This window comes from Brachymonas sp. KE5, from assembly GCF_057773645.1.
The window spans coordinates 392,501-507,843 of sequence record NZ_CM173463.1 but is presented as its reverse complement, the minus strand read 5'-3'; the positions used below and the strand labels follow the sequence as shown (position 1 = coordinate 507,843).

Genomic DNA, 115,343 nt, shown 5'->3' with positions numbered 1-115,343 from the left:
CCGTCTGCGCCAGCTTGAGCCACTCCAGCACCGCATCGCTGCCCGCTTGCGGCGCACAGGCGCGCAGCAGAGCCATCACCTGGCTGGCCGCCCGCGTGGTCGACAGCTTCCAGCCCGTTTCGTCGCGCACAGTCAGTTTCTGCGCCTCCAGCAAAGCGCGGATGCGGCGGGTCAGCGCACGGTCGCTGTCCACCAGTGCCACCAGCCCCTGCTCCCGCTCCACCTCCTGCTGCACGCAGGCGGCGGCCAGAGCGGCCTGGTCTTCCAGATCACGCGCCACCTGCAAGAGGATAGGGACAGGTGCCAGCGCAACTCCCGCGTCAGTCCCGCTTGCGGATCGATCTGAAGCGCCATCGGCCGAACTACTTGCAGCGTCGCTCAGCGCGGTACGCCGTCCCGCATCCACCGCCGCACCCGCGGCCTCTCTCCACTGCCCCGGCAAATCCATAACAAACCCCGCATCCGGGCGCAGCGCCAGCCAGCGAACATGCAAGGCCTCGGCCAGCGCATCACGCTGAAAGCCACGTACCAGCACCAGCGCATCGATCTCGCCCTGCTCCAGTGCCGCAAACAGGCCATCGGTGGCGTAATCCGAACTGCCCGCCCAGGCCAATGCCACCTGCGCCACCAGGGTCTCGTAGCGCAGCGCCTCGGCCCCTCCGAGCGTGCCCAGCAGCTCCGGCAGCAGGCCCTGCCACCACTGTGGCCGCAACTCCGGCGCCTGCGCCGCCGCCAGCGGCATCAGCTGCAGCGCCGCCTCGCGCACCCGCCCGGCCAGCCAGGCTGCATCCCGACGCTGCCCCGCGCTGCGCAACAGCCCTTCCGCAACCAGCAGTCCCTGCGCCGGATCTACCGTCAGATCATGCGGCCCCGGCACAAAAGGCCCGCGCCGCGCCGCCCAGTTGCTGGTCGTCTCGAAGCGCGGCAACATGCCGGCCTGCGGCAGCAGCGCCCATTGCTGACGTGCTACCGGCAATAGCTGGGCATAGGGCAGCAATACCACGCTGCGGCTGGGGTCTGCGCCGCAGCCGGCCAGCTGCTGCGCCACTTGCTGCAGCAGATGCTGCCACACGGGAGAGACGGACACGGGATTCATCCTCGGATGATCGCACAGCTCCATCGCGCGTGCGGCCGCCGGCAAACGCGTTCGCTTTATGTCAGAATAAACACACAGGCCGCACGCAGCAGCGTACGGCAGTGGGGGCTTGTTCCCCTGTTTTCCGTTCCAGACAAACCACCCTCAAGGAAGATCCATGGCCAGCGACCTGATCAAACACATCACCGATGCCACCTTCGAAGCCGACGTGCTGAAATCCGCCACCCCCGTGCTGGTGGATTTCTGGGCCGAGTGGTGCGGTCCCTGCAAGATGATCGCCCCGATCCTGGACGAGCTGGCTCCCGCCTACCAGGGCAAGGTGCAGATCGCCAAGATGAACGTAGATGACAACCGCGCCGTGCCGGCCCAGTTTGGCATCCGCGGCATCCCCACGCTGATGCTGTTCAAGGGCGGCGAGCTGGTGGCCACCAAGGTCGGCGCCGTGGGCAAGCCCCAGCTGGCGGCCTTCATCGACCAGCAACTGGCCTGATGCCTCTTTCCAGGCCGTGGTCATCCGCCGCGGCCTGTCGTTATCCGGCAAAGGTGCCTTCTTCGCCACAAGCCTATTTTCCGCAAGCCGATACACAGCTGCTTGCATGACGGCACCGCAATTCTGTCTATAATCGTCCCAACTTCTTCCCGTAGCGCGCCGGCAATCGGCGTTGCCCAGCACCGGCTGTCGAGACAAACAGCCCTTGCCTGCTGATACGGAACCCCTCTCTTTCCAGAACCGACTCTCGCTGACAGGCCGACAGCCTCGCTGCACGGATCGCCGCACCGCCAGGCCGCCGCCCGCCCGTCCCGACCCCATTCCATCCGGAATCCCATCATGCATCTGAACGAACTCAAGGCCCTGCACGTCTCCGAAGTGCTGAAACAGGCCGAAGAACTCGAAATCGAGAACGCCGGCCGCATGCGCAAGCAGGAGCTGATGTCCGCCATCATCAAGAAGCGCGCCCGCGCTGGCGAACAGGTGTTTGCCGACGGCGTGCTCGAGATCCTGCCCGACGGCTTCGGCTTTCTGCGCAACCCCGACAGCAGCTACACCGCCAGCACCGACGACATCTACATCAGCCCGAGCCAGGTGCGCCGCTTCAACCTGCACACCGGCGACATGGTCGAAGGCGAGGTGCGCACGCCCAAGGACGGCGAGCGCTACTTTGCCCTGAACAAGCTGGACAAGATCAACGGCCTGCCGCCCGAGGCGAACAAGCACAAGGTGATGTTCGAGAACCTCACGCCGCTGTTCCCCACACAGCAGATGAAGCTCGAGCGCGACATCAAAAGCGAGGAGAACATCACCGGCCGCGTGATCGACATCATCGCCCCCATCGGCCGCGGCCAGCGCGCGCTGATAGTGGCACCGCCCAAGAGCGGCAAGACCATGATGATGCAGAGCATTGCGCACTCCATCACCGCCAACCACCCCGAAGTGCACCTGATGGTGCTGCTGGTGGACGAGCGCCCCGAGGAAGTGACCGAGATGCAGCGCTCGGTCAAGGGCGAGATCATCGCCTCCACCTTCGACGAGCCCGCCACGCGCCACGTGCACGTCGCCGAGATGGTGATCGAGCGCGCCAAGCGCCTGGTCGAGCTGAAGAAGGACGTGGTGATCCTGCTGGATTCCATCACGCGCCTGGCCCGCGCCTACAACAACGTGGTGCCCTCTTCGGGCAAGGTACTGTCCGGCGGTGTGGATGCCAACGCGCTGCAGCGTCCCAAGCGTTTCTTCGGCGCCGCGCGCAAGATCGAGGAAGGCGGCTCGCTGACCATCATCGCCACCGCGCTGATCGACACCGGCAGCCGCATGGACGAAGTGATCTTCGAGGAATTCAAGGGCACCGGCAACAGCGAAATCCACCTGGACCGCCGCCTCTATGAAAAGCGCATCTTCCCGGCGATCCAGCTCAACCGCAGCGGCACGCGCCGCGAGGAACTGCTGCTGCCGCCCGAGATCCTGCAGAAGACCCGCATCCTGCGCCAGTTCATGTACAACATGGACGAGATCGAGGCGATGGAGCTGGTGCTCAAGAGCATGAAGCAGACCAAGAACAACCACGAGTTCTTCGACATGATGCGCAAGGGCGGCTGATTCCCCGTTCGGCCAGCATCCACTGCAGACCCGCCTTGGCGGGTCTTGCCATTTCCGGGCCCAGGCAAGCGCTTCCAATTGCTGCGATTTCTGCACAGTCGACCGCCGCCGCCCTGCTCCGGCAATCCTCAAAAAAACAGGGGCTCCAGCGAGCCCCTTGTCTTCCGCAAAGAGGCCTTGCCCCCTGCAGCTTACAGCTGTTCCGCGCGCAGTTGTTCCGCGCTCTTGGGCGAAAGCAGGCCCGGAGCCACGTCGAACACCGTCTTGGCGCCCACATCGCCCTGCTGGTGCATGCGGTGCACGGCACGCGCATAGGCCACCAGCACGCTGGAGGTGAATTCGGGGTTGCTGCCCAGCTTCAGACCGTATTCGATCACCTGGGTGTTCTCGGCGGAAGTGTTGCCGCTGCGGATCACGAAACCGCCATGGGGCATGGCCGCATGGTCGCGGCGCAATTCCTCGGCGCTGATGAAGTTCACCGTGGTGTCGTATTCATCAAAGTAGTGCGGCATGGTCACGATGGCCTGGCGCACGGCTTCGGCATCGGCGCCCTCTGCCAGCACCACATAGCAGTCGCGACGGTGCTTCTCGCGCGTGGCCAGTTCCGGACGCTCGCCGCTGCGCACGCGCTCCACCGCCTCTTCCACCGGCAGCGTGTACTGCACGCCACCCGCCACTCCCGGCACGCGGCGGATCGCATCCGAATGCCCCTGGCTCAGCCCCTTGCCCCAGAAGGTGTAGGTGGCGCCTTCGGGCAACAGTGCTTCGCCGATCACGCGGTTGATCGAGAACATGCCCGGATCCCAGCCGGCGGAAATAAGCGCCGTCTTGCCATTGGCGCGCGCCGGTGCATCCACGGCAGCAAAGTATTCGGGAATGCGCGCATGCGTATCGAAGCTGTCCACCGTATTGAACAGCGCCGCCATTTCCGGCCCCTGCTGCGGCAGGTCTTCCTTGGAGCCGCCGCACAGGATCAGCACGTCGATGCGGTCCGTGTGTTGCGCCAGCGCATCCATGCCGAACACCGGCGCGCCGGGCGTGACCGGCTGCACCTGCCCGGGCGCGCGGCGCGTGTAGATGCCGACCAGCTCCATGTCGGGGTTGCGGGCAATCGCGGCTTCCACGCCACGGCCGAGGTTGCCATGGCCGGCAATGCCGATGCGGATGGGTTGACCCATGCTGAGATCCTTCTTCGAGAGTAAAACGGAAAATCCGAAGGCGCAGCCGTGCTGCAGCGCGTGCGCCCATGCTGCATATTCTCCCAGAAACCCACGCTTCTCAGCACAAGGCTTTACAGAATGCACAGCCTCATGGGATAATGCCGGATTAGTTCGCGGAAAGTATGTCAGACGGGCTGGCACGGCTACCGCAACGACACAAGGAATTCCCATGAAAGAAGGCATCCACCCCAACTACCGTGAAGTCTGCTTCGTTGACCTGTCCAACGGCTACCAGATCATCACCCGTTCCTGCGTGAACACGCGCGAAACCATCAAGCTGGACGACGGCCGCGAGCTGCCGCTGTTCAAGCTGGACACCTCCAGCGAATCGCACCCCTTCTACACCGGCACGCAAAAGACCGTGGACAACATGGGCGGCCGCGTGGAGCGTTTCCGCAACCGTTACGGCAAGAAGTAATTCCACTTCCAGCCTACCGAAAAGCAGCCTGCGGGCTGCTTTTTTGTTTGCCGCGGCACGGCTTTTGCAATCATTTGCCTGCCCGGCGCCCAGCCAGCCGCCCGCCCCCGTTACACTCACAGGCACGGGCCATATTGCGGCCTGCCGACTGTTTTCGTCCGACGTGAATCTCCCCACTCCCGCCATCGTCTCCCAGGACGGCGTGCGCAGACTGCCACGCTGGGGCCTGCTGCTGTTCTGCGCCATCTACGTGCTGGCCGGATTCGCCTGGCGCGACCCCTGGAAACGGGTGGACCTGACCAGCTTCGGCTACATGCTGGAGCTGGCCCGCGGTCAGACCAGCTGGCTGGCGCCCGGCCTGCTTGGTGAATCCGCCCATTTCGATGCCCTGCTGCCCTACTGGCTGGGCGCCTGGGCAATCCAGCTGACCCCCACAGGCGCAGCCCCCTTCTTTTCGGTGCGCCTGGTGTTTGCCGGCCTGCTGGTGCTCACCCTGCTGGCCGTCTGGTACGGCATCTACTATCTGGCGCGCAGCCCGCAGGCCCAGCCGGTCAGCTTCGCCTTTGGCGGCGAAGCCAGGCCCACCGACTATGCCCGCGCCATCGCCGATGGCGGACTGCTGGCCTTTCTGGCCTGCCTGGGGCTGGCCCAGCCCAGCCACGAAGTCAGCCCGGCGCTGGCCCAGCTCTGCTTCTCGGCCCTCACGCTGTACGCGCTCGCAGCCCTGGCCTATCGCCTCTGGATGCCGGCATTGCTCGGCACTCTGGGCATGCTCGGCCTGACCCTGTCCGGTGCGCCCTCGCTGGCCCTGCTGTTCGGCCTGTTCGGCGCACTGGTGCTCGCCAGCGGGCAGCGCGACTGGAACGCCCTGCTCGAAAGCGACGGCTACGAGCCCGATCCCGATGCCCGCGCCGCACTGCAGCGCCGCCGCCGGCGCTGGCTGCTCGGCCTGCTGCTGCTCACCATTGGCTGCGCCCTGCTCGCCACCGGTCTCGAGCTGTGGCGCTGGCGCATCGAACGCATGCCCGCGCGCTGGATCGAATGGCGCAACCTGATGCGCATGCACCTGTGGTTCACCTGGCCGGTCTGGCCCATGATCCTGTGGACGCTGTGGCGCTGGCGCACGCACTGGCGCCAGGGTCGCCCCGACCGTCATATCGCCCTGCCCCTTGGCCTGGGCCTGATCTGCTCCGTGGGGGGCTGGATCGGCGAACGCCCGGAAACCACGCTGCTGCTGGGCTTCCCCGCCTTTGCCGCACTGGCCGCCTTTGCCTTGCCCACCTTCCGCCGCAGCGCCAGTGCCTTCATCGACTGGTTCACGCTGATCTTCTTCACGCTGGCCGCCGGCTACCTGTGGTTCATGTGGATCGCCATGCACGCCGGCGCACCGGCGGTGGCCCTGCGCCAGATCGACAAGCAACTGCACGGCTACCTGCCGCCGTTCGACTGGCCGCAGTTCTTGCTCGGCCTGTTTGCCACGCTCGGCTGGATCTACCTGGTGCGCTGGCGCACCAAGCGCCTGCGCCCGGCCATCTGGAAAAGCATGATCCTGCCCGCCGGCGGCGTCACGCTGTGCTGGGTGCTGCTCACCTCGCTGTGGATGCCTGCGGTCAACCACGCACGCAGCTACGCCTTTGTCGGCACCGAAATCGCCACCCTGCTCAGCTCCAAGCCGACCCACACCGGCTGCACCGCCATCTACGGACTGGACGATGCCCAGATCAGCGCCCTGCGCTACTACAGCTCCGCCACGCTCACCCGTGACCGCAACGCCCCGTGCGACTGGCTGCTGGTGGACGTGGCCTCGGTGCCCATCCTGCCGCACCTGTACGACACCACGCAGTGGGCGCTGCAGGACGTGGTCGGCCGTCCCACCGATCCGCGCGAGGCGATCCACGTGTTCGCCCGCGTCAAGCCCTGACCGGAACACCCTGCTCCGCATGTCCGTCCGCTTGTTCGACCTGCGTGCCATCGGCAGCCATGCGGCCACCATCTGGGTCGGCCAGCTCGCCGTGATGGCCTTTGCCATCACCGACACCCTGGTTGCCGGCCGCTATGCCCCCGAGGCCCTGGCAGCGCTCTCGGTCGGTACCGCCATCTACATCAGCATCTACGTCGGCCTGCAGGGCTTCGTGCAGGCCTTGCTTCCGATCTGGGCGCAGCTGCATGGCGCCGGCAAGGCGCTGCGCCTGGGCTACAGCGTGCGCCAGTCGCTCTATGTCACGGCCGTCTGCGCGGTGCTGGGGATGGCTGTGCTGTTGCAGGGCGGCATGCTGATGCGGCTGGTAGGCGTGCCCCCGGCCCTGCAGCCGGTCGTCAGCGATTATCTCGCCATCCAGGCGCTCACCCTGCCGCTGGCCCTGCTGGCGCGCGTGTTCAACACCTTCAGCCAGAGCATCGGCAGGCCCCAGTGGGTGACCGGTCTGCAGGCCGGCGGCCTGCTGCTCAAGATTCCGCTATCGATCTGGTTCACCTTTGGCGGCCTGGGCGTACCCGCCATGGGTCTGGCCGGCTGCGCACTGGCGACCTTGCTCGCCCATGTGGTGCTGCTGGTGCTGATGGCGCTGCTGCTGCACCGGGACGGCTCCTACCGGCCGTACCACGTCTGGCAGCGCCCCGAGCGGCCGGATCTGGCCGAGCTGGGCAGCTTTTTGCGCCTGGGCGTGCCGAGCAGCCTGGCCATCTGGGTCGAGGTCACGGCCTTCACCATGATGTCGCTGCTGGTAGCCCCGATGGGAACGACCGCGGCAGCGGCCCAGCAGGTGGCCAGCAACATGGCGGCGGTGCTGTTCATGTGGCCGCTCTCGCTGGCCATTGCCACCAGTGCCCGCGTCAGCTACTGGCGCGGGGCACGCGAGCCGCGGCATGCGATTCTGGCGCTGCGCAGCGGACTGCTGGTTGCCGCCTGCAGCGCCGCACTGGCTGCCAGCCTGCTGATGCTGCTGCGCGCGCCGCTGGCACAGATCTATGTGCAGCAAGCCGCCGTGGCCGGTCTGGCGGCCAGCCTGTTGCTGCTGGTGGCGCTCTACCATCTGGCCGATGCGATGCAGGTGATGGCCCTGTTCCTGCTGCGCTGCTACCACGTGGTGACTGCGCCCACCGTCATCTATACCTTGCTGCTCTGGGGGCTGGGAATTGGCGTGGGCTACCTGCTCGCCTATGGCCGCCTTCCGATGGGGGGAATCCTGGCCGGACCGCAGGCCTTCTGGGGCATGAGTGCGCTGGCCATGGGCCTGGTCGCCACCGTATTCCTGGTGCTGCTGCGGCGGGTGGTCCGTGCCGAACTGGCGGACTGAATCCGGGAGTCTGAAATGGCTGACTGAAACCCGGTGCCGAGCCGGACTGGAAGCAACTCAGAGCATCTGCCCGGGCTCGGGCGTCGGCGCTGGCTCGAACTCACGGATCTGCTGCGTCGCATTCGGCGATGCCGGATCCCAGGTGCGCTGCTCCGGAAAATCCAGCGCGAAGGTCGACCCGCAGCCTGGCTCGCTGTCGATCATCAGCTGGGCACCGTGGCGCTGGGCAATGTGCTTGACAATGGCCAGCCCCAGCCCGGTACCACCGGTTTCGCGCGAGCGGCTGCGATCGACCCGGTAGAAGCGCTCTGTCACACGCGGCAGGTGCTCACGCGCAATGCCGGGCCCGGTATCACGCACCGCCACCTGCATGCCGCCGTCGGGCAGCATGCGCAGGCTGGCCACCACCTCGCCGCCAAAGGGGGTATAGCGCACCGCATTGCTCAGCAGGTTGCTGATGGCGCTTTGCACCTCGGCACGGCTGCCGCCCAGCTGCACATCGGGCGCCTGAATTTCCGCACGGATCTGATGCGGCGACTCGCCGGCTTCCTGCGCCAGCACCTGTGCCAGGGCACGGGCATCGTCCACGCACTGTTCCACCAGCGCCGCCATGTCCACACGCTCAGACAGGTCGGGATGCGGGCTGCCCTCCAGCGTCGAGAGCATCAGCAGATCCTGCACCAGCCCCTGCATGCGATGCGCCTGGTGTGCCATCAATTCGAGGTAGCGGGCGTTTTCTTCGGGACTCAGCGGCAGGCTCTGCATGGTTTCGACAAAACCGGACAGCACCGTCAGCGGCGTGCGGATCTCGTGCGACACGTTGGCCACGAAGTCGCGCCGCATGCGCTCGGACTGCTCCACCGCCGTCACATCGCGTGACAGCAACAGGCGCTTGCCCTGGCCATAGGGGAAGAACTGCACCGTCAGCCGCACCGGACGCTGCGCCGTGTGCGTGCGCCCCGGAATCACCACGCCGTTGCCGGTCTGCTGCTGCACCCAGTACTTGACGAATTGCGGATCGCGCACCAGATTGATGATGTGCTGGCCAAAGTCGGAGGGGCCATTGAAGCCGAAATGCTCGGACGCCACCAGGTTGAACCATTCCATGCGGCCCACTTCGTCGAGCAGCACCACGCCGATGGGCGAAGCCTGCAGCGCCTCCAGGAACACCTGCAGCTTTTCCTCGGCCTCCTGCGTCTTGCGCTTCATGCGCCGCTGGTTGCGGCGCGACGCTTCGACCACCTCGCCCCACAGGTTGGGGGCCCAGGGCTGCGGATCCGGCATGCCGCGGCGCATCCAGCGCATCACGCGGTAGCCCAGGATGTTGTCCCAGATCAGCCAGCCAATCGCCACCGCGGCCATGATCAGCAGCGCGATCAGGCCGCCCATCAGGTCGTCGCGGCGGAAGGCCAGCCACCAGCCCAGCCCCACCCCGATGACGTGGGAAATGACCAACCAGGTGATGCGCCAGATCATGTCAACAACCGTTCAGGACGCCGGGAAGTCCGGCTGCAAAAAAGAGAAAAGGCCGCACGGTCGGGGTATGGCACCCCGAGCACGCTCGACCTCTGCGTCGTAAATCCCGCACCATACCCTTGCATGGCAATGGCATCTGGCGGGCGGCGATGCTCAGCGCACCGGAGAATCCGTCAGGGCGGTGATGCGGTAACCCGCACCCCGCACCGTCTCGACCATCGACGAGGCAGCTCCCATCGACTCGCGCAGGCGCTTGACATGCACGTCGACGGTACGCTCCTCGATGAAGACATGGTCGCCCCAAACACGGTCCAGCAACTGCGCACGACTGTGCACACGCTCTGCGTTCTTCATCAGGTAGTGCAGCAGCTTGAACTCGGTCGGCCCCAGCTTGATGGGCTGATCATCATAATGTACCCGATAGGTACCAGTGTCCAGCGACAGCTTGCCCAGCTCCAGCACCGTGCTCTCCGGCTCGGGAGCACGGCGACGCAGCACGGCGCGGATGCGCGCCAGCAACTCCTTGGTGGAGAACGGCTTGGTGATGTAGTCGTCTGCCCCCACGTCCAGGCCGGCCACGCGGTCGTTCTCGTCACCGCGTGCCGTCAGGATGATGATGGGCACCGACTTGGTGCGCGGATCGGCACGCCAGCGCTTGGCCAGCAGCAGCCCGCTTTCGCCGGGCAGCATCCAGTCGAGCAGGATCAGGTCGGGCAGATGCTCGTCGAGCTCGCGCTGTGCGCCCTTGCCATCGGTCGCCCAGGTGATCTGGTAGCCGTTATGGCGCAGGTTGACAGCAATCAGCTCGGCAATGGAGGCCTCATCTTCAACGACCAGGATTCGTGGCTGCAGTCTCATGGCTTCCCCAACGCTTCCGTTCAGCTCAGCTGGGACTCGATCGCCTGCAGCGGCGTATGGCGCACGTCCAGTCCCTTGACGATGTAGATGACGCACTCGGCGATGTTCTTGGCATGGTCACCGATGCGCTCGATCGACTTGGCCAGGAACATCAGGTCCAGGCTTTGCGAGATCGTGCGCGGATCTTCCATCATATAGGTGACCAGCTTGCGCATGAAGCCGTCGTACTCGATGTCGATGAGATTGTCGGCGCGCAGGATCTCCAGCGCGATGCGGGAATCCAGACGGGCAAACGAATCCAGCGAGCGGCGCAGCAGGTCGGATGCCAGGTTGGCGGCCACGCGCAGTTCGGACGACGGCAGCGAGCGTGCCGTACCGTTCTGGATGATGCCCTGCACCATGCGGGCGATCTTGGCCGCTTCGTCACCGGCACGCTCCAGGTTGCCGGTGGCACGCGAGATGGCGATCAGCAGGCGCAGGTCGCGCGCCGTCGGCTGGCGGCGGCCGATGATGGAAGTGAGTTCGTGATCGATCTCCATTTCCATGGTATTGACCTGCGGCTCGGCCTTGAGCACGCTCATGGCCACCTCGGCGTTGTAGTCGACCATGGCCTCCACGGCCTGGCGCATCTGCTGTTCGACCAGGCCACCCATTTCCATGACCATGCCGGACACATTGTTGAGTTCAGCGTCGAACTGGCTGGACAGATGTTTTTCGGACATTCCTGCGTCTCCTTGTCGTTATGGGCTCAGCCGAAACGGCCGGTAATGTAGTCCTCGGTCTCCTGACGCTTGGGCTTGAAGAACATTTCCTTCGTGTTGCCGAATTCGATCAGGTCGCCCAGATACATGTACGCCGTATTGTCACTGCAGCGGGCGGCCTGCTGCATGTTGTGCGTCACGATGACCACCGTGTACTCGCTCTTGAGCTCGGCGATCAGTTCCTCGATCTTGGAGGTGGAAATCGGATCCAGCGCGGAACACGGCTCGTCGAGCAGCAGCACTTCGGGCTTGATGGCGATGCCGCGGGCAATGCACAGACGCTGCTGCTGGCCGCCGGACAGGCTGGCGCCGCTCTGGTTCAGCTTGTCCTTCACTTCCGTCCACAGGGCCGACTTCTTCAGCGCCCATTCGACGCGGTCGTCCATCTCGGACTTGTTCAGGTTCTCGAACAGCTTCACGCCGAAGGCGATGTTGTCGTAAATGGACATCGGGAACGGCGTCGGCTTCTGGAACACCATGCCGATCTTGGCGCGGATCAGCGCCACGTCCTTTTTCTTGTCCAGAAGGTCTTCACCGTCGAGCGTGATGCTGCCTTCGGCACGCTGCTCGGGATACAGCTCGTACATGCGGTTGAAGATGCGCAGCAGCGTGGACTTGCCGCAGCCGGACGGGCCGATGAAGGCCGTGACCTGCTTCTCCGGAATGTCCAGGTTGATGTTCTTCAGCGCATGGAACTTGCCGTAGTAGAAGTTCAGGTTGCGGACGGAGATTTTCGGGGCGGGGGTGATGACTGCACTCATGATGCATCTCTCCAAATCAATGTTTCTTGCGGGTCAGCAGACGGGCCAGGATGTTCAGGCCCAGCACAGCCATGGTGATGACGAACACGCCCACCCAGGCCAGTTGCTGCCAGTTTTCATAGGGGCTCATGGCGAACTTGAAGATCATGGTCGGCAGGCTGGCCATCGGCTCGCCCATGTTGCTCGTCCAGAACTGGTTGTTCAGCGCCGTGAACAGCAGCGGTGCGGTTTCGCCGGCGATACGCGCCACAGCCAGCAGCACGCCGGTCACCACGCCGGCCATGGCGGCCTTCAGCGTGATGCTGTAAATCACCTTCCATTTGGGCGTACCCAGGGCGTACGCTGCTTCACGCAGGCCACCGGGAATCAGGTTCAGCATGTTCTCGGTGGTACGGATCACGACCGGAATCACGATCAGCGCCAGCGCCACCGAGCCGGCCCAGCCGGAGAACCCGCCGAACGGCACCACCAGCACCACCGACACGAACATGCCGATCACGATGGAAGGCGCGGACAGCAGTACGTCATTGACGAAGCGCGTGACGTTGGCCAGCCAGCTGTGACGGTCGTATTCGGCCAGGTAGATGCCGGCCATCACCCCGATGGGCGTGCCGATCAGGGTAGCCACGGCCACCATCAGCACCGAGCCCCAGATCGCGTTCGCAATGCCGCCCGGATCATTGGGCGCCGGCGTCATTTCGGTGAACACGGCCAGGCTCAGCCCGCCCACGCCGAGGCGCACGGTTTCGAACAGGATCCAGAACAGCCAGAAGATGCCGAACAGCATGGCAGCAAAGGACAGGCTCAGCGCGACGATGTTGACGATCTTGCGCTTGTTGAATTTGGCTTGGCGGTAATCCGCACGAGGCAGGACGGCGCTCATGTCTTGCTCCCTTCGTTTTTCTGCAGGCGGTTGAGCAGCAGCTTGGAGAAACTCAGCACCACGAAGGTGATAAAGAACAGCACCAGACCCAGGTAGATCAGGGAGGCACGGTGCAGGCCGTCACCGGCTTCGGCAAACTCGTTGGCCAGCGTGGCGGTAATGCTGCTGGCAGGCTCGAACAGGCTGAGCGAGGCCAGCTGGTTCATGTTGCCAATCACGAAGGTCACGGCCATGGTCTCGCCCAGGGCGCGGCCCAGCCCCAGCATGATGCCGCCGATCACACCGGCCTTGGTATAGGGCAGCACGACCTTGTAGACCACTTCCCAGGTGGTGGAACCCAGGCCATAGGCGGATTCCTTCAGCATGACAGGCGTCACTTCGAACACGTCACGCATCACCGAGGCGATGAACGGGATGATCATGATGGCCAGGATGATGCCGGCCGGCAGGATACCGATGCCCACGGGCGGGCCGCTGAACAGGAAATCCAGGCCGGGCACGGCGCCCAGAGAGGCCTGCAGCGGTGCTTGCACATACTGCGCCAGGATCGGGCCGAACACCATCAGGCCCCACATGCCGTACACGATGGACGGAATGGCGGCCAGCAGTTCGATGGCGGTACCCAGCGGGCGCTTGAGCCAAGTGGGCGACATCTCGGTCAGAAACAGCGCAATGCCGAAGCTCACCGGCACGGCAATCAGCAGCGCGATGAGGGAGGTGGCCAGGGTGCCGTAGATCATCACCCAGCCGCCGAAATCTTCCAGCACCGGATCCCACGCGCTGCGCGTCAGGAAGCCCGGGCCAAATTTCTCGATGGCCGGCCATGCGCCCACCACCAGCGAAACCAGGATGCCCAGCAGCAGGCTCAGCGTCACGATGACGGCCAGCTTGGCACCACCGGCAAAAAACAGATCCGCCAGCGCACCTTTGTGACGCTGGACCTTGGGGCTCGGCGGCGGCGCCGTGCGCTGCGCCTTGTCGCTCTCTTGCATGATGCCCTCTGCGGAGGTAACAACGGAAGACATAGTTATCTTTCCCTAAAAACCGACGGATCGCAGCCATCCCGACCGGACGCCGGACCCGCCCTCGAGGCAGGCCCGGCCGGCGACCGGAACGCTTGCGATCAGCCCAGTGCTTACTTGTAGGCAATGGCCTTGCCGGAGCTGTCCTGGATGTTGACCCAGGACTCGATAATCACGGCCTTGACGTCAGCAGGCATTGCCACGTAGTCCAGCTCGGAAGCCATCTGGTCGCCGTTGGCGTACATCCAGTCGAAGAACTTCAGGGAAGCAGCAGCGGCTTCGGGCTTGTCCTGCTTGGCCTGCATCATGATGAAGGTGGCGGCAGTGATCGGCCATGCGTCGGCAGCTTCCTGGTTCGTCAGGATCTGGTAGAAGGACTTCTTCCAGTCGGCGGAAGCGGTAGCGGCCTTGAAGGTCTTCTCTTCGGGGCTCACCACGTTGCCGGCGGCGTTCTTCAGCTTGACGTAGTTCATCTTGTTCTGCTTCACATAGGCGTACTCGACGTAGCCAATGGAGTTGGGCAGACGGGCCACGAACTGGGCCACACCTTCGTTGCCCTTGCCGCCGGTACCGACCGGCCAGTTCACGGCCTTGCCCTCACCCACTTTCTCTTTCCACTCGGGAGAGACCTTGCTCAGGTAGTTGGTGAAGTTGAAGCTGGTGCCGGAGCCGTCGGCGCGGCGCACCGGAGCGATCACGGCATCGGGCAGCTTGAGTTCGGGGTTCAGCGCCTTGATGGCGGGATCGTTCCACTTGGTGATGGTGCCCAGGTAGATCTTGGCCAGGGTGGTGCCGTCCAGCACCATGGCGCCATTCTCGATGCCCTGCACGTTGATCACCGGCACCACGCCACCCACCACGGTCGGGAACTGCACCAGGCCCTTGGCTTTCAGGTCCTCGTCCTTCAGCGGCTCGTCGGAAGCGCCGAAATCGACCGTCTTGGCTTCGATCTGCTTCATGCCGGCGCCGGAGCCCACGGACTGGTAGTTCACCTTGACACCGGAAGCCTTGGCATACTCGGCCGCCCACTTGGAGTACAGCGGAGCCGGGAAGGAAGCGCCGGCACCGGTGATGCCGCCGCTGGCTTGCGCCTGGGGCTGCGGCTCGGCGCCGGAAGCGGCCGGCTTGGCCTCGTCCTTCTTGCCGCAAGCGGCCAGACCCATGGCCATGACGGCGGCCACGCCAACGATTGCAATCCTGCGAGTGTTCTGCATTTTCTATCCTTTTTGCTTCATTTCAGCCGGGGCAACCACCTGCCCGACCGGTTCATGACAAACTGTAAAAATGGTTTGTGACATCAATATGACAATTTCGTGTTGGCCATGTCACATGGTTGTCACGTTGACGCAAACGTCACCGCCGCACCACAACGGCCGGCTGCCGGCAGAAAAAAACCCTGCCGCCAGGCGACAGGGTTCGGGTTCAGGCAGTCGTCGTCAGACGCTTACTTGATGGCGATGGCCTTGCCGGAACCGTCCTTGATGTTGGCCCAGGACTTGCGGATCACCGTCTTCACTTCGGCGGGCATCGGCACGTAGTCCAGGGAGCCGGCAGCAGCGTCACCGTTGCTGTAGGCCCAGTCGAAGAACTTCAGGGAAGCAGCGGCCTTCTCGGGCTTGTCCTGCTTGGTGTGCATCATGATGTAGGTGGCAGCCGTGATCGGCCATGCGTTCTTGCCAGCCTGGTTGGTCAGGATCTGGTAGAAGGAGCCCTTCCAGTTGGCAGCAGCCGTGGCAGCCTTGAAGGTGGTGTCGTCAGGAGACACGATGCTGCCGGCCGCGTTCTTCATGCGGGCGTAGGTCATCTTGTTCTGCTTCACGTAGGCGTACTCGACGTAGCCGATGGAGTTGGGCAGGCGGCTCACGAAAGCGGCAACGCCTTCGTTGCCCTTGCCACCGGTACCCACGGGCCAGTTCACGGCCTTGCCTTCGCCAACCTTGGCCTTCCACTCGGGGTTGACCTTGCTCAGGTAGTTGGTGAAGTTGAAGCTGGTGCCGGAGCCGTCGGCGCGGCGCACCACGGCGATGGCGGCGTCAGGCAGGGCCAGAGTGGGGTTCAGGGCCTTCAGGGCCGGGTCGTTCCACTTGGTGATCTTGCCCAGGTAGATGTCGCCCAGGGTCTTGCCATCCAGCACCAGTGCGCCAGGAGCCACGCCCTTGACGTTCAGGACCGGCACCACGCCGCCCACCACGGTGGGGAACTGCACCAGGCCCTTGGCCTTCAGGTCGGCGTCGGTCAGGGGTTCGTCGGAAGCGCCGAAGTCCACGGTCTTGGCTTCGATCTGCTTCATGCCGGCACCGGAGCCCACGGACTGGTAGTTCACCTTGGAGCCGGACGCCTTGGCGTAGTCGGCCGCCCACTTGGAGTACAGGGGAGCCGGGAAGGAAGCGCCGGCGCCGGTGATGTCTTGCGCCTGGGCAAAACCGAAAGACAGGGCTGCGGCCAGACCGATAGCGGAAACCTTGATGACGGATTTCATGAAATGTCCTTGATTGAATGAATGGATTCCAAGGAGCCAGTACCTTGCAGCAAACTGACCCCGGGCAGACGAACTGTAGGAAGCCACCGTGACAAATCCATGACAGTTTGGCGTTTGTCAGACACTGTGTGCAATATGCCCGTTTTTTCCCCGGCAGCGGCTGCAAAAGCCCTATGATGAAAAAAAGAAACTGTCTCCTTTCCCTCTCTTCATCATGCGCAACGGCACCCGACTTGCAGCGCTTGACCTCGGCTCGAACAGCTTTCGCCTGGAAATCGGCAAGTATGAGCATGGCCAGATCCAGCGCGTCGAATACCTGAAAGAAACCGTCCGCCAGGGCAATGGCCTGGACGACAACAACAACCTCTCCCTCGAAGCCATGCAGCGCGGCTGGGACTGCTTGGCACGTTTCAGCGAGCGCCTGGCGGGCTTCCGCCGCGACCAGATCCGCGCCGTCGCCACACAGACGTTGCGCGAGGCCAACAATCGTGACGTGTTCCTGAGCAAGGCGCACCAGATCCTCGGTTTTCCCATCGACGTGATCGCCGGCCGCGAGGAAGCGCGCCTGATCTACCAGGGCGTGGCCAACCTGCTGCCGCGCTCGGCTGACCGCCGCCTGGTGGTGGACATCGGCGGCCGCTCCACGGAGCTGATTCTCGGCAAGAACCTGGAGCCGATGCAGCTGGAGTCCTTCCAGTTCGGCAGCGTGACCTGGTCGATGCGCTTCTTTCCCGATGGCAAGTTCACGCCTTCTGCCTTCAAGCAGGCCAACATTGCGGCCAAGGCCGTACTGGACGAAGGCGTGGAAATCTACCGCCCTGGGCGCTGGGACGTGGCCTACGGATCGTCCGGCACGATCGGCGCCATTGGCGAGATCCTCGCTGCCAATGGCGGCGAGCCCGGCGTGGTCACGCTCGAAGGGCTGGAATGGCTCAAGCAGAAGCTGCTCAAGGTGCGCAACGTCAACTCGCTCGAACTGGAAACGCTGAAGGAAGAGCGCAAGCCGGTTCTGGCCGGCGGCCTGGCCGTACTGCTGGCGATCTTCGAGGTGCTGCAGCTCAAGCAGATGCAGGTGGCACTGGGAGCCCTGCGCCAGGGCGTGCTGTACGACCTGCTGAACCGCGAGCAACCCACCACCGACCTGCGCCAGGTGACCGTGGGCCGCATGATGGACCGCTTTGCCGTGGACCAGAAGCAGGCACTGCGCGTGGAGCGCACCGCGCTGACGCTCTACCGCCAGCTGACCCCGATCGAGGGCATGACGGTACAGCGCGAACGTATCGAGCGCAAGCTGCGCTGGGCGGCGCGCCTGCACGAGATCGGCCAGCACATCTCGCACAGCAGCTACCACCGCCATGGCGCCTACATCATCGACAACGCCGAAGCGCCCGGCTTTGCCCTGCCCGAGCTGCACTACCTGGGCAACATGGTGCTCGGCCACCGCGGCAAGCTGCGCAAGCTCGATGTGGATTTCAAGGACGTGGGATTCACCTCCCAGTTGCTGGCCCTGCGGCTGGCCGTGATCCTGTGCCATGCACGCCGTCTGCCCACCATGGAAGGATTGCAACTGCAGCGCAAGGTAACGCCCTCGCTCGGCTTTACATTGCTGGTGCCCAAGCAATGGGCGCTGGACTATCCGCAGTCGTACTTCCTGCTGCAACAGGAAGTCGATGCATGGGCGCGCACCGACGTGCCGCTCAAGCTGCAGATTCGCTGAGCGCCGGCAGCGGGCCGGGCCATCAGCACCCGTGCGGGCACTCGCTCACAGCATGCGCGGGTTCTGCACCGCCTTGAGGATGACCTGCCCCTTGCCGTCGCGCACGCGGTGGTGCAGCCACCAGACGGCGCCCTTCTTGATGGAGCAGCTCATCTGCATGCCGAGCAGCTTCTGCGCCACTTCGCCCAGCGTGGGCTGGTGGCCCACCACCAGCACCGGCTCCTCGCTCAGTGGCCAGTTGACGACCTTGAGCAGGGTATCGGACGTGGCATTGGGTGCCAGCTCGTTCACGACGCTGTAGTCGGTCTTGGTCAGGCGCAGCACGGTCTGGCGGGTACGCAATGCCGGGCTGGTCAGGATGCGGGTATCCTTGGGCAGGTGGCGCTTGAGCCAGGCTGCCATTTCCTTGGCCTGCTCCTCACCCTCTTCCGTGAGCGGACGCTTCAGGTCGTCCAGTCCTTCATCCGCGTCCACCGCGATGGCATGGCGCCACAAAATCAGATCCATGGTTGCTCCTTGCTGAGGGTGCGGGCCGGGCCCGCGGATTTTAGGGATTGCCGGCTTTCTTCCGCCCCTTCTTGCCCGCGCCCTTGCCGGCGCCGAGGTAGCGCGTCATCAGGGCGCGCTGCACGTTGCGCGGGTGGTCGAGTGGCGATGGCGGGCGGGCATAGCTGCCGTCAGCCTGCATCTGCCAGGACAAGGCCTCATCATATTCGTAGGCCAGCAGGCATTCGTCAATGATGCGGGTTTTGAGTTCAGGATCGGTGACAGGCCAGGCCAGCTCGATGCGGCGCAGCATGTTACGGTTCATCCAGTCGGCGCTGGAGAGATACAGGTGCTCTTCCTCGCCGATGCCGAAATAGAACACGCGCGAGTGCTCGAGGAAGCGGCCAATGATCGACCGCACACGGATGTTCTCGCTCAGGCCCGGCACCTGGGCATGCAGCATGCAGGCGCCGCGCACGATCAGGTCGATGCGGGCGCCCTTCTGGCCGGCTTCGAGCAATGCCAGGATCAGCGCCTCGTCGGTCAGTGCGTTCATCTTGGCCACGATGCGGCCGCCCTTGCCGGCTGCCGCGGCGCGGCCGGCCTGCGCAATGCGCTGCAGCATGGTGTCCTGCAGCGTATAGGGCGCCATCAGCATGCGCGACAGGCGCGGAATCTCGCTCTGGCTGGCCAGGTGCACGAACACGCGCTGCATGTCGCCGGTGAGCACGTCATCGGCCGTGAAATAGCTCAAGTCGGTATACAGCCGTGCGGTGCGCGGGTTGTAGTTGCCTGTAGCCAGGTGGCCGTAGCGTTTGAGCTTTTTGCCTTCGCGCCGCGTGATCAGCAGCATCTTGGCGTGGGTTTTCATGCCGACCACGCCATACACGACCTGGGCCCCCACGGATTCGAGCTTCTCGGCCCAGTTGATATTGGCCTCTTCGTCGAAGCGCGCCTTCAGTTCCACCACGGCGGTCACTTCCTTGCCACGGCGGATCGCATCGCGCAGCAACAGCATCAGCTCGGAATCCGAGCCGGTGCGGTAGATGGTCTGCTTGATCGCCAGCACGTTCGGATCGTTGACCGCCTCGCGCAGCATGTCGAGCACGGGATCGAAGCTCTCGAAGGGCTGGTGCGCCAGCACATCGCCCTGTTTCAGGCGCTCGAAAATCGAATCGACACCACGCAGGGCCTGCGGGTAGGCTGGCGCAAACGGGGGAAACAGGAATTCGGACTTGTTGACCAGATCCACCAGCAGGCTCATGCGCACCAGGTTGACCGGGCCATGCACGCGATAGAGCGACTGCGGCGGCAGGTCGAACTGGCGGCACAGCAGCTCGGCCAGTTCGTCCGGGCAGTTGGAAGACACCTCCACCCGCACTGCCTTGCCATAGTGGCGCTGCTGCAGCCCTTCGCGCAGCGCCATGCGCAGGTTGCTGACGTCTTCCTCGTCCACTGCCAGGTCAGAGTGGCGCGTGACGCGGAATTGCGAGAGCTGCTCCACCTCGCGGTTGGGGAACAGCTCTTCCAGATGGGCGCGGATCACGCTGGGCAGGGACACCAACTGATCCTTGCCGTCCGACAGGTGCGGCGGCAGGCGCAGCAGGCGGGGCAGCGCACGCGGAACCTTCAGGATGGCGATGCTGTTGGAACGGCCCAGCGCGTCCTGGCCGGCCAGCTTGACGATGAAGTTGAGCGACTTGTTCGCCACCTGCGGGAACGGGTGTGCCGGATCGAGACTGACCGGTAGCAGCAGCGGCCGCACCTGGGTCTCGAAGTAGTGCTTCACCCAGCGGCGCTGCTCGGGCGTGCGCTCGCCGTGCGAGACGATGGTGATGCCGTTGGCGGCCAGCGCCGGATACAGGCTGTAGCGCAGGATGTCGTACTGCTGGGCCACCAGTTCGTGTGCCCTGGCCGAGACGCTCAGGAACTGGCGCTCGGTGAAGTCGCCTTCATGGATGTGGTTTTGCGCCGCATCGAGCAGGTCCGCCATGCGAACTTCGAAGAATTCGTCCAGGTTGGAGGAAACGATGGACAGGTAACGCATGCGCTCGAGCAGTGGCACTTCCTCGCGCGCGGCCCAGTCGAGCACGCGCGTGTTGAAGGCCAGTATGCTCTCGTCGCGGTCAAGCATGGCGGGAAATTGCATGGAATGGACTCGGCAGTCTGCGGACCGTACATGGGGAGCATGCCAAAAACCGGCGCCGCAAAGACAAAATGCCTGCCCGCAACACGGGTTGCGACAGGCATCTGCAAAAAACAGGGAATGGCGAACTATACCATTAACTGCGTGCTGCGTCGAACTGGCGGCGGTAGCGCGAGGGCAGATCTGCCACGCGCATCATCATCGGCAGGTCGGCCGTGTTGAAGTCCGGATCCCAGGCGGGAGCGCCCAGTACCTTGGCGCCGAGACGCAGGTAGCCCTTGATCAGCGCCGGGGGCTCGACCACCACGTCGCTCTGCAGCTCGTCCACCGGCAGCGGCAGGCGCGGGGTGACGTGGTATTCGATGGGGGCGAGGTGCGTCTGTCGCACCTGCTGCCAGATGCTGGCAGCGGCATAGCCGGAGGGCAGGCCGTGGTGCGTCATGGGGATGCTGGCGCAGCCGACCATGGTGTCGAGCTGGTTGCGGCCCATGAACTCGGCCAGCGCGCCCCACAGCGTGAGGATCACGCCGCCGGAACGGTAGTCGGCATGCACGCAGCTGCGGCCCAGCTCGACCATGCTGGCGCGCAGGTGGCGCAGGCGTACCAGATCGAATTCGGCATCGCTGTAGATGCTGCCGACGCGGCGTGCCTGGGCCGGGGTAAGCACGCGGTAGGTGCCGACCACCATGCCGGTTTCCAGATCACGCACCAGCAGGTGCTCGCAGTAATCGTCGAACAGGTCGATATCATGGCCGGGGATGCCGGCCTTGAGGGTGGCGCCCATTTCTTCGGCAAACACCTGGTAGCGCAGGCGCTGTGCTTCGCGCACTTCGTCAAGATTGCGCGCCCAGCGGGCATCCAGCCCGTGCTTGGAGCTGGCAGCCTCACGCATGGTGGCAGGCTGCACCAGCGCGGGGGCTGCTGGCAGGACGACAGGGGACACCGAAACCTCCGGAGTGCTGGCGGGAGCCACGGAAATGGGGCGTGCATGCGCCAGCGCCGCCCCGGCCTTGCGCAAGGGCTTGCGCAGCAGGGCTGGCAGCCCGCGCATGCGCGGGGAGAGGTCGAAAGTGGGCGTAGGCAGCTCTTTCATGCTTGTCAGTTCCTGTGTAACTCGGTATGTCTGTGCCCCAGTGTGACGATGGTGCATGACAATCATGCTGCTGATTTGTGAACATTCCGTGAATCTATCACAGCGCCCTGCCCTGCCACAGCAGCGAAACAACGCGAAAAAGCCGCCCGCAGGCGGCCTCTTGCAGCATTTACATGTACTTACTTCACCACCATCGCGGTGAATGGCCAGACATAGGCCTGCAGCGTCACGAACAGGCCGACCAGCATGGCCAGCACCAGCGAGTGCTTGAACACATAGCGCAGGATCACGCCCTCCTTGAACCAGCGCGTTGCCGTGGAGGCCACCACGATGGACTGGGCATCGATCATCTTGCCCATCACGCCGCCGGAGCTGTTGGCTGCGCCCATGAGGTTGGGCGACAGTCCCAGCTGGTCGGCCGCCACCTTCTGCATGCCGCCGAACAGCACGTTCGATGCGGTGTCTGAACCGGTCAGCGCCACTCCCAGCCAGCCCAGCATGGTGCCGAAGAAGGGATAGAACACGCCCGTCATGGCGAATGCCAGGCCCATGGTGGTGTCGATGCCGGAGTAGCGCGTGAGCGTGCCCAGGGCCAGCATCAGCACAATGGTGAGCAGCGAGTAGCGCACCAGCCAGAAGGTCCTGACGAACTGGCGCAGCAGACCACCCACGCTGTAGCCCATGGCCAGCCCACCCAGTACGGCGGCCAGCAGGATGCCGGTACCGGTGGCGGACAGCAGGTTGAACACGTAGATGGCGGTTTCCTTGTGCGGCACCGGAACCGCCGGCGGCATTTTCTCGATCATGTTGTGCAGGCCCTCGATCGGGAACTGCGGCGCGAAGATACCATTGAAGAAGGCCTTCACGCTGGGCATGCCCCACAGGAACACGAACACGGTCAGGATCACCCAGGGCATCCAGGCGCGAATCACGGTGGCGCGGTCATGGCGCGCAGGCGGCGTGGCTTCCCTGCCCTCGCCGCCTTCGGCCTCGTGGCCGCGCAGCGAGGTGCTGGTCCAGATGCGGCGCGGCTTCCACACCCGCAGGAACAGCACCAGGCTGACCATGGAGGCGATGGCGGAGATCACGTCGACCAACTCGGGACCGATGTAGTTGGATGTCAGGAACTGGGCAATGGCGAAGCTCAGGCCCGTCACCAGAATGGCCGGCCAGATCTCCATCATGGCCTTGCGGCCTGCGAAAGCCCAGATCAGCCAGAACGGCACCATCAGCGAGAACAGCGGCAGCTGCCGGCCCACCATGGCGGACAGCTCCATCGCATCGTAGCCGTGCACCTTGGCCATGGTGATGATGGGCGTGCCCAGCGCGCCGAAGGCCACCGGTGCGGTGTTGGCAATCAGGCTCAGGCCGGACGCGGCCAGCGGCGAGAAGCCCAGGCCGATCAGGATGGCTGCCGTCACCGCCACCGGCGTGCCGAAACCGGCCGCGCCCTCGAAGAATGCACCGAAGGCAAAGGCGATCAGCAGCAGTTGCAGGCGGCGGTCTTCGGTGATGCCGGCAATCGAGTCCTGCAGCACCTTGAAGCTGCCGTTGTTCTCGGTGAGCTGGTGCAGAAAGATGATATTGAGCACAATCCAGCCGATCGGCAGCAGGCCGGTAAAGGCGCCCATCATGGCCGCCTTGCCGGCCATGGTGCCGGGCATGCCGAACACGAAGATGGCAATCAGCAAGGCGCTGACGAGGCCGAGGCCGGCCGCAATATGGGCCTTCATGTGCAGAAAGCCGAGGCCGATCAGCATCACCGCCACCGGGATGACAGCCAGCAGCGTGGACAGCAGCATGCTGTCCGTCGGGTTATAGATTTGTTGCCATACCATGCGCGAATATCTCCTGTGCTCTTCTGCCACCCCGATGCAGGATGACCAAGTGGCGCAGTTTACATACAGACATTCGCTTCTAAGTGCATGATTTCATTGAAAGTAATAGACTTCGGCAGGCTGATTCTGAAATATTTTCACGCATCGCGGCAATAGGGCGTAAACCCTGATGCGCAAGGATAGCAACCTGGACTATTCGCGCGCGCCCATACGGACAGCACTGCCGGGGAAGCCATGCTGCGGCTGGCAACTCACGGGCGGTGCCACTCAGCTGATGGTTGCAGCCGTGCTGGCTGACGCCGCTTCCGCCACCGGCTCCAGATCGCCCAGGGTCTGCACGGGCTCCATGTCGAACGGGAGCATTTCGATGGTGGCGTGCAGCTGGGGCTGGCTTTCCACCAGCGCGCGCTCCACATCGTTGCGCAGCTTGGCCGAGCGGCCCAGCGTCCAGCTCGCCGGCACGTGCATGTGCATGGAAACAAAGCTGCGCTGGCCGGCCGCGCGCGTGACCACATGATCGAAACGCACCAGTTCGCGGCCCTGCGCATCCTTTTCCTGCTGCACGAAACGGTCCAGCGTCTGCTGGATGCTGTCTGCAGTTTCGCTGTCGACCACGCTGTCCATCAGGCCATGGCTGGAGTTGCGGATCAGGTGCCAGCCCTCCTTCAGGATGTTCAGCGCCACGGCAATGGCCACTACCGGGTCCAGCCAGAGCCAGCCGGTCAACTGCACCAGCGCCACGCCGGCAACCACGCCGAGAGAGGTCCAGACGTCGGTACGCAGATGGCGCCCATCCGCCTCTAGCGCAATCGAGTTGTGCACCTTGGCCGCCTTCAAAAGCACCCAGGCGCCAATGCCATTGAGCACAGTACTGGCCATCGAGAACGCCATGCCCCACCCCAGCTGCTCCAGCGGCTGCGGGTTCATGAGGCGGTCGATCGAGGTCCAGAGAATGCCCAGCGCGGCGCCGAAGATCAGCATGCCCTCGAAGCCGGACGAAAAGTATTCGGCCTTGTGGTGGCCGTGGGGATGGTCCTCGTCCGCCGGGCGCTCGGCGATGGTCACCATCATCAGCGCGAAGACGGCACCGGCCAGGTTGACGAAGGACTCCATGGCGTCGGACAGCAGGCCGACCGAGCCGGTCACATACCAGGCCAGGGTCTTGAGGATGATGGTCAGGACGGCGGCCGCAGCCGACATCCAGAGCAGGGTCTTGGGACGAGGGAGTTTCATGGACATTCCGTAGGACAGTCGGGCAGACTGGGGGATGGGGTGTCAGTCGAATCCGGGGTCCTGCTCCAGCCGTCGCATCCAGACCGAGTGGGGAGACAGCTGCCAGAACACCCAGGCGGACGCGAGCGTCATGCCGCCCATGCAGATGAAAGTGTAGCGGAAGGCCTGCTGCATGCGCTCCGGGTCGGCTTCTGCCTGCAGGGTTTCGGCAAAACCGCCAAGCACGGCGGCGGCCAGCGCAACACCCAGGCTCATCGCCAGCATCTGCACCATGGACAGCAGGCTGTTGCCACTGCTGGCCTGCGCCGTATCCAGATCACGCAGAGTGAGTGTGTTCATGGCGGTGAACTGCAGCGAATTGCAGGAGCCGAACAGGTAGAACTGCAGCACCAGCAGCCAGACCGGCTCCGCCCCGCTGATCAGGGCAAAACTGGCGATCATGCCGCCCACCAGCGCGGTGTTGATGACCAGCACGCGCCGGTAGCCGTAGCGTGTGATTGACCAGGTGGCAAAGCGCTTGATCAGCATGCCGGCGAGCGCCATGGGCAGCATCATCATGCCCGCCTCGGCTGGCGAATAGCCGAGGCTGAGTTGCAGCATCAGGGGAATCAGGAAAGGCACGGCACTGCTGCCCAGACGCGAAATCAGGTTGCCCGTGAGGCCGATGCTGAGCGCCGGCACGCGGAACAGGCTGGGCGCAAACAGCGGATGGGCTTGCCGTCCCGCGCGCAGCCAGTAGGCGGCCAGGCAGGCCAGGCCCGTCACCAGCACGACGAGCGAGGCCGCGCCATGCAGGCCGATCGCAGCCAGCCCGTCGACGGACAGCAGCACCAGCGCCATGCCCAGGGCCAGCAGGCCGTATCCCGGCACGTCCAGCCTGCTGCGCTCCACGCCGCGGAAATCCGGCAGATAGCGTCTGGCAGCGATCCAGCCGATCAGCCCGACCGGCACGTTGACGAGGAAAACCCAGTGCCAGGAGGCGATTTCCACCAGCCAGCCACCCAGCGTGGGGCCGAGCAAGGGCCCCACCAACCCCGGAATCGCGACAAAACTCATGGCACCCAGGAAACGTTCGCGCGGAAAGGCCCGCAGCACGGTCAGGCGGCCCACCGGCATCAGCAGCGCACCGCCTGCGCCCTGCAACACGCGCGCTGCCACCAGCTGGTTGAGGGTCACGGCCAGTCCGCAGGCCAGCGAGCCGATGACAAACACCAGGATCGCACCCAGAAACATGCGGCGCGTGCCGAAACGGTCTGCCAGCCAGCCCGACAACGGAATCAGGATGGCCATGGTGAGCGAATACGCCACCAGCACCGCCTGCATGCGCAGCGGACTCTCGCTCAGGCTCCGCGCCATGGCCGGCAGCGCCGTGTTGACGATGGTGGCGTCCAGCGTCTGCATGAAGAAGCCGACCGCCACCAGCCACAGCAGGCGCCGGAGCTGGCGTTCATCAGCCTGGGGCAGAACCGGTGGCGTCATGTTGCAACCGGCAAAACGCCGACAACCGCCACGAGGGCGGTTGCAGATAGGGGGCGAAACGCATCACGCCGGCCTACTGCGCCGGCGCACCAACACCGCATGACGGCTCTTACATTGAGAAGCTGGAGCCGCAGCCGCAGGTGGTTTCGGCGTTCGGGTTGCGGATCACGAACTGGGCACCCTGCAGGTCTTCCTTGTAGTCGATCTCGGCACCGACCAGGTACTGGTAGCTCATGGCATCGATCAGCAGGGAGACGCCGTTCTTGGTCATCACGGTGTCGTCGTCGTTGGTGATTTCGTCAAAGGTGAAGCCGTACTGGAAACCCGAGCAGCCGCCGCCCTGCACGAACACGCGCAGCTTCAGGTCGGGGTTGCCCTCTTCGGCGATCAGGTCGGCCACCTTGGCGGCAGCGCTGTCGGTGAACAGGATGGGGTCGTCGGAGACGGGGGCTGCATTCTCGGCAGCGGTGGATTCGGCAACAGTAGTCATGTCTTGCACTTCTTGAATCAGTCAGTCTGGCAGCAATAGTACAGCAAATTACTCAACCATTTGCCGCACATCCCTATTGCCGTTGCGGGATGTAGGGTTTTGGCACCGGCGTGCCGGGATGCTGCATAAAAAAACCGCACGCGGCAAGCCGGTGCGGTTTCTTGCGGCAGCAGAAAGCGATTAACGCTTGCTGAACTGCTTGGCGCGACGGGCGCCACGCAGACCGATCTTCTTGCGTTCCACTTCGCGGGCGTCACGCGTGACGAAGCCGGCCTTGCTCAGTTCGGGCTTGAGGGCTGCGTCGTAGTCGATCAGGGCACGGGTGATGCCGTGGCGGATGGCGCCAGCCTGGCCGGATTCGCCGCCGCCGTGCACGTTGACCTGCACGTCGAAGGATTCCAGGTTTTCAGTCAGGGCCAGCGGCTGCTTGGCGATCATGATGGAGGTCTGGCGGCCGAAGAACTCTTGGATGTCCTTGCCGTTGACCGTGATCTTGCCGGAGCCTTTTTTCAGAAACACGCGGGCGACGCTGGATTTGCGACGGCCGGTGCCATTGTTCCAATCACCAATCATTGTGATGCTCCTTTAGACTTCCAGCACTTTGGGTTGTTGGGCAGTGTGCGGATGCTCAGCACCGCCGTACACCTTCAGCTTCTTGATCATGGCGTAGCCCAGAGGACCCTTGGGCAGCATGCCCTTGACGGCCTTCTCGAGCGCGCGGCCGGGATGCTTGGCCTGCAGATCGCGGAAGTTGGTGGCATAGATGCCGCCGGGGAAGCCGGAGTGGCGATAGTACATCTTGTCCAGAGACTTGGTACCGGTCACTTTCAGCTTGGAGGCGTTGATCACGACGATGTAGTCGCCGGTATCGACGTGGGGGGTGTAAATGGCTTTGTGTTTGCCGCGCAGACGGAGGGCAACTTCGCTGGCTACCCGGCCGAGCACCTTGTCGGTGGCGTCAATCACAAACCACTCATGTTGCACCTCAGCGGGTTTTGCGCTGAATGTTTTCATGGGTTTTTTCCTTTGGAAATGTGGTTTGGCTGGCTATTTCGCTAGCCGTGCCGCGCAACCATTGCACGGCGGGGGCGTCCGGCCTATTCCACGGTCGGTGTTCTTCTGGTGAGAACCTCTTAGGTGGGGGTACTGCTTTTGCCGCGGGCCAAAGACGCAGGCAAGCCGATGATTATACGAAGAATCCGGTGATTGCCACAAGTATTTGATGACTGCCACCCTTCGACTGTGCCCGCCGGCCCACAAAGCCCTGTACGATGGCGGGCATCATGTTCAGCTACCGCCACGCCTTCCACGCAGGCAACCACGCCGATGTGCTCAAGCACATGACGCTGGTTGCCATCCTGCGCTACCTCACTTCGTCCAAGGAAACGCCCCTGCTGCTGGCCGATACGCACGCCGGCACCGGCCTGTACCGGCTCGATGGCGGCGATGCGCAGACTAGCGGCGAAGCCAGCGAGGGCGTGCTGCCGCTGTGGCAGCAGTATGGCCCGGGCGCGCCGGACGCTGCCAAGGCACCGGAAGCCCTTGCGGCGTATTTTGAGGTGCTGACCGCCTTCAACGGCGGCGAGGCGCTGCGCAAGTATCCCGGCTCGCCCTTTATCACCGCCACGCTGATGCGCCCGCAAGACCAGTTGCGCCTGTTCGAACTGCACCCCACCGACAGCCGCCTGCTCGACAACAACGTGGCGGAACTGAACCGGCCCGACGCCATCCAGGTGGTACGCAACAACGGCTTTGCCGGCCTCAAGGGTCTGCTGCCGCCGCCCAGCCGGCGCGGCCTGATCCTGATCGACCCGAGCTACGAGCTCAAGACCGACTACGGCCAGGTGACTGCCACGGTGCAGGACGCCCTGCAGCGGTTTGCCACCGGCTGCTACGCAGTCTGGTATCCGGTGATTCCGCGCCCCGAGGCACATGAACTGCCGCGCAAGCTCAAGGCCCTGGCCCAGCAGGCCGGCAAGAGCTGGCTGCATGCCACGCTGGCGATTGGTCGCGGGGATGAAAACAGCGCACGCGATGGACTTCGCGCCAGCGGCATGTTCGTCATCAACCCGCCCTTCGTGCTGAAGGAGCAGCTGGAGCAGGCGCTGCCGGTGGTGCACAAGTTGCTCAAGCGCGGTACCGGCGCCAGCTGGGCAGTTGAGGCCAGCAAGGCCTGACGGCATTCTCGCGCTTTTTTCTAGCACCCCCCGACCCTGGCAAACGCATTGCCTCCCAAGCCTGCTTGGGCGCTCCTCTCCATGTGTGGGGCGCTTCTTCGCAATCCCAGCGTCTTGGTCCGCCAAGCATCCTTCGGGGCACCGGTAATTTCTGCGCGACTCTTAATCTGGATCATCCAAGCTGCTGACGCGTCCGCATCCGCAATTCACCGAATTGCATAATGTCAGGTGGCACCAGTCGGACTTCATTCCTACAGCCCTGCCGAACCTAAAGAACCCGATCCCTGCTGCGGTGTGTTTTTCCGCGGCTTCGGGCTTCTACTTTCAAAAAATCGGAGGTTTCCCATCCATGGCACACGTCAAATTCTTCAGCGGCGAACAGGTTCCGCTCGAAATGCACAAGGTTCGCATTGTGCAGAAACTCAATCTCGTTCCGGTGGAGCAGCGCCTGGCCGCCATCACCGAGGCAGGCAACAACACCTTCCTGCTGCAGAACAAGGATGTCTTCATGGACATGCTGACCGACAGCGGCGTGAACGCCATGAGCGACCAGCAGCAGGCCGCCATGATGATCGCCGATGACAGCTACGCCGGCAGCGCCACCTACACGCGCCTGGAGCGCAAGCTCAACGAGATCTTCGGCATGGACTACTTCCTGCCCACGCACCAGGGCCGTGCCTGCGAGAACATCCTGGCGCAGACGCTGGTGACGCCGGGCAGCGTGGTGCCGATGAACTACCACTTCACCACCACCAAGGCGCACATCACGCTCAACGGCGGGATGGTGGAAGAGATCATTTCCGACAAGGGTCTGGAAGTGGTCAGCGCGCACCCGTTCAAGGGCGACATGGATGTGGCGAAGCTCGAAGGCATCATTGCCAAACATGGCGCCGACAAGATCGCTTTCGTGCGCATGGAAGCCGGCACCAACCTGATCGGCGGCCAGCCCATCTCGCTGCAGAACCTGGCCGACATCCGCCGCGTGTGCGACGAGCACAAGCTGCTGCTGGTACTGGACGCCAGCCTGCTGGCCGACAACCTGTACTTCCTCAAGCAGCGCGAGGAGAGCTGCAAGGCCCTGTCCATCCGCGAGATCACGCGCAAGATGGCCGACCTGTGCGACATCATCTACTTCTCCGCACGCAAGCTGGGCTGCGCGCGTGGCGGCGGCATCTGCATCCGCAGCAAGGCCGTGTACGAGAAGATGCGCGGTCTGGTGCCGCTGTACGAGGGCTTTCTGACCTACGGCGGCATGTCGGTGCGCGAGATGGAAGCGCTGACCGTCGGCCTGGACGAGACCATGGACGAGGACATGATCAGCCAGGGTCCGCAGTTCATCGCCTACATGGTGGACGAGCTGCAGAAGCACGGCGTGCCGGTGATCACCCCTGCTGGCGGCCTGGGCTGCCACATCAACGTGATGCAGTTCCTGGACCACATCCCGCAGGCGCAGTACCCGGCCGGTGCGCTGGCTTCGGCGCTGTACATCGTCAGCGGCGTGCGCGGCATGGAGCGCGGCACTCTGTCCGAGCAGCGTGACCCGGACGGCACCGAGCCGATGGCCAACATGGAGTTGCTGCGCCTGGCCATGCCGCGCCGCGTGTTCACGCTGTCGCAGGTGAAGTATGTGGTGGATCGCCTGGTGTGGCTGTACCAGAACCGCCAGCTGGTGGAAGGCCTGCAGTTCACGGACGAGCCTGCCATCCTGCGCTTCTTCTATGGCCGTCTGGCACCGGTGTCGGGCTGGCAGCAGAAGCTGGTCGAGAAGTTCCGCACGGACTTTGGCGACAGCCTGTAATTCGCGGATGCAGCTGGTACTCTCCTGACGGTAAGCACCGGCTTGGCCTCGGGTGGCGCAGCACAGATATCGCGCTGCGCCTGCCGGGCTGCCGGGCTGCCGGGCTGCCGGGCTGCCGGGCTGTCGGGCTGTCGGGCTGTCGGGCTGTCGGGCTGTCGGGCTGTCGGGCTGTCGGGCTGTCGGGTCAGGCAGGATACAGGCAACCGAGCACGCGCGGGCCGCGTGCCCCTGTGACGGCCGTCATGTCGATCGGCTCACGCAGCCAGGTCTTGCTGGCCAGCCAGGCAAAAGCAGTGGCCTCCACCGCTTGCGGATCCATGCCGTGGGCCAGGGTGGATTCCACGATCACACCAGGCAGCGCCTGCGCCAGCTGGCGCATGATTTCCCCGTTGCGTACGCCACCGCCGCATACCAGCAGGCGCCTGGCGTCGGGCGCAGACGTGCGCAGATGATGCGCTGCCGCTTGCACCGTATAGGCCGTGAGTGTCGCCTGCACATCCACCGGAGCCATGCCGGGATGCGCTGCGAGTTGCTGCTGCAACCACTCCATATTGAAAAGATCGCGCCCCGTGCTCTTGGGTGGGGGCTGCTGGATATAGGGCTCGGCCATCAACTGCTGCAACAGCGCGGCCTGCAGCTGCCCCTGCGCCGCCCAGCGGCCATCGGCATCATAGGGCTGGCCGGTATGCAGTTGGCACCAGCCATCGAGCAAAGCGTTGGCAGGGCCGCAATCGAAGCCGACAGGCGTCCTGCCAGGCTGCAGCAGGCTCAGATTCGCGATGCCGCCAAGATTAAGCACGGCCATGGTGCCACTGCCGCATTGGAAGCCGGCGCCGCTTTGCCACAGCGCCTGGTGAAACACCGGCACCAGCGGCGCGCCCTGCCCGCCTGCAGCCACGTCGCGGCTGCGGAAATCGCAGGCCACGGCAATGCCGCTCAGCTCGGCCAGCAAGGCGCCATTGACCAATTGTGTCGTGTACCCCATCCCATCAAACAGACCCGGGCGATGCCGCACCGTCTGCCCATGCGCACCGATGACGGCCACGTCGGCAGGCGCCAGACCCGCCTGTGCGCATAGCTGCTGCACGCACTGGGCATACACCTGCATCAGCGCATTGGCGGCCAGCGCCGCACGGTGCAATTCGTTGTCGCCAGGGCTGTTGAGCGCCAGCAGTTCATCGCGCAAAGCCTGCGGCAGGTCCACGCTGGCAAAGGCACGCTGCACCAGGCGCAAAGACGAAGCCCCGCCAGAAGCGGGGCTGATGTCGACCAGAACGCCGTCGACACCATCCATGGAGGTGCCGGACATGAGGCCGATGCAGGTCAGGGGAAAAGCGGTAGCTGGCGCAGTCATGCGCGCATCATACGCCAGCCCCTGCGGGATCAACGGGCGCTGGCGAGCTGAATGCCTTGCGCCTGCTCCCAGTTGCGCTGGGCCAGTGCCACGACTTGGTTGAAGGCCGGACGCTGCGAAGCGGCCAGGGTTTCGGCGCGCTTCTCGGCCAGCACCACCTCGGGGTTCTCCGGCACGTCGTTGTTGCGCGTTTCGAAATGCAGGTGCGGCCCGGTGGACCAGCCGGTATTGCCGGATTTGGCAATCATGCTGCCCTGTACCACCTTCTCGCCCACACGCACATGGATGCTGTTCAGGTGGGCATACAGCGTGGACTGCTTGTTGGCATGCTCGACGATGACCACATTGCCATAGCCGGTCTGCGTACCGGCAAAGCTCACGGTCCCGTCAGCCACGGTCACCACCGGAGTACCGATGGCAACGCGATAGTCCACACCCGTGTGCGGGCGCGCATCGCCAAACACGGGGTGCAGGCGATACGGAGAAAAACCGCTGGTGATGAAGGCGCCGCCGGGAATCGGCGAAGCCAGGTAGGCCAGCTCCAGGCTCTTGCCCTCGGGTGTGTAGTACTTGCCGGACTGGCCGCGGCCGCCGTCAAACCACACGGCGCTGTGCGTGCTGCCCTGCACCTGCACCTTCGCGTTGAGCACACGGCCGAAGCCCAGCACTTCGCCGTCCACGGCCATGCTCTCGTAGGCCACGGTCAGGGCGTCGCCCTTGCGCGCATCCTGTTCGATGCGGGTTACCGGATCGAAGATATCCAGCACCTGGGTGGCGACTGCAGCGGGCACGCCGGCGGCACCGGTTGCCTGGAAATACTTGCCGCCCAGCGTCACGCTGGCCAGTTCGGTACGCACTTCAGGCGCACCGGACTTGGTCTGGTAGCGGAAGCCGTCGCCTTCGCGGGTAATGGTCAGCTCCTGGTAGCGGCGCGTCTGGCCGGCTTCGATCCAGCGCACACGCAGGGACTTGAGGCGCTGGTCGGGCAGCACCTCGGCCTGCACGGCGCGCTGGTTCTGGCCCAGCAGTTCGCCGCGCACCGCATCGGTCGTGCGCAGATAGCTCTCGGCAGCAGCGTCGCTCACGCCGATACGGGTCAGCAGGCTGGCTGCAGTATCGTTCTCGCGGGTGTCGGTATTGCGGTAGAGCACGAATTCGTGGGCGCGCAGGTCGGCCTCCTGCTTGCTCAGGGCCGTGGCGGGTTGCACCACTTCCAGCACCTGGCGGATGACCACGTCATCCTGCTGATTGGGAGCGACCACGGCAAAGGCACCACCCGCACCCAGCAGCATCACGGCAGCCAGGGCGCCGAGGCCTGCGCGCGGGTTGCCGCGCATCCAGGCACGCGCCTCGCACGCTGCAGCGCGCAGCGTCCCCTGGACGCCTGTCTCGCTGCCTTGTTCCACTTCGCTTGTCTGTTCGGTTTCAGTCATCAATTTCTTACCATGGAGACCGGCAGGGCCTCCATCACAGGGCACGCACCGCTCCGGCCAGGCGACTCGCAGTCACCCTGCATCAAGGGCCGGATCAGGCCACGCATTGAATTTTCTGCACATGCAGCGAGCACGATCGCCCGAAAACTGCATCCTCGTCGAGGGCGCCCCGCGACACATTCCGTGTCGATACAGGGAGATCACAGTTCTGCCGCCCCACTGCGGCGCTGTTGGATAAAATGAGCGCCACTTCCTACTACTGTCATCCCCCGTGCTACACGGATGTAGGAGCAGGATGACATCTGGGTGTGGAGTATGACAGTCTTTCTCTGTCAGCATCCTGAATTACCCGCAACCCTTTCTGCCATTTGCAAGCGCATGTTACACGGCGGCAGCGGCACACAAACATGACGAAAATGTTAAATAGTACTGAAATCAACCAGTTGAATCCCAGTTCCGATGTGCTACATGCACTGAATGTTACAAAGCGTGGCTGCGAGGAACTGTTGCCCGAGAACGACTGGCTGCGCAAGCTGATCAAGTCCGAGCAGAGCGGCCAGCCGCTGCGCATCAAGCTGGGGCTGGATCCGACGGCGCCCGACATCCACATCGGCCACACGGTGGTGCTGAACAAGATGCGCCAGCTGCAGGACCTGGGCCACACGGTCATCTTCCTGATCGGTGACTTCACCAGTCTGATTGGCGATCCCTCCGGCCGCAACAGCACGCGCCCGCCGCTGACGGCCGAGCAGATCAAGTACAACGCCGAAACCTACTACCAGCAGGCCAGCAAGGTACTGGACCCGAGCAAGACCGAGATCCGCTACAACAGCGAGTGGAACGACCAGCTCGGCGCGCGCGGCATGATCCAGCTGGCCGCGAAGTACACCGTGGCGCGCATGATGGAGCGCAACGACTTCCATGAGCGCTTCCATGCCGGCAACTCGATCAGCATTCACGAGTTCCTGTATCCGCTGATGCAGGGCTACGACTCGGTGGCGCTCAAGTCCGATATCGAGCTGGGCGGCACCGACCAGAAGTTCAACCTGCTGATGGGGCGTCACCTGCAGGAAGAGTACGGCCAGGAGCCGCAGTGCATTCTGACCATGCCGCTGCTGGAGGGCCTGGACGGCGTGGACAAGATGTCCAAGTCCAAGAACAACTACATCGGCATCACCGAGGACGCCAACACCATGTTCGCCAAGGTGCTGTCGATCAGCGATACGCTGATGTGGCGCTGGTTCACGCTGCTGTCCTTCCGCTCGGAGGAAGAAATCCGCATGCTGCGCTCGCAGGTGGAAGGCGGGCGTAATCCGAAGGAAGTGAAGGTGGCGCTGGCCAAGGAGATCACGGCGCGCTTCCACAGCGCCGCGGCGGCCGATGCGGCGGAACAGGACTTCATCAACCGCTCGCGCGGCGGCATTCCGGACGAGATCGACGAGCGCAGCCTGCCGCTGGGCGACGGCGGCGCGCCGGTGGGCATCGGCGCCCTGCTCAAGCAGGCGGGCCTGACGGCCTCGTCGGGCGAGGCCAACCGCCTGATCGATGGCGGCGGCGTGCGCGTGGATGGCAGCGTGATCAGCGACAAGGGCCTGAAACTGGGCGCGGGCACCTATGTGCTGCAGGTGGGCAAGCGCAAGTTTGCGCGGGTGACGCTGGGCTGATTCTGTTGGCGATGGCACCCTGCGGAGGGTGTCATCCAAGCTTCAACAAGGGGTAACCAATTCGTCATTTTGCAACTGCATGATGGGCAGTCGTTTTCGTCCACCCATTTCTGGAGCCTTCATGCATTCCGACAAGACCCCTTCCGTTATCTACGACGATAACGAAATCGTCAACCACAGCAACAACACCCATTTCAACGACATCCTGGCGCCCAACCTGAACCGCCGCAGCGTGCTGCGCGGCAGCGTGGCCACTTCTGCCGGCGTGCTGCTGGGCAGCGTGGGCCTGACGGCGTGTGGTGGTGACGGTGGCACCGCGACCCCGAGCCCCAACGCCGACAAGGGTGCCGACAAGCTCAAGCTCAGCTTCGAACCCGTGCAACACACCAACGCCGACCTGGTGACGGTGCCCAAGGACTATCAGGTCAGCATCCTGCACGCCCTGGGCGACCCGATCAGGTATGGCCACAGCAGCTGGAAGGATGACGGCTCCGAGACGGCCGAGTCCTACCAGTTCCGCATCGGTGACGGCCACGACGGCATGTACTACTTCGGCCTGAGCAACGACGGCAAGTTTGATGCCAACCGCTCCGACAAGGGCCTGCTGTGCGTGAACCACGAATACGTGGTGCAGCCTTATGGTCTGCATGAGAACGGCATTACCTGGATTGCCGACCCCAAGTTTCCGAAGCCCGCAAGCCTTGCCAAGGATGCAAGCGACGAGCAGAAAGCCGCCTACAAAAAGGCGAATGATGACTACCTGTACTATCGCCGCCGCAAGGCCGACGAGATCACCAAGGAAGTCTATGCACACGGCGCCAGCGTGGTGGAAGTCAGGCGCGATGCCGGCAGCAACGACATGAAGATGGTCGACTCCGAGTTCAACATCCGCGTGCACTCCGCAACCCCGATGGCCTTCGGCGGCCCGGCTGCGGGCAATGCCAAGCTGGTCACCAAGCTGTCCAAGGACGGCATGGCGGCCTTCGGCATGAACAACAACTGCGCCTGCGGCTACACGCCCTGGGGCACCTACCTGACCTGCGAAGAAAACTACCTGAACGTGCTGGCCCGCAAGCGTGGCGATGACACCGGTCGCACCAAGGCCGAAGTCGATGCCCTGAAGCGCTACGGCCTGCCCCAGGGTCGCGTCAGCCCCTACAGCTGGGACCAGGTGGAAGGCGATCAGGCGACGGACGACAAGTTTGCCCGCTGGAACAGCAGCCAGGGCGGCGAGGGCTCCACTGCCAAGGACGACTTCCGCAACATCTTCAACACCTTCGGCTGGGTGGTGGAAATCGACCCCTTCAAACCCGACAGCAAGCCGGTCAAGCGCACTGCGCTGGGCCGCTTCAACCACGAAGGCGCCTGGCCGGCTCCAGCCAAGGCAGGCGAACCGATCGTGATCTATTCCGGTGACGACGCCCGCAACGAGTACGTGTTCAAGTACGTTTCGGATGCCAAGTGGGATCCAGCTGACGTGAACAAGGGCTTCGAAGCCAGCGCCAAGTATCTGGACAAGGGTACGCTGTACGCCGCCAAGTTCAACGACGACGGCACCGGCGAATGGCTGGAGCTGACCCATGGCAAGAACGGCCTGGATGCCGGCAACTCCCTGTACCCCTTCGCCGACCAGGCGGATGTATTGATTCACTGCCGTCTGGCTGCAGATGCCCGCGGCGCTACCAAGATGGACCGCCCCGAGTGGGGTGGTGTGAACCCGTTGAACAACGAGGTTTACATGACCATGACCAACAACTCCCAGCGCACCGCCGACAAGCTCAACGCCGCCAACCCGCGCGTGGGCAACACCAACGGCCATATCGTGCGCTGGCGCGAACAGGGCAGCCAGGCAGGCACCACGTTCAAGTGGGACATCTATCTGTTCGGCGCCCGCGTCGATGGCAAGCAAAGCGAGAACCTGTCCAAGCTGAGCGCCACCAACGACTTCTCCAGCCCGGATGGCCTGTACTTTGACCAGCGCACGCAAGGCGGCGCAGGCCTGCTGTGGATCCAGACGGACGACGGCGCCTATACCGACGTGACCAACTGCATGATGCTGGCCGCGATTCCGGGTGAGGTGGGCGACGGCAAGACCGTGACCACCAAGGAAGGCCAGCAAACCATCATGGGTGCCCATGCCACGGGCGAGAACATCCGCCGCTTCCTGGTCGGCCCGTACGACTGCGAAATCACCGGCGTGGTGGTGACTCCGGACGGCAAGACGCTGTTCTTCAACGTGCAGCACCCGGGCGAGGCCGATGCCAACTTTGCCACCAATGAGTTCACCAGCCACTGGCCGGGCAACCAGCCGGGCATCACCAGCCAGCACAAGGACCACAAGCGTCCGCGTTCTGCGACCGTGGTGGTAACGCGCAAGGACGGCGGCGTGATCGCCCTGTAAGCCTGCGCACCTGAAGCATCAGGTACCGCAACGCCTGTGTCCAAAAGACACAGGCGTTTTTCATTGCTGCGCACAATGCCGCTGGACTGCCGTCTTTTTCGCGCCATGCACCACAATCCGGCTCCGGCTGACATGGAGGTGGCGCGCAATCTCTCTACAATTTCACCAGCTTTTTCTTCAGAACACTTTCTCCATGGCCTCCAGTCTGTTTCTGCTGCTTGACGACATCGCGACCCTGCTCGACGACGTTTCCGTAATGACCAAGGTCGCCGCCAAGAAAACGGCCGGCGTGCTGGGCGATGATCTGGCGCTGAATGCGCAGCAGGTCTCCGGCGTGAAGGCAGACCGCGAGTTGCCGGTGGTTTGGGCAGTGGCCAAGGGCTCGTTCGTGAACAAGCTGATTCTGGTGCCGCTGGCGCTGCTGATCAGCGCCTTCCTGCCCTGGCTGATCAAGCCGCTGCTGATGGTAGGCGGAGCCTTCCTCTGTTTCGAAGGCGTGGAAAAGCTGGCGCACACGTTCCTGCACAGCAAAACGGAAGACGCGGCACATCACGCGGAGATGGTGGAAGCCGTGGCCAATCCGGACGTGGATCTGGTTGCGTACGAGAAGGACAAGATCAAGGGTGCTATCCGCACCGACTTCATCCTGTCCGCAGAGATCATCGTGATCAGCCTGGGCACGGTGGCTGCGGCTGCGCTGCCGCAGCGCATCGCGGTGCTGTCGGCGATTGCCATCGTGATGACGATTGGCGTGTACGGACTGGTGGCCGGCATCGTGAAGCTGGACGACATGGGCCTGTGGCTCAGCCGCAAGGCGGGCAGCCTCGCACAATCCTTCGGCCGTTTCCTGCTGTGGGTCACCCCCTGGCTGATGCGCGCGCTGTCGGTGCTGGGCACGCTGGCGATGTTCCTGGTAGGTGGCGGCATCATTGCGCACGGTATTGCACCGCTGGCGCACTGGCTGCACGAGATCGAGCTGAGCTGGAGCGGGCTGTTCAGCTCCGTGACCGCCATGCTGGTCAACCTGGGCATCGGCCTGCTGGTGGGGGCGGTGGTGCTGGCGGTGGTGACGCTGATCCAGCGCCTGCGCAAGCCGGCAGGCACCACCATCTGATCCGCGCATGGAGATGGCGGCAGCATTCTTCACGCACTTGCACGCCAGGTCGAGCAGGACATGACGGTGCCCGCCCCCTGCCCTCTGTTGCTGGTCGAGGATGATCCCGCCATCGCGGAAACCGTGACCTACGCCCTGGCCCGCGAAGGCATGATCACCACGCACTGCCTGCTGCTGCAGGATGCGCGCCGGCAGCTCGAGCAGCAGGCGTATGCCGCACTGATCCTCGATATCGGCCTGCCGGATGGCAGCGGGCTGGACTTCTGCCGCGAGTTGCGCCAGCAGGCCGCTACCGCCACACTGCCGATCCTGATGCTCAGTGCCCGCAGCGATGAGCTCGACCGCGTGCTGGGGTTGGAGCTCGGTGCGGATGACTATCTCGGCAAGCCGTTCAGCCCGCGCGAACTGGTGGCACGTCTGCGCGCCTTGCTACGGCGCAGCCGGCAGATGACTGCGGGCCCGGGCGCTCCGGCGCCGGAAGCCTTTGTGCATGACCTGGCAGGCCAGCGCATCCTGCTGCACGGCACTGCGCTGGCGCTGACGCGCATGGAATACGGTTTGCTGGCCTGCCTGCTGGAACATGCCGGCCGCATCCTCGCGCGGGACTATCTGCTGGATCGCGTATGGGGCGTACAGGCGGACAGCGCAGACCGCACCGTCGATACCCACGTCAAGACGCTGCGTGCCAAGCTGCGCCAGGTGGATGGCCGCCATGAGTACATTGCCACCCACCGCGGCATGGGCTACAGCCTCGAACTGCCGCAGCAGCCATGAACCGCACGCTGCGCATCGGTCTGGGGCTGCGCCTGCTGTTTGCATTCTTCCTGATCAACGGAATTGCGGCCCTGTTCGTGCTGCGCATCTTTACCGCCGAAATCAAGCCAAGCGCACGCGAGGTGATGGAAGACACGCTGGTCGATACCGCCAACGTGCTGGCCGAACTCGCCGCACAGGATTTTCCGCCTGGTTCCCCGGATCTCGCCGGCGCACAGGCATCTCCGTCAGCAGGTACGCCAGCACCCGTCTTCACCGGGACGCGTTTCGCGAACAGCGTGGATGCCTACATCAAGCGCCCGGTGCAGGCCCGCATCTGGGGCCTGCACAAGACCCAGGTGGACTATCGCATCTATGTGACGGATGCTCGCGGGCAGGTGCTGTACGACTCCGCTCACCTGGCGGAGGGGCAGGATTTTTCCCAGTGGAGGGATGTCTATCTCACCCTGCGCCGGCAATATGGAGCGCGCACCTCGCCGGAAGATCCCGATGATCCCGCCAGCTCGGTCATGCACGTGGCGGCCCCCATCTACCAGCAGGGGCGCATCATCGGCGTACTGACCGTGTCCAAGCCCAACCGCACGGTCCAGGGCTTCATCGACCGGGCCGAACGCAAGATCATGGCCAACGGGCTGTGGCTGCTCGGGCTCTCGGCGCTGGTCGGCGTGCTGGTCACCCTGTGGCTGGTGTGGAACGTGCGCAAGCTGCAGCGCTATGCCAACAGCGTTCAGGCCGGCGGGCAGGCGGCCCTGCCCATTCCCCGGGTGCCAGGAGAACTGGGCGAGCTGGCGCAGTCCATGGATGCCATGCGGCGGCGCCTGGAGGGGCGGGAATACATCGAACACTATGTACGCACGCTCACGCACGAGCTCAAGAGCCCGGTGGCGGCCATCCGCGGCGCGGCCGAGCTGCTGGAGGATGAACTGCCCGCTGCCGATCGCGAACGCTTTGCGCGCCAGATCGGCAGCCAGGCCGAGCGCATCCAGCAGTTGGTGGACCGCCTGCTGCAGTTGAACAAGCTGGAGCAACTGCAAGCCTTGCCCAAGCCGCAAGCAGCCCTCCTGTCAGACTGCGCGCAGGAGGCCATGCGATTGCAGCAGGCACGTGCGGAGCTGCGTGGCATCCGGCTGGTGTTTTCCGGCACCAGTCCGCAGCCATTGCCGCTGGATCGGGATCTGGTCGTGCTGGCCTGCTCCAACCTGCTGGCCAACGCCATCGATTTCTCGCCTGTCGAGTCCACCGTTGGCGTGCATGTCGAAGGCCTGACACTGAGCGTGGAAGACCACGGCCCCGGCGTCCCGGATTACGCACTCCCACGGCTGGGCGAGCGCTTTTTCACCACGCAACGGCCGGACGGCAGCCGCAGTGGCAGCGGTCTGGGTCTGGCAATCGTGCATCAGGTGATGCTTCTGCATCATGGCGCGGTCCGTTTCCAGCCGCTCAGCCCCGGCCTGCGCGTGACGCTCGATTTCCGCTCGCCATCTGCCCGCCCCACCCCCTGAGGTACTGGCGCTTCACACCGGCTTCACACACTTCATCTGCACCGCACAACTGCGCCGCATGATGAAGCCCAGTTCAACTGTGGAGACCCATGATGCGAAGTGCCTTGACCAAACTGCTGTCCCTCGGGCTCGTCCTTGCCCTGTTGATGGCCATGCTGCTGCACGTGCGCGACCTGGTGGAAGACCGCAAGTCCTATCGCGCCGAGGCCGAGGAGAGCGTGGTACGTGGCACTGCGGGGCCGCAAAGCCTGGTCGGCCCGATTCTGCTGCAGCAATGCACCGAAAGCTGGCAGGAGCGGGATGAAGACGGCAAGCCACGCAAGCTGCAGCAGAGCCTGGCCACCACGATATCGCCCGCCCGCCTGCAACTGGACGATGCCCGGGTGACGGTCACGCCCTTGAAACTGGGCCTGTATCCGGTCAACACCTTCACGCTGAAGACGCGCGTAAAGGCCCACTTCAATGCCGATACCCTGTCTCCCCAAAGCAGCCGTCCGGGGGCCACCCTGCGCTGCATGCCGCCGGTCCTCGCACTGGCGATTGGCGATCCCCGCGGCATCCGCCGCAGTGACGTGCAAATCAACCAGCAAGCCCTGCCGGTGCAGTCCGGAACCACGCTGGCGCGCCATCCCCAGGGCATCCACGCCAAGCTCGATTCCCTGGTGCAGCCCGGCGGCAAGTTTGCCGCCATGGATGTGGAGGTAGATCTGGAACTGCTGGGGACCAGCAGCCTGTCCATCGTGCCGGCAGCGGACGACACCAGCGTCAAGCTGTCCGGCAACTGGCGGCATCCAGGCTTTGGCGGCAGCTTTCTGCCGGCTCAGCGCGAAATCAATGACCAGGGATTTCAGGCGCAGTGGAAAGTGTCCAGCCTGGCTACCAGCGCGTTCAGCGACTTCAATGCAGGAGCGCAAGTATGCGCTCCGACTGATGACAGTGCCCATTCAGCCACGATGGCTGCCGCAGCACGTGTCGATGAGGCCAGCGAGGTGGCACACAAGGCCTGCCTGGATGCATTCCAGGTGCGCTTCGTGAATCCGGTGGATCCCTACAAGCTGGCCGACCGTGCCGGAAAATATGGCTTGCTGTTCGTGGCGCTGACCTTTGTGGCCGTGGGCATGTTCGAAGTGCTGCGTCAGCTACGCGTGCACCCGGTGCAATATCTGCTGGTGGGTTCTGCCCTGGCCATCTTCTTCCTGCTGCTGCTCAGCCTGAGCGAGCACTATCCGTTCGCCCTGGCCTATCTGGCGGCTGCCAGTGCCTGCGTGCTGCTGCTGGGCTTCTACGCCAGCCACATCCTGCATGGCTGGAAACGCGGGGTGCCGTTTGGTGCAGGCATAGCGCTGCTTTACGGACTGCTGTTCCTGCTGCTGCAGCTGGAAGAGAACGCGCTGCTGGTCGGCTCGATCGCCCTGTTCCTGGTGCTGGCGCTGGTGATGTTTGCGACCCGCCGGGTGAACTGGTATACCTTGCTGGATAACACCAAGCCTGCCTACGAGGGATCCGGCAAGGTGGTGTGACGAGAGACGCGGGCGCCATGCGTGGATCATGACTGTTGGCAATGGAGTGACGAGTTGCATGTCACTGCCGGAACCACGAATCAAAAAGCCCCGATTCTTGCGAGTCGGGGCTTTGTGCTGGAAGAATTCCGATCAGGCAACCGCACTCTCTGCGGCACCCAGTCCCAGTCGTTCACACAGCGCCAGCGTGGGAGCCGCCTGGTTCATGGTGTAGAAATGCAGTGAAGGTGCGCCGCCTTCCAGCAGGCGCTCGCACAGGTCTGCCACGACTTCATGGCCAAAAGCCTTGATGCTCTCCACATCGTCGCCGTAGGACTGCAAGCGCAGGCGGATCCAGCGCGGAATTTCGGCGCCGCAGGCATCCGAGAAACGGATCAGCTGGCTGCTGCTGGTAATGGGCATGATGCCCGGCACGATGGGGGCGCTCACGCCGAGCGTCGCTGCTTCGTCCACCAGACGGAAGTAGGCATCGGCATTGAAAAAGTATTGGGTGATGACACCATTGGCACCGGCATCGACCTTGGCCTTGAGGGCGCGCAGGTCGGCCTCGGGGCTGCGGGCCTGCGGGTGCACTTCGGGGTAGGCGGCGACTTCGATGTGGAAGTAGTCGCCGGTTTCCACGCGAATGAAGCTGACCAGATCGCTGGCGTGCATGAACTCGCCGCCGACGCCATGGCCACTGGGCAGGTCGCCACGCAGGGCCACCAGACGTTTCACGCCCATCTGGCGCAGGGTTTCCAGCTGTTCGCGTACGCTGGCCTGGGTAGCGCCCACGCAGGAGAAGTGGCTGGCGGCCTCCATGCCTTCCTGCAGGATTTCCTGCACGGTGTCGAAGGTGCCTTTCTGGGTGGAGCCGCCGGCACCGTAGGTGACCGAGCAGAACTCGGGCTGGCAGGCGTACAGCTTCTTGCGTACGGCGCGCAGTTTCTCGGCGCCCTCGGGCGTTTTGGGGGGAAAGAATTCGAAGCTGATGGATGGCGCGGTCATGGCGTCAGTCCTTTTTCAAGTAATTGTTGTAGGTTCATCCGGCCTTGCGGCCGTGGAGAAAGAATTCGCGGTTGCCGTCACCGCCGGCGATCGGGCTGTCGAGCCAGTGCAGCACGTCGATTTGCAAGTCTGCACAGCATTGGCGCAGGCGCTGCTCCACCTCGGCATAGTGGGCGGGATCGCGCACTATGCCGCCCTTGCCGATCTGCGCCGGCTGCAGCTCGAACTGCGGCTTGACCAGCATCAGCAAGTGGGCGCCCGGCTTGAGCCAGGGCAGCACGGCGGGAAGCACCAGAGTCTGCGAAATGAAGGACAGGTCTCCGACGAGCAGGTCAAAGGCCTCGCTGAGCACGGCAGCCAGCGCGACCGGATCCCGGGCATTCACCTTCTCGTACGCCCGAACCCGTGCATCCTGGCGCAGGCGCGGGTGCAACTGGCCTTGGCCCACATCCAGCCCGGTGACCTGCGCCGCGCCATGCTGCAGCAGGCAATCGGTAAAACCGCCGGTGGACTGTCCGACATCCAGACAGCGCAGGCCGGAGACGTCCAGCCCTGCCGCCTGGAGTGCCCCTTCCAGCTTGAGCCCGCCACGCGACACGTAGCGCGCCTCGGCCTCATCCTGCAGCTGCAATTCGGCTTCAAACGGCAATTCGTCGCCATTCTTGCGCACCGGTTGCCAGGCCGTTGCGCCCGGCAGGCGCCACTGCACGCCGGCTGCAATCAGGCGCTGCGCCTGGCTGCGGCTGGAGGCAAGCTGGCGGTCCACCAGCAACTGGTCGGCACGCATCAGGCCTGCCTTTCTTCGTGCTGCAGATTGGCCAAGTCGATCACGGAGCCAATGGCGCGGATCGCGTGCGGATTGTTCTTCCAGCACGAAGTACGCATCATGTACGCGATCTCGGCAACGATCTCGACCGGATCGGCACCCACCAGCGCCGCCAGCGGCGCATGGCCGGTCTGCTCCAGGCGCAGCAGCACCGCCGGGCCCACCCCTTTCAGGGCGAGCAGGCGTTCGCGCTCGGCGTCGGAGAACACGGCAGGGCACGGAACGTGGGACATGGCGAGGTCAGGCAGTCAGAGCAGCAAGGGGCAGCATCAGTAGCGGTAGCTGTCCGGCTTGTAGGGGCCTTCCTTCGGCACGCCGATATAGGCAGCCTGAGCGTCGGTCAGCTCGGTCAGCTTCACGCCCAGCTTGCGCAGCTGCAGGCGGGCGACCTTCTCGTCCAGGTGCTTGGGCAGCACGTAGACCTTGCCCACGTCGTAGCCGTCGGGGTGGCAGTACAGCTCCATCTGCGCGATGGTCTGGTTGGCGAAGGAGGAGGACATCACGTAGCTGGGGTGGCCGGTGGCGCAGCCCAGGTTCACCAGACGGCCCTTGGCCAGCAGAATGATGCGCTTACCGTCCGGGAAGATCACGTGGTCGACCTGCGGCTTGATTTCTTCCCACTGGCATTTCTCTTCCAGCGCAGCCACCTGGATTTCGTTGTCGAAGTGGCCGATGTTGCAGACGATGGCCTGGTCCTTCATGGCGGCCATGTGCTCGTAGCGGATCACGTCACGGTTGCCGGTGGTGGTGACGAAGATGTCGGCCAGCGGTGCGGCTTCTTCCATGGTGACGACGCGGTAGCCTTCCATCGCAGCCTGCAGGGCGCAGATCGGGTCGATCTCGGTGACCCACACCTGGGCGCTCAGGGCGCGCAGTGCCTGGGCCGAGCCCTTGCCCACGTCGCCATAGCCGGCCACCACGGCGATCTTGCCGGCCACCATCACATCGGTGGCGCGCTTGATGCCGTCCACCAGCGATTCGCGGCAGCCGTACAGGTTGTCGAACTTGCTCTTGGTGACGCTGTCGTTCACGTTGATGGCGCGGAACATCAGCGTGCCCTTGGCAGACATTTCCTTCAGGCGGTGCACGCCGGTGGTGGTTTCCTCGGTCACACCCTGGATCTCGGCGCTCTTGCGGCTGTACCAGGTGCCGTCTTCGGCCAGCTTGGCCTTGATGGCGGCGAACAGGATGCGCTCTTCCTCGCTGCCGGGGTTGGCCAGCACGGAGGGGTCGGTTTCGGCCTGCTTGCCCAGATGCATCAGCAGCGTGGCATCGCCGCCGTCATCCAGAATCATGTTCGGGCCTTCGCCGGCGCTGCCCTTGGGGCCGAAGTCGAAGATGCGGTGGGTGTAGTCCCAGTAGTCTTCCAGCGATTCGCCCTTGATGGCGAACACCGGCGTGCCGCCGGCGGCGATGGCAGCGGCGGCATGGTCCTGCGTGGAGAAGATGTTGCAGGAAGCCCAACGCACGTCGGCGCCCAGCGCCTGCAGGGTTTCGATCAGCACGGCGGTCTGGATCGTCATGTGCAGGCTGCCGGTGATGCGCGCGCCCTTGAGCGGCTGCGCTGCGGCATATTCCTCGCGGATCGCCATCAGGCCGGGCATTTCGGTTTCGGCGATGGCGATCTCCTTGCGGCCCCAGGCGGCCAGGGAGATGTCGGCGATGGCGCTATCTAGCGGCGCCACGGGGGAGTGTTGTGCGTTCATGTGGTTTTGCTCCAAAGGCAAGTTCGGAAAAAACCAGTGACGGGGCGTAAAAAAGCTCACCGCACCGGATATCGTGGGGTGAGCGTCGTTGCAGATGGTGCCCAAGCCTCACGCCCTGCCTTGCGCAGGACGTTGCAACGCTCCTTGGGAATGGACGTGATTATAGGCGAGAGCTGGCCGGCGACTCAAGCCATCGCCGCCGTCAGCTTCTCGGCGATGCGCTTCTGCAGATGCTCGCGGGCATGCCCCAGCTCTTCCAGCTTGTCGAAAATCTGCTTGGGTTTCGCTTTTTCCAGTTGCAGATTGAACAACTCGCCTTCGCTCTCCATCACCCAGAGACGGGCATAGTAAAGCCGATCCTCGGCCAGATGCGCCATCACCACCATGCCGGTGAGCAGCGGGTGATTGTTGCTGACGTTGGCGCCGCGTGTACGGCCATGCTCCAGCTCGACGGCCAATGCATATTGGAACTCCCAACCATGGCCCAGCGTCTTTTTTTTCTGGAAGCGTCCTGGCGCCGGCAGAAAGTCGTTCAGGATGTCGGTCTGGGGCTGCTTGTCCATGCTGGGCTGCAGCCACTCCTTCTGGATCGCCACCTTCAGCGCGTGCAGCACCAGGGCACTTTCCTTCTCGGGGACGACGTTCGGGCCGAGCTTGTCGGGGGGCGCGATCTGGTCCAGCGTCAGCTTGCCCCAGTTGCGGTCCGCATCGAAGCCCAGCGCCTGGCAGAACGCGCCGACATCTGCACGGCTCAGGAAGTCCAGATCAATCTCCTGGCCGTCATTGAATGCGGCCATCTGCTGAAAAACGTACTGCATCAGGCCATCCGTCCTGGCGCGCTTGTCGATGGCTTCCTTGTAGCTCCGATATTTCATGGTGTGGCTCCCTGTTGGCGATCCATTATGGAAAGCCCCGGATGCCGCTGGTTGTAGGAGAGGAGCGGAAACGCGAGGGCGCGCGCTCGCCGGGCTACCCGGCATGCGCAGACTTGCCAGTCAGACACCAATCCTGAGGCGCTTTCAGCCGGCCTCGCCCGCAGGAAACAGCCCTTCTGCCGCCTGCGGCGCGGCCACGCCCAGATGGCGGTATGCCGCCATGGTGGCAATGCGCCCGCGCGGCGTGCGCTGCAGAAAGCCCTGCTGGATCAGGTAGGGCTCGATCACGTCCTCGATGGTGTCGCGCTCCTCGCCGATGCTGGCGGCGATGTTGTCCAGCCCCACCGGGCCGCCGTCGAAGCGGTGCACCACGGCCTCGAGCAGCTTGCGGTCCATCACGTCGAAGCCCTGCGGGTCCACATCGAGCATGGAGAGGGCGCGCTGCGCCATGTCCAGCGTGATGCGGCCATCGCCCTTCACGTCGGCATAGTCGCGCACGCGGCGCAGCAGCCGGTTGGCAATACGCGGCGTGCCGCGGCTGCGGCGGGCGATCTCGAAGGCACCCTCGGGATCCGCCGGTGCGCCCAGCAGACCGGCGCTGCGGCGCACGATGCTGGCCAGCTCCTCCGGCGTGTAGAACTCCAGCCGCGAGACGATGCCGAAACGGTCGCGCAGCGGGTTGGTCAGCATGCCGGCGCGCGTGGTGGCACCGACCAGCGTGAAGGGCTGCAGGTCCAGCTTGATGCTGCGCGCGGCGGGACCTTCGCCGATCATGATGTCGATCTGGTAATCCTCCAGCGCCGGGTAGAGGATTTCCTCGACCACGGGCGTCAGGCGGTGGATCTCGTCGATGAACAGCACGTCGTTCGGCTCGAGGTTGGTGAGCAGCGCGGCCAGATCCTTGGGTTTTTCGAGCACCGGGCCGCTGGTCTGGCGCAGGTTCACGCCGAGCTCATGCGCGATGATGTGGCTGAGCGTGGTCTTGCCCAGGCCTGGCGGGCCGAACAGCAGCACATGGTCGAGCGCCTCGCCGCGCTTCTTCGCTGCGCCGATGAAGATTTCCAGCTGTTCGCGCACCTTCATCTGGCCGACGTATTCATCCAGCAGCTTGGGACGCAGCGCACGCTCCAGCGCCTCCTCGTTGGGCGAGGCAGGCGCAGGCGACACTACGCGGCGCGCCGGCTCGGGCATGGGGGTTGCAGAGAGATTGTCGGTATGGATGGCCATGGCAGATGTAATACGGCAAGCAGCTATTGTGCCCCAGGCAGGGCATACCATTCAGTCTTAAGAAATCCCTCAGCCAGCCGCCCGTGCCCGCGCTTACGATGCGCCCTTGGTCTCTGCATGGCGCGGAGGCTTTTCCGGTGCCTTTGCATGCAGTTCCCTTCACCCACCTTCTGGCGCCAGTCGCTGGCTCGTCATCCCGTCCTGTGGCCCGCATTCCTGCTCGCCGCATGGCTGCTCTGCACCGCCGCATGGCGCCCGCTGGCCATGCCGGACGAAGGGCGCTACGCCAGCATCTCGCTGGAAATGGCGATCAGCGGCCACTGGGCGGTGCCACTGCTCAACGGCCTGCCGTTCTTCCACAAGCCGCCGCTGTTTTACTGGATCAATGCCGCTGCGCTCAAGCTGTTCGGCGCCGATCCCTGGGTGGCGCGCATGGCGTCCATGCTGGGCGCCTGGCTGATGGGCATGGGGCTGTATCTTTTCCTGCGGAGCCATGCCACTGTACGCCAGGCCGGCTGGGCGCTGTCCGTGCTGGCCACCATGCCCTTCTTCTTCGGCGGCGCCCAGTATGCCAACCTGGACATGCTGGTAGCCGGCCTGATCAGCAGCACCATTCTGGCCGCAGCGCATGCCGTGCTGCAGGCGCGGCAGGGCCAGCCCTGGCGGCCCTGGGTCCTGTTCGCCTATCTGCTGGCTGCTCTGGGCCTGCTCGCCAAGGGATTGATCGGCATCGTGCTGCCGGGCGCCGTGCTGGTGATCTGGCTGGCCTGGCAGCGTCACTGGATCGGGTTGTGGCGCCTGCTGTCGCTGCCGGGCATGCTCACCCTGCTGACAGTCGGCATGCCGTGGTTCATCCTGATGGACCAGCGCTATCCCGGCTTTCTGCATTATTTCTTCGTCTACCAGCATTTCCAGCGCTTTGCGGAAACCGGCTTCAACAACCAGCACGGCGCGTGGTTCTATCCGGTGGTGCTGTTCGGGCTGACACTGCCGTGGTCGCTCTGGCTGTTTGCCGGCCTGCGCGCAGCGTGGCTGCGCAAGCCGGCACCAGGAGACTGGCGAAGCTGGCTGGCTCCTGCCAGACCACTGGGCAGTGCGGCATCGCTACAGCGCCTGGCCTGGGTCTGGCTGGTGGTGATCATGGTGTTCTTTTCGCTGCCCAAATCCAAGCTCGCCGGCTATATCCTGCCAGTGCTGCCGGCCTGGGCCATGCTGCTGAGTGGCTGGGCGCAGGCATGGGTGCAGGCGCACCCGCAATCGCGTCAGCGCTTGCCGTCGACGTTGCTGCTGCTCGCGGCCCTGCTGTGCGTGGTCGGCATCGGCGCAGCCGCACGCTACCAGTCCGAGTCTTCGCGCAGCGCCGTGCCGCTGCTGCGGCAACAGATGCAGGCTTCTGACGAGATCGTCATGCTCGATGAGTATGAATACGACCTGCCCTTCTACCTGGATACGGACCGGCCGATGTGGGTTGTCAGCGCTTGGGATGATCCGGAACTGCTGCGCCATGACAACTGGCGCAAGGAACTGCTCGAGGCCGGCCGGTTCGACACGCCGAGCGAAGCCACCTTGTTCATCCGCCCCCCGGAACTGCACGACCGCCTGTGCCGGACGCTGCAGACGCGGCGCGTCTGGATCTGGGCGGATACGGGCAGCGACACGCTGCAGCGCCACCCCTTCCTGCGCACCCAGCCCCCTGCCTGGCAGCACCCTTCGCGTCAGGGCGACGATGCGCTCTGGCTGCTGCAAGGCAAGGAAGCCCTTGACCGGCTGGCTTGCAGCCGCGCCCCATAAACACGCACGCGACACTTCGTTCGTGCTTTCTGCGCGGGAATTTCGCGGCGGCAGGGCATTGCCGCTCGTTTTGAAATTTCCCCATCAGGATTGATCATTTTTGCAATGGCAGCCCATCCGCAGGTTGCCTTCACATTCCCCCGCTAAGCTCGCCCCCTTTACGGCCGGCACCGGCCTTCTGCAATCCGAAGGCCGAAGGCTCCGGCCTGTTCGTACGCGGCCGTCAGCCCCGACGCCGCCAACAACACCCAAGGAGACACCCGCGGTGAGCACACTGGCCATCATTCTTTCCCTCGTCCTGCTGATCTTTTTCGCCTACCGCGGCATCTCGGTGCTGATCCTGGCCCCGCTGATGGCTGCCCTGGCCGTGCTGCTCTCGGGCGATATCGGCTTCATGCTGCCCATCTACACCGACACCTTCATGGGTGCGCTGGGCCGCTACATCCTCAACTTCTTCCCGCTGTTCCTGCTGGGCGCGCTGTTCGGGCAGCTGATGGCCGATTCGGGCGCTGCCAATGCCATTGCGCAATGGCTGATGCGCCGCCTCGGCGCCCGCCATGCGATTGCCACTGTCGTCATCGCCTGCGCCGTGCTCACCTATGGCGGCGTGTCGCTGTTCGTGGTGGCATTCGCGATCTACCCTATCGCCAAATCGCTGTTCCGCGAATCGAACATTCCCAAGCGCCTAATCCCCGCCTCCATCGCGCTGGGCTCCTTCACCTTCACCATGACGGCGCTGCCGGGCACGCCCGCCATCCAGAATGCGATCCCGATTCCCTTCTTCGGCACACACACCTTTGCCGCTCCCGGTCTGGGCATCATCGCCGGCCTGATCATGCTGGTGCTGGGCCTGTTCTGGATCAACTCGCGCGCTGCCGCAGCCCGCCGCACTGGCGAAGGCTACGGAGAAGACGACCCGCGCCTGGAACTGCAGGCTGCCGTCGAGGGCGTGGACCTGCACGAACTGGGCCGTTCCATCCCGCTGCCGCTGGCCGTGCTGCCGCTGGTGCTGGTGATCGGCATCAACGCCCTGCTCACCTTCGGCGTGTTCAAGGGCATGGATTTCGGCTTTCTGGGTGAGCGCTTCCCGAAAGTGGACGCGGCCAAGCAAAGCGGCATGTGGGCCATCATCGTGGCGCTGCTGGTGTCCTCGCTGGTGCTGATCGTGACACGCTGGTCCCACTGGTCCAACCTCAAGCACAGCATCAACAAGGGCACGCTGGGCTCCATGCTGCCGATCTTCAACACCGCTTCCGAAGTGGGCTACGGCGCCGTCATCGCCAGCATGGCCGGCTTTGCGCTGATTCGCGATGCGGTGCTGAACGTCTCGCCCGGCAATCCGCTGATTTCCGAAGCCGTGGCCATGAACGTGCTGGCCGGCATCACCGGTTCGAGCTCGGGCGGCATGAGCATTGCGTTGCAGGCGCTGGGCGCCGACTACCTGCGCATGGCAACGGAAGCTGGCATCTCACCGGAATTGCTGCACCGCGTGGCCACCATCGCCGCCGGCGGCTTCGACACCCTGCCGCACTCCGGCGCCGTGATCACCCTGCTCGCCATCTGCGGACTGACGCACAAGCAAGCCTACCTCAACATGGCGATGGTGACGGTGGGCATTCCGATGCTGGCGCTGATTTCGGTGATTTCGCTGGGGACGATGTTCGGGGCGTTCTGAGGGCAGGGCAGGCACTTCTGCGCCCGTGCTGCCTGCCAGGAGGAGGCCTCTCCACCCCTCGCAAGACACCTTCTGCAGTCAGGCGCTGGCCGACTCGCAACCCGCACGGCGACACTGAATGATTGAACGCCCTCAGCGCGCCAGCGCCTTCAGCGCCAGCTTGATGCCCTCGCTCACCCCCACATCGGGAGGCAGCGCCTTCAGCGCCAGTTGCGCTTCCTTGTCGCTGTAGCCCAGCGCCACCAGCGCCTGCAAAATATCGAGCTGAGTCTCGTTTTGCACGCTGCTCGCGCCTGCCACAGCAGGCAATTCGGCGCCCAGCTTGCCCTTGAGCTCCAGCAGCAGGCGCTCGGCGGTCTTCTTGCCGATGCCGGGCACCTTCACCAGCCGCCCTGCTTCCTGCGCCGTCACCGCCTGCGCCAGATCGGCCACGCTCAGCCCCGACAGGATGGACAGCGCGGTACGCGCCCCTACCCCGGTGATCTTCAGCAGTTGCCGGAAGGCGTTGCGCTCCTCCGCGCTGCCAAAACCGAACAGCAGCTGCGCATCCTCGCGCACCACGAAATGCGTGAGCAGGCTGACCTTCTCACCGATGGCCGGCAGGTTGTAGAAGGTGCTCATCGGCACATCCACCTCGTAGCCGACACCATGGCAATCCACCAGCACTTGCGGGGGAGATTTTTCGAGCAGGGTGCCGGTCAGCTTGCCGATCATGGGGTATCCTTGTTTGCAGTCACTTCAACAAGCTCCGATTATCGCCCCGTGATCCTGCGCCACTCCTTCACCCCCCTCAACAACAGCCGCCTGTCGCACCTGTGCGGCGCGCTGGACGAACACCTGCGCACCATCGAACAGGCCCTGGGGGTGAAAATCGCGCACCGCCACGAGCAGTTCAAGGTGGACGGCCCCAAGGCCAAGGCGAACCGCGCCATGGAAGTGCTGCAGGCGCTGTACGAACAGGCGGCGCGCCCGATCAACCCCTCTACGGTCCAACTGATGCTGGCCGGCGATGGTAACGAGCCCTTGCCCACCGAAGACGCCCAGCTCGCCACCCGCCGCAGCGACCTGCGCGCGCGCACCGCCACGCAAGGCGTGTATCTGCAGGCGATTGCCGCCAATGACATCACCTTCGGCATCGGCCCCGCCGGCACGGGCAAGACCTACCTCGCCGTCGCCTGTGCCGTCGATGCGCTGGAGCGGGGTGCCGTGCAGCGTATCGTGCTGACACGCCCTGCGGTCGAGGCGGGCGAGCGCCTGGGCTTTCTGCCTGGCGACATGGTGCAGAAAGTCGATCCCTACCTGCGCCCGCTGTACGACGCCCTCTACGAGTTGATGGGCTACGACAAGGTACAGAAATCCTTCGAGCGCAACGCGCTGGAAATCGCCCCGCTCGCCTTCATGCGCGGCCGCAGCCTGAACAACGCCTTCATCATCCTGGACGAGGCGCAGAACACCACGCCCGAGCAGATGAAGATGTTCCTCACCCGCATCGGCTTCGGCAGCAAGGCGGTGGTTACCGGCGACATCAGCCAGATCGATCTGCCCAAGGGCCAGACCAGCGGCCTGGTCGAAGCCGAGCGCATCCTCAAGCGCGTGGAAGGCATTTCGCATGTGCGCTTTACCAGCGCCGACGTGGTGCGCCATCCGCTGGTGGCGCGCATCGTCGATGCCTACGATGCCGCCAGCTCGGCCACGCGCCGCTCCCGCGACGCGGCCTGACACGCTGGCATCGTCCTGCCCTTCCGCCACCCACTGTCTGAGCCTCACCATGCCCGCTCCCTTGCCGCCCCTGTCCCTGTCGCTGCAGTTCGCCCGCTTTGCCGAAGCGGCAGAACACCGCGCTGCGCTGCCGCGACACAAGGTGGCACGCTGGATCCGCCATGCGCTGGGCGAAGAGGTGCAGCACGCCGAAATCACCGTGCGCATCGTCGAAGCCGAAGAGGGCCAGGCCCTCAACCGCGACTACCGCCAGAAGGACTACGCCACCAATGTGCTCACCTTCGATTACAGCGGCGCACCCGTGGTGATGGCCGACCTGGTGCTGTGCGCGCCGGTGGTGGCACGCGAGGCCGAAGAACTCGGCAAGCCACTGGCCGAGCACTACGCCCACCTGCTGGTGCACGGCACGCTGCATGCCCAGGGCTGGGACCATGAAACCGGCGAGGAAGAGGCCGAGGCGATGGAGGCGCAAGAGATTGCCATTCTGGCGGGTCTGGGTCTGGACAACCCGTACGCCGAACGCTGACAGGTTTTCTGCCGCACGGAGAAGCGCCCCAGCGCTTTCAAAGGCCCCTGGAATTCCGTTGTGCGGTGCCTCCGCCATCCAGACGGCAGTTCTCAAACGCCGCCAAACACCTCAATCACCGCGCGCAAATCCGTCTCGCGCACCACATGCGCATGACGTGTCCCCGCCTGCACGCAGGTGTCGAACAGCACCTGCTGCGGCAGGCTGCCCAGCCCGCGATAGACGAATTGCTGCACGTCAAGCCCCCCGCTCTCCAGCGCCTGCTGGCGCAATAGCGGCAGCTGAGGCTGTGTATAGGCCTGCTGCAGCAGGATTTCGCCGGTCTCGCCATCGGTCCAGCGCACGGCGCCCAGCGGCGGGCGCACCATCCAGACCCGCTCCTCGCGCAGCAATTGCGGCAGCCAGCGCTGCAGATACAGCAGCACCAGCGCACCAATGTGGATGCCGTCCGCATCGGGATCGAACAGCAGCACCAGCCTGGCAAAACGCAAGTCCGGCAAGACGTCCCCGCCCGCATGCGCCGTCGCCCCGGACAAGCCCAGCGCCTGTGCCAGCTGGCCAAACAGCGGACTTTCCGCCACCTTGCGCTCTGACGCGCGCCAGGCGTTGAGCGGCTTGCCCTGCAAGGGCAGCACCGCCTGCCGCAAGGACTGCCGCACCGCCGCCACCGACTGCGCCGCCGATTCGCCCTCCACCAGCAATAGCTCCGCTTCCGGCCCGTGCTGCTGGCTGTCCAGCAGCATGGCGGACGCCTGCCCGCGGTAATACCCCATCCCCTTCTCCTGTCGCCACGGGTACATTTCGATACCCCTTCGGACGCTTGAAATTCCCAACAAAAATCTTAATTTAGTAATATCCAACGTTGCCGGCAACAATTGTTATTCATGCATTTTTCCAAGGAGAGATCCCATGAGTTCCCTGATGACCCGTGGCAGTTTGTTTGATGACTTCTTCAAGGACGTGGCCCCCGGCTTCTTCATCAAGCCGCTGCATGGCGACCCGCTGCCCTCTGCCTCGCAGATCCGCATCGATGTGAAGGAAACCGACAAGGAGTTCACCGTGCAGGCCGAAATGCCCGGCGTGAGCAAGGAGGATATCCACGTCTCGGTCGAAGGCAGCATTGTCACGCTGCGCGCCGAAATCCGCCAGGAAGACCGCCAGACCGAAGGTGAGAAAGTGCTGCGCACCGAACGCTATCACGGCGAGGTGTCGCGCAGCTTCCAGCTGCCGGCCGACATCGATGAAGCCAACGCCAAGGCCAGATACGACAATGGCGTGCTGTGCCTGACGCTGCCCAAGAAAGTCAGCAATGCGCCGCAGCGCCTGACCGTGGAGTAAGCAGCGCCCGCAAGGCGAGGGGCTGCCGGCGCCCCTTTCCATGCCCGCCTCGTGCGGGCATTTTCGTGCGGCAGGCTGCCAGCTTTGGCTCGGCGTCGGCGGGTTCAGCGCAAGCGCTGCAGCAAATCCGCCGTTGAGGGATCCAGCCCCCGCACATCGCCCGACTCCAGCCGCGGCACGATGTCCTTGGCCAGCTGCTTGCCCAGCTCCACGCCGAACTGGTCGAAACTGTTGATGTTCCACACCGCTCCGGCCACGAACACGCGATGTTCGTACAGCGCCAGCAGCGCTCCGAGCGTGCGCGGCGTCAGCGCCTCCAGCAGCAGGAAGGTGCTGGGTCGGTTGCCCGGGCAGCAACGCTGCGGGTCCTCATCCTCGCGTCCCACCATCAGGGCCTGCGCCTGCGCCAGCGCATTGGCCAGCAGCAGGCGATGGTGCAGCGGCCAGGCATGATCGGCCTGCTTCACCGCGATGAATTCGACCGGCAGCACATGCGGCCCCTGATGCAGCAGCTGGAAGAAGGCATGCTGGCCATTGGTGCCCGGTTCGCCCCACACCGTGGGTGCCGTCAGGTAACGCAAGTGCTCGCCATCACGGCTCACGCCCTTGCCGTTGCTCTCCATCTCCAGTTGCTGCAGATAGGCCGGCAATGCCTGCAGCCCGCTGTGGTACGGCGCCATGCAGCGCGCCGCATGGCCCAGGAAGCTGCTGCGCCACACATCGATCAGCCCCATGCGCAGCGCCAGGTTCTGCTCCGGTGCAGCGGTCTGGAAATGCCGGTCTACCGCATGCGCGCCTTCCAGGAAAGCGCGGAACTGCTCGGCGCCGATGGCAATCGCCAGCGACAGCCCGATGGCCGACCAGACCGAATAGCGCCCGCCCACCCAGTCCCAGAATCCGAACGTGGTACGGATACCCAGTTGGGCCGCAGCCTCCAGATTGGTGGTGATGCCGACGAAATGGTCCTGCACCTGATCCGCCAGTGCCCCACCCTCTGCCTCCCTAAACCACTGCAGCGCCGTCGCCGCATTGGTCATGGTCTCCAGCGTGGTGAAGGTCTTGCTGGCAATGATGAACAGCGTGCGGCGCGGCTGCACCTGGCGCAGCACCGCCTGCAGTTCATGCCCGTCCACATTGCTGACGAAGTGGAAGCGCTTGCCCGGGAGCACAAACGCATCCAGCGCCTGCACCGCCATGCGCGGCCCCAGATCGGAGCCGCCGATGCCGATATTCACCACATCGGTGATGGCGGGATTGGCACGCACGGTCTCCGCAAACGCCAGAAAGGCCGAGCGCACGGCATCCATCTCGCGCCACACATCCTGCAGGGGGGCCGGCAGGCCGTCCTGCGTCGGCGCACGCAGCAGCCAGTGCATGACCTGGCGCTGCTCGGTGGTGTTGATCGCCCCGCCCTCGAACATCGCATCGCGCAGCGCCAGCACGCGCTGCTCTTCGGCCAGTTGCAGCAGGGCCTGCATCACGCGCTCGTCCAGGTGCGACTTGGAAAAATCCGCGTGCAGCAACGGACGCCCGCTGGCGTCGGTCAGGGTCTGGCTGAAGCGCTGGACGCGTTGCGGGTCTTCCTCGAAGGCACGACGCAAGTCAAACGTGGAGGTATCGAGCAGGCAATACCCCCCAGGCTCATGGTGATTGACAGGAAAACATCGCGCCAGCTTGCCTAGCCACTCCCATGCCGGCGCTTCGGTGGCGAGCCCTGCGTCAAATGCATCCTTGTGCATCATGGGAAAGACGCCGACTCAGGCAGCCGCCATCATCAGCTGTTCCAGCTTGCCCGCATCCGCAGCAAACGCGCGAATCCCCTCGGCCAGCTTTTCGGTGGCCATGGCATCCTCGTTCAGCGCGTAGCGGAAGCTGGCTTCGTCGTAACGGATCACCGGCATCGGCTCGGCACCGGCCATGGCCGGATTGAGCGCCGGCTCGAAGCCAGATGGCGCCTCGGCATCCGACAGTTGCGCCAGCAGTTCCGGGCTGATGGTCAGCAGATCGCAGCCGGACAAGGCCATGATCTGGCCGGTATTGCGGAAGCTCGCCCCCATGATCTCGGTACCGATGCCATGCTGCTTGAAATACTGGTAGGTGCGGCGCACCGACTGCACGCCCGGATCGTTGGCACCCGCCATGGCCGCCTCGTCCCACTGGGCACCGGCCTGCTTCTTGTACCAGTCGTAGATACGACCCACGAAGGGCGAAATCAGCTGCACGCCGGCATTGCCGCAGGCCACGGCCTGGCAGAACGCGAACAGCAGCGTCAGGTTGGTGCGGATGCCCTTGGCCTCGAGCTGCTGCGCCGCCTGGATGCCCTCCCAGGTGGAGGCAATCTTGATCAGCACGCGCTCGTTGCCGATGCCCTGCTGGTTGTACAGCGCCATGATGCGCTCGGCGCGCGCGACGGTGGCTGCGGTGTCGAAGGACAGGCGGGCATCCACCTCGGTCGAAACGCGGCCCGGCACCAGCTTGAGGATGGCGCAGCCGAACTGCACCAGCAGCTCGTCCATGGTGCGCGCCAGATCCTGCGTGCCCACACGCTGCACCGTCTCGGTGAGCAGGGGCGCGTAGTCGGTTTTCTGCACTGCCTTCAGGATGAGCGACGGGTTGGTGGTGGCGTCCTGCGGCTGGAACTGCACCATCTGGTTGAAGTCACCGGTGTCCGCGACCACCGTAGTGGATTGTTTGAGGGCTTCGAGCTGGTTCATGTAGGCCATTATGCTGGATTTCCTCTCTGCGCCAAGTACAGCCACACGGCAAAAACCGCGCAGATGTGACGAGGTATGTCACCCCTAGGTCATTGGAGTCTGCTAAGCGCCTGAGCATGGGCGCCACGCCATGCTGATGCCTTGCGCGCAAAGAAGGCTGCTGCTATCCGACCGCACTCTCCTCTCACGGGCGCACTGCTTGCCGAAACGCCGCTCAGATGGCGTCCGGATCCTCGCTCACGCTGGCCTGGATCGAATCGAGCAGGTACTGGAAGGCCTCGCGCACCTGCGCCTCGCTGCAGCCCATCAGCAGCGCATCATCCAGCGCGTCCTGCAGCAGCTCGCGCAGCTCCGCATAGTTCTCGTTCAGGACCTTGACCTTCTCGAAACACGAAACCACGCTGCCGTCCGGCTTGCGCCAGGTGATGGGGGAAGACGAATGTGCCATGGGCAGGAATTGTACGAGTTGACGGGTTGTTGATGTGCGCTTGCGGGCTTGGGCAGGCCGCTATTTCACATCGATCAGGATCGCACGGAAGTCGTTCACATTGGTCAGCGTCGGCCCGGTCCATACGGCATCGCCCAGGACCCCGAAAAAGCCATGCCCGTCGTTGTCATCCAGCGCTGCGCGCGGAGCCACGCCCAGCTTCCAGGCCCGCTGCAGGGTATCCGGTCCGCTCAGCGCACCGGCCAGTTCCCCGGCACCATCCACGCCATCGGTGTCGGCCATCAGCGCATGCACGCCCGGCTGCCCGTGCAGCGCAAGCGCACAGGCCAGCAAGGCCTCCACATTGCGGCCACCGCGCCCGCTGCCACGCACGGTGACGGTGGTTTCACCCCCCGAAAGCAGCACACACGGGGCAGCAACCGGCTGCCCGTGCCGCACCACCTGTAGCGCCATGCCAGCCAGCATGCGCCCCACCTCGCGCGCCTCGCCTTCCAGCGCACTGCCGAGAATCAGCGGCTGATAACCGGCCGCCTGCGCCACGGCAGCAGCCGCCTCCAGTGCCTGCTGCGGCGTCGCGACCAGCTGCACCGTGTTGCCCTGCAGGCGGACATCGTCCGGCTTCACGCTTTCGCCCTGCCCGCCTTCCAGCCACGCCCGCGCATGCGCCGGCAGGGTGATGCCATAACGCCGCACGATCGCCAATGCATCCGCGCAGGTGGTGCCATCGCCTACGGTCGGGCCCGAGGCGATCTCTGCCGGATCATCGCCAGGCACATCCGAAATCAGCAGCGTCCGCACACGCGCCGGGTGGCAGGCCACCGCCAGCCGTCCTCCCTTGATCAGCGACAGGTGGCGCCGCACGCAGTTCATGTCGTGGATGCTTGCCCCCGAGGCCAGCAGGGCACGGTTCAAGGCCTGCTTGTCCGCCAGCGTGAGGCCCGGCGCCGGCAACGGCAACAAGGCGGACCCACCCCCGGAGATCAGGCACAGCACCCGGTCCTCGGCACCCAGCCCCTGTGCCAGCTCCAGCATGCGCTGCGCCACACGCCAGCCGGCTTCATCCGGCACCGGGTGCGCCGCCTCCACGATCTCGATCCGTTCGCAGGGCACTGCGTGGCCATAGCGCGTCACCACCAGCCCCGACAATTGCTCCGGCCGCCCGCACCAGTGTTGCTCCACCGCCTGCGCCATGGCTGCCGACGCCTTGCCGGCGCCGATCACGACCAGCCTTCCGCGCGCACCCAGCTCCGACGGATCCGGCACATGCGGCGGGACGCAGAGCGCCGGCTGCGCCGAGGCGACCGCCGCATCGAACATGCGCCGCAACAGCTGCCCCTGCGCCGTCGCCGCCAGCGGGCCGCCAAGCGCCGTTGCAGCCAGCGGACCGGCAGCTGCCGTCATGACTGCCTCCGCGGCAGCACCAGCCCATGCCCGGCAATCCAGGCCAGCCCCGCCTGGGTACCGCCGGCCTCCGGGCGCAGCGGCAGATACTCGCAGCCCACGCAACTTGCGTAGCCCAGCGTCTCCAGCAGGGCAAACAGCTCGCGGTAGGCCATCGCTCCGCTACCCGGCTCGTGCCGTCCCGGCACATCGGCAATCTGGATATGCCCGATGCGCGGCAGGTGACGACGCAGCATGGCGGGCACATCGTCTCCCATGCGGGTGGCGTGGTACAGGTCGTATTGCACGCGCACATTTTCTGCCCCCACCATATCCAGCACTTCCAGCGCCTGTTCCAGCCGCGAGACGCCAAAGCCCGGCATGTCGAAGGTGTTGATCGGCTCAAGCAGCAACGTACGCCCCTGCGGCGCCAGACGTGCCGCTGCATGACGCAGGTTGTCGACCAGCACCACCGTCGCCTGCGACATCGGCAGGCCCTCCGGCACGATCCCCGCCAGGCAGTTGATGCGCGGCACCCCGAGCGCCTGAGCGTACTCCAGCGCCCGCTCCACGCCCGCGCGGAATTCGTCCCGGCGCTGCGGCAGCATGGCAATGCCGCGCTCGCCCGCCGCCCAGTCGCCGGCCGGCAGGTTGATCAGCTCCAGAGTCAGCCCATACTCCCTCAGCAGCCGTGCCAGCTCGGCCGCCGGCAGTTCATAGGGAAACTGGCACTCCACCGCATCGAATCCCGCCGCCGCGGCAGCGGCAAAACGTTCACGAAAGGGCAGATCCGGGAACAGCAGACTCAGGTTGGCACTCAAACGTGTGGGCATGGAGAAAACCGGAAACGTGGCCGTAGGGCTGCATCTGCATACAGCAAATGCGAAAAAATGGCCAAAAACGTGTAAAAGATTTGTTGCAGTGCAACAGTAATCGCATTAGTTACCCAAATGACACAAAGCACCTATAGCATATTGGGTATTCATCAATCTTAGGGAAAGTACGAGTAAGAGTATGCGCAGTCCCACAATTCCCTCTCTCCCCCAGCTCACCGTGTCTGACCAGGCGGCCCGCCTGCTCGACCAGAAGTTCCAGGCCTCCGTGGCCAAGCTCACCGGTTCGCAGTCGCCGGCCCTGAACACCATGGCCTTCTTCGACTGGGCCATCCACCTGATGGTTTCTCCCGGCAAGCAGCTCGTGCTGGCCCAGCTGGCCCAGCAGCACCTGCAGCAACTGCAGAGCCTGGCGATCGAAAGCGTCGCCCTCGGCATGGAAACCAGCATGTCCAAGGCCCTGCGCGGCAACCAGCCCTCGCCCGCACCGAGCGAGCCGATTCCCGTGCCGATCAGTGACCGCCGCTTCAAGGATCCGGACTGGAGCCAGTTCCCCTTCAACGTGCTGCAGCAGGCCTACTTGATGCAGGAAAAGTGGTGGCAGGAAGCCACGCGTGACGTGCGCGGCGTCAACCCGCACCACTCCGAGTGGGTGTCCTTTTCGGCTCACCAGTGGCTGAGCATGCTGTCGCCCTCCAACTTCCCGTGGAGCAACCCCACGGTGATCAAGCGCACCATGCAGGAAAACGGCGCCAACCTGCAGCGCGGTTTCCGCAACCTGCTGGAAGACACGCAGCGCCAGCTGGCGCACTCGCCGCCGGCCATCAGCGAGGAATTCCAGATTGGCAAGGACATTGCCGCCACCCCCGGCAAGGTGGTGTTCCGCAACAACCTGATGGAGCTGATCCAGTACACGCCCACCACCAAGCAGGTGCGCCCCGAGCCGGTGCTGATCGTGCCGGCCTGGATCATGAAGTACTACATCCTGGACCTGTCGCCGCACAACTCCATGATCAAGTACTTGGTCGACCAGGGCCACACCGTATTCGCCATTTCCTGGAAGAACCCCGGTCTGGCCGAGCACAACCTGGGCATGGAAGACTATCTGGAGCGCGGTCTGTTCGCGGCAATCGATGCCATCAATGCCATCGTGCCCGAGAAGAAGATCCACGCCACCGGCTACTGCCTGGGCGGCACCCTGCTGGCCATCGGCGCCGCCGCCATGGCGCGCGATGACGACGACCGTCTCGCCTCCATGACGCTGTTCGCCGCGCAGACCGACTTCTCCGAGCCGGGCGAACTGGCGCTGTTCATCGACGAAAGCCAGCTCAACCTGCTGGAAGCACAGATGGCCGAAACCGGCTACCTGGATTCCAACCAGATGGCCGCCGCCTTCGTCTGGCTGCGTTCCTTCGACCTGGTGTGGTCGCGCATGGTCAACGAATACCTGCTGGGCGACCGCGCCCGCAGCATGGACCTGATGGCCTGGAACGCCGACTCCACCCGCATGCCCGCGCGCATGCACACCGACTACCTGCGCCAGATGTTCCTGCACAACGACCTGGCCCGCGGCAAGTACCTGGTGGGCGGCCGTCCGGTGGTGCTGAACGACCTCAAGCTGCCCATCTACGTGGTCGGCACCGAGAGCGACCACGTCGCCCCCTGGAAGTCGGTCTACAAGATCCACCTGCTGTCCGATGCAGAAATCACCTTCGTACTGACCAACAGCGGCCACAACGCCGGCATCGTGAGCGAGCCGGGTCACCCGCGCCGCTACTTCCGCGAACTCACGCGCGAGCACAACGGCAAGTTCATGTCGGCCGAAGAATGGGCCCAGACCACGCCCGTCACGGATGGCTCCTGGTGGCTGTCCTGGGACAAGTGGCTGAACGCCCGCTCCGGCGAACCCACCGCGCCCCCGGCCATTGGTGCTGCCAAGGGCGGCTACCCCGTGCTCGAAGACGCGCCCGGCCTGTACGTGCTGGAGCGCTGACCGGCTGCCGGCCATGGCCTCCCGCCCCGACTCCTCCGCTGCCGGCTGCGCCGGCAGCGTACCCGTTTCTCTCATTCAGGAATCCATCATGGACATCGCAACCAAAGAACTCACCTCCATGCAGCCGCAAGCAGCGGCAGTCAAGCCCAACGAAGACGGCACCATGCGCAACACCACGTTCAGCGAACTGAAGATCGGCGACTTCGCCGTCATGGAGCGCACGATCTCCAATGAGGATATCCAGCTGTTCGCACTGGCCTCCGGCGACCTGAACCCGGCCCACCTCGACGCCGAATACGCCGCCAAGACGCCGTTCAAGACGGTGATCGCCCACGGCATGTGGGGCGCTTCCATGATTTCCGCCCTGCTGGGCACCCAGTTCCCCGGCCCCGGCACCATCTACCTGAGCCAGACGCTGCGCTTCTCCGCCCCGGTGCGCGTGGGCGACACCCTGACCGTGAAGCTGACCGTCAAGTCGCTCGACGCCGAGAAAAAGTGGGCCACGCTCGAGTGCGTGTGCACGAACCAGAAGGGCAAGGTCGTGATCTCCGGCGACGCCGAGGTGATCCCGCCGGCCGAGCACATCGAATGGACGCCGCACGACATTCCCGAAGTGCGCCTGATCCCGCGCCAGGACGGCCCGCGCCGCCTGATCGAGCATGCCCGCAGCCTGGGCGAGATCAAGGTTGCCGTGGTGCACCCCTGCGACGCCGTCAGCCTGGAATCCACCCTGGAAGCCCGCAAGCTGGGCCTGATCAACCCGATCCTGGTCGCTCCGCGCAGCAAGCTCGAAGCCGTTGCCGCCGAAAACAACCTGTCGCTGGACGGCGTCGAGATCGAGGACGTGCCGCACAGCCATGCCGCCGCCGAAACCGCCGTGCAGCTGGTGAAGGCCGGCAAGGTCGAAGCCGTGATGAAGGGCAGCCTGCACACGGATGAGCTGATGTCCGCCATCGTCGCCAAGGACGCCGGCCTGCGCACCAAGCGCCGCATCAGCCACTGCTTCCTGATGGAAACCGCCGCCTATCCGCGCCCGTTCATCATCACCGATGCCGCCATCAACATCGCTCCCGATCTGGGCGCCAAGGCCGACATCATCCAGAACGCCATCGATCTGGCCCACGTGATCGGTGTGGACGAGCCCAAGGTCGCCATCCTGGCCGCCGTGGAAACCATCAACGCCGGCATGCAGGCCACGCTCGACGCTGCCGCCCTGTGCAAGATGTCCGACCGCGGCCAGATCACCGGTGCCGTGCTCGACGGCCCGCTGGCCTTCGACAACGCCGTCTCGCCCGAAGCCGCCCGCATCAAGGGCATCAAGTCTCCGGTGGCCGGCCAGGCCGATATCCTGATGGTGCCGGATCTGGAAAGCGGCAACATGCTGTTCAAGGCGCTGGACCACCTGGCCGGTGCCCACAGCGCCGGCGTGGTGCTGGGCGCCAAGATGCCCATCATCCTGACCAGCCGTGCCGACTCCGAAGAGTCCCGCATCGCTTCCTGCGCGCTGGCCGTGCTGCTGGCCCACCACTACCGCGTCTGCCCTCCCTGAGCGCGGCTTCCGTTCCGTAGTGGCCCGCTGCCTTCCTAGGCGCGGGCCCGTGCCGGCGGCCGCCCTGTGCGGCCGTTTGTGCACCTGCAGTCCCCATCCAGAACAAGAGAGCATCGCATGAACCACCTCATCCTCGTATTGAACTGCGGATCATCCAGCATCAAGTTCGCCCTGTACGAGACCGACGCCAACGGCGTGCCCCGCCAGAAGACCTGGGGCGGCAAGGTCAACGGCATCACCGGCCAGAACCCCACCTATGACACCAGCCGCAGCGCCAAGGCACCGCTGCAACTGGATCCCGCCAAGCCCTACCACTCCGCGCTTGAGCACATCCGCAACATGGTGGTGCAGGAACAGGGCGAGCGCCGCCTGTCCGCCGTGGCGCACCGCGTGGTGCATGGCGGCTCCAAGTACTTCGCCCCGGTCGTGATCACCGGCGAGGTGCTGGCCGACCTGCGCACCTACATCCCGCTGGCGCCGCTGCACCAGCCGTTCGCGCTGGAAGCCATCGACGTGCTGCTCGGCATGTACCCGCGCCTGCCGCAGGTAGCCTGCTTCGACACGGGTTTTCACCACACCCTGCCGATGGTGGAACAGATCCTGCCGCTCAACTGGTCCTATTGGGAAAACGGCGTGCGCCGCTACGGCTTCCACGGCCTGTCCTACGATTTCATGCGCTTTGCCCTGCCCGAGCGCCATGGCGACCTGGCGCGCGGCCGTACCATCGTGGCCCACATCGGCAGCGGTGCCAGCCTGTGCGCCATGCAGAACCTGGAAAGCGTGGCCACCACCTTGGGCTTTTCCGCACTGGACGGCCTGATGATGGGCACCCGCACCGGCGCGCTCGACCCCGGCGCCGTGCTCTACATGATGGAGATCGAGAAGCTCACGCTGGAACAAGCCGGCCGCGTGCTGTACCACAACTCCGGCCTGAAGGGCATCTCCGGCGTGTCGGACGACACCCAGGTGCTGCTGCCGCTGGAAGCCGGGAACGAGCGCGTGCGCATTGCGCTGGCGCTGTACGTGCGCCGCATCGCCAAGGAAATCGCGGCACTGGCCACGGTCACCAAGGGGATCGACCTGCTGGTATTCACGGCCGGTGTGGGCGAGAACAACGCCATCATCCGCGAGCGCGTGTGCGAGGAGCTGGGCTGGCTGGGCGCCAGGCTGGATCCGGCCGCCAACGCGGCCAACAGCCCCGTCATCTCGTCGGCCGACAGCGCCTTCACCATTGGCGTGGAGCCGACCAACGAGGAATGGGTCATGGCACAGCGCACCTACGAACTGGTGGGCCTGGAAGCGCGCCCCACCCCCAGACTGGTGCCGACAGCTGCCGAGGCATGATGCGCCAAGGCATCTCCTGAAACCCGGACAGGCCGCTGATGCGGCCTGTCTGCTTCTTGCGTCGGGGTATGGCTGCCTTCAGCGCAGTTCCAGCACAAGGGTCTCCTTGATCTCCTCCATCACCACATAGCTGTCCGACTGGCACGGCACCGGAATGCGCTGCAGGATGTTGCCCAGCAGATCGCGATATTCGCGCATGGCCTGCAGCCGCGCCTTGACCAGATAGTCGAAGCGCCCCGACACCAGATGGCACTCCAGCACCTCGGGCATGTGCATCAGCTCCTTGCGCACCTTGTCGAAAATCTCGCCGGACTTGGTGCTCAGCGTCAGCTCCACGAACACCAGCACCGTCCGGCCCAGCGCCTGCGGGCTGACATGGGCGTGGTAGCCGGTGATGATGCCGCTGCGCTCCAGCCGCCGCACCCGCTCCGCGCAGGGCGAGGTGGACAGGCCGATTTCCGAGCCCAGTTCGGTCATGGACATGCGCCCCTGGCGCTGCAGGATGTCCAGAATCTTGCGGTCGATGCGGTCCAGTTCGTGCATTTGCTGCGGCTCCGTTGCATTGCTGCCAAAACACAGGGATTTTTTCTGCAATCATCCCATATAACACGATTTTTTGCTGCACCGTCTTTCCTACACTTCACGTCCATAGCGAGATTCCCGGAGGAGACAGGACATGAAGATTGCAGTACTCGGCAGCGGCGTGATCGGCATCACCACCGCCTACTATCTGGCCCGCGCCGGCGCCGAAGTGGTCGTGATCGACCGACAGCCCGCCGCCGCGCTCGAAACCAGCTTTGCCAACGCCGGCCAGGTATCGCCGGGCTATTCCACTCCCTGGGCTGCGCCCGGCATTCCGCTCAAGGCCATGAAGTGGCTGTTCCAGCAGCATGCGCCGCTTGCCATCCGGCCGGATGGCTCGTTGTTCCAGCTGCAGTGGATGGCCGCCATGCTGCGCAACTGCACCAGCGAGCGCTACGCGATCAACAAGGAGCGCATGATGCGCGTGGCCGAATACAGCCGCGACTGCCTGCGCGAGCTGCGCGCCGAAACCGGCATTGCCTACGAGCAGCGCACCGGCGGCACGGTGCAACTGTTCCGCACCCAGCAGCAACTGGACAACGCGGCGCGCGATACCGAAGTGCTGCAGGCCTGCGGCGTGCCCTTCGAGATGCTGGACCGCGACGGACTCAACCGCGTGGAACCCGGCCTGGCCCATGCCAGCGCCACGCTGGCCGGCGGCCTGCGCCTGCCGCACGATGAAACCGGCGATTGCCAGTTGTTCACCACGCGCCTGGCCGAGCTGGCGCAGGAGCTGGGCGTGCAGTTCCGCTACGACACGCCGGTCAGGCGCCTGCAACTGGCGGGCGGGCGCATCTGCGGGGTCGAACTCGATACGCCCGACGGCGAAGTACTGACCGCCGACCGCTACGTGCTGGCCTTCGGCAGCTACTCGCGCGCCCTGCTGGAGCCGCTGCAGCTGAAACTGCCGGTCTATCCGCTCAAGGGCTATTCGCTGACCATCCCGCTGCGCGATGCCGCGCGTGCGCCGCAATCCACCGTGCTGGACGAAACCTACAAGATCGCCCTCACCCGCTTCGACCAGCGCATCCGCGTGGGCGGCATGGCCGAAATCGGCGGCTTCGATCTGCGCCTGAACCCGCGCCGCCGCGCCACGCTGGAAATGGTGACCTCGGAATTGTTCCCGGGCGGCGACCTGCCGCAGGCCACTTTCTGGACCGGCCTGCGCCCCATGACGCCGGACGGCACACCGGTGATTGGCGCCACGCGCTACGACAACCTGTTCCTCAACACCGGCCATGGTACCCTTGGCTGGACCATGGCCTGCGGCTCCGGCCAGTTGCTGGCCGACCTGATCACCGGCCGCCAGCCGGCGATCCGCACCGAGGGGCTGGCACTGGACCGCTACCAGCGCACGCAGCCGCGCGCTGCGATCAGCCCCGGCTCCCGGCCGCTCGCTGCGAAAAGCCGTGCCTGAGATTGCCCTCATTCAGAAAGGAGAATCCATGCTGCCACCTGCAAAACCCGTCTTCCTGCTGACCGCCGCCGCGCTGGCACTGGGCCTGAGTGGCTGTGCCGGCAGCGGCGCTGTTTCTGCCCCACAGGCCAAGCCGGCCATGCAAGCCGTTCAGCCCCAACCTGCGGCACAGGAAGCCACACCGCCCACCAGCTACGGCGATGGCGGTCCGGTCTTTGCCAACGCCCAGGGCAAGCCGGTGCTGCGCGTGCTCTCGGACGGCCCGGGAGAAATCACGGTCAAGCATCTTGCCTCCGGCCGGATCCATTACCTCAAGCAGGTGCCGGCCGCCTCCGGCGCCAAATACCAGGATGCCGACGGTTACATCCTCTGGAGCAAGGGCAAGGAGGCGATGTTCGGCAAGGGCGAGCGCATCCTGTTCCCCAGCCTGAAGCTGCAGAAAAACTGACCCCACTGACACACGATCGCCACACTGCTGCCGTAGAGTGGCGATCAGGTAAAGAAAAAGCGCCCAGGTTCTGCAACCTGGGCGCTTTGAATCTTGCACCACTGTAAAAGTGGTGGCTCGGGGCGGAATCGAACCACCGACACGCGGATTTTCAATCCGCTGCTCTACCAACTGAGCTACCGAGCCTGAAGCTGAAATTATAGCAAGGTTTTTACGTTTCTCTCAAGCCCCGCCAACTTTTTGCATTTTTTCTGCCGTCAGCTTGCGGCGGCCGATTTTTTCTCGCGGCCGATGTCCACGCCCAGTTGCTTGAGCTTGCGGTACAGGTGGGTGCGCTCCAGGCCGGTCTTTTCCGCCACACGCGTCATCGAGCCGTTCTCGCGCTGCAGGTGGAAGGCAAAGTAGGCGCGCTCGAATTCGTCGCGCGCCTCGCGCAGCGGCTTGTCCAGGTCGAAGCTCTGGCTGCCGGTCGCCAGCGGCGAGGGAGCCGCAACCGGGGCCACGGGAGCATAGGCCGGCGCAGCCGCCAGGGCCTGCCCTTCAACATGGGACGTATGCACCACCTGGGCCACCGGTGCGCTGGCTGCACCGCCCACCAGCATGGGAGCGGCCGCCACCGGCGCCGCCGCAGGACGGCGTGCCGGTTCGCGCACCAGCCCCTGCTGCACGGCCTTGAGCAGCTTCTGCATGGTGATGGGTTTTTCCAGGAAGGACTGGGCACCGATGCGCGTGGCCTCCACCGCGGTGTCGATGGTGGCGTGGCCGCTCATCATGATCACCGGCATGGTCAGCAGCCCCTGGCCCGCCCATTCCTTGAGCAGCGTCACGCCGTCCGTATCCGGCATCCAGATATCGAGCAGGACCAGGTCATAGTTGTTCTCGGAACGCGCCTTGCGCGCCTCGGCCGCGTTCTCGGCCAGATCCACCGAATGCCCTTCGTCATTCAGGATCTCCGAAAGCAGCTCACGAATGCCGTGTTCGTCATCCACTACCAGAATGTTTGCCATCGTCGTGCATCGCCTTTCCAAGATACGGACTTGTTGCGGCAATGATACAGCGAAATGCCGGACATGACAGCCCCGCAGCCGAAAACGCCTGCCGCTTCCGTGCTTGCCCGCGTGATTCAGGCGTCCTGCACCGGCTCCGCTGCGGGGAACAGCAGCGTTACCTGGGCACCGGCCACCTCGCCATCCTGCTGGCGGTTGCTGATGGCCAGTCTGGCACCATGGTCATCGGCAATCTTCTTGACCACCGCCAGTCCCAGTCCGGTGCCCTTGGCCTTGGTAGTCACATAAGGCTCGAAGGCACGCTGCAGGATGTTCTCCGGAAAGCCCGCGCCATGGTCCTGCACGCTCAGGCGCACCCGCTGGGTCGCCGGGCGCCACTGGGTCTGGATCAGCACCGGCTCCGCCGTGTGGCCGGCCTGCTCCTGCGCGTCCTGCGCGTTCTGCAGCAGGTTGTGGATGACCTGGCGCAACTGCTGCGCATCGGCCATGATCAGACGGCAATCCGGATCGAGCTCGGCCTCGATGGGGACCGGCGTATTCTCCTCACCGTACAGGTGCAGGATGTCGGCCACCAGGGCATTGAGGTCGGTTGGTTCCAGATGCGCGGCCGGCAGGCGTGCATAGTCGCGGAACTCGTTCACCAGCCGCTTCATGGCATCGACTTGGTCGACGATGGTGCGCACCGACTTGGCCAGCACCGCCTGCTCGCGCGGCTCCAGGCAATCCATCAGCTTCATCTCCAGGCGTTCGGCCGAGAGCTGGATCGGCGTGAGCGGGTTCTTGATCTCATGCGCCAGCCGGCGCGCCACTTCGGCCCAGGCCTGCGTGCGCTGTGCCGAGATCAGCGCGGAGACGTCCTCGAACACCAGCAGGCGCACATTGCTGATGGCGGTACCGGGCAGCAGGGCGCCGCGCAACACCAGCGAGATGGCGTCGTGCTGCAGCCCCTCGTGCGAGGGCGGGTTCAGCTCCAGCGTGTGCTGCCAGTAATCATGCGTGGTCTTGCTGGCCCAGCGCTCGTCCACCGGCTCCTGCCCGGCGCCAGCCGATTCGCTGCCGTCGGCCGTCGCGGTCTGCTGCTCATGCTCGATCAGGCCCTCAAACTGCTGCTGCACCGTCTCGCCCACGGCCTGCAAGGCAGGGATGTCCTCCAACCTGTAGCCCAGCAACTGCGGCTCCTCCACCCCGAGGATGCGGCTGGCAGCCGGGTTGGCGGAAATCACCGAGCCGTCCGCAGTCAGCAGCATCACGCCCGTGCTCAGGTTGTCCAGAATGGTCTGCAGCTCCGAGCGCGAGGCATCGAGTTCGGCCACGCTGTTGGTCAATGCCTGGCGCGCGTCGGCCAGTTGCTGCGTCATGGCGGCGAAGGACTGCGTCAGGCCGCCCAGCTCGTCATTGCCCTTGTAGATGCTCTTGGGCCGCAGATCGCCGGCTGCCACCTGGCGCACGCCTTCGGCCAGCATCAGCAAGGGGCGCGCCAGTTGCGTGGCCAGCATCGCCGCCAGCAGCACCGCCCCGAAAATCGCCAGGATCAGCGTCAGCGTGAGCGTGCCGATGAACATGCGCGACATGCCGGTGCGCGCCAGCGCCCGCTCCTGATACTCGCGGTTGGCCTCCTGCACCATGAGGGCATTATCCAGCAGGTCGGCAGGAATGGCCTGCACCACCTGCAGCACCCACACGTCATCCTGCAGGAAGAAGTGACTGGGCCGGACCACGGTATAGGACACGACCCTGGCGCGACTGTCCAGCGCTGGCGCCGGCTTGCTGCTTGGGGATGAAACGCCCTCCTCGTCATCCAGCCCCTCCATCACGGTCACGACCGCATCGTCCTTCAGTTGCTGCAGCACCTCCCGGGAGGGCGACAACTGGGGCGCGGTCAGTTCCGAGCTGCTGGCGCTGGCAATCCGCTCTCCCTGCAGACTCCACAGCACCATATGATCCGTATGCTGCTGCAGCCGCAGGCGCTCCAGCTCCTGGGCCAGGTTGAAGCGGGGCACCACCACCAGTTGCTCGGCGGCAGATTCGGTCTTGATGCCGGTATCACGGGCATATTGATCGAGCAGATTGCGCCCCAGGTTCAGGCCGGCGTCCAGCGCGGTTTCCACCCGCACGTCAAACCAGCTTTCGATGGAGCGCGTGACGAACTGGTAGGACACCAGATAGATCAGCGCGCCCGGCACGCTGGCCACCAGCACGAATGCCGCAGCCAGCTTCAGCAGCAGCCGGCTGCCGAACTTGCCGCGCCGGTAGCGCGACCAGACGCGCCAGGCCATCCAGCTGATGACCGCGAACAGCATGGCCGCCACCACCAGATTGATGAGCAGCAGGCGCTCGAAGTTGCGCTCGTAGACTTCGCGGTTGCCCGTGGCCTGCGCCAGCAGGAACATCAGCACCAGCGCGATCGACAGCAGCAGCGACAGCCCGACCATCACGCTCCAGCGCAGGTTGCGCGAGCTGCGCCAGAAGGAGCGGAAAGCTTGCAGCATGGGCCGGCCTACCCTCTCAGCCGGCCGGCTTGCCCAGGATCTGCGGGGTCAGGCGGTAGGAGCGCTGGGCGCTCAGCGCCCAGTCCGACTGGCCGGTGGCGCCGATCTGCAGCGGGCGCTGGAGCTGCGTCACGTCGAGCTTGAAGCTGACATCGACGGAGTAGCTGGAGTCATTGCTCCAGTCTTCCCGATCCAGCACTTTCCAGCTGGAAATGCGCTGGATGGTGGCCAAGGCTCCTTGCAGCGAATCGTAGTGCTGGTTGAGCACCACCCCGGTAGCAACCCCGCTGCGGTTGAACGGCTCGGTGCTCACGTTGACGCGCCACTTGCGCGTGAGCGGCAGATACATGAGGCGGATGTAGCGCTTGTAGCTGGAGACTTCCTTGTCCGACCAGTACCAGCGGTAGCGCAGCGTGCTGGTCTCGAACATGAAATAGACGGGCACGCCCTTGTCGAGCGTGTCCTTGACCGACTCCGACAGATTGAACTTCACGTTCCCTGTCATGCGGATGGCGTCGTCGGTCAGCTCGAAGCGCACATCGGTGATGGACGCGTTATCAGCGCGCGCGACTGTGGGAACAAGCAGCATCCACAGCGCCAGCAACAGGCCCAGGCCGGCCAGCCACGCCCGCAGCCACCGCGTGCCGGCAGGGGCACACAGTTGCCGTTCAGGACTGTTTGGCAAGCAGCGCATAGAAGAACCCATCGTGATCAATCAGGGGAGCAGGGTCAACTCCAGCCCCCAGTGTCCCATTCTCGCCCACTCCGTCGCCCTGGCTGTGGTGTGTGGGCAACAGGTGCCCCGGAGCCGGGCGTGCATGCGCATCGGCGTGGCGCTGCAGGAACGCATCGACCTGAGCGGAGCCCTCTTCCCTGAACACCGAGCAGGTGCAGTACAGCAGGCGTCCGCCCGGGGCCAGCAGGGGCCAGAGCGCTTCCAGCAGGCGGCGCTGCTGTGCGGCCAGCTGCGGCACGTCCTGCGCGCGTCGCAGCCAGGGCACGTCCGGATGGCGGCGCACGATGCCGGCTGCCGTGCAAGGGGCATCCAGCAGGATGGCATCGAAGGGCTCGCCATCCCACCAGCTGGCGGGATCGCCCGCATCGGCTGCGAGCACGGTGGCCTGCAGGCCCAGGCGCTGCAAGTTGTCGTGGATGCGCTGGCAGCGCGCGGGGTCCACGTCCAGCGCGGTCACGGCGTGGTCGCCGAGTTCCAGCAGATGGGCCGTCTTGCCTCCCGGAGCAGCGCAGGCATCCAGCACGCGCAGCGGGCGCGCGGCAGCGGCATGCGGGCTGCTGCCACTTTCCGCAGGCGCTGCTCCGGCAGCCGCATTCTGACGCCCTGCTTCTCCGGCTTCGCCCAGCAGCAAGGGCGCAGCCAGTTGGGCCGCCGCATCCTGCACCGACACCCAGCCCTGCGCAAACCCGGGCAGCTGCTGCACCGGACAGGCCTCGTGCAGCGTCACGCCGTAGGCGCCATTCAGAATCCCACCCATGCCCGCCGGGCGCAGATGCTTGTCCAGATAGTCGCGCGCCGTCATGTGGCGTGCGTTCACGCGCAGGGTCAGCGGTGCCGGGCGCAGCGCCTGGTGCACGATGCCGGCGGCCTGTGCGCCGTAATCCTGCTGCAGCCGCTGCCACCACCAGCGCGGCAGGTTCAGCAGCTCCGGATCGTGCTCCGGGCTGGCGGCAGCACAGGCTACCTCCAATGCTTCCCGCTCACGCAGGAAGCGCCGTAATACGGCATTGACCAATGCACCCTGGTGCTTCAGCCTGGGATGGCGCTTGGCCGCCTCCACCGCCTGGTTCACCAGCGTGAAATCGGTATAGCCATCGGCCTCGCTCCCCGCTTCCTGCCGCGCCCGCCAGGCCAGCACCAGCGCACTGCACAGCAAGGCATCGAGCAGCGGCGCCGGCTTTCTCGGCACCAGCTGCTCGCGCAGCCAGCGGCCGATGCCCAGCCCGCGCAGCACGCGGTACGCCAGCGCCTGCACGCCAGGTCGCAACCCCGCCGGCACCTGTTCCAGCGCCTGCGTGGTGCTGCCGCCGGCCTGCACCTGCTGCACGACCAGCGCCACCTGCTGCAGCTGCTGCCACAGCGGCGCCGCCTTGGTCGATGACTTGTGCGGGGCTTGTTCACTCATGGGCGGGCTTCCTCGATCAGCAAGAAAAAAACCCGGGCTGCCGCAGCAACCCGGGTCGGGGATATGACATCCGTCATCCGGTAGCAGGCAGGGCCGCGACAGTCAACACCGTGCGGCCCGCGCCATCAGTCTTCCGAACCGTCAGCCACCGGCGCGTCGGAAGCCGGAGCCGCGTCGCCGGACTCGGCCGCTTCCATGGCTTCCTGCAGCGACAGCTCTTCGGCCTCGGCGATGGCGCGGCGCTCGGCCTCGTCCATCTCGTCCTTGGCCTTGCGTGCCTGGTGGTAGGCCATGCCGGTACCGGCCGGGATCAGACGACCCACGATCACGTTTTCCTTCAGGCCACGCAGCTCGTCGCGCTTGCCCATGATGGCAGCCTCGGTCAGCACGCGCGTGGTTTCCTGGAAGGAAGCGGCGGAGATGAACGAGTCGGTGGACAGCGATGCCTTGGTGATACCCAGCAGCAGGTTGCTGTAGGTAGCAGGCATCTTTTCCTCGGCGCGCAGGGCGTCGTTGGTGTTCAGCATCTCGCTGCGCTCGACCTGTTCACCGGCGATGTAGCTGGAGTCGCCCGGGTTCTCGACCACGACACGACGCAGCATCTGGCGCACGATCACCTCGATGTGCTTGTCGTTGATCTTCACACCCTGCAGGCGGTACACGTCCTGCACTTCGTCCACGATGTAGCGTGCCAGTTCCTCGATGCCCAGCAGGCGCAGGATGTCCTGCGGATCGGCCGGACCGTCGACGATGCTCTCGCCCTTGTTCACCACCTGGCCTTCGTGCACCAGGATGTTCTTCTCCTTGGGCACCAGTTCTTCCCAGACCTTGCCTTCCGGATCGGTGATCTGCAGACGCACCTTGCCCTTGGTTTCCTTGCCGAAGGAGATGGTACCGGTCATCTCTGCCAGCACGCCCTTGTCTTTCGGCGTACGGGCTTCGAACAACTCGGCCACGCGCGGCAGACCACCCACGATGTCGCGGGTCTTCTGGCCTTCCATCGGGATACGCGCCAGCACTTCGCCGGGGCCCACTTCCTGGTCGTCGCGCACCTGAATCAGCGCGCCCACCTGGAAGCCGATGGTCACGGAGTGGTCGGTGCCCGGAATCTTCACTTCCTTGCCTTCGGCGTCGATCAGCTTCACCTGCGGGCGCACCACCTTGGTGGAGCCGCGGCGCTTCGGATCGATCACCACCAGCGTGGACAGGCCGGTCACTTCGTCGACCTGCTTGGCCACCGTCAGGCCTTCCTCGATGTTCTCGAACTTCACCTGACCGGCGTATTCGGTAATGATCGGGCGGGTCAGCGGATCCCAGTTGGCCAGGATGGTACCGGCCTTGACCTGCTGGTCGGGCTTGATCGACAGGATGGCACCATAGGGCACCTTGTGACGCTCGCGCTCGCGGCCGTTGTCGTCCACGATGATGATCTCGCCGGAACGTGAAATCACCACCAGGTCGCCCTTGCTGTTGCTCACGTAACGCATGGTCGAGTTGAAGCCGATGTAGCCGTTGGAGCGCGCTTCCACGCTGCTGGCAATGGCTGCACGCGATGCCGCACCACCGATGTGGAAGGTACGCATGGTCAGCTGGGTACCCGGTTCACCGATGGACTGGGCGGCAATCACGCCGACCGCCTCACCGACGTTCACCAGGCCACCGCGGCCCAGGTCGCGGCCGTAGCACTTGGCGCACAGGCCGAAGCGCGTTTCGCAGGTCAGTGCGGTGCGCACCTTCACCTCGTCCACGCCGGCGGCTTCCAGGGCGTCGATCATGTCCTCGTCGAACATCTCGCCGGCCTTGGTCACCACTTCCTGCGTTTCGGGGTGCAGCACGTCGTCGGCCGCGGAACGGCCCAGGATACGCTCGCGCAGCGATTCGATCACCTCACCGCCTTCGACGATGGCGCGCATCACCTGGCCGTCATGGGTACCGCAATCCTCTTCGGTCACGACCAGATCCTGCGTCACGTCCACCAGACGGCGGGTCAGGTAACCCGAGTTGGCCGTCTTCAGTGCCGTATCCGCCAGACCCTTACGGGCACCGTGCGTCGAGATGAAGTACTGCAGCACGTTCAGGCCTTCGCGGAAGTTCGCGGTAATCGGCGTCTCGATAATCGAGCCGTCCGGCTTGGCCATCAGGCCTCGCATGCCCGCCAGCTGACGGATCTGGGCTGCAGAGCCCCGCGCGCCGGAGTCGGCCATCATGTAGATGGAGTTGAAAGACTCCTGGTCCACTTCCTTGCCGTGGCGGTCGGTGGTCTTCTGCTTGGCCAGCTGGCTCATCATCACCTTGGAGACGTCGTCACCGGCCTTGCCCCAGATGTCCACCACCTTGTTGTAGCGCTCGCCCGCGGTCACCAGACCGGAAGCGTACTGCTGCTGGATCTCCTTCACTTCCGCTTCGGCGCGGCCGATGATCTCGGCCTTTTCCGGCGGCACCAGCATGTCGCCAATGGAGATGGAGATGCCGGCCTTGGTCGCCAGACGGAAACCGTTCTGCAGCAGCTTGTCGGCAAACACCACGGTTTCCTTCAGGCCGCACTTGCGGAACGAGCTGTTGATCAGCTTGGAGATTTCCTTTTTCTTCAGCGGCTTGTCCAGCACGCTGAACGGCAGGCCCTTGGGCAGGATTTCGCTCAGCAGCGCACGGCCCACGGTGGTTTCGACCAGCTTGGTGGACGGAATGAACTCGCCGGTGGCCTTGTCCTTGCTGTACTCGGTCAGACGCACGCTGATGCGGCTGGTGAGTTCCACTTCCTTGGCTTCCAGGGCACGCTCGACTTCGCCGATGTCGGCAAACACCATGCCTTCGCCCTTGCCGTTGATGCGCTCGCGGGTCGTGTAGTACAGACCCAGCACCATATCCTGCGACGGCACGATGGACGGTTCGCCCGAAGCGGGGAACAGCACGTTGTTCGATGCCAGCATCAGGGTACGCGCTTCCAGCTGCGCCTCGACGGACAGCGGTACGTGCACGGCCATCTGGTCACCGTCGAAGTCGGCGTTGAACGCGGAACAGACCAGCGGGTGCAGCTGGATGGCCTTGCCTTCGATCAGGATCGGCTCAAAGGCCTGGATACCCAGACGGTGCAGCGTCGGCGCACGGTTCAGCAGAACCGGGTGCTCCTTGATGACCTCTTCCAGGATGTCCCAGACGATCGGGTTGTTGTTCTCGACTTCCTTCTTCGCCGCCTTGATGGTGGTGGCGATGCCCATGGCTTCCAGACGGGCAAAGATGAAGGGCTTGAACAGCTCCAGCGCCATCAGCTTGGGCAGACCGCACTGGTGCAGCTTCAGGGTCGGGCCCACGGTAATCACGGAGCGGCCGGAGTAGTCGACGCGCTTGCCCAGAAGGTTCTGGCGGAAGCGGCCGCTCTTGCCCTTGATCATGTCGGCCAGCGACTTGAGCGCGCGCTTGTTGGCGCCCGTCATGGCCTTGCCACGGCGGCCGTTGTCCAGCAGGCTGTCCACGGACTCCTGCAGCATGCGCTTCTCGTTGCGCGCGATGATTTCCGGAGCCTTCAGTTCCAGCAGACGACGCAGACGGCTGTTGCGGTTGATGACGCGGCGGTACAGGTCGTTCAGGTCGGAGGTGGCGAAGCGGCCGCCATCCAGCGGAACCAGCGGACGCAGGTCCGGCGGCAGCACCGGCAGCACTTCCATGATCATCCACTCGGGCTTGATGCCGGACTTCTTGAATGCTTCCAGCACCTTCAGGCGCTTCGCATTCTTCTTGACCTTGACTTCGGAGCCGGTCAGGTCGCCACGCAGGCGCTCGATCTCGGACTCGATGTCCATGTTCTCGAGCAGTTCCTTGATGCCCTCGGCACCCATCTTGGCCTGGAATTCGTCGCCGTATTCCATGACGTTCTTGTCATAGTCGTCCTCGGACATGATGCTGAACTTCTTCAGCGGGGTCATGCCGGGATCGGTCACGACGTACGCTTCGAAGTACAGCACGCGCTCGATGTCGCGCAGCGTCATGTCGAGCACCAGGCCCAGACGGGACGGCAGGCTCTTCAGGAACCAGATGTGGGCACAGGGCGCAGCCAGGTCGATGTGGCCCATGCGCTCGCGGCGCACCTTGGTCTGGGTCACTTCCACGCCGCACTTCTCGCAGATCACGCCGCGGTGCTTCAGGCGCTTGTACTTGCCGCACAGGCACTCGTAGTCCTTGATGGGGCCGAAGATCTTGGCGCAGAACAGGCCGTCACGCTCGGGCTTGAAGGTACGGTAGTTGATGGTCTCGGGCTTCTTCACTTCGCCGAAGGACCAGGAACGGATTTTCTCGGGCGATGCCAGGCCGATCTTGATGGCATCGAAATGCTCATCGGGCTTGATTTGTTTGAACAGGTCGAGCAATGATTTCATGGTGACTCTTTCCTAAAACGGATTCGAAACGGGAACGGGGGATGACAGCGGGCAGCGCCTCGCGCCGCCCTGCCTCGATCAGCCGCGTTCCAGTTCGATATCGATACCCAGCGAGCGGATTTCCTTGACCAGCACGTTGAAAGATTCCGGCATGCCGGCATCGATGGCGTGCTCGCCCTTGACGATGTTCTCGTACACCTTGGTACGGCCCTGCACGTCGTCCGACTTCACGGTCAGCATTTCCTGCAGCACGTAGCTGGCGCCATAGGCCTCCAGCGCCCACACTTCCATCTCACCGAAACGCTGGCCACCGAACTGGGCCTTGCCGCCCAGCGGCTGTTGCGTCACCAGCGAGTACGGGCCGGTCGAGCGTGCGTGCATCTTGTCGTCCACCAGGTGGTGCAGCTTCAGGTAGTGCATGTAGCCGATGGTGGTCGGGCGCTCGAAGCGCTCGCCGGTACGGCCGTCATGCAGCCAGGCCTGGGTACGGCTCTCGGTCAGACCCTTGGCCTGCGCCACGTCGTCCGGATAGGCCACCTTCAGCATGTCGCGGATTTCCGCTTCGGAAGCACCGTCGAACACCGGCGTGGCGAACGGCATGCCGCCCGTCAGGTTTTTGGCCATGCTCAGCAGTTCGTCATCGCTCAGATTTGCCAGGGTTTCCTTGCGGCCCGAGCGGTTGTAGACGTCTTCCAGGTAGGCGCGCACTTCGGCTGCCTTGGCGTTTTCCTGCAGCATGTCGCCGATGCGCTGGCCAATGCCCTTGCCGGCCCAGCCCAGGTGCACTTCCAGCACCTGGCCGATGTTCATGCGCGAGGGCACGCCCAGCGGGTTCAGCACGATGTCGCACGGAGTACCGTCGGCCATGTACGGCATGTCTTCCACCGGCAGGATCTTGGAGACCACGCCCTTGTTGCCGTGGCGGCCGGCCATCTTGTCACCCGGTTGCAGGCGGCGCTTGACGGCCAGGTAGACCTTGACCATCTTCAGCACGCCGGCGGGCAGCTCATCGCCCTGCGTCAGCTTCTTGCGCTTCTCTTCGAAGGCCAGATCGAAGTTGTGGCGCGTGGCTTCCAGCGACTTCTTGATGCTTTCCAGTTGGTCGGCGACGGACTCGTCGGCCGGACGGATGTCGAACCAGTGGTACTTGTCCAGTGCATCCAGGTAAGCCGCCTCGATGGTGCTGCCACGGGCCAGCTTCTGCGGGCCGCCGTTGGCGGTCTTGCCGATCAGGATCTTGCGCAGACGGTCCATGGCATCGGCTTCCACGATGCGCATCTGGTCGTTCAGGTCCAGACGGAAACGCTTCAGTTCGTCGTCGATGATCTGCTGGGCACGCTTGTCGCGCTGGATGCCTTCACGGGTGAACACCTGCACGTCGATCACGGTACCGCTGGAGCCCTGATCCACACGCAGCGAGGTGTCCTTCACGTCGGAAGCCTTCTCGCCGAAGATCGCGCGCAGCAGCTTCTCTTCCGGCGTCAGCGTGGTCTCGCCCTTGGGCGTGACCTTGCCCACCAGCACGTCGCCGGGATTCACTTCCGCGCCCACGTAGATGATGCCGGAGTCGTCCAGACGGTTCAGCTGCACTTCGCTCAGGTTCGGGATATCGCGCGTGATTTCCTCGGCACCCAGCTTGGTGTCGCGCGCCATCACCACCAGTTCCTCGATGTGGATGGAGGTGTAGCGGTCATCGGCCACCACGCGCTCGCTGATCAGGATCGAGTCCTCGAAGTTGTAGCCGTTCCAGGGCATGAAGGCGATCAGCATGTTCTGGCCGATGGCGATCTCGCCCAGGTCGGTCGACGCGCCGTCGGCGATCACATCACCCTTTGCCAGCACGTCGCCGCGCTGGACGATCGGACGCTGGTGGATGTTGGTGTTCTGGTTGGAACGCTGGTACTTGATCAGGTTGTAGATGTCCACACCCACTTCACCGGCCACGGCTTCGTTGTCGTTCACGCGCACCACGATGCGGGTGCCGTCGACATAGTCCACCACGCCGCCACGCTGCGCCGTCACCACGGTGCCGGAGTCGACAGCAGCCACGCGCTCGATGCCGGTACCCACCATCGGCTTCTCGGGACGCAGCACGGGCACGGCCTGACGCGACATGTTGGCGCCCATCAGTGCGCGGTTCGCGTCATCGTGCTCCAGGAACGGCACCAGGGCAGCGGCCACGGAGGCGATCTGCGCGGGCGACACGTCCATGTACTGCACGGCGGACGGATCGATCAGGATGGATTCACCTTTTTCGCGGGCAGACACCAGTTCGCCGCTCAGACGGCCTTCGGCATCCAGCTCGGCGTTGGCCTGGGCGATGACGTACTTGCCTTCCTCGATGGCGGACAGGTAGTCGACGTCATTCGTCACCTTGCCGTCCACCACGCGGCGGTACGGGGTTTCGATGAAACCGTATTCGTTCAGCTGGGCGTACAGCGCCAGCGAGTTGATCAGACCGATGTTCGGGCCTTCCGGCGTTTCGATCGGGCAGACGCGGCCGTAGTGGGTCACGTGCACGTCACGCACCTCGAAGCCGGCGCGCTCGCGCGTCAGACCGCCCGGGCCCAGTGCGGAGACACGGCGCTTGTGCGTGATCTCGGACAGCGGGTTGGTCTGGTCCATGAACTGGCTCAGCTGGGACGCACCGAAGAACTCCTTCAGGGCCGCAGAAATCGGCTTGGAGTTGATCAGGTCATGCGGCATCAGCGGCTCTTGCTCGGCCTGGCCCAGACGCTCCTTCACGGCCTTCTCGATACGTGCCAGGCCGGTGCGGAACTGGTTCTCGGCCAGTTCGCCCACGCAGCGCACGCGGCGGTTGCCCAGGTGGTCGATGTCGTCGACTTCGCCTCGGCCGTTGCGCAGGTCGACCAGCGTCTTGACCACGGCCATGATGTCCTCGTTGGACAGCACCATGGCGCCTTCGGCTTCATCGCGGCCAATGCGGGCGTTGAACTTCATGCGGCCCACACGCGACAGGTCGTAGCTGTCCTCGCTGTAGAACAGGCGGTGGAACAGCGCCTGCACGGCGTCTTCCGTCGGCGGCTCGCCGGGGCGCATCATGCGGTAGATGGCCACGCGCGCGGCAAACTCGTCGGCCGTGTCGTCGGTGCGCAGGGTCTGGCTGATGTAGGCGCCCTGATCCAGCTCGTTGGTGAAGATGGCGGCGATGTCCTGCACGCCGGCTTCACGCAGCTTCTTCAGCAGCGCTTCGGTCAGCTCGTCGTTGGCCTTGGCGATGATTTCGCCGGTTTCCTCGTCGATGATGTTGTTGGCAACGACGCGACCCAGCAGGAAGTCCTCGGGCACGCTGATGTGGCTGGTCTTGCCGGCTTCCAGGTCGCGGATGTGGCGCGCGGTGATGCGCTTGTCCTTGGCCACGATGACCTTGCCATCCTTGTCCGTGATGTCGAAACGGGCAACCTCACCCTTCAGACGCTCGGGCACCAGCTCCATCTGGGCGCCGCTGTCCATCAGGCGGAAGTGGTCGTTGACGAAGAAGTTGGCCAGGATCTGTTCGGGGTTCAGGCCGATGGCCTTGAGCAGGATGGTGACCGGCATCTTGCGACGACGGTCGACACGGAAGTACAGGATGTCCTTCGGATCGAATTCGAAGTCCAGCCAGGAGCCGCGGTAGGGAATGATGCGCGCGCTGAACAGCAGCTTGCCCGAGCTGTGCGTCTTGCCCTTGTCGTGTTCGAAGAACACGCCGGGCGAACGGTGCAGCTGGGACACGATCACGCGCTCGGTACCGTTGATGATGAAGGAGCCCTTGTCGGTCATCAGGGGCACTTCGCCCATGTAGACTTCCTGCTCCTTCACTTCCTTCACCACCTTGGACTGGGCGGTGGATGCGTCGCGGTCATAGATGATCAGCTGCACGCGGGCACGCACGGCGGAGCCGAAGCTCAGGCCACGCGTCTGGCACTCGCGCACGTCGAACGCGGGCTTGGCCAGGTTGTACTCGATGAACTTCATCTCGACATAGCCATTGTGGGAGACAATGGGGAATGCCGATTCGAACGCGGCCTGCAGGCCTTCCGGCTTGCGTTTCTGGGGCGGCACATCCTTCTGCAGGAACGCCGTATAGGCGTCGCGCTGCATTTGCAGCAGATACGGGATCTTCAGCACGCTGTCGCGGCTGCCGAAACTCTTGCGGATGCGTTTGCGTTCGGTATAGGTGTAAGACATGAACTCTCCAGGTGAAGACGTGGGCGGCAAGGACTTTGTCCTCAGTCTTTCCTCGAATGTGGGACCGGGCTGCGCTTGCCCGGCAAAGCTTGGTGGCTGGCCCCTACCAGCCATTGGCAGACGGTTGCGCGTTGCACGCAACCCGAACCAAGGGTCTTCCGCCATCGGGAACAGAAGACACGTTCAAGCACATCCGGCATGGGCCTCGTGATGGCTGCACTTGAAGGTGTGTTCTGACTGTCCGGCTGCGGATTCCGGCACTGCAAATCCGCTGCAAGACAGAAACACCAAAGGCTGGAACACCCTTGCAGGCGTTCCAGCCCCGGAAAAACCCAATTACTTGAGTTCTGCCTTGGCGCCAGCTTCCACCAGCTTCTTCTGAGCGGCTTCTGCGTCGGCCTTGGGCATGGCTTCCTTGATGGTCTTGGGAGCGCCGTCCACCAGGTCCTTGGCTTCTTTCAGGCCCAGGCCGGTGATCTCGCGCACCACCTTGATGACGCCAACCTTCTGGGCGCCAGCTTCGGTCAGGACCAGATCGAAATCGGTCTTCTCTTCAGCAGCAGCAGCACCGCCAGCAGCGCCACCAGCAGCGGGAGCAGCCATGGCAGCTGCGCTCACGCCAAACTTCTCTTCGATGGCTTTCACCAGCTCGTTGAGTTCCATGACCGACATCGTGTCCAGGGCGGTCAAAAATGCGTCTTTATCGAATGCCATTTTGTTTTTCCTAAATAATGAATTGGTGCGTCGAACGCCAGCGCCTTATGCGGCAGCCGGTTCGCCTTTTTTCTCTGCCAGAGCCGCCAGCACGCGCGCGGTGCGCGAGACGGGCGACATGAGCAAGCCACACAGCTGGGACAGCAGGACTTCCTTGGTAGGAATGCTGGCCAGTTGCTTAACGCCGTTGGCATCCAGAGCCTTGCCGTCGTACACGCCGCCACGGATGACCAGCTTGTCGTTGGTCTTGGCGAAATCGGCTACCACCTTGGCGGCGGCAACTGCGTCTTCGGAAAAGCCATAGATCAGCGGACCGGTCATCTGCTCGGCGGCCGATTCAAAGCTGCTGCCAGCCACTGCACGGCGAGCCAGCGTGTTCTTCAACACGCTCAGCGTCACGCCGTTGCTGCGTGCCTGGTTGCGCAGCTCGGTCATCTGGGCCACCGTGATGCCACGGTATTCCGCCATCACGAGCGTTTGAGCTTTAGCGGCGAGTTCGGTCACTTCGCTGATGACCGCTTCCTTCTCACTGCGATTGAGACTCAAGATCTACTCCTTAATATGTGCACCGGAAAAACTCCGGCACACGCCCTTGTTGCAGCGACCAACTCACTTTCAGGTGCCTGCAGGCCGAAACCTGCAAGGCGAAATCCTTCTGGTGCGGGATCGCCATCTGCGTTGGCTGATGAATTAAGTGCCTCAACTGCCGGCACGCCAACGGTCTTGGATGACCCGCAGCAGACTTGCGTCCACCGCGACCCACCACATGCGCCGGTTGCCCGGCGCAAATTTTTTGCCCTGGCGATTAAGCCGTCAGGGACTGGGTATCGACGCGAACGCCAACACCCATGGTAGAGGACACAGCCACCTTGCGCAGGTAGACGCCCTTGCTGGAAGCCGGCTTGGCCTTGTTCAGGGCCTCGATCAGCGCCAGCAGGTTGCCCTGCAGCTTCTCGTCGTCGAAGGAACGACGACCGATGGTGCCGTGGATGATGCCGGCCTTGTCAACGCGGAACTGGACCTGGCCAGCCTTGGCGTTCTTGACAGCGGTAGCGACATCGGGAGTCACGGTGCCGACCTTGGGGTTCGGCATCAGGCCGCGCGGGCCCAGGATCTGGCCCAGCGTACCCACCACGCGCATGGCGTCGGGAGCAGCGATGACCACGTCGAACGGCATGTTGCCGGCCTTGACTTCGGCGGCCAGGTCGTCCATGCCCACCACGTCGGCGCCAGCAGCCTTGGCTTCTTCAGCCTTGGCACCCTGGGCGAACACGGCAACGCGCTTGGTCTTGCCGGTGCCGTTGGGCATCACGACGGCGCCACGCACCACCTGGTCGGATTTCTTGGCGTCCACGCCCAGCTGCACGGCCACGTCGATGGATTCATCGAACTTGGCGTTGGCGCACTCTTTCACCAGAGCCAGCGCATCAGCGATGGCGTACAGCTTGGTGGCTTCCACCTTGCCTTCGAAGGCTTTCTGTTTCTTGGTCAGCTTGGCCATGTCACACACCCTCCACAGTCACGCCCATGGAACGGGCGGAGCCAGCGATGGTACGCACGGCGGCATCCAGATCGGCGGCAGTCAGATCCTTCATCTTGGTCTTGGCGATTTCTTCCAGCTGCTCGCGGGTGATCTTGCCAACCTTGTCGGTATGCGGCTTGGCGGAGCCCTTGTCCAGCTTGATGGCCTTCTTGATCAGGGTGGCAGCCGGAGGGGTCTTGATGATGAACGTGAAGCTCTTGTCCGCGAAGGCGGTAATCACCACCGGCAGCGGCAGACCGGGCTCGACGCCCTGGGTCTGGGCGTTGAACGCCTTGCAGAATTCCATGATGTTCAGACCGCGCTGGCCCAGAGCGGGACCAATCGGCGGCGACGGGTTGGCTTTGCCAGCCGGCACTTGCAGCTTGATAAAGCCGACGATTTTCTTCGCCATGCTATTTCTCCTTGCGGGTGATAACGCCTGTGTTTGCAGGCTCCCCGGGGTTACGATCCTTCAATGACGGTACTGCGCGGACCAGAAACGCAGCACCCGAAAACTTGCAGACCGGTCAGGTCTTCTCGATCTGGGAAAACTCCAGCTCGACCGGCGTGGCGCGACCAAAGATGGTGACGGACACACGCAGCTTGTTCTTCTCGTAGTTGACTTCCTCGATGCTGCCGTTGAAGTCCGCAAACGGACCTTCCTTGACACGCACCATTTCGCCCACTTCGAATTCCACCTTGTGGCGCGGCTTCTCGCTGCCTTCCTGCATCTGGCTGACGATCTTCTGCACATCAGCCTGGGAAATCGGCACCGGACGGTTGCGCGCACCACCGACGAAGCCCGTAACCTTGCTGGTCTGCTTGACCAGATGCCAGGCATCGTCGTCCATGATCATCTCGACCAGCACATAGCCCGGAAAGAACTTGCGCTCGGTCGTCTTCTTCTGGCCGTTCTTGACTTCGACCACTTCTTCGGTCGGCACCAGGATGCGACCGAACTTGGCTTCCATGCCCGCACGCGCAATGCGCTCGCGGATGTTGCGCTCCACAGCGCGCTCCATGCCGGAATACGCCTGCACGACGTACCAGCGGAAATCGGGATTGGCAGCTGCTTCCAGCATTTGGTTCTCAGACATGACTTACCTCCAACCCAGCACCAGGCTGTACAACACCCACTCGAGGGTCTTGTCCGTCAGCCACAGGAACAGCGACATCACCAGCGCAAACGCAAACACGAACATGGTGGTCTGCGTAGCCTCCTTGCGGGTCGGCCACACCACCTTGCGCAGCTCGCGCATGGCCTCGCGACCGAAATCGACCAGACCCTTGCCGGCCGCCGACTGCAGGAACACCGCCACACCCGCCAGCACGCCAACAATCAGTGCACCCCACTGGGCATAGACGCCCTGCGGCGCAAGCATGAAATAGGCAACGAAACCCGCCAGCACCAGCAGCAACGCCACTGCAAGCTTGGCTTTGTCGGCACCCGTGGTAACCGTTTCAACCTGAGATGTAGCCATGAGGCAATTCCACTATTCCTGGATTCGGGCGCAGCGCGCAGCAGATGCGCGTGGCAAGCCTACGAGAGGCGAAGCCAAATATTGTAGCCCAGAAAGACAAGACAGTAAAGCCCGCACGGAGCGGGCTTTACCTATTTACCACAGATTATGTGGCAGGGGCAGAGGGAATCGAACCCCCAACCTTCGGTTTTGGAGACCGACGCTCTGCCAATTGAGCTATACCCCTACAAATCACCTTACGCGATGATCTTGGCAACAACGCCGGCGCCGACGGTACGGCCGCCTTCGCGGATGGCGAAACGCAGACCTTCTTCCATGGCGATCGGGGCGATCAGCTTGACGGTGATCGACACGTTGTCACCCGGCATCACCATTTCCTTGTCGGCCGGCAGCTCGATGGCGCCAGTCACGTCGGTGGTGCGGAAGTAGAACTGCGGACGGTAGTTGTTGAAGAACGGCGTGTGACGGCCACCTTCGTCCTTGGACAGAACATACACCTCGGCGGTGAACTCGGTGTGCGGCTTGATGGAGCCCGGCTTGCACAGCACCTGGCCGCGCTCGACGTCTTCACGCTTGGTGCCGCGCAGCAGGATACCCACGTTGTCGCCAGCCTGGCCCTGATCCAGCAGCTTGCGGAACATTTCCACGCCCGTGCAGGTCGTCTTCTGGGTTTCCTTGATACCGACGATCTCGATTTCCTCGCCGACCTTGATGATGCCGCGCTCGACGCGACCGGTCACAACGGTACCGCGGCCGGAGATGGAGAACACGTCTTCCACCGGCATCAGGAACGCACCGTCAACAGCACGCTCGGGAGCGGGGATGTAGGAGTCCAGCGCCTCGGCCAGCTGCATGATGGCGCCTTCGCCCAGCTCGCCCGTGTCGCCTTCCAGCGCCAGCTTGGCAGAACCCTTGATGATGGGGGTGTCGTCGCCGGGGAAGTCGTACTTGCTCAGCAGTTCGCGCACTTCCATCTCGACCAGTTCCAGCAGCTCGGCGTCATCAACCATGTCGCACTTGTTCAGGAACACGATGATGTAGGGCACGCCCACCTGGCGGGACAGCAGGATGTGTTCGCGGGTCTGGGGCATCGGGCCGTCAGCGGCGGAGCACACCAGAATGGCGCCGTCCATCTGGGCAGCACCGGTAATCATGTTCTTCACGTAGTCGGCGTGGCCGGGGCAGTCAACGTGCGCGTAGTGGCGGTTGGCCGTCTCGTACTCGACGTGCGAGGTGTTGATCGTGATGCCGCGTGCCTTCTCTTCGGGCGCGTTGTCGATCTGGCTGTAGTCACGCGCTTCGCCGCCGAACTTCTTGGACAGCACCGTGGCGATCGCCGCAGTCAGGGTGGTCTTGCCGTGGTCCACGTGACCGATGGTGCCGACGTTCACGTGCGGCTTGGTCCGTTCAAACTTTTCCTTGGCCATTTTTTCGACTCCGAAAAACTAGTGTGTGTTGAGGTAAGAAACCACGGCATGCTAGCACAAGCCATGAATGGTGCCCATGGCGGGAATCGGACCCGCGACCTCTCCCTTACCAAGGGAGTGCTCTACCACTGAGCCACATGGGCGAAATTCGCACTGGATAACAACTCTGCTGCAGACCGTCTGGAGCGGGAGACGGGAATCGAACCCGCGTCATTAGCTTGGAAGGCTAAGGTTCTACCATTGAACTACTCCCGCGCACTTGATGGCGCCAGAGCCTAACCCTCAAGCCGCGGCAGCGCCGCACTCTGCATCAAAACTGTGGTGGAGAGGGCTGGATTCGAACCAGCGTACTCGTAAGAGGGCAGATTTACAGTCTGCTGCCATTAACCACTCGGCCACCTCTCCACAGCAAGACTCGAATTATGCCACGGTTTTTTGCGTTTTTACAAGCGTTCCGAATTTTTTCGAAATCATCGCTTGCCGCAGTGACACGTGGCGTTCGCGTCAGGCGAACAATTGTGCCAGAGCCAGCCCCGGTTCTTCGGCCCGCATGAAACTTTCTCCCACCAGAAAGGCCTGGATGCCGGCTTCGCGCAACACTTGCACGTCTTCACGCGTCTGGATGCCGCTTTCGGCAACCAGCAGCTGTTCTGCCGGCAGCCCCTGCCTGAGGCGAATCGTTGTCTGGATGTCGACTTCGAAGGTGCGCAGGTTGCGATTGTTGACGCCGAGCAGCAGCTTGTCGGGCTGGCGCGCCTCGGCGGCCACCTTGCGCGCACGTTCCATTTCGGCCTCGTCATGCACCTCGACCAGCACCGCCATGTCCAGGTCGTGCGCGATGCGGGCGAAGTCGCGCATCTGCGCATCATCCAGGCAGGCGGCAATCAACAGGATGCAATCGGCACCAATGCTGCGCGCCTCGTAGATCTGGTAGGGGTCCACCATGAAGTCCTTGCGCAGCACGGGCAGGTCGCAGCTGGCGCGGGCCTGCTTGAGGTAGTCGTTGCAGCCCTGGAAGAACTGGCGGTCGGTCAGTACCGACAGGCAGGCGGCGGAGAGCTTGCCATCGCCCTCCGCATAGCTCTGTGCGATGTCGGCCGGAATGAAGTCCTCGCGGATGATCCCCTTGGACGGGCTGGCCTTCTTCACTTCGGCAATGATGGCGGGCTGGCCGGCCGCGATCTTCGCGCGCATGGCGCCGGCAAAGTCGCGCGTGAGCACGCGGCTTTCGGCATCGGCACGCATCTCGGCCAGCGATTTCTTCTTGAGGGCGGCCGCCACCTCTTCATGCTTGACGGAAACGATTTTCTGCAGGATATCGGACATGTCTAGTTCTTGTCGGGTTCTTCGGGAGAATCAGGTGGCGGCGTATGCAGCACCTTGAGGATGACCCGGTGCATGACGATGGCGGCCACAATGGTGATGGCAGTGACCGCAAAGGCGATCCAGGCGCCATCGGCCTGCATCCAGGCCGGCATGCTTACAGCACCTTGGACAGTTCGCAGCTGAGCTTGACGAACTGGTCGAGCCTGGCGCGGGCGGCGCCGGAATCGATCGCCTTGCGCGCCATTTCGATGCCCTGCTCCATGCTTTCGGCCACGTTGGCAGCGTACAGCGCCATGCCGGCGTTCATCAGCACCACGTCGCGTGGCGCGCCCTCCCGCCCCTCCAGCACGCCAACCAGCATCTGGCGCGACTCCTCGGGCGTTTTCACCTGCAGGGCACGCGTGCTGCGCATGGTCAGGCCAAAGTCTTCGGGGTGGATCTCGTACTCGGTCACCACGCCGTTCCTGAGTTCGCCCACCAGGGTGGCGGCGCCCAGGCTGATCTCGTCCAGGTTGTCGCGGCCATAGACCACGATGGCGTGTTCCGCACCCAGCTTTTCCAGCACGCGCACCTGGATGCCGACCAGGTCGGCGTGGAAGACGCCCATCAGGATGTTGGGGGCATCGGCCGGGTTGGTGAGCGGGCCGAGAATGTTGAAAATGGTGCGCACGCCCAGTTCGCGCCGCACCGGGGCCACGTGCATCATGGCGGGATGGTGGTTGGGCGCGAACATGAAGCCGATGCCGGTTTCCTGCACGCTGCGCGCGATGTCGGCCGGCGTCATGTCCAGGCTGGCGCCCAGTGCCTCGATCACGTCGGCGCTGCCCGACTTGCTGCTGACGCTGCGCCCGCCATGCTTGCTGATGCGCGCACCGGCGGCCGCCGCCACGAACATGGCGCAGGTGGAGATGTTGAAGGTCTGGGCGCCGTCGCCGCCGGTGCCGACGATGTCGACCAGATGCGTCTTGTCGTCGATCTGCACCTTGCTGGAGAACTCGCGCATGACCTTGGCGGCCGCGCTGATCTCGCCGATAGTTTCCTTTTTCACGCGCAGGCCGGTCATGATGGCGGCCGTCATGACCGGCGAAATTTCTCCGGTCATGATCTGGCGCATCAGGCTCAGCATCTCGTCATGGAAGATTTCGCGGTGTTCGATGGTGCGCTGCAGGGCTTCCTGCGGGGTGATGTGGACTGGCTTGATCATGCTCGCTCCAGGAAATTCTTGAGCATGGCGTGGCCGTGCTCGGTCAATATGCTTTCGGGGTGGAACTGGACGCCTTCGATGTCCAGCGTCCTGTGGCGCACGCCCATGATTTCGCCGTCGTCGGTCCAGGCGGTGATTTCCAGCTCTGCCGGCAGGCTGGCGCGTTCGATCGACAGCGAGTGGTAGCGGTTGACGGTGAAACGGCGCGGCAGGTTGCGGAACACGCCGGTCTGCGTGGTGGTGATGACGCTGGTCTTGCCGTGCATCAACTCCTGCGCACGGATGATGGTGCCGCCGAAAGCTGCGCCAATGGACTGGTGGCCGAGACAGACGCCAAGAATGGGCAGCTTGCCGGCGAAGTGCTGGATCGCCGGGACGGACACGCCTGCCTCGTTCGGCGAACAGGGGCCGGGCGAGATGCAGAGGCGGTCGAACGCGCCTTGCTGGAAGAGTGCATCGAGTTGCTCCAACGTGATTTCGTCGTTGCGGTGCACGATCACCTCGGCGCCCAGCTCGCCGAAATACTGAACAATGTTGTAAGTGAAGCTGTCGTAGTTGTCCACCATCAGGACCTTGGTCTTGTCGCTCATTGCAGGCCCTCCTCGACCAGTTCGGCCGCGCGCATCAGGGCGCGCGACTTGTGTTCGGTTTCTTTCCACTCCATCTCGGGAATGCTGTCGGCGACCACTCCGGCGGAGGCCTGCACGTACAGCATGCCGTCCTTGACGATGGCGGTGCGGATGGCGATGGCCACGTCCATGTCGCCGGCATAGCTCAGGTAACCGCAGGCGCCGCCATAGATGCCGCGCTTGACGGGTTCGAGCTCGTCGATCAGCTCCATCGCGTGCACCTTGGGCGCACCGGTGAGCGTGCCGGCCGGGAAGGTGGCGCGCAGCACGTCCATATTGCTCATGCCGTCCTGCAGCGTGCCCTGCACGTTGCTCACGATATGCATCACGTGGCTGTAGCGCTCGACCACGAAGGCTTCGGTGACCTGCACCGAGCCCGTGGTGGCGATGCGGCCGATGTCGTTGCGCGCCAGGTCGATCAGCATGACGTGCTCGGCGCGCTCCTTGGGATCGTTGACCAGTTCCTGTTCAGCCGCCAGATCGGCTTCGGGCGTGGCGCCGCGCGGGCGCGTGCCGGCGAGCGGGCGGATGGTGAGGGTCTGCGTGCTGTCGGCCGCGTGCTCGTGCCGCACCAGGATCTCGGGCGAGGCGCCTACCACCTGGAAATCGCCGAAGTGGTAGTAGTACATGTAGGGGCTCGGGTTGAGCGAGCGTAGCGCGCGGTACAGGTTGAGCGGGTGCGCGGCGAAGCGCTTTTTCAGACGCTGGCCGACCTGGACCTGCATGAAGTCGCCGGCGGCGATCAGGTCCTTGGCGCGCTGCACGGCAGCGAGGTAGTCGTCCTTGGCAAAGTTGCGCTCGATCGGCTCGCTCTTGAAGATGCCGGCGGGCGGCGCGATGGCGGGCTGGGCCAGGCGGTCCTTGAGTTCACGCAGGCGCAGCTTGCCGCGGTTGAAGGCTTCGGGCTGCTTGGGATCGATGTAGACCAGCAGGTAGAGCTTGCCGGAAAGGTTGTCGATCACTGCGACTTCCTCGCATTGCAGCAGCAGGATGTCGGGCGTGCCGAGTTCGTCGGGCGGACAGGAGGCTTCGAGCTTTTTCTCGATGTAGCGCACGGCGTCGTAGCCGAAATAGCCGGCCAGGCCGCCGCAGAAGCGCGGCATGCCCGGGCGCAGCGCGACCTTGAAACGCTGCTGGTAGCTGGCAATGAAGTCGAGTGGATTGCCGGTGGCGGTTTCGACCACCTGGCCGTCGGTGACGACCTCGGTTTTCGCTTCGGCGCCGAAGCCGGTCGCACGCAGCAGCGTGCGCGCCGGCAGGCCGATGAAGCTGTAGCGGCCGAAGCGTTCGCCGCCCACCACCGATTCGAGCAGAAAGCTGTTGCTGCCGCCATATTCGGCGTGGGCCAGCTTGAGGTAGAGGGAAAGCGGTGTCTCGAGGTCGGCAAAGGCCTCGAGCATGAGCGGGATGCGGTTGTAACCCTGGGCGACCAGGCTGTTGAATTCGAGTTCAGTCATCATGAAGGATTCACCTTGTGCTGGGGGCTGTTGCGCACACCGGCAGGCAGGCGCAGATCGCCTTGCATGCTAGCGGCTGCATCGTGCACCACGATGACAGCCAGCCCCGGAGGATGGCGCCCGTCTGCGCTGGCCTTGGCAGGATCGGGCAGGAAACACCGGCGCGGCTCAGGCCGCGCCAAAGGCATGGCAGGGACGCCAGGGCCAGGCTCCCCGGTCACTGCAACCTGTGGTGGTGTTTCGATGAATGAACATCAGATCAGTCTAGCAAACTTTTTGTCGCAATGCAGCGGTGCTTTCCCGCAACCGTGTGTGCCGTGGTCGGCGCTCCTGGCAGTCGCTGGTTGGCTGGGTGGCTGCCGGCCGCATTACGCCGCAGCATGGGGCACCACCACAAGCTCCATCAGACTGTCCAGATAGCCGTCCGCCGGCACTTCACGCACGGGCTGGCCATGGTTGTAGCCATAGCTCAGCAGCAGCACCGGGCAGCCGGCAGCATGTGCGGCTTGCGCGTCGTTGCTGGAGTCGCCCAGCATCAGGGTGACAGCCGGCACGGTGCCGAGTGCGCGGGCGGTTTCGAGCAGGGGCATGGGATCGGGCTTCTTGCGCGGGAAGGCATCGCCACCGAACACCACGCGGAAGTACTGGCGCAGGTCGAGCGCCTCGAGCAGCGCTTCGGCGTGGGCCTGCGGCTTGTTGGTGAGGCAGGCCATGGGCAGTCCGGCGGCATACAGGGCCTGCAAGCCTTCGCGCACACCGGCGAAGGGCTCGGCAAACTGGCCGTTGATCACGCCGTAGTACCGCTGGTAAGAGCGCCAGGCCTGTTCATAACGCGCTTCCGGCTGCGTGGCGGGACAGCTGCTGTCGCAGGCGGTCAGGCTGGCCTGGCGCATCTGCTCGGCCAGCACGCTGCGGATCAGGTGCTCGGAGCCCTTGCCGACCGTGCGGCTGATGAAGTCGCGCGACACCGGCGGCAGCTGCAGTTCGGCCAGCATGCGATTGAGCGCGACCTCGAAATCGCCCAGGGTGTCGACCATGGTGCCGTCCAGGTCGACCATGACGGCCTGCACTTCCAGCGCCTGCGTGGCACCGGGCCAGCGCAGGCGGACGGCGGTGGCAGGTTGCGTGGCGGAAACGGACGGCATCGGCACGTCCGCGCTCATGCCAGCGCCTTGCGCATGTCGGCGATGACGGCGGCGTAGTCGGGCTTGCCGAAGATGGCGCTGCCTGCCACGAAGGTGTCGGCGCCGGCATCGGCCACGCGGCGGATGTTGTCGGCCTTGATGCCGCCATCCACCTCCAGCCGGATGTCCTTGCCGCAGGCGTCGATGCGCTTGCGCACGGCCTCGATCTTGCGCAGCGCACTGTCGATGAAGCTCTGGCCGCCGAAGCCGGGGTTGACGCTCATCAGCAGGATCAGGTCGATGTCGTCAATGACCCAGTCGAGCACGTCGAGTGGCTCGGCCGGGTTGAATACCAGCCCCGCCTGGCAGCCGGCGCCCTTGATGGCCTGGATGCTGCGGTGCACGTGGCTGCTGGCGTCAGGATGGAAGCTGATCAGGTCGGCGCCAGCCTGGGCGAAGGCCTGGGCCAGCGCATCGACCGGCTGCACCATCATGTGCACGTCCATCGGCACCGGCTTGCCGTCGGGCGTGACGGCGTGCGGCTTGATGGCCTGGCAGATCATGGGGCCGAAGGTGAGGTTGGGCACGTAATGGTTGTCCATCACGTCGAAATGGATCCAGTCGGCGCCGGCGGCAATCACGTTGCGGACCTCTTCGCCCAGACGGGCAAAGTCGGCCGAGAGGATGGAGGGGGCGATGCGGTAGGTGGTCATGACCGGTATTGTCGCGCATCGCGGGGGCGTCCGGCACGACTGTCAGGCTTTGCCGCTACCATAGCGCCCATGCCAGATTTCACCACTACCCCGCCCAATGCCGATTACCAGCTGACCGTGGAGGTCCAACCGGAATACCTGCCCGATGAGTCAGAGCCGGCGGCCGATCGCTATGTGTTCGCCTATCACGTGACGATCACGAATACGGGCCGGGTGGCAGCGCAGGTGGTGTCGCGCCACTGGATCATCACCGATGGCGAGGGGCGCGAGGAGCAGGTAAAGGGCCTGGCAGTGGTGGGCTACCAGCCGGTGCTCAAGCCGGGCGAGAAGTTCGAGTACAGTAGTGGCACGCCGCTGCGTACCTCGCATGGCGTAATGCGTGGCAGCTATTTCTGCGTGGCCGTGGATGGCGAGCGTTTCGAGGCGCCCATCGGTCCGTTTGCGCTGGTGGCACCCGAGGGCGGCTCCACGCCGGTGCAGTCCCACACCCTGCATTGAGACTGCATGGCAGCACGCAAGATCGAGATCGAGGCCCTGCTTGGCCGCATCGACCCGGATGCCGACCAGGTGGAGCGGCATCTGTGGCTGCATGACGTGCTGGAATGGATTCGCGGCGATGCGCAGGATGTGCAGGCGGCCGTGGGTCGCGTGCGCCAGATTCTGGCAGCCGTCGGCCGCATGCCGGACTGGCCGCCGCGCTGGCGCGCCTGGTGGCAGCAGTTCATCACGCATGTGGATGCCACCCCCCTGCTGGCGGATTACGGCTTTGCGCCGCGCACGGCGTTTGCCAGCGAGCTGGGGCACCGGCTGCTGCGCAAGTGGCTGCCGCCAACGCCGGAGACCACGGATCTGTCGCAGCTGTTCCACCTGTTGTTTCCGCAGGCCTTCGATGCGCAGTGGATTCGCGCCGTCGACCCGGCCACGCTGCAGCATGCGCAGCGCCTGCTGTTTGCCTCCCCGGAACAGGGGCCGCCCGCGCTCGAAATGCAACCCGGCCTGTGGGAAGAGCCGGCCCGGGAGCCTGTCAGCCCGCCGCCCCACATCGTGCTGGCCACCACGGCCAGCGCCTGGGGCCAGCCGGTGGCCAGCTACTGGCAGAACGAGTTGATCGAGGCCATCATGTACAGCGTGAGCCAGATCGGCGCCACCGGCTTCGCCAGCGAGATCCGCATGCGCATGGCCGATGACGCCGACACGCAGCACGCCTTTCATGATCTGGCGCACAGCATGGATGCCTGGACGCGACAGCTCGGCATCCACGGCCTGAAGCACCCAGAAACACTGGCGGCGACCGAACTGCTGCGCGAACAGTTGGCCCACTGCCGGCGCGCAGCGGGAACGGTGTATGCCCATCTGGCCGAGCAAGGGGTGTCGGTGGGCATCGTGTTCCGCCTGCGCCAGATGCGCGACCGCGTGCAGCGCGTGAACGAATTGCTGGACTGCCTGTTCAGCCAGAACCCGGCGCATTCGACGGCACGGCTGGTGGCCCGTCTGATCATGGTGGGACAGGAGCGGCGCAGCGTGCGCAACCTGATCCGCAGCAGCTCCCACCTGACGGCCGCCAAGGTGGCCGAGCGCCATGCCGAAAGCGGCGAAACCTATATCACGCGCAACTTCCGCGAGTGGCGCGTGATGCTGGGCCATGCCCTGGGAGGCGGCTTTGCCATGGGCTTTGCCGTCTGGTTCAAGTTCCTGATCGGGACGCTGGCGCTGTCGATCTTCTGGAGCGGGCTGGTCGCCGGGATCAACTACGCGCTGATCTTCGTGCTGATCCAGCTATTGCACTGGACGATTGCTACCAAGCAGCCGGCGGTGACGGCGCCCGCCCTGGCGGCACGACTCAAGGCCATGGACCAGCCCAATGCGGTCGATGCCTTTGTCGACGAAGTCTCGCACCTGATCCGCTCGCAGGTGATTGCCATTGTCGGCAACCTGCTGGCCGTTGTGCCCTGTGTGCTGCTGATCTCCGCGGCCCTGCAGTACGGTCTGGGGCAGCCGATGATTCCGGTGAAGACAGCCACGGCGTCCATGGGGGCGCTCGATGTGTTCGGCCCGACGGTGCTGTTTGCCGGCTTTACCGGTGCTTTGCTGTTTGCCTCCAGCATCATTGCCGGCTGGACGGAAAACTGGTTCGTGTTTCACCGGCTCGATTCGGCCATGGCGCACCATCCGCGCTTTCGCCGCCTGCTGGGGGTGGATCGGGCGCGGCGGCTGGCGCAGTGGATGCGCGATCATGTCTCCGGGCTTGCCGCCAATATCTCGCTCGGCCTGATGCTGGGGCTGACCCCTGCCATTGCACTGTTCTTCGGGCTGGGACTGGAAGTACGCCACGTGACGCTGGCAGCGGGACAGCTGGCTGCGGCCGCCTTTACACTGGGTGCACCGGTGCTGCATCAGCAGGAGTTCTGGCTGGCACTGGCAGGAGTCGCGCTGGTGGGCCCGATCAACGTCATCGTGAGCTTCTACTTTGCCTTCCGCACCGCCGTGGCGGCGCACAACGTGCCGCAGGTGGATCGCCGCCGCATCAACTCGGCCCTGCTCTATCGCCTGCTGCATGCTCCCCTGAGCTTCATCTTTCCTCCCAAGAAGCGCAAGACGCCTTCCCCTTCCGGCACGTATGGTGCCGGGAACTGATTCTTTGCCTGTCCATGTCTGCCTCCTCCAGCTCCGGCGAATTCGCCCTGATCGACCGCCATTTCCGCCGCCCTTCGCCCTTGCGCCATGCCACGGTCGGCATCGGGGATGACTGCGCCCTGCTGGCCCCCTTGCCGGATGAGCAGCTGGCCATCTCCACCGACATGCTGGTGGCCGGCCGGCATTTTTTCGAGGACGTGGATCCGGCCGCACTGGGCCACAAGGCCCTGGCCGTGAACCTGAGCGACCTGGCCGCCTGCGGCGCGCAGCCGCTGGGTGCCACGCTGGCGATTGCCTTGCCGGCGGTGGACGATGCCTGGCTGGAGGCCTTTGCCAGCGGCTTGTTCGCCCTGGCCGATGCCCATGGCTGTGAACTGGTGGGCGGCGATACCACGCGCGGGCCGCTCACCCTCAGCCTGACGGTGTTTGGCAGCGTGCCGCCGGGCAGCGCGCATCTGCGCAGTGGCGCCAGCGCCGGCGACGACATCTACGCCAGCCATGCGCCGCTGCAAGGGCTGGGTGACGCGCGCCTGGCGCTGCAACTGCAGCAGCTGGCGCGCGGAGACACACCCCCCGCTGCCGCCATCCTGCAGACGCTCGAACCCCGCATGCGCCACCACCTGCTGCACATGACGCGGGTGCGGCTGGAGCTGCCCCAGCCCCGCATCGCCCTGGGACTGGCGCTGCGCGGCATCGCCAGCGCCTGCGCCGACCTGAGTGACGGACTGACTGGCGACCTGGGGCACATCATGCAGGCCTCGGGCCTGGGTGCCACGCTCCAGGCGCTGGATGGCGCGGACGGCCTGCTGCATGCCTGCAGCCCGGCGCTGCGCACGCTGGGGAATGACGTCGCCCTGCAGATGGCGCTGGCCGGCGGGGATGACTACGAACTGGTCTTTACGGCTCCACGGGACCGGCGCGATGCCGTCGCGGCTGCCGCGGCCCGCTGCGGGCTATGCGCCAGCCGCATCGGACGCATGGAAACCGACGCGGGCCTGCGCTTTGTCGATCTGGGTGGCAGGCAACACTCCCTGGCCGCCAGGGCGTTCGACCATTTCGGTTGAGGGCCTGACACCGGCACCATCAATTCCTTCCGAAGGGTTTGCGTCATTCCCCCCTCATGGTCTCTCATGGAGCTACCGCTCTGCGACAATCCACGCCATGTCCACCACACCTCTTGCTCCAGTCCGCCCCACCCTCTCGTTCCTGCTGCGTCATCCTGCGCACTGGATTGCGCTGGGTTTCGGCTCCGGCCTGAGCCCGAAGGCGCCAGGCACGGCAGGCACGCTCTGGGCCTGGGCGGCCTGGCTGCTGCTGCAGTTGGTACTGCCGCATGCGGCGCTCGGCTGGCTGGTGCTGCTCGGCATCCCGCTGGGGTGGTGGGCCTGCACGGTCACCGCGCGCAACATGGGCGTGGCAGACCCCGGCAGCATCGTGTGGGATGAGGTAGTGGCATTCTGGGGTGTGCTCTGGATCCTGCAGCCGGCGCTGGCACTCGAGCCCTTCAGCACCGCCGCCTGGATCTGGCAGGCGCTTGCCTTTGCCGTATTCCGCTTCTTCGACGCCGCCAAGCCGCCACCGGTGCGCTGCGCCGACCAGCGCTTCAAGGGCTTTGGCTGGCGCGGTGGCTGGGGCATCCTGTTCGATGATCTGGTGGCTGCCGCCTGCAGCGTGGCCGTGCTCACGCTGGTGCACGCCTCCGGCCTGCATGCCGGCTGGTGGCACTGATCCGCTAGCCAGCCAGCCCCGGCCCGTAGCGGAACAGCGCATACAGCACCACACCCGCCAACCCGCCGATCACCGTGCCGTTCAGCCGGATGAACTGCAGATCACGCCCCACGCTGCGCTCGATCTCCTGCACCATGTAGCGCGCATCCCATTCCTGCACCGTGCGGCGGATATGCTCGGGAGCGATGTCGCGCAACTGGTCGGCCACATGCTCCACGGCGATGCGCAGCTGGTCGTTGGCCGCATCCTGCCAGACCGGATCATCGCGCAGTCGCTCGCCCAGCTGCTGCGCATACCGGACGAAATGGCGTGCGATCACCGAGTCCTCGCTGTCCAGATCCTGCTGCAGCCAGGCACGCAGGCGCGCCCACAGTTGCTGCACATAGCCCTGCAGCGCAGGATGCAGCAGCAACTGCGTCTTCAACTGCTGCACCTTCTGCTGCAGTTCGGGCTCGTCCTGCAGGCGCTCCATCATGCGGGCCACATCCTCGCCGTAACGCAGGCGCAGCGGATGCTCGGGATCGCTCAACACCACCACCACCTCGTCGATCAGCGCCTGCGCCAGCTTGTCCGCCAGGCGATCGGCGATTTCCTCGGTACGGTCCAGCTTGTCGGTGAACCAGGTCATCTTGGGATATTCGCGTCGCGCCATGGCCATCATCTTGTCGGAGATCAGGCCACGGATTTCGGGTGCGCTCACCCACTCGGCCACCTTGACCAATCCCGCATTCAGCACGCGCTGGTGATGCTGGCCATGGGTCAGCAGCTGCATCAGTTGCGCGGCGGTTGGCGCGGCATTCCAGTCATGCAGCTGGCGTTTGACGATGGCCAGCAGGTCGCGCTCGATGGCAGGGTCGTCCAGCGCCGCCAGCGACTGGCGCGCCCAGCTGCGCAGCTGCGTCGCCAGATAGGCGACGCGTTCCGGCTGGCTCAGGTACTCGCCGATGCGCTGCGCTGGATTGAACGCTGCAATCCGCGGCAGCAGCACCGCCTTGTCCAGAAACTTGTCGCGCACGAAATGCGCCAGATTGTCGGCAATGCGCTGCTGGTTGCGCGGAATGATGGCCGTATGTGGAATCGGCAGGCCCATGGGATGACGGAACAGCGCCACCACGGCAAACCAGTCCGCCAGCGCACCCACGGTGGCTGCCTCGGCAAATGCACCGACCCAGGCCCAGGCGCCCTGCCGCCCGAAATAGTGGCTGAGCGCGAGCAGGGCCACAGCCAGCAGCAAGGCCCCCAGGGCAATGGCCTTCATGCGCCGCAACTGGCGCGCCTTTTCCTGTGCCCGTTCGGCAGCCAGATCGGGCGGCACCGGGCTTGGCGAAGTCTGTGTCATGCGCTTCATTCTGCCTGCGCGAATATCCCTGCGCAATAGAGGGAAAAGGCGAAAAGCGCATGGATATTGGCGCGTAATTTCATAATGAAAAGTAATAAAAGAACCGGCACAATGCCAGCATTCCCAAGAACAACTCCACCGGCTCCTGGCGGTGGACTGCCCCAGAAAGGACCCAACATGAAAGCCAGTTCCGTTCTCGACACCATCGGCCGCACGCCGCACATCCGCTACAGCCGCCTGTTCCCGGGCAATCAGGAGGTGTGGATCAAGGCCGAGCGTTTCAACCCCGGCGGCAGCATCAAGGACCGCATTGCCCTGTCCATGATCGAGGCCGCCGAACAATCCGGCCAACTCAAGCCTGGCGCCACCATCATCGAGCCCACCTCCGGCAACACCGGTGTCGGCCTTGCCATGGTCGCGGCCGTGAAAGGCTACAAGCTGATCCTGGTGATGCCCGAGAGCATGAGCGTCGAGCGCCGCCGCCTGATGCTGGCCTACGGCGCCAGTTTCGACCTGACGCCCAAGGAAAAAGGCATGAAAGGCGCCATCGCCCGCGCCGAGGAACTGGCTGCACAGACGCCCGGTGCCTGGATTCCCCAGCAGTTCGACAATGCCGCCAATCCCGAAGTGCATGCGCGCACCACGGCCGAGGAGATCGCCGCCGACTTCCCCGAAGGCCTGGATGTGCTGATCACCGGCGTGGGTACCGGTGGCCACATCACCGGCGTGGCGCGCGTGCTCAAGGCCAAGTGGCCCCAACTCAAGGTGTATGCGGTCGAACCCACGCTGTCACCCGTGATCAGCGGCGGCCAGCCCGGCCCGCATCCGATCCAGGGCATCGGCGCCGGTTTCATCCCGAAGAACCTGGACACCAGCCTGCTTGACGGCGTGATCCAGATCGAAGGCCCCGCTGCCATGGACTACGCGCGCCGCTCCGCCACGCAGGAAGGCCTGCTGGTCGGCATCAGCAGCGGCGCCACGCTGGCCGCCATTGCGCAGAAACTGCCCGAACTGCCCGACAACGCCCGCGTGCTGGGCATCAACTACGACACCGGCGAGCGCTATCTGTCAATCGAAGGGTTCCTGCCGGCCTGAGGGTCACTCAGGATGCGCTGGCGGTGCATGCCGCCTCGGCTCGTGCACGATGCACGGGCCGGCAAGCAACGCCACGGTACCCACTCCGAAGACTCGCGTACAAACAGAAAACCCGTCTGGATTGAACCAGACGGGTTTTTCCTGGATCCTGTCGGGCGCCGGAGAAGCGGTGCCCTCCACGATCAGCCCTGCTGCAGACGCGCAATACGCTCCTCCAGCGGCGGGTGGGTAGAGAACAGCTTGCCCAAACCACCGGTAATGCCGAAGGCCTGCATGCTCTTCGGCAGTTCGCCCGGATGCATGCCGCCCAGACGATGCAATGCATTGATCATCGGCTGGCGCTGCCCCATCAGCTGGGCGGAGCCGGCATCGGCGCGGAATTCACGCTGGCGGCTGAACCAGGCCACGATGATGGCGGCCAGGAAGCCCAGTACCAGATCCAGCACCATGGTGGTGATCATGTAGCCGATCCCCGGGCCGGAGTTGTCATCCCCACGGCGCAGGAAACCGTCCACCAGCGAACCGATCACGCGGCTCAGGAACACCACGAAGGTGTTCATCACGCCCTGGATCAGCGTCATGGTGACCATGTCGCCATTGGCAATGTGCGCCACTTCGTGGGCCAGCACCGCCTCGACCTCGTCGCGCGTCATGCCCTGCAGCAGGCCGGTGGACACGCCCACCAGCGCCGAGTTCTTGAACGCACCCGTGGCAAAGGCATTCGGCTCGCCATCGTAAATGCCCACCTCCGGCATGCCGATCTTCGCCGTGGTCGCCAGCTTACGCACCGTCTCCACGATCCAGGCCTCGTCCGCGTTGCGCGGCTGGTCGATCATGTGCAGGCCCATGCTGGTCTTGGCCATGGTCTTGCTCATCAGCAGCGAGATGATGGCGCCGGTGAAGCCGATCACGAAGGCATACACCAGCAGGCTGGTGTAGTTGATGCCGTTGGCCGTCAGGTAGTGATTCACCCCCAGCAGATTGGTCACGATGCCCAGCACCGCCACCACGGCCACGTTGGTCAGCAGGAACAGGAAAATGCGTTTCATGGCGTCCTTCAGAAAGTCAGTCGCCCCGCCAGACGGACAATCCGCCTGACAAAGACAATGCGCATGGTAGGGGCAGCCGGGTCAAATTCAAGCATGGGTGCGCCAATTCCCGCACGAATCGAGGCAGAAATTCGCCGATGCGCTCAGGCCTGCAGCACGCTGGGCAGACGGCGCAGCGGACGGAACACGCTGGTGTCCCGGTAGAAATCCGGCTCGGCATTGGCCGCCCACCAGCCCGGCACCCCCAGCACCGGCAGGTGCACAAACGGCTTGCTGCGCAAATGGTCTGCCGTGAGCGCCCCGGCCAGCCAGGCATCCCAGTGCACGGCTCCGTCCGGCCCGTCCCCGCAAGAGCCCGCCTGGGACGGCACGCGGTAGACATGCGCCGTAATGCCCTTGAAGGGCTGCACCAGCTGCTCGAGCGCGGCATGCCCAAACAGCACCAGACGGCTCTCGGCCCAGAGCGCGCGCAGGGAACCGAACACCTCGTCCCAGCGCTTCCAGGCCAGCGCTTCCCACAGCGCATCCGGCGCCTGCAACAGCGCCACGTTTTCGTCGAACAGGGTCAGCGCGTCGCGCACCGGCCCGCGCGTAGCGCCCACACCGCCCAGTCGCGCCAGTTCCTCTCCCTGCAGCGCATTGAGGCGCAGCTTGGTAAGCGGAAAATGCAGCCACATCAGGCCGTTGAAGAAATCGTGCCAGTTGCTGCGCGTCGGCACCTGGCGCGTGTCGTAGATGAACTGCTCGTAGGCCACGCCCTCGGGCAACCGCTCCTGCGGCACGAAGCGCACGCCCGCCGGCCCGTTGCAGGCGTTGAGCGCGGCACTGAGGTCACCCGTCTGCTGCCAATGCTGCATCACCCGCCGGCCCAGCGGCAGCAGGGGGCGGTGCCAGCCTGCTTCCCAGTCCGGCAAGAGGGTTGGCAACACCATCGCGCAATGCTCTTAACTGCCCTTCACCAGCCGCCAGCCCAGTTCCTCGCCTCCACGCAGCGGCTTGAGTTCCGCCTCGCCGTAGGCGTAGCTTTCTGGCGTGGTCCAGCTTTCCTTGCGCAGGGTGATGCTGCCCTGGTTGCGCGGCAGGCCGTAGAACGCAGGGCCGTTGAAGCTGGCAAACGCTTCCAGCCTGTCCAGCGCACCCGCTGCCTCGAACGCCTCGGCATACAGCTCCATCGCAGCATGCGCGGTATAGCAGCCGGCGCAGCCCGTGGCATGCTCCTTCAGGTGTGCGGCATGCGGCGCGCTGTCGGTCCCCAGGAAAAAACGGTCACTACCCCCCGTCGCCGCCTCCACCAACGCCAGGCGATGCACCTCGCGCTTGAGCACCGGCAGGCAGTAGTAATGCGGACGAATGCCGCCAGTAAAGATCGCATTGCGGTTGTACAGCAGGTGGTGCGCGGTGATGGTGGCGGCGGTAAATGCCCCCGCCTGCACCACATACTGCGCCGCATCCTTGGTGGTGATGTGCTCGAACACCACCTTCAACTCCGGAAAATCACGGCGCAGCGGCTGCATCACCTGCTCGATGAACACCGCTTCGCGATCAAAGATGTCGATGGCCGGATCCGTCACCTCGCCATGCACCAGCAGCAGGATGCCTTCGCGCTGCATCGCCTCCAGCGTGGCATACGTCTTGCGGATGTCCGTCACGCCGGCATCGCTGTTGGTGGTGGCACCGGCCGGATACAGCTTGAAAGCCACCACACCCGCAGCCTTGGCGCGCGCCACTTCCTCGGGCGGCGTGTTGTCGGTCAGGTACAGCGTCATCAGCGGCTCGAAGCTCACACCGGCCGGCACGGCGGCCTGGATGCGCTGCTTGTACTCCAGCGCCTGCTCCGCCGTGGTCACCGGCGGCTTCAGGTTGGGCATGATGATGGCGCGGCCGAACTGAGCCGCAGTATGCGGCACCACGGTACTTAGCGGGGCACCATCGCGCACATGCAGGTGCCAGTCATCGGGTCGGGTAATGGTCAGGGTGGTGGGAGTGCTCATCCTGCCATTTTCGCATCTACTGCACCCCCGCGCACTCCTCTGTCTCAGTGCTGCAGGATCTTGTTCAGGAAATCCTTGGTGCGCGGCTGACGCGCTTCCGGATTGCCGAAGAACTCTTCCTTGCTGCAATCCTCCAGGATCTTGCCGCCCACATCGATGAAGATCACGCGGTTGGCCACCTTGCGCGCAAAGCCCATCTCGTGCGTCACCACCATCATGGTCATGCCTTCCTTGGCCAGGTTGACCATCACGTCCAGCACCTCGCCCACCATTTCAGGATCCAGCGCGGAGGTCGGCTCATCGAACAGCATCACCACCGGGTCCATGCTCAGCGCACGCGCAATCGCCACGCGCTGCTGCTGGCCACCGGACAGCTGCCCCGGAAACTTGTCCTTGTGCGCCATCAGGCCCACGCGATCCAGCATCTTCAGGCCGCGCGTCTTCGCTTCATCCACGCTGCGGCCCAGCACCTTCACCTGCGCAATCGTCAGGTTCTCGGTCACGCTCAGGTGCGGAAACAACTCGAAGTGCTGGAACACCATGCCCACCTGGCTACGCAACTTGGGCAGATTGGTCCTGGAGTCGGTCAGCGACGTGCCATTGACGATGATCTCGCCCTTCTGGATCGGCTCCAGGCCATTGACGGTCTTGATCAGCGTGGATTTGCCCGAGCCGGACGGGCCGCACACCACCACCACATCGCCCTTGTTGATATTCACGTTGCAGTCCTGCAGCACCTGTACCGGACCATACCACTTGGAGACGTTCTTGATTTGAATCATGTGTTCGGACATTTTTGACTATCTCCACTTTCAGCGAATAATCGCAATCTTCTTGTTCAAGCGCTTCACCGCCCAGGACAGGCTGATGCAGATCACAAAATACATCACCGCCGCCATCAGATAGGTTTCTGTCGTGCGGCCATAGTTCTTGCCCGCGGTTTCAAAACCCTTGAGCAGATCGTAGGCGCCGATAGCGTACACCAGCGACGTATCCTGGAACAGGATGATGGTCTGCGTCAGGAACACCGGCAGCATGTTGCGGAAGGCCTGCGGCAGAATCACCAGTCGCATGTTCTGGGCGTAGCTCATGCCCAGCGCCTGCCCGGCAAACACCTGCCCGCGCGGAATCGACTGGATGCCGGCACGCACAATCTCGCTGAAATAGGCCGCCTCGAATGCAATGAAGGTGATGATGGCCGAATACTCGGCGCCGATCGAACGGCCGATCACCATCGGCACCAGCAGAAAGAACCACAGGATCACCATCACCAGCGGAATCGAGCGCATGCCGTTCACGTAGAACGCAGCCGGCGCATCCAGCCATTTCTTGCCCGACAGGCGCATCAGCGCCAGCACGGTCCCGAACAGAATGCCGCCAATGGTCGCCAGCACCGTCAGCAGAATGCTGAACTGCAAGCCCTTGAGAATATAGTTGCCGAAAAACTCGGCATCGAGGAAAGAGAAGCTCAGATTCATGATCAGTGCCCTCCCCCGCTACCCGAAGCGACAAAGCCGGGCACGCGCACCTTCTTCTCGATCGTGGCCATGATGCGGTTGATGGCCAGCGCAGAAATCACGTACAGAATCGTCACCGCCACATAGACCTCAATCAGGCGCGCCGTTTCCTCACCCGCCTGCAGGGCAAACTGCGTCAGCTCCGGAATCGACACCGCAAACGCCGCCGCCGAGTTCTTGAAGATGTTCATCGACTCGCTCGTGAGCGGCGGAATGATGATGCGATAGGCCATGGGCAGCAGCACATAGCGGTAATACTGCGGCGTGGTAAACCCCAGCGCCATGCCGGCGTAACGCTGCCCCTTCGGCAGCGCCTGGATGCCCGAGCGCACCTGCTCGGCAATCCGCGCCGAGGTAAACAGGCCCAGCGCCATCACCACCAGAATGAACGGCGGCAGGTTCTTGGCCAGCGGCACCAGCGCCGGCAGCACGTGGTACCACAGGAAAATCTGCACCAGCAGCGGAATGTTGCGGAACCACTCCACCCAGGCGTTGCCGAAGCGCACCAGCCAGGGCGAATCCGGCAAGGTGCGCAGCACCCCGATGATGGACCCCATCACCAGCGCCACCAGCAGCGCCGTCACCGAAACGCCGACCGTCCACCCCCAGGCCGAAAACAGCCAGTTCAAATAGCTGATGTCGCGCCCGCTCCCCAGACAGCCCGCTATCGGGTCGCCCGTGACGATGTCCTTGCAGAACACCGCCCAATCCAGATTCCCAATCATGGCCACTCCTTGTCCATGTTCTTGTTCTGATGTCCATCCCCGGAAAACATTGGGGGCAGAAGCCAGCCTCCCGATCTCCCGGGAGGCCTGCTCCTGCCCTCAGGTACAGGCCCGGCCGGAAGGTTTACTTCTTGGCGTAATCTTCCATCGGCTTGTTGTTCGGATTGGCCCAGGCATCCTTGGTGCTCTGCGACAGCGGCAGGCCGATCGTCACGTTGGCCGGCGGAATCGGCTGCAGGAACCAGCGGTCATAAAGCTTGGCCAGCGAACCATCGGCAATCTGGCGCTTGATGCTGTTGTCCACGGCCTCCTTGAACTTGGTGTCACCCTTGGGCAGCATGCACGCGATCGGCTCCACCGACAGGGCGTCACCCACCAGCACGAAATCCTTCGGGCTCTTGGACTTGGCGATATTGGCCGCCAGAATGGAGCCATCCATCACGAAGGCATCTGCACGGCCGGACTCCAGCATCAGGAAACTGTCGGCATGATCCTTGCCCATCACTTCCTTGAAGTCCAGGCCCTGCGCACGGTCATTCTTGCGCAGCGTCTGCACGGAAGTGGTACCGGTCGTCGTCACCACCGTCTTGCCCTTCAGGTCGGCAATGCCCTTGATGCCGGAGTTGGCCTTGGTGGCGATGCGCACCTCCTCCACGTAGGTGGTCACGGCAAAATCCACGTCCTTCTGGCGCGCCAAGTTATTGGTGGTGGAGCCGCACTCGAAGTCGATGGTGCCGTTCTGCAGCAGCGGAATGCGGTTCTGCGAAGTGATCGGCTGGTAGTTGATCTTGACTTCGGTGCCCAGCTCCTTCTTGAGGTCATCCACGATGCGCTCGGCCATCTCGGTGTGGAAGCCCACGTACTTGCCATTGCCCAGCGTATAGCCCAGGCCGGACGACTCGCGCACGCCCAGATTCACCACGCCGCTGGACTTGATCTTGCCCAGTGTATCAAGCGCGCGAGCAGGTGCCGCAGCCGCTGCAGAACCCGCATCAGCAGCCGCCGACGCCGGAGCGGAAGTGCCCGCATCCTTCTGTCCGCAACCAGCCAGAACCAGCATTGCCGCGCCAGCGACAGCCATCAATTGAGTGCGCATAGTCATACTCCTGTCAGGAAAGAATTAGAGGGACCGATTAGAGCGCAAACCTTCCGAACGAACGTACAGGTTTACCCTGACTCCATGCGGATTGCCGTACTCCTCGGCAAGAAAATCACGTTCCGGCGCGCCATCAGCCCCAGTCCGGCCTTCGGGCGCACACGCCAACACCTTAACAGCAAGTCATGCCGTTTCTATTGTGAAGAGCCACTTGCTGAAAAAGAATCCGCAAAGTCCCTGCTTTGCTGCAGCGCCCACATCTCCGCATACTGCCCCTGCCGGGCCAGCAGCTGTGCATGCGTGCCACGCTCCACCACCCGCCCATGATCCAGCACCAGAATCTCGTGCGCATCCACCACCGTGGAGAGCCGGTGGGCAATCACCAGCGTCGTCTTGTTGTCGGCCACCTGCCGCAGCTCGGCCTGGATCGCGCGCTCCGTGGCGGAATCCAGTGCCGAAGTCGCCTCATCCAGCACCATGATGGGCGGATTCTTCAGCAGCGCCCGCGCAATTGCCACCCGCTGCTTCTCCCCGCCGGAAAGCTTCAGCCCGCGTTCCCCCACCATCGTGGCATAGCCCTTGGGCGTGCGCTCGATGAAATCGTGGATCCGGGCCGCCTTGGCCGCCCGCACGATCGCTTCCTGATCGGCATCCGTATCGCCGTAGCCGATGTTGTACGCCACCGTGTCGTTGAACAGCACCGTGTCCTGCGGCACGATGCCGATGGCGCGTCGCAAGCTGTCCTGAGTCACATCCCGGATATCCTGCCCATCGATACTGATCCTGCCCTGCTGCACGTCATAGAAGCGATACAACAAGCGCGCCAGCGTCGACTTTCCTGCCCCCGACGGCCCCACCACCGCCACCGTCTTGCCTGGCGGCACCTCAAAGCTCACCTGATGCAGGATCGGGCGCGCCGGATCATAGGCAAACGATACATCCTCGAAACGAATTGCCGGCAGGCCGTGATCGATTCGTAGCCGCGCCGCATCCGCTCGATCCTCGATTTCCCTTGGCATATCCACCAGCGTGAACATCTTGTCCAGATCCGTCAGGCTCTGCTTGATCTCGCGATACAGCACCCCCAGGAAATTCAGCGGAATATACAGCTGGATCATGAACGCATTGATCATCACCAGATCGCCAATCGTCAGCCGCCCGTCGGCCACCCCCTGCGTGGCTCGCCACAGCATCGCCACCAGCGCGGTGGCAATGATCAGCTGCTGTCCGCTGTTGAGCAAGCTCAATGTGCTCTGGCTCTTGATCGCCGCCTTGCGATACTCCTGCAGGCGGGCGTCGTAGCGCCGCGCTTCGTAACCCTCGTTGTTGAAATACTTGACGGTTTCGTAGTTGAGCAAGGCATCCACCGCCCGGCTGTGCGCAACGGAATCCAGCCGGTTCATCTCGCGCCGCAATTCCGTACGCCACTCCGTCACAGTCACGGTAAAGGCGATATACGCCACCAGCGCCACGCCCGTAATCACGGCGAACCCGGCATCGAATTTCACCGCCAGAATCCCCAGCACCAGGCTGACCTCGATCAGCGTAGGCAGAATGCTGTACAGCGAAAACGACACCAGCGAATGCACGGCGCGCGTTCCGCGCTCGATATCCCGCGTCATGCCCCCGGTCTGCCGCTCCAGATGAAAGCGCAGGCTCAGGCTATGCAGATGCCGGAATACGCGCAAGGCGATGCTGCGCGCCGCCCCCTCGGTCGCCTTGGAAAACACCAGCTCGCGCAACTCCGTAAACACCGAAGTCGCCAGCCGCAACAAGCCATAGGCCAGCAACAGGCCCACCGGCACCACCAGCAGGGCCTGTGCGCTCCCCGGCTTCACATTCATCGCGTCCACCAACTGCTTCAACAACAGCGGCACACCGATATTCGCCAGCTTAGCCCCGACCATCAGCAGCAAGGCCAGCAGCACCCGCCAGCGGTACTCCCACAGATAGGGGATCAGGCGCTTGAGGGTATTCCAGTCATTGCGCTTCACAGGCCGCACCGAAGCCCCCTCCTCATACCCTCCTCGCGCCATTCCCCGCATGTCCACCACTCCCTGCATGTGCTGCCAGCCATTACCATTCCTGCCAGCATAGCCTAACGATGCTCCATCGCGCCTATGCATCGCCGAATTCAGTGATGCGAACGATGTGCAAGCGCGGCATCGAGAGCCGGCAGACTATTCGCGCCGCAAACTTCCACTGTGCTCTGCCTCAATGCACAATCACCCTAATACACAGGAAAGCCGCTCATGAACACAGAACAACATCCCAACGTCCTCCCGACCCTCAACAAGCCGGGATTTGCCCGCAATACCCCCTCCAACCGCCCATTCCTCGACCGTCTTCCGGAATCCACCGAAACACACGAACTGGTTCTCAAAGTCGTCCCTATGCCTGCAGATTGCAACGCAAATGGAGATATCTTCGGTGGCTGGGTGATGGCGCAGGTCGACGTCGCAGGCGCCATCGCCGCCTTCCGCAAAACGCGCGGACGAACCGCAACGGTCGCCGTCAAGGAATTCATCTTCAAGCAGCCGGTACGTGTCGGCGACATCCTCTCGTTCTATGCATCCGTCCAACGCATCGGCAACACATCCATCACCATCTGCGTGGAGGTTTACGCGGAAACTTTCAGTGATCAGGGACGATATCTGAAAGTGACCGATGCCATGGTCACTTATGTTGCAATCGATGAAGAGGGGCGTCCACGCAGTATCCCGCGTGAATCAGAAACCTCCCGCTGATGGCAAGCCCGATGCGTGGTGCTGCACGGAAACCCAGGCAACTTCCGCGTGCAGGCGACATGGAACCTCCCGATGCAAGACACTCTACTGAGTCCACCCTGAACAATTCACTTTTCAGGCAGCAACGAGGTTCTCGCCCCTGTTTGCATGACGCAGCAGGGCAAGCATCTCCTGGAGGGGCATCCCGATATGGGCACAAAAAAGCCGCAGCTTCCTGAGGATCATCCGGATGTTGTGGCCGGCTCCACACAGCACGGCATGCAACGCATCGCCGAGCGCGCCCTTCAGAGGGTTACGCCCCAGCCGCCCATCCATTTTCATGTGCCCGAACGCCGGCTCGATCGCGCTGCGCCGCTTGATCATCGCCTTCATCGCCCGTGTCACTCCCCGGCGCTGCCCTGAGCGCAGAATCTGCACGCCTTCAACCTGTACCCCCTGGTAGCCCTTGTCCACGATGACCGTTTTGGGTTTGTGTTCCGCCAGGATCCCTACCTGCTCCAGGGTTTCGGCCAGCGTGTGACCATCCCACGGGTTGCCCGGCATGCTGCGCATGCCCACCACGACGCCCTCCTTGAGCGTCGTGGCCGTGCTCACCTTCACTGCGAATTCATACGGCGTTCTGGCCTTGCCCTTGGAGATGCATTCGACCTCCGGAGCATGCAGGGCATACAGCTTGTTCTTGTCTTTGGTCTTTTGCGTCAGAATGCGCTGCACACGCTGCAGCAAGTCCTGAGCCTTGTCTCGGGCATGCCCGGGCAAGGCGTGCAGTTGTCGCTCCACATCACGGTACACGCGGCCCACACGGGTGCGCAACGCCTTGAGCGTCTTGCGCATGCGCTTGTACTGCTTGGCGTGGGCATAGCGGCCAATCTGCGCAGCCATGCGCGGGGCCTGGCGGTTGTAGTTCTGGCGCAGCTTGAGCGCATGGCTGGCAGCGAGCTTGACCAGGTGTTGACGGCTTGTCTCCAGCAGTCGGCTGTCGGTCGGGTGCGCAACCGCCTTGGGCATGACGGTGGTGTCCACGATCACGCGATCGAAGCTGCTCTTTTTGATCAGGCCTGCCGCATGCGCAGCCTCAACCGTGACAGCCAGCAGCGTTTCCACGCCTTCTTCACCAATGCGCTTGCGCCAGCGCGTGAGACTGGATGGGTCAATCGGCAATTCGGTCTGCAGGTAGGTCTCTCCAGTGAAGAACTGCCAGTACGGGTTCTCCAGCCAGGTGTTGACCACGGCTTCATCCGATGCGTCATTGGCATGCTGCAGGTACAGCAGCCCTGCCACCAGTCTGGGCGGCAGCGCCGGGCGTCCCCGGCTGGAAGTGAAATGGGCCGAGAAGCTGCGTTCAATCTCTTCCCAATTCATCAGATCCGCCAGGCGCACCAGCGGGTGCTTCATGTTGAGCTGCTCGTCAAGACGCGGGCGGAACAACTCGCGCGTCTGAGGCAGTGTGGGCTGTGGCTTCATCTTCGAAACACCGTCGAGATTTGCAAGGAATCGAATCTCCGAAGCACATTCTCCAGCAAATTCTGTACCCCATGAACCGGAAAAACCTTAGACATGTCAACGGGTTGGGGAATCTTCAGGGCGGACTACTGAGTCCATCACCCAATCCCCCTCGGGGAGGTGCACATTGCCACACTTACCAATCCAATCAAAAGAAAACAAATGTTACAACAATGCCACGAGGCATAGTGATAGTTGTAATTTTTCTGTAAAAAAAATCTTTGTACCATGCTACATCCAATTTTCGAAGAGTCCTTTTGTACTCTTCGTATTGGTGCATTAGTTGCTCTTCGTAATTCATCCGGTTACGAATAGTCAGATAGATTTTTTTTCCTACACACCATGGATGCCTCACTCGCCGCCTGCCACACGGACACCAGAACCAACAACAACTCCGCAGGAGGATGGAGGGATCTAGTCAAGAACCTGGATAGTTCGCACTTCAGCCTCGAGATCCGGAACATCATGCGGCCAGATGCCATGAAGGATTTCCTGCTTGATGCCACGATCCACTTTGAACGTACCGGCGACACCACCTACAAGGTCCTTGTAGAGGCAAGGAACCTGAAGAACGTGCATGGCTGGGAATGCCCCGCCACACTGACCTTCATTGTGGAAACACTGGCCGCCCGGCTCACCGCAGCACACGGCTTCAACTGGTACCGCACATGCACTCCTGAAAACGACACGGACGCTGGAAACTATCAACTCCTCCAATTGGAAATGCTCGACGAAGCTCCCGAAAGCACCAGCACCAGCACCAGCACCAGCAACAGCAACAGCAACAGCAACAGCGCAGTGAACAACGAAAGCAGCTGGGCAAAAGCAATGCCCGTTGTTCCTCGCCACCCCGACATGAGCCGCGAACTTCTGCGCTCAGGATTTTCTTGGTAACACGATAAGGAGGTATTTAACGGAAAAGGCCCACAAATAGTTTAACGTACGCAAATCAAGGGGAAAGCTCAGGCTTTCCCCTTTTTGCTAAGCAGCGGGCGCGTCCGTCATTTTTCCATATAGCTGATATTGCCGTGCGCTGCGAGAGACTGGCACCGCCTCAAGAGAAGGCAAGCAAAACGATCATGGAACACGAAAAACATCAAACAAATGCGACATGATGCTCTGCTAGCAAGCCGCATTCGTATGCAGAGAGAGCGCGGAGAAGTTGGGCGCAATAAAGCAGCCTTGCCAGCGGATTCCCCAAATTTGAAATCGTGGCTACAAGATAAAGAGTTGATCTGCATGATGCTGCAATGCAGACAGGCCTCAAAAACAAAAAAGCGCCCCGTGCTCACGGGGCGCTTTTCCTGGCTGTAAGTAGCCTGACGATGACCTACTTTCACACGGGAATCCGCACTATCATCGGCGCTGAGTCGTTTCACTGTCCTGTTCGGGATGGGAAGGAGTGGGACCAACTCGCTATGGTCATCAGGCTTTAACGGGGTGCCATGCTGCTGCTCGAGCAGCACAGCGAATTCATAGAGTCATCCATCAGCTTCTTTATCTTGATTGCGCCTGGCATAACATCCTTGGCTCTTCCAGCCAAAGTTATAGGGTCAAGCCGCACGAGCAATTAGTACTGGTCAGCTTAATGCATTGCTGCACTTCCACATCCAGCCTATCAACGTCCTGGTCTAGAACGACTCTTCAGGGGGGTCAAGCCCCCGGCAGATCTCATCTTGAAACGAGTTTCCCGCTTAGATGCTTTCAGCGGTTATCTCTTCCACACTTAGCTACCCTGCGATGCCACTGGCGTGACAACAGGTACACCAGAGGTGTGTCCACTCCGGTCCTCTCGTACTAGGAGCAGGCTTCCTCAAATCTGCAGCGCCCACGGAAGATAGGGACCAAACTGTCTCACGACGTTTTAAACCCAGCTCACGTACCTCTTTAAATGGCGAACAGCCATACCCTTGGGACCGGCTACAGCCCCAGGATGAGATGAGCCGACATCGAGGTGCCAAACACCGCCGTCGATATGAACTCTTGGGCGGTATCAGCCTGTTATCCCCAGAGTACCTTTTATCCGTTGAGCGATGGCCCTTCCATACAGAACCACCGGATCACTATGTCCTGCTTTCGCATCTGCTCGACTTGTCAGTCTCGCAGTTAAGCACGCTTATGCCATTGCACTATCGTCACGATGTCCGACCGTAACTAGCGTACCTTCGAACTCCTCCGTTACGCTTTGGGAGGAGACCGCCCCAGTCAAACTGCCTACCATGCACTGTCCCCAGTCCCGGTTCAGGGACCTAGGTTAGAACCTCAAACGCACCAGGGTGGTATTTCAACGTCGGCTCCAGCAGAACTAGCATCCTGCCTTCAAAGCCTCCCACCTATCCTACACAGATCCGTTCAAAGTCCAATACAAAGCTACAGTAAAGGTTCATGGGGTCTTTCCGTCTTTCCGCGGGGAGATTGCATCATCACAAACATTTCAACTTCGCTGAGTCTCTGGAGGAGACAGTGTGGCCATCGTTACGCCATTCGTGCAGGTCGGAACTTACCCGACAAGGAATTTCGCTACCTTAGGACCGTTATAGTTACGGCCGCCGTTTACTGGGACTTCGATCAAGAGCTTGCACCCCATCAATTAATCTTCCAGCACCGGGCAGGCGTCACACCCTATACGTCCACTTTCGTGTTTGCAGAGTGCTGTGTTTTTAATAAACAGTCGCAGCCACCAATTTTTTGCAACCCGTTCATGCTCAGATGCTCTCATCACACTACTAGGGCACACCTTCTCCCGAAGTTACGGTGTCAATTTGCCGAGTTCCTTCTCCAGAGTTCTCTCAAGCGCCTTAGAATACTCATCTCGCGCACCAGTGTCGGTTTGCGGTACGGTCGTTGCAAGCTGAAGCTTAGTGGCTTTTCCTGGAACCCCGTTCAGTGACTTCGCAAGCCATGCTCGCTCGATCGGCAGCCTCGGTATATGTGCAGCGGATTTGCCTACTGCACGCCTACTTCTGCCTAAACCGGGACATCCAACACCCGGATCACCTATTAAGATTCGTCCCCACATCGCACTTGCAATCGGTACAGGAATATTGACCTGTTTCCCATCAGCTACGCATCTCTGCCTCGCCTTAGGGGCCGACTCACCCTACGCCGATGAACGTTGCGTAGGAAACCTTGCGCTTACGGCGAGCGGGCTTTTCACCCGCTTTAACGCTACTCATGTCAGCATTCGCACTTCTGATACCTCCAGCACGCTTTACAACGCACCTTCACAGGCTTACAGAACGCTCTCCTACCACGCACAGTAAACTGTGCATCCGCAGCTTCGGTAACTGGCTTAGCCCCGTTACATCTTCCGCGCAGGACGACTCGATCAGTGAGCTATTACGCTTTCTTTAAATGATGGCTGCTTCTAAGCCAACATCCTGACTGTTTTAGCCTTCCCACTTCGTTTCCCACTTAGCCAATTTTAGGGACCTTAGCTGGCGGTCTGGGTTGTTTCCCTCTTGAGTCCGGACGTTAGCACCCGGTGCTCTGTCTCCCAGGCTGTACTCTGCGGTATTCGGAGTTTGCCTTGGTTTGGTAAGTCGCCATGACCCCCTAGCCAAAACAGTGCTCTACCCCCGCAGGTAATACCTGAGGCACTACCTAAATAGTTTTCGGAGAGAACCAGCTATTTCCAGGTTTGTTTAGCCTTTCACCCCTATCCACAGCTCATCCGCTAATTTTGCAACATTAGTCGGTTCGGACCTCCAGTACCTGTTACGGCACCTTCATCCTGGCCATGGATAGATCACCTGGTTTCGGGTCTACACCCAGCGACTGTTCGCCCTATTCGGACTCGATTTCTCTTCGGCTTCCCTATTCGGTTAACCTCGCCACTGAATGTAAGTCGCTGACCCATTATACAAAAGGTACGCAGTCACCCCAAAGGGCTCCTACTTTTTGTAAGCATGCGGTTTCAGGATCTATTTCACTCCCCTCCCGGGGTTCTTTTCGCCTTTCCCTCACGGTACTGGTTCACTATCGGTCGATGATGAGTATTTAGCCTTGGAGGATGGTCCCCCCATATTCAGACAGGATTTCACGTGTCCCGCCCTACTTGTTCGCAACTTAGTACCACCACGCTGTTTTCGCATACAGGGCTATCACCTGCTATGGCCAGCCTTTCCAGACTGTTTTGCTAACAACATGACTATCTTTGCCA

The 115,343-nt window shown here is 63.7% G+C and carries 97 protein-coding genes, 5 tRNA genes, 2 rRNA genes and 1 riboswitch (2 of these 105 running past the window's edge); of the genes, 31 read left to right on the top strand and 73 right to left on the bottom strand.

Going from position 1 to position 115,343, the window contains the following annotated elements; all coding sequences use genetic code 11:
• Positions 1–1,087, bottom strand: the beginning of a protein-coding gene (locus ACX36O_RS02395) for a PD-(D/E)XK nuclease family protein (RefSeq protein WP_371687188.1). It extends 1,715 nt beyond the left edge of the window; 1,087 of the gene's 2,802 nt are visible here — the first part of the coding sequence; its start codon is at positions 1,085–1,087; its stop codon lies beyond the left edge, outside the window.
• 166 nt (positions 1,088–1,253) lie between these two features.
• Between ACX36O_RS02395 and trxA the strand changes: the two genes are divergently transcribed.
• Positions 1,254–1,586, top strand: coding sequence for a thioredoxin TrxA (gene trxA, locus ACX36O_RS02390; RefSeq protein WP_213358798.1), 333 nt, complete (start codon positions 1,254–1,256; stop codon positions 1,584–1,586).
• A gap of 339 nt (positions 1,587–1,925) precedes the next feature.
• Positions 1,926–3,188 (top strand): transcription termination factor Rho, encoded by a 1,263-nt coding sequence (gene rho / locus ACX36O_RS02385; RefSeq protein ID WP_213358796.1) that lies wholly within the window; start codon positions 1,926–1,928, stop codon positions 3,186–3,188.
• Between the two features lie 191 nt (positions 3,189–3,379).
• Here the strand turns inward: rho and ACX36O_RS02380 are convergent, their stop codons facing one another.
• Complete coding sequence (locus ACX36O_RS02380) at positions 3,380–4,366, bottom strand: diaminopimelate dehydrogenase (protein ID WP_371687189.1); 987 nt, start codon at positions 4,364–4,366, stop codon at positions 3,380–3,382.
• Between the two features lie 211 nt (positions 4,367–4,577).
• Between ACX36O_RS02380 and ACX36O_RS02375 the strand changes: the two genes are divergently transcribed.
• The 3 genes from ACX36O_RS02375 to ACX36O_RS02365 all read left to right on the top strand — a co-directional run bounded on the left by ACX36O_RS02375 (position 4,578) and on the right by ACX36O_RS02365 (position 8,122).
• The gene (locus ACX36O_RS02375) at positions 4,578–4,826 is read left to right on the top strand and encodes a type B 50S ribosomal protein L31 (RefSeq protein ID WP_213358792.1); all 249 of its coding nucleotides are present in this window, start codon (positions 4,578–4,580) and stop codon (positions 4,824–4,826) included.
• A 163-nt stretch (positions 4,827–4,989) separates the two neighbouring features.
• On the top strand, positions 4,990–6,747 hold the full coding sequence (locus ACX36O_RS02370; RefSeq protein WP_371687190.1) for a hypothetical protein: 1,758 nt from the start codon (positions 4,990–4,992) through the stop codon (positions 6,745–6,747).
• A gap of 19 nt (positions 6,748–6,766) precedes the next feature.
• A complete protein-coding gene (locus ACX36O_RS02365) occupies positions 6,767–8,122 on the top strand; it encodes an MATE family efflux transporter (RefSeq protein WP_213358788.1) in 1,356 nt (451 codons plus the stop codon).
• 57 nt (positions 8,123–8,179) lie between these two features.
• On the opposite strand, the gene phoR is transcribed toward ACX36O_RS02365, so the two are convergent.
• From phoR to pstS (ACX36O_RS02325), 8 genes are all read right to left on the bottom strand, one after another.
• Positions 8,180–9,598 (bottom strand): phosphate regulon sensor histidine kinase PhoR, encoded by a 1,419-nt coding sequence (gene phoR / locus ACX36O_RS02360; RefSeq protein ID WP_213358786.1) that lies wholly within the window; start codon positions 9,596–9,598, stop codon positions 8,180–8,182.
• Between the two features lie 153 nt (positions 9,599–9,751).
• Positions 9,752–10,456 (bottom strand): phosphate regulon transcriptional regulator PhoB, encoded by a 705-nt coding sequence (phoB, locus tag ACX36O_RS02355; protein ID WP_213358784.1) that lies wholly within the window; start codon positions 10,454–10,456, stop codon positions 9,752–9,754.
• Positions 10,457–10,476: 20 nt separating this feature from the next.
• Positions 10,477–11,178, bottom strand: coding sequence for a phosphate signaling complex protein PhoU (gene phoU, locus ACX36O_RS02350; RefSeq protein ID WP_213358782.1), 702 nt, complete (start codon positions 11,176–11,178; stop codon positions 10,477–10,479).
• Between the two features lie 26 nt (positions 11,179–11,204).
• Positions 11,205–11,978 (bottom strand): phosphate ABC transporter ATP-binding protein PstB, encoded by a 774-nt coding sequence (gene pstB / locus ACX36O_RS02345; RefSeq protein ID WP_213358780.1) that lies wholly within the window; start codon positions 11,976–11,978, stop codon positions 11,205–11,207.
• 16 nt (positions 11,979–11,994) lie between these two features.
• Positions 11,995–12,861 (bottom strand): phosphate ABC transporter permease PstA, encoded by an 867-nt coding sequence (gene pstA / locus ACX36O_RS02340; protein WP_213358778.1) that lies wholly within the window; start codon positions 12,859–12,861, stop codon positions 11,995–11,997.
• Entirely contained in the window at positions 12,858–13,886 is a 1,029-nt protein-coding gene (gene pstC / locus ACX36O_RS02335; RefSeq protein WP_213358776.1) for a phosphate ABC transporter permease subunit PstC, read from the bottom strand. Before pstC ends, pstA begins: the two co-directional genes overlap by 4 nt.
• Before the next feature lie 110 nt (positions 13,887–13,996).
• Positions 13,997–15,097 carry a phosphate ABC transporter substrate-binding protein PstS gene (pstS, locus tag ACX36O_RS02330; RefSeq protein ID WP_213358774.1) on the bottom strand — a complete coding sequence of 367 codons (1,101 nt, stop codon included), beginning with the start codon at positions 15,095–15,097 and terminating at the stop codon, positions 13,997–13,999.
• 230 nt (positions 15,098–15,327) lie between these two features.
• Entirely contained in the window at positions 15,328–16,362 is a 1,035-nt protein-coding gene (gene pstS, locus ACX36O_RS02325) for a phosphate ABC transporter substrate-binding protein PstS (RefSeq protein WP_213358772.1), read from the bottom strand.
• Between the two features lie 214 nt (positions 16,363–16,576).
• Here pstS (ACX36O_RS02325) and ppx point away from each other — a divergent pair, with 214 nt between their 5' ends.
• On the top strand, positions 16,577–18,079 hold the full coding sequence (gene ppx / locus ACX36O_RS02320; RefSeq protein WP_213358770.1) for an exopolyphosphatase: 1,503 nt from the start codon (positions 16,577–16,579) through the stop codon (positions 18,077–18,079).
• A gap of 45 nt (positions 18,080–18,124) precedes the next feature.
• Here ppx and ACX36O_RS02315 read toward each other — a convergent pair whose 3' ends face one another.
• The 9 genes from ACX36O_RS02315 to rplM form a co-directional block, all read right to left on the bottom strand.
• Complete coding sequence (locus tag ACX36O_RS02315) at positions 18,125–18,586, bottom strand: SixA phosphatase family protein (protein ID WP_371687193.1); 462 nt, start codon at positions 18,584–18,586, stop codon at positions 18,125–18,127.
• A 40-nt stretch (positions 18,587–18,626) separates the two neighbouring features.
• Complete coding sequence (gene ppk1, locus ACX36O_RS02310; RefSeq protein WP_213358766.1) at positions 18,627–20,714, bottom strand: polyphosphate kinase 1; 2,088 nt, start codon at positions 20,712–20,714, stop codon at positions 18,627–18,629.
• A gap of 133 nt (positions 20,715–20,847) precedes the next feature.
• Entirely contained in the window at positions 20,848–21,804 is a 957-nt protein-coding gene (locus ACX36O_RS02305; protein ID WP_213358764.1) for a GNAT family N-acetyltransferase, read from the bottom strand.
• Between the two features lie 179 nt (positions 21,805–21,983).
• Positions 21,984–23,642 (bottom strand): L-lactate permease, encoded by a 1,659-nt coding sequence (locus ACX36O_RS02300; RefSeq protein WP_488360003.1) that lies wholly within the window; start codon positions 23,640–23,642, stop codon positions 21,984–21,986.
• A gap of 267 nt (positions 23,643–23,909) precedes the next feature.
• Positions 23,910–24,875 (bottom strand): cation diffusion facilitator family transporter, encoded by a 966-nt coding sequence (locus ACX36O_RS02295; RefSeq protein WP_371687194.1) that lies wholly within the window; start codon positions 24,873–24,875, stop codon positions 23,910–23,912.
• A 42-nt stretch (positions 24,876–24,917) separates the two neighbouring features.
• Positions 24,918–26,354, bottom strand: coding sequence for a multidrug transporter subunit MdtD (gene mdtD, locus ACX36O_RS02290; RefSeq protein WP_213358757.1), 1,437 nt, complete (start codon positions 26,352–26,354; stop codon positions 24,918–24,920).
• A 109-nt stretch (positions 26,355–26,463) separates the two neighbouring features.
• A complete protein-coding gene (gene erpA / locus ACX36O_RS02285; RefSeq protein ID WP_091815716.1) occupies positions 26,464–26,844 on the bottom strand; it encodes an iron-sulfur cluster insertion protein ErpA in 381 nt (126 codons plus the stop codon).
• A 180-nt stretch (positions 26,845–27,024) separates the two neighbouring features.
• Positions 27,025–27,417: a 30S ribosomal protein S9 gene (gene rpsI, locus ACX36O_RS02280; protein ID WP_091815713.1), complete on the bottom strand. Its 393-nt coding sequence runs from the start codon at positions 27,415–27,417 to the stop codon at positions 27,025–27,027.
• 12 nt (positions 27,418–27,429) lie between these two features.
• A complete protein-coding gene (rplM, locus tag ACX36O_RS02275) occupies positions 27,430–27,858 on the bottom strand; it encodes a 50S ribosomal protein L13 (RefSeq protein ID WP_091815712.1) in 429 nt (142 codons plus the stop codon).
• Between the two features lie 269 nt (positions 27,859–28,127).
• On the opposite strand from rplM, the gene ACX36O_RS02270 reads away from it, so the two are divergent.
• A complete protein-coding gene (locus ACX36O_RS02270) occupies positions 28,128–29,021 on the top strand; it encodes a 23S rRNA (adenine(2030)-N(6))-methyltransferase RlmJ (protein WP_371698268.1) in 894 nt (297 codons plus the stop codon).
• A gap of 349 nt (positions 29,022–29,370) precedes the next feature.
• Entirely contained in the window at positions 29,371–30,819 is a 1,449-nt protein-coding gene (locus ACX36O_RS02265; protein WP_371687195.1) for a tryptophanase, read from the top strand.
• A gap of 184 nt (positions 30,820–31,003) precedes the next feature.
• On the opposite strand, the gene ACX36O_RS02260 is transcribed toward ACX36O_RS02265, so the two are convergent.
• Both ACX36O_RS02260 and ACX36O_RS02255 read right to left on the bottom strand, forming a co-directional pair.
• The gene (locus ACX36O_RS02260; protein ID WP_213358754.1) at positions 31,004–32,173 is read right to left on the bottom strand and encodes an anhydro-N-acetylmuramic acid kinase; all 1,170 of its coding nucleotides are present in this window, start codon (positions 32,171–32,173) and stop codon (positions 31,004–31,006) included.
• A 29-nt stretch (positions 32,174–32,202) separates the two neighbouring features.
• Positions 32,203–33,606, bottom strand: coding sequence for a peptidoglycan DD-metalloendopeptidase family protein (locus ACX36O_RS02255; protein WP_488360002.1), 1,404 nt, complete (start codon positions 33,604–33,606; stop codon positions 32,203–32,205).
• A 416-nt stretch (positions 33,607–34,022) separates the two neighbouring features.
• Here ACX36O_RS02255 and tyrS point away from each other — a divergent pair, with 416 nt between their 5' ends.
• The 6 genes from tyrS to creD all read left to right on the top strand — a co-directional run bounded on the left by tyrS (position 34,023) and on the right by creD (position 42,581).
• A complete protein-coding gene (tyrS, locus tag ACX36O_RS02250) occupies positions 34,023–35,270 on the top strand; it encodes a tyrosine--tRNA ligase (protein ID WP_250130948.1) in 1,248 nt (415 codons plus the stop codon).
• 121 nt (positions 35,271–35,391) lie between these two features.
• Positions 35,392–37,671, top strand: a complete 2,280-nt coding sequence (locus ACX36O_RS02245; RefSeq protein WP_371698369.1) for a PhoX family protein — start codon at positions 35,392–35,394, stop codon at positions 37,669–37,671.
• Positions 37,672–37,864: 193 nt separating this feature from the next.
• Entirely contained in the window at positions 37,865–38,785 is a 921-nt protein-coding gene (locus ACX36O_RS02240; protein WP_213358744.1) for a DUF808 domain-containing protein, read from the top strand.
• Positions 38,786–38,845: 60 nt separating this feature from the next.
• Complete coding sequence (creB, locus tag ACX36O_RS02235) at positions 38,846–39,559, top strand: two-component system response regulator CreB (protein WP_213358742.1); 714 nt, start codon at positions 38,846–38,848, stop codon at positions 39,557–39,559.
• Complete coding sequence (gene creC, locus ACX36O_RS02230; protein ID WP_250130947.1) at positions 39,556–41,061, top strand: two-component system sensor histidine kinase CreC; 1,506 nt, start codon at positions 39,556–39,558, stop codon at positions 41,059–41,061. The genes creB and creC overlap by 4 nt, the downstream gene beginning before the upstream one ends.
• Positions 41,062–41,150: 89 nt before the next feature.
• The gene (gene creD, locus ACX36O_RS02225) at positions 41,151–42,581 is read left to right on the top strand and encodes a cell envelope integrity protein CreD (protein ID WP_488360001.1); all 1,431 of its coding nucleotides are present in this window, start codon (positions 41,151–41,153) and stop codon (positions 42,579–42,581) included.
• A 132-nt stretch (positions 42,582–42,713) separates the two neighbouring features.
• On the opposite strand, the gene metF is transcribed toward creD, so the two are convergent.
• From metF to ruvB, 6 genes are all read right to left on the bottom strand, one after another.
• Entirely contained in the window at positions 42,714–43,568 is an 855-nt protein-coding gene (gene metF, locus ACX36O_RS02220; protein WP_488360000.1) for a methylenetetrahydrofolate reductase [NAD(P)H], read from the bottom strand.
• Between the two features lie 34 nt (positions 43,569–43,602).
• Positions 43,603–44,355, bottom strand: coding sequence for a TlyA family RNA methyltransferase (locus ACX36O_RS02215; RefSeq protein WP_488359999.1), 753 nt, complete (start codon positions 44,353–44,355; stop codon positions 43,603–43,605).
• Positions 44,355–44,627, bottom strand: a complete 273-nt coding sequence (locus ACX36O_RS02210; protein ID WP_371686312.1) for a helix-hairpin-helix domain-containing protein — start codon at positions 44,625–44,627, stop codon at positions 44,355–44,357. The genes ACX36O_RS02215 and ACX36O_RS02210 overlap by 1 nt, the downstream gene beginning before the upstream one ends.
• A gap of 36 nt (positions 44,628–44,663) precedes the next feature.
• Positions 44,664–46,100 (bottom strand): adenosylhomocysteinase, encoded by a 1,437-nt coding sequence (gene ahcY, locus ACX36O_RS02205; RefSeq protein WP_213358732.1) that lies wholly within the window; start codon positions 46,098–46,100, stop codon positions 44,664–44,666.
• Between the two features lie 73 nt (positions 46,101–46,173).
• A riboswitch (S-adenosyl-L-homocysteine riboswitch) is annotated at positions 46,174–46,252 on the bottom strand.
• Positions 46,253–46,285: 33 nt separating this feature from the next.
• Complete coding sequence (locus ACX36O_RS02200; RefSeq protein ID WP_371686310.1) at positions 46,286–46,975, bottom strand: DUF5661 family protein; 690 nt, start codon at positions 46,973–46,975, stop codon at positions 46,286–46,288.
• 144 nt (positions 46,976–47,119) lie between these two features.
• Entirely contained in the window at positions 47,120–48,202 is a 1,083-nt protein-coding gene (gene ruvB / locus ACX36O_RS02195) for a Holliday junction branch migration DNA helicase RuvB (protein WP_213358728.1), read from the bottom strand.
• Positions 48,203–48,349: 147 nt separating this feature from the next.
• On the opposite strand from ruvB, the gene ACX36O_RS02190 reads away from it, so the two are divergent.
• The gene (locus tag ACX36O_RS02190; protein WP_213358726.1) at positions 48,350–49,993 is read left to right on the top strand and encodes a glycosyltransferase family 39 protein; all 1,644 of its coding nucleotides are present in this window, start codon (positions 48,350–48,352) and stop codon (positions 49,991–49,993) included.
• A 265-nt stretch (positions 49,994–50,258) separates the two neighbouring features.
• Positions 50,259–51,668: a GntP family permease gene (locus ACX36O_RS02185; RefSeq protein WP_213358724.1), complete on the top strand. Its 1,410-nt coding sequence runs from the start codon at positions 50,259–50,261 to the stop codon at positions 51,666–51,668.
• A gap of 132 nt (positions 51,669–51,800) precedes the next feature.
• Here the strand turns inward: ACX36O_RS02185 and ruvA are convergent, their stop codons facing one another.
• The gene (gene ruvA / locus ACX36O_RS02180) at positions 51,801–52,382 is read right to left on the bottom strand and encodes a Holliday junction branch migration protein RuvA (RefSeq protein WP_213358722.1); all 582 of its coding nucleotides are present in this window, start codon (positions 52,380–52,382) and stop codon (positions 51,801–51,803) included.
• 48 nt (positions 52,383–52,430) lie between these two features.
• Between ruvA and ACX36O_RS02175 the strand changes: the two genes are divergently transcribed.
• The gene (locus tag ACX36O_RS02175; RefSeq protein ID WP_488359998.1) at positions 52,431–53,387 is read left to right on the top strand and encodes a PhoH family protein; all 957 of its coding nucleotides are present in this window, start codon (positions 52,431–52,433) and stop codon (positions 53,385–53,387) included.
• A 49-nt stretch (positions 53,388–53,436) separates the two neighbouring features.
• Positions 53,437–53,913, top strand: coding sequence for an rRNA maturation RNase YbeY (gene ybeY / locus ACX36O_RS02170; protein WP_488359997.1), 477 nt, complete (start codon positions 53,437–53,439; stop codon positions 53,911–53,913).
• 92 nt (positions 53,914–54,005) lie between these two features.
• Here the strand turns inward: ybeY and ACX36O_RS02165 are convergent, their stop codons facing one another.
• Positions 54,006–54,686: a toprim domain-containing protein gene (locus ACX36O_RS02165; protein WP_371686306.1), complete on the bottom strand. Its 681-nt coding sequence runs from the start codon at positions 54,684–54,686 to the stop codon at positions 54,006–54,008.
• A 136-nt stretch (positions 54,687–54,822) separates the two neighbouring features.
• Between ACX36O_RS02165 and ACX36O_RS02160 the strand changes: the two genes are divergently transcribed.
• Entirely contained in the window at positions 54,823–55,251 is a 429-nt protein-coding gene (locus ACX36O_RS02160; protein ID WP_213358714.1) for an Hsp20/alpha crystallin family protein, read from the top strand.
• A 104-nt stretch (positions 55,252–55,355) separates the two neighbouring features.
• On the opposite strand, the gene pgi is transcribed toward ACX36O_RS02160, so the two are convergent.
• The 5 genes from pgi to ACX36O_RS02135 form a co-directional block, all read right to left on the bottom strand.
• Positions 55,356–56,993 carry a glucose-6-phosphate isomerase gene (gene pgi, locus ACX36O_RS02155; RefSeq protein WP_488359996.1) on the bottom strand — a complete coding sequence of 546 codons (1,638 nt, stop codon included), beginning with the start codon at positions 56,991–56,993 and terminating at the stop codon, positions 55,356–55,358.
• A 15-nt stretch (positions 56,994–57,008) separates the two neighbouring features.
• Positions 57,009–57,965, bottom strand: a complete 957-nt coding sequence (gene tal / locus ACX36O_RS02150; RefSeq protein ID WP_488360226.1) for a transaldolase — start codon at positions 57,963–57,965, stop codon at positions 57,009–57,011.
• A 214-nt stretch (positions 57,966–58,179) separates the two neighbouring features.
• Positions 58,180–58,413: a hypothetical protein gene (locus ACX36O_RS02145; RefSeq protein WP_213358710.1), complete on the bottom strand. Its 234-nt coding sequence runs from the start codon at positions 58,411–58,413 to the stop codon at positions 58,180–58,182.
• A 60-nt stretch (positions 58,414–58,473) separates the two neighbouring features.
• The gene (locus tag ACX36O_RS02140; protein ID WP_488360225.1) at positions 58,474–59,730 is read right to left on the bottom strand and encodes a glycerate kinase type-2 family protein; all 1,257 of its coding nucleotides are present in this window, start codon (positions 59,728–59,730) and stop codon (positions 58,474–58,476) included.
• A gap of 80 nt (positions 59,731–59,810) precedes the next feature.
• Positions 59,811–60,626, bottom strand: coding sequence for a hydroxypyruvate isomerase family protein (locus ACX36O_RS02135; RefSeq protein ID WP_213358706.1), 816 nt, complete (start codon positions 60,624–60,626; stop codon positions 59,811–59,813).
• 181 nt (positions 60,627–60,807) lie between these two features.
• Between ACX36O_RS02135 and ACX36O_RS02130 the strand changes: the two genes are divergently transcribed.
• The 3 genes from ACX36O_RS02130 to ACX36O_RS02120 all read left to right on the top strand — a co-directional run bounded on the left by ACX36O_RS02130 (position 60,808) and on the right by ACX36O_RS02120 (position 65,512).
• Positions 60,808–62,619 (top strand): PHA/PHB synthase family protein, encoded by a 1,812-nt coding sequence (locus tag ACX36O_RS02130; RefSeq protein ID WP_213358704.1) that lies wholly within the window; start codon positions 60,808–60,810, stop codon positions 62,617–62,619.
• Between the two features lie 88 nt (positions 62,620–62,707).
• Complete coding sequence (locus ACX36O_RS02125) at positions 62,708–64,168, top strand: bifunctional enoyl-CoA hydratase/phosphate acetyltransferase (RefSeq protein WP_488359995.1); 1,461 nt, start codon at positions 62,708–62,710, stop codon at positions 64,166–64,168.
• 117 nt (positions 64,169–64,285) lie between these two features.
• Positions 64,286–65,512 carry an acetate/propionate family kinase gene (locus tag ACX36O_RS02120; RefSeq protein WP_488359994.1) on the top strand — a complete coding sequence of 409 codons (1,227 nt, stop codon included), beginning with the start codon at positions 64,286–64,288 and terminating at the stop codon, positions 65,510–65,512.
• Between the two features lie 78 nt (positions 65,513–65,590).
• On the opposite strand, the gene ACX36O_RS02115 is transcribed toward ACX36O_RS02120, so the two are convergent.
• Positions 65,591–66,055, bottom strand: a complete 465-nt coding sequence (locus ACX36O_RS02115; RefSeq protein ID WP_213358700.1) for an Lrp/AsnC ligand binding domain-containing protein — start codon at positions 66,053–66,055, stop codon at positions 65,591–65,593.
• A 133-nt stretch (positions 66,056–66,188) separates the two neighbouring features.
• Here ACX36O_RS02115 and ACX36O_RS02110 point away from each other — a divergent pair, with 133 nt between their 5' ends.
• Together ACX36O_RS02110 and ACX36O_RS02105 are read left to right on the top strand one after the other, a co-directional pair.
• Complete coding sequence (locus tag ACX36O_RS02110; protein ID WP_213358698.1) at positions 66,189–67,511, top strand: D-amino acid dehydrogenase; 1,323 nt, start codon at positions 66,189–66,191, stop codon at positions 67,509–67,511.
• 28 nt (positions 67,512–67,539) lie between these two features.
• Positions 67,540–67,959 carry an MliC family protein gene (locus ACX36O_RS02105; RefSeq protein ID WP_213358695.1) on the top strand — a complete coding sequence of 140 codons (420 nt, stop codon included), beginning with the start codon at positions 67,540–67,542 and terminating at the stop codon, positions 67,957–67,959.
• A gap of 110 nt (positions 67,960–68,069) precedes the next feature.
• On the opposite strand, the gene ACX36O_RS02100 is transcribed toward ACX36O_RS02105, so the two are convergent.
• From ACX36O_RS02100 to rpe, 25 genes are all read right to left on the bottom strand, one after another.
• A tRNA-Phe gene (locus ACX36O_RS02100) sits at positions 68,070–68,145 on the bottom strand.
• Between the two features lie 71 nt (positions 68,146–68,216).
• Positions 68,217–68,966, bottom strand: a complete 750-nt coding sequence (locus tag ACX36O_RS02095) for a response regulator (protein WP_213358693.1) — start codon at positions 68,964–68,966, stop codon at positions 68,217–68,219.
• A gap of 116 nt (positions 68,967–69,082) precedes the next feature.
• Positions 69,083–71,455, bottom strand: a complete 2,373-nt coding sequence (locus ACX36O_RS02090) for a sensor histidine kinase (RefSeq protein WP_213358691.1) — start codon at positions 71,453–71,455, stop codon at positions 69,083–69,085.
• 16 nt (positions 71,456–71,471) lie between these two features.
• Positions 71,472–72,044 carry a DUF4390 domain-containing protein gene (locus ACX36O_RS02085; protein WP_213358689.1) on the bottom strand — a complete coding sequence of 191 codons (573 nt, stop codon included), beginning with the start codon at positions 72,042–72,044 and terminating at the stop codon, positions 71,472–71,474.
• A gap of 79 nt (positions 72,045–72,123) precedes the next feature.
• The gene (rsmB, locus tag ACX36O_RS02080; RefSeq protein WP_213358687.1) at positions 72,124–73,596 is read right to left on the bottom strand and encodes a 16S rRNA (cytosine(967)-C(5))-methyltransferase RsmB; all 1,473 of its coding nucleotides are present in this window, start codon (positions 73,594–73,596) and stop codon (positions 72,124–72,126) included.
• Positions 73,597–73,721: 125 nt separating this feature from the next.
• On the bottom strand, positions 73,722–77,969 hold the full coding sequence (gene rpoC, locus ACX36O_RS02075; RefSeq protein WP_488359993.1) for a DNA-directed RNA polymerase subunit beta': 4,248 nt from the start codon (positions 77,967–77,969) through the stop codon (positions 73,722–73,724).
• 78 nt (positions 77,970–78,047) lie between these two features.
• On the bottom strand, positions 78,048–82,160 hold the full coding sequence (gene rpoB, locus ACX36O_RS02070) for a DNA-directed RNA polymerase subunit beta (protein ID WP_091815629.1): 4,113 nt from the start codon (positions 82,158–82,160) through the stop codon (positions 78,048–78,050).
• 336 nt (positions 82,161–82,496) lie between these two features.
• On the bottom strand, positions 82,497–82,874 hold the full coding sequence (gene rplL, locus ACX36O_RS02065) for a 50S ribosomal protein L7/L12 (RefSeq protein ID WP_091815627.1): 378 nt from the start codon (positions 82,872–82,874) through the stop codon (positions 82,497–82,499).
• A 45-nt stretch (positions 82,875–82,919) separates the two neighbouring features.
• A complete protein-coding gene (gene rplJ / locus ACX36O_RS02060) occupies positions 82,920–83,420 on the bottom strand; it encodes a 50S ribosomal protein L10 (RefSeq protein WP_091815624.1) in 501 nt (166 codons plus the stop codon).
• A 259-nt stretch (positions 83,421–83,679) separates the two neighbouring features.
• Positions 83,680–84,375 (bottom strand): 50S ribosomal protein L1, encoded by a 696-nt coding sequence (gene rplA / locus ACX36O_RS02055; RefSeq protein WP_323030505.1) that lies wholly within the window; start codon positions 84,373–84,375, stop codon positions 83,680–83,682.
• A gap of 1 nt (position 84,376) precedes the next feature.
• The gene (gene rplK, locus ACX36O_RS02050; protein ID WP_091815619.1) at positions 84,377–84,808 is read right to left on the bottom strand and encodes a 50S ribosomal protein L11; all 432 of its coding nucleotides are present in this window, start codon (positions 84,806–84,808) and stop codon (positions 84,377–84,379) included.
• Positions 84,809–84,923: 115 nt separating this feature from the next.
• Positions 84,924–85,493 carry a transcription termination/antitermination protein NusG gene (gene nusG / locus ACX36O_RS02045; protein WP_091815616.1) on the bottom strand — a complete coding sequence of 190 codons (570 nt, stop codon included), beginning with the start codon at positions 85,491–85,493 and terminating at the stop codon, positions 84,924–84,926.
• 3 nt (positions 85,494–85,496) lie between these two features.
• Entirely contained in the window at positions 85,497–85,877 is a 381-nt protein-coding gene (secE, locus tag ACX36O_RS02040; RefSeq protein WP_091815613.1) for a preprotein translocase subunit SecE, read from the bottom strand.
• Between the two features lie 150 nt (positions 85,878–86,027).
• A tRNA-Trp gene (locus tag ACX36O_RS02035) sits at positions 86,028–86,103 on the bottom strand.
• A 10-nt stretch (positions 86,104–86,113) separates the two neighbouring features.
• Positions 86,114–87,304: an elongation factor Tu gene (gene tuf, locus ACX36O_RS02030; RefSeq protein WP_091815611.1), complete on the bottom strand. Its 1,191-nt coding sequence runs from the start codon at positions 87,302–87,304 to the stop codon at positions 86,114–86,116.
• Between the two features lie 68 nt (positions 87,305–87,372).
• Positions 87,373–87,447, bottom strand: a tRNA-Thr gene (locus ACX36O_RS02025).
• A 38-nt stretch (positions 87,448–87,485) separates the two neighbouring features.
• Positions 87,486–87,559, bottom strand: a tRNA-Gly gene (locus ACX36O_RS02020).
• 64 nt (positions 87,560–87,623) lie between these two features.
• Positions 87,624–87,709 (bottom strand) — tRNA-Tyr (locus ACX36O_RS02015).
• 99 nt (positions 87,710–87,808) lie between these two features.
• The gene (trpC, locus tag ACX36O_RS02010) at positions 87,809–88,630 is read right to left on the bottom strand and encodes an indole-3-glycerol phosphate synthase TrpC (protein WP_371686569.1); all 822 of its coding nucleotides are present in this window, start codon (positions 88,628–88,630) and stop codon (positions 87,809–87,811) included.
• A 2-nt stretch (positions 88,631–88,632) separates the two neighbouring features.
• Positions 88,633–88,782: a hypothetical protein gene (locus tag ACX36O_RS02005; protein WP_213358671.1), complete on the bottom strand. Its 150-nt coding sequence runs from the start codon at positions 88,780–88,782 to the stop codon at positions 88,633–88,635.
• Positions 88,783–88,784: 2 nt separating this feature from the next.
• Positions 88,785–89,834: an anthranilate phosphoribosyltransferase gene (gene trpD, locus ACX36O_RS02000; RefSeq protein ID WP_371686570.1), complete on the bottom strand. Its 1,050-nt coding sequence runs from the start codon at positions 89,832–89,834 to the stop codon at positions 88,785–88,787.
• Complete coding sequence (locus ACX36O_RS01995; protein ID WP_250130944.1) at positions 89,831–90,424, bottom strand: anthranilate synthase component II; 594 nt, start codon at positions 90,422–90,424, stop codon at positions 89,831–89,833. Before ACX36O_RS01995 ends, trpD begins: the two co-directional genes overlap by 4 nt.
• Positions 90,421–91,923, bottom strand: coding sequence for an anthranilate synthase component I (trpE, locus tag ACX36O_RS01990; RefSeq protein WP_371698533.1), 1,503 nt, complete (start codon positions 91,921–91,923; stop codon positions 90,421–90,423). Before trpE ends, ACX36O_RS01995 begins: the two co-directional genes overlap by 4 nt.
• 365 nt (positions 91,924–92,288) lie before the next feature.
• Positions 92,289–93,083, bottom strand: coding sequence for a phosphoglycolate phosphatase (gene gph / locus ACX36O_RS01985; RefSeq protein WP_371686571.1), 795 nt, complete (start codon positions 93,081–93,083; stop codon positions 92,289–92,291).
• The gene (gene rpe / locus ACX36O_RS01980; RefSeq protein ID WP_213358665.1) at positions 93,080–93,757 is read right to left on the bottom strand and encodes a ribulose-phosphate 3-epimerase; all 678 of its coding nucleotides are present in this window, start codon (positions 93,755–93,757) and stop codon (positions 93,080–93,082) included. Before rpe ends, gph begins: the two co-directional genes overlap by 4 nt.
• Positions 93,758–93,826: 69 nt before the next feature.
• Here rpe and apaG point away from each other — a divergent pair, with 69 nt between their 5' ends.
• The 4 genes from apaG (at position 93,827) to ACX36O_RS01960 (ending at position 98,119) form a co-directional block, all read left to right on the top strand.
• Positions 93,827–94,255, top strand: coding sequence for a Co2+/Mg2+ efflux protein ApaG (apaG, locus tag ACX36O_RS01975; protein ID WP_371686572.1), 429 nt, complete (start codon positions 93,827–93,829; stop codon positions 94,253–94,255).
• Positions 94,256–94,261: 6 nt separating this feature from the next.
• Complete coding sequence (locus ACX36O_RS01970) at positions 94,262–96,391, top strand: site-specific recombinase (protein WP_213358661.1); 2,130 nt, start codon at positions 94,262–94,264, stop codon at positions 96,389–96,391.
• 14 nt (positions 96,392–96,405) lie between these two features.
• Complete coding sequence (gene thiL / locus ACX36O_RS01965) at positions 96,406–97,455, top strand: thiamine-phosphate kinase (RefSeq protein ID WP_371686573.1); 1,050 nt, start codon at positions 96,406–96,408, stop codon at positions 97,453–97,455.
• Between the two features lie 97 nt (positions 97,456–97,552).
• The gene (locus ACX36O_RS01960) at positions 97,553–98,119 is read left to right on the top strand and encodes a phosphatidylglycerophosphatase A family protein (protein WP_213358657.1); all 567 of its coding nucleotides are present in this window, start codon (positions 97,553–97,555) and stop codon (positions 98,117–98,119) included.
• A gap of 4 nt (positions 98,120–98,123) precedes the next feature.
• Here the strand turns inward: ACX36O_RS01960 and ACX36O_RS01955 are convergent, their stop codons facing one another.
• Together ACX36O_RS01955 and ACX36O_RS01950 are read right to left on the bottom strand one after the other, a co-directional pair.
• Positions 98,124–99,458 (bottom strand): DUF445 domain-containing protein, encoded by a 1,335-nt coding sequence (locus ACX36O_RS01955; RefSeq protein WP_488359992.1) that lies wholly within the window; start codon positions 99,456–99,458, stop codon positions 98,124–98,126.
• A 5-nt stretch (positions 99,459–99,463) separates the two neighbouring features.
• Positions 99,464–99,637 carry a hypothetical protein gene (locus tag ACX36O_RS01950; protein ID WP_213358654.1) on the bottom strand — a complete coding sequence of 58 codons (174 nt, stop codon included), beginning with the start codon at positions 99,635–99,637 and terminating at the stop codon, positions 99,464–99,466.
• Between ACX36O_RS01950 and cysK the strand changes: the two genes are divergently transcribed.
• Positions 99,636–100,553, top strand: a complete 918-nt coding sequence (gene cysK / locus ACX36O_RS01945; RefSeq protein ID WP_213358652.1) for a cysteine synthase A — start codon at positions 99,636–99,638, stop codon at positions 100,551–100,553. The genes ACX36O_RS01950 and cysK overlap by 2 nt on opposite strands.
• Before the next feature lie 182 nt (positions 100,554–100,735).
• Here cysK and htpX read toward each other — a convergent pair whose 3' ends face one another.
• The 8 genes from htpX to ACX36O_RS01905 form a co-directional block, all read right to left on the bottom strand.
• On the bottom strand, positions 100,736–101,602 hold the full coding sequence (htpX, locus tag ACX36O_RS01940; protein WP_213358650.1) for a protease HtpX: 867 nt from the start codon (positions 101,600–101,602) through the stop codon (positions 100,736–100,738).
• 143 nt (positions 101,603–101,745) lie between these two features.
• Complete coding sequence (locus ACX36O_RS01935) at positions 101,746–102,534, bottom strand: DUF3025 domain-containing protein (RefSeq protein ID WP_250130943.1); 789 nt, start codon at positions 102,532–102,534, stop codon at positions 101,746–101,748.
• Positions 102,535–102,546: 12 nt separating this feature from the next.
• Positions 102,547–103,593, bottom strand: coding sequence for a dihydroorotase (pyrC, locus tag ACX36O_RS01930; protein ID WP_213358648.1), 1,047 nt, complete (start codon positions 103,591–103,593; stop codon positions 102,547–102,549).
• A 44-nt stretch (positions 103,594–103,637) separates the two neighbouring features.
• Complete coding sequence (locus ACX36O_RS01925) at positions 103,638–104,375, bottom strand: amino acid ABC transporter ATP-binding protein (RefSeq protein WP_213358646.1); 738 nt, start codon at positions 104,373–104,375, stop codon at positions 103,638–103,640.
• A 30-nt stretch (positions 104,376–104,405) separates the two neighbouring features.
• Positions 104,406–105,071 carry an amino acid ABC transporter permease gene (locus ACX36O_RS01920; RefSeq protein WP_213358644.1) on the bottom strand — a complete coding sequence of 222 codons (666 nt, stop codon included), beginning with the start codon at positions 105,069–105,071 and terminating at the stop codon, positions 104,406–104,408.
• A gap of 2 nt (positions 105,072–105,073) precedes the next feature.
• Positions 105,074–105,835 carry an amino acid ABC transporter permease gene (locus ACX36O_RS01915; protein WP_213358642.1) on the bottom strand — a complete coding sequence of 254 codons (762 nt, stop codon included), beginning with the start codon at positions 105,833–105,835 and terminating at the stop codon, positions 105,074–105,076.
• Between the two features lie 124 nt (positions 105,836–105,959).
• A complete protein-coding gene (locus tag ACX36O_RS01910) occupies positions 105,960–106,895 on the bottom strand; it encodes an amino acid ABC transporter substrate-binding protein (protein ID WP_371686579.1) in 936 nt (311 codons plus the stop codon).
• Positions 106,896–107,125: 230 nt separating this feature from the next.
• Entirely contained in the window at positions 107,126–108,967 is a 1,842-nt protein-coding gene (locus ACX36O_RS01905; RefSeq protein ID WP_371686580.1) for an ABCB family ABC transporter ATP-binding protein/permease, read from the bottom strand.
• A gap of 216 nt (positions 108,968–109,183) precedes the next feature.
• On the opposite strand from ACX36O_RS01905, the gene ACX36O_RS01900 reads away from it, so the two are divergent.
• Positions 109,184–109,678, top strand: a complete 495-nt coding sequence (locus tag ACX36O_RS01900) for an acyl-CoA thioesterase (RefSeq protein ID WP_213358638.1) — start codon at positions 109,184–109,186, stop codon at positions 109,676–109,678.
• Between the two features lie 114 nt (positions 109,679–109,792).
• Here ACX36O_RS01900 and ACX36O_RS01895 read toward each other — a convergent pair whose 3' ends face one another.
• Positions 109,793–111,142 carry an IS5 family transposase gene (locus ACX36O_RS01895; protein WP_488359991.1) on the bottom strand — a complete coding sequence of 450 codons (1,350 nt, stop codon included), beginning with the start codon at positions 111,140–111,142 and terminating at the stop codon, positions 109,793–109,795.
• Between the two features lie 381 nt (positions 111,143–111,523).
• Here ACX36O_RS01895 and ACX36O_RS01890 point away from each other — a divergent pair, with 381 nt between their 5' ends.
• Positions 111,524–112,075 (top strand): hypothetical protein, encoded by a 552-nt coding sequence (locus ACX36O_RS01890; RefSeq protein WP_371698540.1) that lies wholly within the window; start codon positions 111,524–111,526, stop codon positions 112,073–112,075.
• 423 nt (positions 112,076–112,498) lie between these two features.
• On the opposite strand, the gene rrf is transcribed toward ACX36O_RS01890, so the two are convergent.
• Positions 112,499–112,611 (bottom strand): 5S ribosomal RNA (gene rrf, locus ACX36O_RS01885).
• Between the two features lie 119 nt (positions 112,612–112,730).
• Positions 112,731–115,343: ribosomal RNA gene (locus ACX36O_RS01880) — 23S ribosomal RNA — on the bottom strand (it continues 262 nt past the right edge of the window).

Bases quoted from the DNA above. Each gene is read 5' to 3' on its own strand.
- trxA (WP_213358798.1), top strand. From the start codon at position 1,254: ATGGCCAGCGACCTGATCAAACACATCACCGATGCCACCTTCGAAGCC.
- rho (WP_213358796.1), top strand. From the start codon at position 1,926: ATGCATCTGAACGAACTCAAGGCCCTGCACGTCTCCGAAGTGCTGAAA.
- ACX36O_RS02380 (WP_371687189.1), bottom strand. From the start codon at position 4,366: ATGGGTCAACCCATCCGCATCGGCATTGCCGGCCATGGCAACCTCGGC.
- ACX36O_RS02375 (WP_213358792.1), top strand. From the start codon at position 4,578: ATGAAAGAAGGCATCCACCCCAACTACCGTGAAGTCTGCTTCGTTGAC.
- ACX36O_RS02365 (WP_213358788.1), top strand. From the start codon at position 6,767: ATGTCCGTCCGCTTGTTCGACCTGCGTGCCATCGGCAGCCATGCGGCC.
- phoR (WP_213358786.1), bottom strand. From the start codon at position 9,598: ATGATCTGGCGCATCACCTGGTTGGTCATTTCCCACGTCATCGGGGTG.
- phoB (WP_213358784.1), bottom strand. From the start codon at position 10,456: ATGAGACTGCAGCCACGAATCCTGGTCGTTGAAGATGAGGCCTCCATT.
- phoU (WP_213358782.1), bottom strand. From the start codon at position 11,178: ATGTCCGAAAAACATCTGTCCAGCCAGTTCGACGCTGAACTCAACAAT.
- pstB (WP_213358780.1), bottom strand. From the start codon at position 11,978: ATGAGTGCAGTCATCACCCCCGCCCCGAAAATCTCCGTCCGCAACCTG.
- pstA (WP_213358778.1), bottom strand. From the start codon at position 12,861: ATGAGCGCCGTCCTGCCTCGTGCGGATTACCGCCAAGCCAAATTCAAC.
- pstC (WP_213358776.1), bottom strand. From the start codon at position 13,886: ATGTCTTCCGTTGTTACCTCCGCAGAGGGCATCATGCAAGAGAGCGAC.
- pstS (WP_213358774.1), bottom strand. From the start codon at position 15,097: ATGCAGAACACTCGCAGGATTGCAATCGTTGGCGTGGCCGCCGTCATG.
- pstS (WP_213358772.1), bottom strand. From the start codon at position 16,362: ATGAAATCCGTCATCAAGGTTTCCGCTATCGGTCTGGCCGCAGCCCTG.
- ppx (WP_213358770.1), top strand. From the start codon at position 16,577: ATGCGCAACGGCACCCGACTTGCAGCGCTTGACCTCGGCTCGAACAGC.
- ACX36O_RS02315 (WP_371687193.1), bottom strand. From the start codon at position 18,586: ATGGATCTGATTTTGTGGCGCCATGCCATCGCGGTGGACGCGGATGAA.
- ppk1 (WP_213358766.1), bottom strand. From the start codon at position 20,714: ATGCAATTTCCCGCCATGCTTGACCGCGACGAGAGCATACTGGCCTTC.
- ACX36O_RS02305 (WP_213358764.1), bottom strand. From the start codon at position 21,804: ATGAAAGAGCTGCCTACGCCCACTTTCGACCTCTCCCCGCGCATGCGC.
- ACX36O_RS02300 (WP_488360003.1), bottom strand. From the start codon at position 23,642: ATGGTATGGCAACAAATCTATAACCCGACGGACAGCATGCTGCTGTCC.
- ACX36O_RS02295 (WP_371687194.1), bottom strand. From the start codon at position 24,875: ATGAAACTCCCTCGTCCCAAGACCCTGCTCTGGATGTCGGCTGCGGCC.
- mdtD (WP_213358757.1), bottom strand. From the start codon at position 26,354: ATGACGCCACCGGTTCTGCCCCAGGCTGATGAACGCCAGCTCCGGCGC.
- erpA (WP_091815716.1), bottom strand. From the start codon at position 26,844: ATGACTACTGTTGCCGAATCCACCGCTGCCGAGAATGCAGCCCCCGTC.
- rpsI (WP_091815713.1), bottom strand. From the start codon at position 27,417: ATGATTGGTGATTGGAACAATGGCACCGGCCGTCGCAAATCCAGCGTC.
- rplM (WP_091815712.1), bottom strand. From the start codon at position 27,858: ATGAAAACATTCAGCGCAAAACCCGCTGAGGTGCAACATGAGTGGTTT.
- ACX36O_RS02270 (WP_371698268.1), top strand. From the start codon at position 28,128: ATGTTCAGCTACCGCCACGCCTTCCACGCAGGCAACCACGCCGATGTG.
- ACX36O_RS02265 (WP_371687195.1), top strand. From the start codon at position 29,371: ATGGCACACGTCAAATTCTTCAGCGGCGAACAGGTTCCGCTCGAAATG.
- ACX36O_RS02260 (WP_213358754.1), bottom strand. From the start codon at position 32,173: ATGACTGCGCCAGCTACCGCTTTTCCCCTGACCTGCATCGGCCTCATG.
- ACX36O_RS02255 (WP_488360002.1), bottom strand. From the start codon at position 33,606: ATGACTGAAACCGAACAGACAAGCGAAGTGGAACAAGGCAGCGAGACA.
- tyrS (WP_250130948.1), top strand. From the start codon at position 34,023: ATGTTAAATAGTACTGAAATCAACCAGTTGAATCCCAGTTCCGATGTG.
- ACX36O_RS02245 (WP_371698369.1), top strand. From the start codon at position 35,392: ATGCATTCCGACAAGACCCCTTCCGTTATCTACGACGATAACGAAATC.
- ACX36O_RS02240 (WP_213358744.1), top strand. From the start codon at position 37,865: ATGGCCTCCAGTCTGTTTCTGCTGCTTGACGACATCGCGACCCTGCTC.
- creB (WP_213358742.1), top strand. From the start codon at position 38,846: ATGACGGTGCCCGCCCCCTGCCCTCTGTTGCTGGTCGAGGATGATCCC.
- creC (WP_250130947.1), top strand. From the start codon at position 39,556: ATGAACCGCACGCTGCGCATCGGTCTGGGGCTGCGCCTGCTGTTTGCA.
- creD (WP_488360001.1), top strand. From the start codon at position 41,151: ATGATGCGAAGTGCCTTGACCAAACTGCTGTCCCTCGGGCTCGTCCTT.
- metF (WP_488360000.1), bottom strand. From the start codon at position 43,568: ATGACCGCGCCATCCATCAGCTTCGAATTCTTTCCCCCCAAAACGCCC.
- ACX36O_RS02215 (WP_488359999.1), bottom strand. From the start codon at position 44,355: ATGCGTGCCGACCAGTTGCTGGTGGACCGCCAGCTTGCCTCCAGCCGC.
- ACX36O_RS02210 (WP_371686312.1), bottom strand. From the start codon at position 44,627: ATGTCCCACGTTCCGTGCCCTGCCGTGTTCTCCGACGCCGAGCGCGAA.
- ahcY (WP_213358732.1), bottom strand. From the start codon at position 46,100: ATGAACGCACAACACTCCCCCGTGGCGCCGCTAGATAGCGCCATCGCC.
- ACX36O_RS02200 (WP_371686310.1), bottom strand. From the start codon at position 46,975: ATGAAATATCGGAGCTACAAGGAAGCCATCGACAAGCGCGCCAGGACG.
- ruvB (WP_213358728.1), bottom strand. From the start codon at position 48,202: ATGGCCATCCATACCGACAATCTCTCTGCAACCCCCATGCCCGAGCCG.
- ACX36O_RS02190 (WP_213358726.1), top strand. From the start codon at position 48,350: ATGCAGTTCCCTTCACCCACCTTCTGGCGCCAGTCGCTGGCTCGTCAT.
- ruvA (WP_213358722.1), bottom strand. From the start codon at position 52,382: ATGATCGGCAAGCTGACCGGCACCCTGCTCGAAAAATCTCCCCCGCAA.
- ybeY (WP_488359997.1), top strand. From the start codon at position 53,437: ATGCCCGCTCCCTTGCCGCCCCTGTCCCTGTCGCTGCAGTTCGCCCGC.
- ACX36O_RS02165 (WP_371686306.1), bottom strand. From the start codon at position 54,686: ATGGGGTATTACCGCGGGCAGGCGTCCGCCATGCTGCTGGACAGCCAG.
- ACX36O_RS02160 (WP_213358714.1), top strand. From the start codon at position 54,823: ATGAGTTCCCTGATGACCCGTGGCAGTTTGTTTGATGACTTCTTCAAG.
- pgi (WP_488359996.1), bottom strand. From the start codon at position 56,993: ATGATGCACAAGGATGCATTTGACGCAGGGCTCGCCACCGAAGCGCCG.
- tal (WP_488360226.1), bottom strand. From the start codon at position 57,965: ATGAACCAGCTCGAAGCCCTCAAACAATCCACTACGGTGGTCGCGGAC.
- ACX36O_RS02145 (WP_213358710.1), bottom strand. From the start codon at position 58,413: ATGGCACATTCGTCTTCCCCCATCACCTGGCGCAAGCCGGACGGCAGC.
- ACX36O_RS02140 (WP_488360225.1), bottom strand. From the start codon at position 59,730: ATGTTCGATGCGGCGGTCGCCTCGGCGCAGCCGGCGCTCTGCGTCCCG.
- ACX36O_RS02135 (WP_213358706.1), bottom strand. From the start codon at position 60,626: ATGCCCACACGTTTGAGTGCCAACCTGAGTCTGCTGTTCCCGGATCTG.
- ACX36O_RS02130 (WP_213358704.1), top strand. From the start codon at position 60,808: ATGCGCAGTCCCACAATTCCCTCTCTCCCCCAGCTCACCGTGTCTGAC.
- ACX36O_RS02125 (WP_488359995.1), top strand. From the start codon at position 62,708: ATGGACATCGCAACCAAAGAACTCACCTCCATGCAGCCGCAAGCAGCG.
- ACX36O_RS02120 (WP_488359994.1), top strand. From the start codon at position 64,286: ATGAACCACCTCATCCTCGTATTGAACTGCGGATCATCCAGCATCAAG.
- ACX36O_RS02115 (WP_213358700.1), bottom strand. From the start codon at position 66,055: ATGCACGAACTGGACCGCATCGACCGCAAGATTCTGGACATCCTGCAG.
- ACX36O_RS02110 (WP_213358698.1), top strand. From the start codon at position 66,189: ATGAAGATTGCAGTACTCGGCAGCGGCGTGATCGGCATCACCACCGCC.
- ACX36O_RS02105 (WP_213358695.1), top strand. From the start codon at position 67,540: ATGCTGCCACCTGCAAAACCCGTCTTCCTGCTGACCGCCGCCGCGCTG.
- ACX36O_RS02095 (WP_213358693.1), bottom strand. From the start codon at position 68,966: ATGGCAAACATTCTGGTAGTGGATGACGAACACGGCATTCGTGAGCTG.
- ACX36O_RS02090 (WP_213358691.1), bottom strand. From the start codon at position 71,455: ATGCTGCAAGCTTTCCGCTCCTTCTGGCGCAGCTCGCGCAACCTGCGC.
- ACX36O_RS02085 (WP_213358689.1), bottom strand. From the start codon at position 72,044: ATGCTGCTTGTTCCCACAGTCGCGCGCGCTGATAACGCGTCCATCACC.
- rsmB (WP_213358687.1), bottom strand. From the start codon at position 73,596: ATGAGTGAACAAGCCCCGCACAAGTCATCGACCAAGGCGGCGCCGCTG.
- rpoC (WP_488359993.1), bottom strand. From the start codon at position 77,969: ATGAAATCATTGCTCGACCTGTTCAAACAAATCAAGCCCGATGAGCAT.
- rpoB (WP_091815629.1), bottom strand. From the start codon at position 82,160: ATGTCTTACACCTATACCGAACGCAAACGCATCCGCAAGAGTTTCGGC.
- rplL (WP_091815627.1), bottom strand. From the start codon at position 82,874: ATGGCATTCGATAAAGACGCATTTTTGACCGCCCTGGACACGATGTCG.
- rplA (WP_323030505.1), bottom strand. From the start codon at position 84,375: ATGGCCAAGCTGACCAAGAAACAGAAAGCCTTCGAAGGCAAGGTGGAA.
- rplK (WP_091815619.1), bottom strand. From the start codon at position 84,808: ATGGCGAAGAAAATCGTCGGCTTTATCAAGCTGCAAGTGCCGGCTGGC.
- nusG (WP_091815616.1), bottom strand. From the start codon at position 85,493: ATGTCTGAGAACCAAATGCTGGAAGCAGCTGCCAATCCCGATTTCCGC.
- secE (WP_091815613.1), bottom strand. From the start codon at position 85,877: ATGGCTACATCTCAGGTTGAAACGGTTACCACGGGTGCCGACAAAGCC.
- tuf (WP_091815611.1), bottom strand. From the start codon at position 87,304: ATGGCCAAGGAAAAGTTTGAACGGACCAAGCCGCACGTGAACGTCGGC.
- trpC (WP_371686569.1), bottom strand. From the start codon at position 88,630: ATGTCCGATATCCTGCAGAAAATCGTTTCCGTCAAGCATGAAGAGGTG.
- ACX36O_RS02005 (WP_213358671.1), bottom strand. From the start codon at position 88,782: ATGCCGGCCTGGATGCAGGCCGATGGCGCCTGGATCGCCTTTGCGGTC.
- trpD (WP_371686570.1), bottom strand. From the start codon at position 89,834: ATGATCAAGCCAGTCCACATCACCCCGCAGGAAGCCCTGCAGCGCACC.
- ACX36O_RS01995 (WP_250130944.1), bottom strand. From the start codon at position 90,424: ATGAGCGACAAGACCAAGGTCCTGATGGTGGACAACTACGACAGCTTC.
- trpE (WP_371698533.1), bottom strand. From the start codon at position 91,923: ATGATGACTGAACTCGAATTCAACAGCCTGGTCGCCCAGGGTTACAAC.
- gph (WP_371686571.1), bottom strand. From the start codon at position 93,083: ATGAGCGCGGACGTGCCGATGCCGTCCGTTTCCGCCACGCAACCTGCC.
- rpe (WP_213358665.1), bottom strand. From the start codon at position 93,757: ATGACCACCTACCGCATCGCCCCCTCCATCCTCTCGGCCGACTTTGCC.
- apaG (WP_371686572.1), top strand. From the start codon at position 93,827: ATGCCAGATTTCACCACTACCCCGCCCAATGCCGATTACCAGCTGACC.
- ACX36O_RS01970 (WP_213358661.1), top strand. From the start codon at position 94,262: ATGGCAGCACGCAAGATCGAGATCGAGGCCCTGCTTGGCCGCATCGAC.
- thiL (WP_371686573.1), top strand. From the start codon at position 96,406: ATGTCTGCCTCCTCCAGCTCCGGCGAATTCGCCCTGATCGACCGCCAT.
- ACX36O_RS01960 (WP_213358657.1), top strand. From the start codon at position 97,553: ATGTCCACCACACCTCTTGCTCCAGTCCGCCCCACCCTCTCGTTCCTG.
- ACX36O_RS01955 (WP_488359992.1), bottom strand. From the start codon at position 99,458: ATGACACAGACTTCGCCAAGCCCGGTGCCGCCCGATCTGGCTGCCGAA.
- cysK (WP_213358652.1), top strand. From the start codon at position 99,636: ATGAAAGCCAGTTCCGTTCTCGACACCATCGGCCGCACGCCGCACATC.
- ACX36O_RS01950 (WP_213358654.1), bottom strand. From the start codon at position 99,637: ATGTTGGGTCCTTTCTGGGGCAGTCCACCGCCAGGAGCCGGTGGAGTT.
- htpX (WP_213358650.1), bottom strand. From the start codon at position 101,602: ATGAAACGCATTTTCCTGTTCCTGCTGACCAACGTGGCCGTGGTGGCG.
- ACX36O_RS01935 (WP_250130943.1), bottom strand. From the start codon at position 102,534: ATGGTGTTGCCAACCCTCTTGCCGGACTGGGAAGCAGGCTGGCACCGC.
- pyrC (WP_213358648.1), bottom strand. From the start codon at position 103,593: ATGAGCACTCCCACCACCCTGACCATTACCCGACCCGATGACTGGCAC.
- ACX36O_RS01925 (WP_213358646.1), bottom strand. From the start codon at position 104,375: ATGATTCAAATCAAGAACGTCTCCAAGTGGTATGGTCCGGTACAGGTG.
- ACX36O_RS01920 (WP_213358644.1), bottom strand. From the start codon at position 105,071: ATGAATCTGAGCTTCTCTTTCCTCGATGCCGAGTTTTTCGGCAACTAT.
- ACX36O_RS01915 (WP_213358642.1), bottom strand. From the start codon at position 105,835: ATGATTGGGAATCTGGATTGGGCGGTGTTCTGCAAGGACATCGTCACG.
- ACX36O_RS01910 (WP_371686579.1), bottom strand. From the start codon at position 106,895: ATGCTGGTTCTGGCTGGTTGCGGACAGAAGGATGCGGGCACTTCCGCT.
- ACX36O_RS01905 (WP_371686580.1), bottom strand. From the start codon at position 108,967: ATGGCGCGAGGAGGGTATGAGGAGGGGGCTTCGGTGCGGCCTGTGAAG.
- ACX36O_RS01900 (WP_213358638.1), top strand. From the start codon at position 109,184: ATGAACACAGAACAACATCCCAACGTCCTCCCGACCCTCAACAAGCCG.
- ACX36O_RS01895 (WP_488359991.1), bottom strand. From the start codon at position 111,142: ATGAAGCCACAGCCCACACTGCCTCAGACGCGCGAGTTGTTCCGCCCG.
- ACX36O_RS01890 (WP_371698540.1), top strand. From the start codon at position 111,524: ATGGATGCCTCACTCGCCGCCTGCCACACGGACACCAGAACCAACAAC.